This window comes from Streptomyces sp. NPDC002817 (assembly GCF_053592055.1).
In genome coordinates, this window is sequence record NZ_JBSFUY010000002.1 from 107856 (window position 1) to 222358 (window position 114503).

Consider the following 114503-nt stretch of genomic DNA (forward strand, 5'->3'; position numbering starts at 1 on the left):
CGCGTGCTCACCCGTCACCAGGAACACCACCCGCTTGGCCACCGACACCGCGTGGTCGGCGAACCGCTCGTAGTAGCGGCCCAGCAGGGTGACGTCCACCGCCGTCTCGATGCCGTGCTTCCAGCGGTCGTCCAGCAGGTGCTGGAAGAGGGTGCGGTGCAGCAGGTCCATCTCGTCGTCGTCCTGCTCCAGCTGGAGCGCGAGGTCGACGTCCTTGGTGATGATGACCTCCGCCGCCTTCGCCATCAGGCGCTGGGCGAGCTGACCCATCTCCAGGATCGTGGCGTGCAGGTCGTGCGGGATGGCCCGCTCCGGGAAGCGCAGCCGGGCGAGCTTCGCCACGTGCTGGGCGAGGTCGCCCGAGCGCTCCAGGTCCGCCGACATCCGCAGGGAGGTGACGACGATACGGAGGTCCGTGGCCACCGGCTGCTGCCTGGCCAGCAGGGCTATGGCCCGCGCCTCCAGCTCGTGCTGGAGGTCGTCCACCTTCTGGTCGGCCTCGATGACGCTTTCGGCCAGCTTCAGGTCGGAGTCGAGGATGGACGTCGTGGCGCGCCCGATCGCCGACCCCACCAGCCGGGCCATCTCCACCAGACCGTCGCCGATCGAGTCAAGTTCCTCGTGGTACGCGTCCCGCATCAGGGATCCCTCTCTTACGTCTGCCTCGGGGGTTCCGGGGGCCAGAACCAGCCACCGGAAACGTCCGACGACCGGCGCTGTGAACCCCACGCTCCCACGTTCGGCCCTGTACGCGTCGATTTCCGTCACCCCAAATGAACCAACACTGGCTCCAAGGTGAACTCTGGGCGACGAGTGTTCGAGCTCGCACCTCGAAGGCTGTGGCCAGGAGCGATCGCGTGCCTAACCTGGACGCATGGACGTGAACGCGGCGGTCGCCGCAGTGGCAGCGATCGCCGGAGCACTTACCGGCGTGATCGCCATGCTGGCGTTCCGCTTCAGCGAGCGGGAACAGAAGCGACCCACCCGTACCTCGCTGCACACCGACCCGGTGCTCCCGCCGGGCGTGGACACCGTCCTGTCCGTCCTCCGCTCCTCCGCCGTCGTCCTCGACGAGGCCGACGGTGTCGTCAAGGCCAGCTCGGCCGCCTACGCCCTCGGCCTGGTCCGCGGCGGCAAACTCGCCGTCGAGCCCATGCTGCAGATGGCCCGCGACACCAGGAGAGACGGAGAGATACGACAGGTCGAACTGGATCTGCCGAGAAGGGGAACCGGACGAGGCGAGGCCCTCGCGGTCTCCGCCCGAGTCGCCCCCCTCGGCTCGCGGCTGGTCCTCCTCCTGGTCGAGGACCTCACCGAGGCCCGCCGCATCGAGGCGGTACGCCGCGACTTCGTCGCGAACGTCAGCCACGAGCTCAAGACCCCGGTCGGCGCCCTCTCCCTGCTGTCGGAGGCCGTCATGGACGCCTCCGACGACCCCGAGGCGGTGACGCGCTTCGCCGGCCGTATGCAGATAGAGGCGACCCGGCTCACCAACCTGGTCCAGGAGCTCATCGACCTCTCCCGGGTCCAGAACGACGACCCCCTGGAGGACGCCGAGCCGGTCCGGATCGACGAACTCGTCGCCGAGGCCATCGACCGCTGCCGCCACCAGGCAGGCGCCAAGCAGATCACCATGGCCGCCGGCGGCACCGCGGATCTCAGGATCTGGGGCAACCGCGGCCAGCTCGCCGCCGCCCTCGGCAACCTCGTCGAGAACGCCGTGAACTACTCCCCGGCCCGCACCCGCGTCGGCATAGCCGCCCGCCGGGTGACCGCGCCCGGCGGGGACCTCATCGAGATCGCCGTGACCGACCAGGGCATAGGCATCTCCGACAAGGACAAGGAGCGCATCTTCGAGCGCTTCTACCGCGTCGACCCGGCCCGCTCCCGTGCCACCGGCGGCACGGGCCTGGGCCTGGCGATCGTCAAGCACGTGGCCGCCTCCCATGCCGGGGAGGTCACGGTGTGGAGCTCGGAGGGACAAGGCTCCACGTTCACCCTGCGGCTGCCGGAGGCGGGGGCTGCCCGCGACCGTGCACATCACCCGGCCGACCTCGATGATGAGGACGGACCCGACCCATCCCCGTACGAACCGCTTCCCGCCCCGGAGGTCCTTCCGTGACCCGAGTGCTTGTCGTCGAGGACGAGGAGTCCTTCTCCGACGCCCTGTCGTACATGCTCCGCAAGGAGGGCTTCGAGGTCGCGGTCGCGACCACGGGCCCCGACGGACTCGACGAGTTCGAGCGCAACGGCGCCGACCTCGTCCTCCTCGACCTGATGCTGCCCGGCCTGCCGGGCACCGAGGTCTGCCGTCAGCTGCGCGGCCGCTCCAACGTGCCCGTCATCATGGTGACCGCCAAGGACAGTGAGATCGACAAGGTCGTCGGACTGGAAATAGGAGCCGATGACTACGTCACCAAGCCCTTCTCGTCCCGTGAACTGGTCGCCCGTATCCGGGCCGTCCTGCGCCGCCGCGGCGAGCCCGAGGAGGTCAGCCCCGCCGCGCTGGAGGCCGGCCCGGTCCGGATGGACGTGGACCGTCACGTGGTCACGGTCTCCGGCTCCAAGGTCGATCTGCCCCTCAAGGAGTTCGACCTGCTGGAGATGCTCCTGCGCAACGCGGGCCGCGTCCTGACCCGCATGCAGCTCATCGACCGCGTCTGGGGCGCCGACTACGTCGGCGACACCAAGACCCTCGACGTCCACGTCAAGCGCCTGCGCGCCAAGATCGAACCGGACCCGGGCGCGCCCAGGTATCTGGTGACGGTCAGGGGCCTGGGCTACAAGTTCGAGCCGTAAACCGTAAGCCGTACGACGACGAAAGGGCGGGACCTCCGAAGAGGTCCCGCCCTTTCGTCTACGACCAGACGGTCGTCGTACGACCGCTCAGTGCCCGGCGGCAGCGCTCTCGGTCGCCGTGGCGGATGCCGATGCCGCGTCGGTCGCGGTCTCCGTCGCCGAAGGCGAGGCCGTGTCGGTGGCCGACCCGGTCGGGGAGGGCGAGGTGCTCTCGCCCGTGCCCGGCGCCTCGGGGACCTCGGTGGGGCCCCACTTCTCGAAGAAGCTCTTGGCCGGCACCACGAAGGCCCGCAGGCTCACCGCACCGGTCTTGCTGAAGGTGAAGATGATCTTCTGCGCGTCGCCGTCCTGGACCGCCTCACGGCTGCTGGACAGGACCGCGGAGGCGTTGCCCGCACCGCCGATGACGAGGGAGCCGCCGGCCGGGATGGTCAGCTTGCCCTTCCCCTTGGCGGCGGTGAGCTCGGCGGTCTTGCCGGCGTCGTCCACGGTGACCGAGTCCAGCGTCTCGGCGGTGGGGCCGCTGTTGAACAGGGTCGCGGAGATCACGGCCGGCCCCGTCGACTCCAGGTCGGGCTGGGTGATCACGACGGCGTTCTGGATCTTGATGTCGCCGACGGAGGTGGCCGCGTTGTCCGGCTTGACCTCCAGGGTCTGGGCGTTGTTGCCGGCCGCACACGCGGAGAGCGAGGCGATCGAGAACGCGATGGCGGCGGCCGCTAGGGCACCGCGTCGAAGGCTGCTGCTCACGGCGGCGGCAACTCCTTGACTCGAACGGAGCGGGCGAATAAAGCCGCCCTAAGTGTCTGTCAGCGGCCTTAGGTTACCGAGCCGTTCCCGCGTCACCGCACCCGACCCTCCCCAACGGGCCGTCTTCCGCACCGCAGGGGCTAGTCACCACCCCCACAAGTGACCCACGAGTCACTTTGAGTCCGCACTCGTCCGTCATTCACATAAGACTCCTCCGCACCCGCTCGCAAATCTTCCGTGAAGGAAATCGCGATCGCCCACGAAATTGATCACGGGCTGATCCGGTGGGTGCTCACCATTGCGAGTGATCAATTCCGGAAACGGCGCGGAAGCGACTCCCGGCGTCGAACGGAGTAGCGGAAGTCGCACACCTGGAACCAGACATATGGGGACGTTCGTCTACGCTGAAGGGCCTCCGGATGTGTGTAACGTACGCGTTTCACCTCCCCCGGAGAGCCGCTCCGACCTGCGAATACCTTCTTCCGCTCGGCCTCCGCAGCACGTTCCTGTTGTTGTTGTCAAGCCCCGAGATATGCCCTGACCTGCGAAAACGCCATTCAGAACCCGCAGTTTCCGTGTTACCCTGGATAGCCACGGAAGGGGTACCTGTCACATGACGTTCAAGGTTGGCGACACCGTGGTCTATCCCCATCACGGGGCCGCGCTGATCGAGGCTATCGAAACTCGCCAGATCAAAGGCGTGGACAAGACCTACTTGGTGCTGAAGGTCGCCCAGGGTGACCTGACGGTACGTGTGCCAGCGGACAATGCGGAGTTCGTCGGCGTGCGTGATGTGGTCGGTCAGGACGGGCTGGACCGGGTCTTCGAGGTGCTGCGCGCGCCGTACGCCGAGGAGCCCACGAACTGGTCGCGTCGTTACAAGGCAAATCTGGAGAAGCTCGCCTCCGGCGATGTCATCAAGGTCGCGGAAGTCGTGCGTGACCTGTGGCGTCGTGAGCGTGAGCGCGGACTTTCCGCAGGTGAGAAGCGCATGCTCGCCAAGGCCCGCCAGATCCTGGTGAGCGAGCTCGCCCTCGCGGAGAACACGAACGAGGACAAGGCCGAGGCCCTGCTCGACGAGGTCCTCGCGTCCTGACGACGCACGCTGCCGCCAGGTTCGGCTCAGCACATTGCCGCGTCCTCTGAAAAGAGAAACGCTGCAAAGAAATGCCGCGGTGCCCGATGACGTAACCATTGTCGCCGGGCGCTGCGGCATGTTCACGCCCGGATGCTGATTCCGTCCTGCACGGACCGACTCTGTCCCGGCGCTCACATCTTCGGGGGCAAGCCCCGATACTTGGCGTGCCGGGCCCGGGCAGCAGGCTCGACCGGTGTCACGGAAGGGTCCGGTCAAGGCGTCGCGCCCGGCACGCTGTCTGGCCTACCCACCTTGGCCGAGCACACAAACCTGACAGGAACCGATGTCTGACGATTCGCGCCCTTCGCGCGCCGAAGTCCGCACGGCGGTCGTGATTCCGGCCGCCGGCCGGGGCGTACGACTTGGCCCGGGCGCCCCCAAGGCGCTCCGCGCGCTGAACGGCACCCCCATGCTGATCCACGCGGTCCGTGCGATGGCCGCATCCCGCGCGGTCTCCCTGGTCGTCGTCGTGGCACCGCCCGACGGCGCCGCCGAGGTCAAGAGCCTCCTCGACGCCCACGCCCTTCCCGAGCGCACCGACTTCCTGGTCGTCCCGGGCGGCAAGGAACGCCAGGACTCCGTGAAGCTCGGCCTGGACGCCCTGCCGCCGGACTACGACATCGTCCTCGTCCACGACGCCGCCCGCCCGCTGGTCCCCGTGGACACGGTGGACGCGGTCATCGACGCCGTACGAGAGGGCGCCACGGCCGTCGTGCCCGCACTGCCCCTCGCCGACACGGTGAAGGAGGTCGAGCCGGCCACCGTCCCGGGCGACCCCGAGCCCGTCGTCGCCACCCCGGAGCGCGCCCGCCTCCGCGCCGTCCAGACGCCCCAGGGCTTCGACCGCGCGACGCTGATCCGCGCCCACGAGACGGTCACCGACAACGTCACCGACGACGCGAGCATGATCGAGCAGCTCGGCGAGACGGTCGTGGTCGTCCCCGGCCACGAAGAGGCCTTCAAGGTCACCCGCCCCCTGGACCTGGTCCTCGCGGAAGCGGTCCTGGCGCGCAGGAGGCTCAACGATGGCTTCTGACGCCTTCGCGGGGATGCCACTGCCGCAGGTCGGCATCGGCACCGACATCCACGCCTTCGAAGAGGGCCGCGAGCTGTGGTGCGCCGGCCTCAAGTGGGAGGGCGAGGGCCCGGGTCTGGCCGGCCACTCCGACGCCGACGTCGTCGCCCACGCCGCGTGCAACGCGCTGTTCTCGGCGGCGGGCCTCGGTGACCTGGGGCAGCACTTCGGCACGGGGCGCCCCGAGTGGTCGGGTGCGTCCGGGATCACCTTGTTGACGGAGGCGGCCCGGATCGTGAACGCCGCGGGCTTCCGGATCGGCAACATCGCCGTACAGGTCGTAGGGCCGCGTCCGAAGATCGGCAAGCGTCGCGACGAGGCCCAGAAGATCCTCTCGGAGGCGGCCGGAGCACCGGTGTCGGTGTCGGGCGCGACCACGGACGGGCTGGGGTTCCCCGGCCGCGACGAGGGCCTCATGGCGATCGCCACGGCGCTGGTCGTACGGGTCGGCTGACCGACAACGTCACGAATACGTCCCCTTGAGCGGAACGCGCGCAAGGCACTACCCGGGGCCCACTACCCTTGTCTCGTGACTATTCGGCTGTACGACACCAGCGCCCGGCAGATCCGTGATTTCACCCCGCTCGTTCCGGGTTGTGTCTCGATCTACCTCTGTGGTGCCACCGTGCAGGCCGCACCGCACATCGGGCACATCCGGTCCGGTCTGAACTTCGACATCATGCGCCGCTGGTTCGAGTACCGCGGCTACGACGTCACGTTCATCCGCAATGTCACCGACATCGACGACAAGATCATCGCAAAGTCGCACGACCAGGGCCGCCCCTGGTGGTCCATCGGCTACGAGAACGAGCGGGCGTTCAACGACGGCTACCAAGCCCTCGGCTGCCTCCCGCCGACGTACGAGCCGCGTGCCACCGGGCACGTCCCCGAGATGATCGAGATGATGCGCGGCCTCATCGAGCGCGGTCACGCCTACGAGTCGGACGGCAACGTCTACTTCGACGTGCGCTCCTTCCCGGGCTACCTCCAGCTGTCCAACCAGGAGCTGGACAACCTGCTCCAGCCCGCCGCGGACGGCGAGACCGGCAAGCGCGACCCCCGTGACTTCGCACTGTGGAAGGCGACCAAGCCGGGCGAGCCCGACTGGGAGACCCCGTGGGGCCGTGGCCGCCCCGGCTGGCACCTGGAGTGCTCGGCCATGGCCCACAAGTACCTCGGTTCCGCCTTCGACATCCACGGTGGCGGCCTCGACCTGATCTTCCCGCACCACGAGAACGAGATCGCCCAGGCCAAGGCCTACGGCGACGACTTCGCCGCGTACTGGGTGCACAACGCCTGGGTCACCATGAGCGGCGAGAAGATGTCGAAGTCGCTCGGCAACAGCGTCCTCGTCTCCGAGATGGTCAAGACGTGGCGCCCGATCGTCCTGCGCTACTACCTCGGCACCCCGCACTACCGCTCGATGATCGAGTACAGCGAGGAGGCCCTGCGCGAGGCCGAGTCGGCGTTCGCGCGCATCGAGGGCTTCGTACAGCGCGTCGTCGAGAAGGCCGGCACCGTCGAGCCCTCCGCCGAGGTCCCGCCCGCCTTCGCCGAGGCCATGGACGACGACCTGGGCGTCCCGCAGGCACTCGCCGTCGTCCACACCACGGTCCGCCAGGGCAACAGCGCGCTGGCCGCCGACGACAAGGAAGCCGCCGTGGCCCGCCTCGCCGAGGTCCGCGCCATGCTCGGCGTCCTCGGCCTCGACCCGCTCGACGCCCACTGGGCCGGCGAGGACAACCGCGGCGAAGACCTGCACGGTGTGGTCGACAGCCTCGTACGACTCGTCCTCGACCAGCGCGAGTCGGCCCGCGGCCGCAAGGACTGGGCCACCGCGGACGCCATCCGCGACCAGCTCAACCAGTCGGGCCTGTCCATCGAGGACGGCCCCCAGGGACCGCGCTGGACCCTCGGTCCGCGCTAGCCCGCTTTCTTGATCGATTGTGCCGCCCGGCCCTCCGGGCGGCACACTGCATAGACGTACGTATTACTTCCGTAGAGAACAGGTAGGTCATGGCCGCGAACAACCGCCGCATGTCCGGCAAGAAGGGCGCGCAGGTCGGCAGTGGCGGCCAGCGACGCAAGGGCCTCGAAGGCAGGGGTCCGACGCCGCCCGCCGAGCTGCGCAAGAAGCACAAGGCGAACCGCATCGCGAACGCCAAGGCCAAGCAGGTCGCGCGCCGTCCCACGCCGCGCGGCCGGGGTGGCAAGGGCACGTCCGAGATGGTCGTCGGCCGCAACCCCGTCGTCGAGGCGCTGCGCGAGGGCGTGCCCGCGGTGACGCTGTACGTCCAGCAGTTCATCGACAACGACGAGCGGGTGCGCGAGGCGCTCCAGCTCGCGGCCGAGCGCGGCGGCATCAACCTCATGGAGGCCCCCCGCCCCGAGCTCGACCGTATGACCAACGGGCTCAACCACCAGGGCCTGGTTCTCCAGGTCCCGCCGTACGAGTACGCCCACCCCGAGGACCTCGCCAACGCCGCCTACGACCACGGCGAGGACCCGCTGATCGTGGCCCTGGACGGTGTCACCGACCCGCGCAACCTGGGCGCAGTCGTCCGCTCCGTGTCGGCCTTCGGCGGCCACGGCGTCGTCGTGCCCGAGCGCCGCGCGGCCGGCATGACCGCCGGTGCCTGGAAGACGTCCGCCGGTACGGCCGCCCGTACGCCCGTCGCCCGCGCCACCAACCTGACGCGCGCCTTGGAGGCGTACCAGAAGGCCGGCATCGCCGTCGTCGGCCTCGCCGCGGACGGGGAGCACGAGATCGGCGACCTGGAGGCTCTCGGCGGCCCGGTCGTCATCGTCGTCGGCAGCGAGGGCAAGGGCCTGTCCCGCCTGGTCGGCGAAACGTGCGACTTCCGGGTGCGGATCCCGATGCCGGGTGGCGCGGAGTCGCTGAACGCCGGTGTGGCAGCGGGTGTCGTGCTGTACGAGGCGGCTCGTCGGCGGGCCTGACGGGAGTCGGCTCAGACAGGCGGAGCCCGCCGGTCGGAGGCCGGCGCAGTCGTCCGAAGCCGCGTAGCGGTGCGAGGGCGGCAGCCAAGAGGGGGCGAGGCGGCTCGTCGGCGGGCCTGAACAGGGGTCCGCATCGTCACTCGAACGGGGTAATCCCGCCTCCGTTCGGGCGATGCGGGCAAGCTTGACGCTGTCCGGACACATCCGGGCAGTCAAAGCAGTGTCCTAAACACACGTCACTCGGTTAGATGAGTGTGGACACCAGAACACCCCGCACACCCACGGGGGACCGCTCGTCGGGATTCGATTCCGGATTCGACGACGCTCCCGCGCTGAGCATGGTGAAGGTGCCGAGCGATCCGGCGCAGGTCATCGTCAATCACGCCAGCTTCCGCGTGCAGTTGGGCGCGTCGACGAGACGTGCCGCCCAATCCCCGCGGATCGCACGGCACTTGAGCGCCGCCGAGGACACCGCCCGGATGCCCGCCGTGGGAACCACGGCCACCGGTGCGGCCCGCCGCCGCCCCGTCGTCTGGAGCGGCAAGTCCGCCCCCGACGACACCGGCGCCCACCGCCTGCTCCAGGCCGTGCGCGGCGGCGGCGTCCGCCCGGTCGACGAGCCCGCCGCCGACGCCGGAGCCACTCAGGTCATCCCCCGAATCGACGTCTACGACGACGAGTTGGCCCAGACCGTCGAGACCCCCGTCGTCGGCGCCCAGCGCACCTACGACGGCGACGAACCCCGCCTCCTGCCCGACATGCGGACCGTCGGCAGCGCCTACGACGAGGAACTCGCCTACGGCGACGAGGAGTTCGAGGACGCGGCGCGATCCGGTGACACCGGCACGCCCCGACGTCACGGCGTCGACCCCGCGCGGCACGCCTACTACCCGGGCCGCCGCATGAACCTGGGCGTCGTCCTCCTCCCGCTGCGCATCTTCCTCGGCTTCATCTCCATCTACGCCGGCATGGGCAAGCTCTGCGACCCCGTCTACTTCGACGGCGGCAAGCGCGGCTCCATGGTCAAGTGGCTCAACACCCTGCACCCCTGGGAAGTCGCCGAACCACTGCGCCAGTTCGCCCTCCAGCACCCCGTCGGCTCCGGTCTCGTCATCGCCTTCCTCCAGGTGATCGTGGGCGTCCTCACGATCCTGGGCTGCTGGCAGCGCGTCGGCGCCGCCGTGGGCGCACTGCTCTCCGCCGCGCTCCTGCTCACCGTCAGCTGGAAGAGCGTCCCCGTCTACGACGCGCCCGACATCATCTACCTCGCCGCCTGGTCGCCGCTGATCATCGCCGGCGCCCCCGTCTACTCCATCGACGGACGCCTCGCCGGCAGCGCCTGGCGCCGCCTCGGACCCCGCTCCGACCTCTGGGAACTGCGCCGCTACGTCCTGCGCCGAGGTGCCCTCGTCACGGCCGTCGTCATCGGTCTCACCCTGCTGATCGGCTCGATGCTCGGCGGTGCCGTCCGCGACGCCGACCGCATCATCGTCCCCGGTCCGGGCGAAGCCCCGCGCAACGAACTCCCCGGCTCCCCGCTCCCGCAGGAACCCGGCAAGCGCAAGAAGACCCCGTCCGCCTCCACCTCGCCCACCCAGGGCGCCACGGCGGGCACGGCCAGCCCCTCCGGCGCCGCCACCACCCCGGGCGCCACCAAGGACACCAGCACCACCACCCCCAGCCAGACCCAGGGCACCGGCCAGGCCCCGCCCCAGCAGTCCTCCCCGACCGGAGGCGCCCCCAGCACCAGCTCGGGACCGACCGGCGGCACCGGCTCCACGGGCGGCACCGGCGGCACGACAGGCGGCTCGGACACCGGAGGCTCCTCCTCCGGTGAACCGGGCCTGGTAGGCGGCCTGTTGGGGTAGCTGAGCCGGTGGGAGGCATTCTGGGACAGCAGCCCACCGGCTGACCCGAAGACGCGAAGGGCCCGGCACGTGAGTGCCGGGCCCTTCCTGCGACGTGACGCTCAGCGCCCCAGGGCCGCCAACTCCTTCGCCGCCTCGGTCAGATCCTTCGCGGTGTCGATGGCCCGCCAGTACGCACCCTGCGGAATCGGATACCCGGCAAGCCGCAGCTCCCGCGCCAGATGCGGGAACGTGGTCCGCTCGTGGTCCCCCCGCTCGGGCAGCATCGAGGCGAACTCCGGGGAGAAGACGTACACACCCGCGTTGATCTCGTACGTCGTCGGCGGAGCCTCGATGAAGTCCGTGATGTGCCCGAACCCGTCGGTCTGCACGGCTCCCCACGGAATCCGCGGCCGCGCCAACGCCAGCGTCGCCACCGCGTCGCGCTCGGCGTGGAAGTCCGCCATCTCACGCAGCGAGAACCTGGTCCAGATGTCACCGTTCGTGGCGTACCAGGGCTGGTCCGGGTGCGGAAGACGCGCCGCCGCGTACTTGAGGCCACCACCGCGGCCCAGCGGCTCCGACTCGACGACCGTCGTCACGTTCACGGGCAGATCGGCCGAGTCCAGCCACTTCTGCAGGACGTCGGCGAGATGGCCACAGCTGACCACCACGTCCGTCACGCCCTCCTCGGCGAGCCAGACAAGCTGATGGCCGATGATCGGAGTCCCCGTCCCGGGGATCTCGACCATCGGCTTGGGCCGGTCGTCGGTGTACGGGCGCAGCCGAGAGCCCTGGCCACCTGCCAGGACAACGGCTTGAACGGGGCGGGACGCGGCGTTCGGATCGGTCATGACCGAACTGTACGCGGCGTCCCGCTAGCGGCTTCTGCCGGTAACCGTTCCTTATTCAGCCGTAACTTTCCACAAGCGGAATGGACGCCTCCTCCCGATCGGGAGGAGGCCATGGCCTCAGCTGTGCGCCGCCGCCACACCCGTCGCGAAGGAGGTGTCGCAGACGGGCCGGGCGTACGACTGCGCACGCGTCGGGCCGTACACCCGCACCGCCGCGCGGCCGAGCGCCCGGGCGATCGACGCACAGTGCTTGGCAAGTGTCGGGCGGCCGTTCACGGCCTCCTGGAGGTGCGTGAGGGCGATGCCCGGGTTCTCCTCCTGGAGCTCGGTCAGGAGCTTGTCGCGCAGGACGTCCTGAGGTGCACGTGCCCTGGTCTTCGAGGAGGCGCCGGCCGCCGAGACGTCGGAGGCGGTGAGCACGGAGCCCGAGGGATCCCCCGACCAGTCGACTCGGGTGACCGCGAGGGTCCCGGAGAGGACCAGGACGACGGGCAGGACAAGGGCGAGCGTGCGGCCGATACGGCGGGCGGGGCCCCGGCCGCGTCGCGTCTGTTGGTTAGTGGAGTGCTTCACGCGTGTGAGGGTAGCGCGGGGTGATGATTTGGCGACATTTAGTCACCGGTTCGGGGGATGAACTGGTGCCTCGAATTGGGTAAGGCGTTGACGCACACTGCTCGAAATGCCCGGTCTGCCGGGGTATTTGTCGACAACGAAGAGGGCCCCGCAGCAGGCTGCGGGGCCCTCTTCGTCAACCTGGGTGAAATTACCCGGGATGTACTGCCTGTGGGTCAGTCGGAGAGACGCTCACCCGTGGAGGTCGAGAACACGTGGGTCTCGCCCGAGCGCGGGACGACGTGCAGCGTGCTGCCCTTCTCCGGGACGTCACGGCCGCTGACACGGACGACGAGGTCCTTGGAGTCGCCGTCGAGCTTGGCGGTGCCGTAGACGTACGCGTCGGCGCCCAGCTCCTCGACCACGTTCACGGTGACCGCGAGACCCAGGTCCGCGTCCGGGCCCGCGACCTCGAAGTGCTCCGGACGGACACCCACGGTCACCGTCTTGTCGGTGATGCCGGAGACCGCTTCGCGCTGGACCGGCACGACGCTCTTGCCGAACTTCACGCCACCGTCGGTGATCGGGACCTCGACCAGGTTCATCGCGGGGGAGCCGATGAAGCCGGCGACGAACAGGTTCGCCGGACGGTCGTACATGTTGCGCGGGGTGTCGACCTGCTGGAGCAGACCGTCCTTCAGCACGGCCACGCGGTCGCCCATCGTCATGGCCTCGACCTGGTCGTGGGTGACGTAGACGGTGGTGATGCCGAGACGGCGCTGCAGGGACGCGATCTGCGTACGCGTGGACACACGGAGCTTGGCGTCCAGGTTGGACAGCGGCTCGTCCATGAGGAACACCTGCGGCTCACGCACGATGGCGCGACCCATGGCGACACGCTGACGCTGACCACCGGAGAGCGCCTTCGGCTTGCGGGCCAGGTAGTCGGTCAGGTCGAGGATCTTCGCCGCGTCCTCGACCTTCTGGCGGATCTCCGCCTTCGGCACACCGGCGATCTTGAGCGCGAAGCCCATGTTGTCGGCGACCGACATGTGCGGGTACAGCGCGTAGTTCTGGAACACCATGGCGATGTCCCGGTCCTTCGGCGGCAGGTGCGTGACGTCGCGGTCGCCGATGCGGATCGCACCGCCGTTGACGTCCTCGAGCCCCGCCAGCATGCGGAGCGAGGTGGACTTGCCACAGCCGGACGGACCGACCAGAACGAGGAACTCTCCGTCCTCGATGTGGATGTCAAGACCGTCTACGGCGGGCTTCTCGGTGCCCGGGTAGATCCGGGTCGCCTTGTCGAACGAAACAGTGGCCATGGTGATGGGCCCCCTTCTACCGGCAGGAACGTGCCGGACGATCCGTTGTAGGAAGGTGGTGGTGTAGTCCACACAGGTGAACTGGGAGGGACGGTACCTGGCGTTTACCCGATCTGTCAGTAGTCGAGGGCATGTGAACTTCGCCGAAATTTTCGACAGGGCGTGGCCGGGACCTGGGTACACTGCACGGGCGCGTACGCAGTGGACGTATGCATGCCTCCTTAGCTCAGATGGCCAGAGCAACGCACTTGTAATGCGTAGGTCGTCGGTTCGAATCCGACAGGGGGCTCTTTTCAAGCCCGGCTCAGACCTGCTCTGACCTGGGCTTTCTCATGCCGGGCCGCCCAGTGTCCGCAGCGCCCCGTCGGTCAGCCGGTACACCGTCCACTCGTCCTGCGGACGTGCCCCAAGCGCCTCGTAGAACGCGATCGACGGCGCGTTCCAGTCCAGTACCGACCACTCCAGCCGCTCGTACCCGCGCTCCACGCAGATCCGCGCGAGTTCGGTCAGCAGGGCCTTGCCGTGGCCGCCGCCCCGGGCCTCCGGGCGTACGTAGAGGTCCTCCAGATAGATCCCGTGCACACCGCGCCAGGTGGAGAAGTTGAGGAACCACAGGGCGAAGCCGACCGCCTCCCCTGTCGTGTCGTCCTCGGCGATGTGCGCGAAGGCCGCCGGACGCTCCCCGAACAACGCCTCGTGGAGCTGCTCCGGGGTCGCCTTCGCCTCCTCCAGGGCCTTCTCGTAGTCGGCGAGTTCGCGGACCAGGGCGTGGATGACGGGGACGTCGGCGGGGGTGGCGGTGCGGATCATGAAGGGTGGTGGCCTTTCAGGCGTCGGGCGATTTCCAGTTGTTCCGGCTCCAGCGGGCGCCCGTCCTCGATCTCCCACAGGCAGTTCTGGAGCACGCGGCCCAGTGTCCAGGCACGCGCGCGTGGGCGGTCCAGGCCCAGGACGTCCGTCATGGCGTCGAAGCGCCATCGCACCTCGTCGGGGTCGAAGCGGTTGTCGATGGCGGGGAGGAGGTCGAAGCCGGGGTCGCCGGCGAGGGGTTTGGGGTCGATGGCGAGCCAGGGCGCACGGGCTGAGGCCAGGACGTTGTCGTAGTGGAGGTCCCAGTGCAGGAGGCGGTCGCCGGGTTCGTCCATGACCTCCCGTACCGCCGCCGCGCAGTCGGCGACCAGTCTCCGCGCCTCCGCATCGGCGATCCGTTCCAGTGCCCGCGGTGTCTGTTCCACCATGGCCGCGGCGATGTCGCCGAGCGTGCGCATGCCCATCGGTGCCGGTCCGGAGGTCAGGCGGGCCAGCAGGCGGGCGATGACCAGGACGGCCTCGCGGGAGTCCGGGACGTCGGAGAGCATGCGGGCCGGGTCCAGACGCTCCAGGAGCATGGTGCCTGTCGCGGCGTCGTGGTCCAGCAGGCGTACCGCTCCGTCGCCGTCCCACACCCGCAGCGCGGCCGGCTCGCCTTCGCTCTCCTCGTCCAGCAGTTGCAGCTTCAGTACGGCCGGGAGGTCGTCCGCGCGACGCACGACCGGCAGGACCAGCGCCGTGACGCCGTGCATCGCGGCGCCGTCCCGTCGTAGGTCCCAGTGGTCCAGGAAGTCCGCTGCCAGTCGGGGCAGTCCGGCGATGAATCTTCGCCCTGCCTCTCCGTTGAACTTCTCCTGCGCCGCCGCCAGTCCCTCCGGAATGTCGATCATCGTTCGAGGCTATCGGCGTGGGTAAATCGGGTCATGTGAATTGCCCGGGGCTTCCACAGGGTGTGGACGTACGGCCGCGGCGCCCCCCGGCACGTACATCTGGCTGGCGCCCCTGTTCGGGACGACCGTCGCCCTGCACCACATGCCGCCGGAGTCCGAGGAGGAGCTCCTGCGGCAGTGGTCCACCGTTATCCGCTGGTCAGGGGGCGTGCGGGACGACGAGATCCGAAGGAGACAGCGGGTGCTGTCAGGGGTTAACGTCCGGCCATGAACAGCTCGGAACGCGCTGTCGTGAACGGCGGCATCTCCTTCTGGTACGCGGACGACGGCCTCCCGGCGGTGCGGGAACCGCTCGGCGGTGACGCCACCGCGGACGTCGTGATCGTCGGCGGTGGGTACACGGGGTTGTGGACCGCGTACTACCTGAAGAAGGCGGCGCCCTTCCTCCAGGTCACCGTTCTGGAGCAGAAGTTCTGCGGATACGGGGCGTCCGGCCGTAACGGTGGCTGGCTCTACAACGGCGTCGCCGGCCGTGACCGGTATGCGAGGCTGCACGGCCACGAGGCCGCCGTACGCCTCCAGAAGGCCATGAACGACACCGTCGACGAGGTCGTCCGCGCCGCCGAGGAGGAGGGCATCGACGCCGGCATCCACAAGGGCGGCGTCCTCGAAGTCGCCACCACGCCCGCGCAGTTGGCGCGGCTGAAGGACTTCCACGCGCACGAGCTGTCGTACGGCGAGAAGGACCGCGAGCTGTACGACGCCCGCGGGACCGCCGAGCGGATCCGGGTCGCCGACGCGGTCGGCTCCTCGTGGACGCCGCACGGTGCGCGCGTGCACCCGGTGAAGCTGGTGAAGGGGCTCGCGGCGGTCGTCGAGGCGCTGGGGGTGACCGTCCACGAGCAGACGCCGGTGACGGAGATCCGGCCCAAGCACGCGGTCACGCCGTACGGCACGGTCCGCGCGCCCTATGTTCTGCGCTGCACCGAGGGCTTCACCGCGAACCTGAAGGGCCAGCGCCGGACCTGGCTGCCGATGAACTCCTCCATGGTCGTCACCGAGCCGCTGTCCGACGAGCAGTGGGAGACGGTCGGCTGGGACGGGCGCGAGGCGCTCGGGGACATGGCGCACGCGTACATGTACGCCCAGCGCACCGAGGACGGGCGGATCGCGCTGGGCGGGCGTGGGGTGCCGTATCGCTTCGGTTCGAGGACGGACGACGACGGGCGGACGCAGGACGCGACGATCGAGGCGCTGCGGGAGATTCTCGTACGGTTCTTCCCCTCGCTGACCGGGCTGCGGGTCGAGCACGCCTGGTCGGGGGTGCTGGGCGTGCCGCGTGACTGGTGCGCGACGGTGACCCTGGACCGGACGACGGGACTGGGCTGGGCGGGGGGCTACGTCGGCTCCGGCGTGGCCACGACGAACCTTGCGGCGCGGACGCTGCGGGACCTGGTGCAGTTGGACTCGGGGCAGGGCGGGACGACCGGGCTGACGGGTCTGCCGTGGGTGGGGCACAAGGTGCGCAAGTGGGAGCCGGAGCCGTTTCGGTGGCTGGGGGTGCAGGGGATGTACGCGACGTATCGGGCGGCCGATCGGCGGGAGGCGGCGACGCAGGGTGCGCAGTCGTCGCGGTTGGCGCGGATCGCGGACCGGATTGCCGGGCGTCACTAGGGTTTCGGCCGTCCCTGGAAACTCGTGAGAGCGCTGTCACACCCCTGTGCGACCATCGCCTCAACGACCGATGTTCCAGGGGGGATTACGTGTCCGACGACGATTCCTGTCCGCCTGCGAGACGGATGGGACGAAGGCGTGCGGCCGTGTTCGCCGCTGTCGTCTCGCTGTGCGCTTCACTGTTGTCCCTGGCGGGGGCGGGTCCGGCCGTCGCCGCCGACGAGGCGGAGTGTGCGCCGCTCGCGCTCGCGGCCTTCGGCGACCCGGGGGACGCGATCGGCAAGGCGACCGTCGCGCCCGATTCGAGCGCCTGCTACACCGTCACCGTCGAGACGCCCGGCCTTTACCTGGCGCCGGCGATGGACGGCAACGGCAACACGATGGCCAGGCAGTTGTTCGCCGCCGATGGCAGTCAGGTGGACTGCTCCGGCGACGGGTACGCCACGAGGGACATGTGCGCGGTGCCCGCGGCCGGCACCTACACGTTGAGGGTCCTCAACACCGGCTGGGAGGACGAGAGCGCCTCGGTGACTTTTGTGCCGCTCGGCTCGGACGAGGGTTGCGCGGTCGCTGTCGGCACCGGCTGGGACCAGCCGGATGTCACCCGTACGACGGTGAGCCAGGTGGAGGTCGACTGTCAGCCTTTCGAAGGCGAGCGCGGCGACCGGGTCCGGCTCACCTACGGTTCGAAGGTGTACGGCGACTCCCGCGCCTGGATCACCGACGCGACCGGTGCCCGGATCTGCGAGCAGTTCCCGGAGAACGACGAGGACAGCTGTGTCCTGCCCGGCGACGGCCCGTACCGGGTGATCTCGACCGTCTCGCGCTCGGAGAACGGCTTCCCTGCCGAGTACGGCGTCAAGGTGCGTCGGCTCAGCGACCCGCAGGGCTGCACCGTCACTCCGGTCCGCCCGTACGGCGCGCTGGAGCAGCAGGACTTCACCGCCAACCCGTGCTTCACCTTCACCGCCGCTTCTGCGGGCTCGTACACCGTGCACTCGGTGAGCGAGGACCGGGAGGTCGAGGTGGCGCGGGTGTACGACGCGGCCGGGCTGAGCGTGTGTCGGTACGGTGCCGATCCGTGCCGGATCAAGGCGCCGGGCACGTACACGGCTGTCCTCGACGGCACGTACCCCTTCCGTGACACGCGGGCCGGCCTGGTCGTCCTCGACCGCGCGGCCGACGACGGGTGCGTGGCGACCGGGACCGGTCTGTACAAGGGCGAGTTGAGCTCGGTCGGGCAGTACGACTGCCTGGCGCTGTCCGCCCCGCAGGGGGCCCGGATCGCCGCGCTCACCTCGCTCTCCTCTGCCGGGCTGACTCCCGAGGTGGAGGTCCTGGACCGCACGGGCGCCACGCAGTGCGACAAGGGCGAGCTCCGTGGGGGCGACTGCGCGCTCAGCGGTGAGGCCCCTTACCGGGCCCTGGTGCACACCGAGGACAGCGGTGACTCGGCGACGGGTGCCTACGCGGTGGCCTTCCACCGGACCGACGTCGCCGAGGGCTGCCCGGTTCTGTCCGCCGGGAGTTTCGGCGCGGGCGGCGCGAAGGCCACGCCGACCACCGGCGGCGGCGTCTTCTCGCACTGCCTGGGCATTCCGGCGGATGCGCACACCGACGCCGAGGTCTTCCAGCTGATCGCCACCTCCGGGACGGCCTCCGCGGCGTTCTCGGTGCTGGACTCCGACGGCAAGCGGGTCTGTGAGCGCTCCGCCACGACCAACGGCTGGGCCATCTGCTCCCTGACCCCGGGCAAGGACCACACCGTGCTGGTCAACGGCCGGGACGAGACGGCCACCTACAGCCTGACCCGGCGGGACGTCACGGCGAGTGCTTCCTCGGCGGGCTGTACGAGGACCGCGGCGGCCAAGGTCGGCGGGCCCTCGGTGAGGAGTGGTTACGACGGTCCTGGCACGCTGAACTGCCACCAGGTGACCGCCGCGGCCGGCGATGTCGTGCACGTCAACGTGCGGGACGCCCTCGGGACCGCCAACAGCGCGGTCGTCGCCGGGGACGGCCGGGTGGAGTGCTCCTTCCGTAACTCCGCTTGTGCGGTCACCGGGTCCACCACCCATCAGGTTCTCGTGCAGACGCCGGTCACGCTGAAGGCGGCGCCCGAGTACCGCCTGGACGCTCTGCGGATCGCGACCGCCGGCGGTCCCGCGCCGGAGTGCGTGAAGGTGCCGTCCGTGGCCTACGGATACGGGCCGATCACCGGCACGTTGGACGAGTCGCACACCGCGGTGTGCGCGGCGCTGCCGACCGCCGGGTTCGACCGCTTCGAGACGGAGATCAAGGACACCGCCGGTGCCACCACCACGGCGGTGCCGGTGCTGTACAACACGGCGACCTGGGCCAACGGCTGCACGCACTACATCCCGGAGGGCTACGACTGCGACGCGCTCGGCTCCTCCTCGCAGAGCGCGCCGACGGTGTTCGTCCTGGGCTTGCCCGAGAAGGCGTCCAGCACCGCCTACAGCGCCGAGCTGACCTGTACGTCCGTGGTGTGCGGCACGGAGGAGACGGCCGTCACCGCGGTCGGTCCCGACACCGGTGTGGCCGGCGGCAAGGTGAAGCTGGCGGTCACCGGTACCGCGCTCGGCCCCGACGTCACCGTTCGGCTCAGCCTGTCCGGCAAGACGATCACGGCGGCGGCCGACTCGGTCTCCGCGGACAACCGGACGGTGACCGCGACGCTCGACCTGACCGGCGCGGCCACCGGTACCTGGAACGTCAGCGTGATCACGCGTGGCTGGGAGTTCCCGCGCGGCACCTTCACCGTGGCTCCCCGGCCCGAGCTGGCGAACACGGCCGTCCCCAAGGTGACGGGCACGGCCAAGGTCGGAGCCAAGGTCACGGCTTCGCCGGGGAGTTGGTCGGCGGCCCCGTCCTCGTACACGTACCAGTGGAAGGCGGGCGGCAAGCCGATCTCGGGGGCGACCGGGACGTCGTACACCCCGCTCGCCTCGGTGGTCGGCAAGAAGCTGACCGTGACCGTGACCGCGGTCAAGGAGGGCTGGCAGAGCGGGACGGCGACTTCGGCTGCGGTGACCGTGGCCAAGGGGGACGCGCCCAAGGCGAGCAAGCTGCCGGTGATCAGCGGGACGGCGAAGGTCGGGAAGACGCTGAAGGCGTCGAAGGGGACGTGGAGTCCGGCGCCGACCTCGTACGCGTACCAGTGGTACGCGAACGGGAAGGCGGTCAGCGGGGCCACCAAGTCCTCGCTGGTGCTGAAGTCGGCGCAGAAGGGCAAGAAGATCACCGTGAAGGTGATCGCGCACCGTACCGGTCACAAGGACGGGTCGGCGGTGAGCAAGGCGACCAAGGCGGTCGTGAAGTGAGCCGCTGAGGCGGGTGGGAGGGGCGGCCGGACGGTCGCCCCTTCTGTGCGTTCAGGCCACCGACTCCGTCAGCGTCGTCCCCGTCGGAGTGTCCCGGCGTGGTGGTTCGGCCGTGACCATCAGGGTGCGGTTGGCGCCGGAGTCCTGGGGGCGACCGCGCCGGCTGCTTCCTGACCCTGGGCCTCGCCGTCATCGGCTTCGCCGAGCAGGAGGAGTCCGCCGAAGGCGAGCGTGTAGGCGGCGAGGGTCCGTGACTGCGGTGGATTGGTCCGTTCGGGCGACGCCCGCCTGGCCAGAAGGTTATGAATCGGTACGTATCGCATCTGCGCGTGTCAGGGCACGAGAACGACCTTTCCGGTGGTGCCGCGTGTTTCCAGCGCCCGGTGCGCGGCGGCCGCCTCGGCGAGGGGGAAGCGGTGGACCGCGGGGATGAGGCGGCCTGCGGCGGCCTCGCCGAGGGCGCGTAGTTCGAGGGTGCGGACGGGGTTGGGGCCGCCGGCCTTCTGCATCATCACGGGGCCCAGGACCTGCTCGGACACGCCGTCGATCAGGTAGGGCTCGCCGTCGTGGAGGCCTTCTCCCGACCAGCCGAAGACGATGTGCTTGCCGCCGGGGCCGAGGAGGTCCGTGCTGTGTCGGGCGATCTCGCCGCCGACGCCGTCGAAGACGACGGTGGCGGGCCTGCCGCCGAGGAAGGCGCGGGCCTTGTCGGGCCAGGCGGGGTCCGTGTAGTCGACGGCGAGGTCGGCGCCGTTCTCCGCGACGCGGGCCACCTTCCGCGGGCCGCCGGCCAGACCGACGACGGTGGCGCCGGCGTTCTTGGCGTACTGCACGAGGAGCGTGCCGATGCCGCCGGCGGCGGCCGGGATCACGGCGACCGAGTCGGGGCCGAGGTCGGCGAACTGGAGGATCCCCATCGTCGTACGGCCTGTTCCGATCATGGCGACGGCCTCGGCGGCGTCGAGGTTCGCCGGGATCTCGTGGACGCGGTCGACGTCGGTGACGGCGAGTTCGGCGTAGCCGCCGGGGGCGAAGCCGAGGTGGGCGACGACGTGCCTGCCGAGCCAGAGGGCGGCTACGCCGTCGCCGAGGGACTCGATGACGCCGGCGACCTCTCGGCCGGGGATGGTGGGCAGCCGCGTCGGTGCGGGCAGGGGGCCCTGTGCGCCCTCGCGCAGTGCGGTGTCCAGGAGGTGGACGCCGGCCGCCTCGACGGCGATACGGACCTGGCCGGGGCCCGGGAGCGGGGCCTCGACCTCCTCGTGGGTGAGGTTCTCGGCCGGGCCGAAGGCGTGCAGTCGGATGGCGTGCATGTGCGGTCCCCCTGTGGTCTGTCGGAGCCCGGGCCGTGGTGGCCCTGGCCGTCGGGACCTCACTCTTCAACCTCAAGCATGCTTGAGGTCAAGGGTGTGCCGGCCCAGCGCCAGCGATACGGCGGTGAGGGCGCTGTTGAAGGACACCTCGGACAGGACACCGGGGGCGGCGACCTGGTCGCCGGCGAGGTAGACGCCGTTGCCGCGGTCGATGGCGGGGCGGTCGCGCCAGCTGGTACCGGGCAGGTCGACGGCGCCGGTACGGCCGGCCGCGACGGACTCGCGGCGCCAGGTGACGCGGTCGCGCCAGCCGTCGAAGGCGAGGTCGAGGAGCTGCTCGGCGCGGGCGATCCCGTCGGCCTTCGACTCGTCGGGGGAGAGGGGGATCTGACCCTGGATCAGCTGTTCGCCGGCGGGGGCCAGGGTGCGGTCCTGGGCGGTGAACCGCTCGATCCAGCCGGGGGAGTCGAGGTCGGAGACGGCGAAGGCGTCGCCGCGTCGGGTGCGGACGGCGAGGTCGATGAGAGTGGTCCGGCCACTGGCCCAGGTCAGCGTGTTGTCGGCGAGGAGCCGGCGGGCGGCGTCCAGGGAGGTGGCGACGACGACGGGGGTGTCGGTCGGGAGGGCGTCGACGCGGGACAGGGTCTCCACCCGTACGCCCAGGTTCCAGGCGCGGGCGGCCATGCGGTCGATGACGCTCGCCCAGCCGCCGCACGGGTAATGGGCCTCGGGCGGCAGCTTGGTGGCGCGGCGCAGCCGTTCCTGTACGAACGCGGCGGACAGGGAGCCGGGGTCGTGGTGGAAGAGGGCGACGGCGGAGTAGTGGGCGGCGGCGCGGGCGCCTTCCTCGCCGGCCTGCGCTGCGGCCCAGGTGAGGAAGTCGGTGTCGACGGGCGCCTGTCGGGAGGCGCGGCGCAGCAGCTTCAGCATGGCGAAGGGAGGGGTGCGACGCAGGACGCCGTGGTGCCTCAGGCGCATCCGGGCCGCTTCCAGGGGCGGGATCGGCGCCAGCGGGCCGATGAGGTCGCGCTGCCTGAGCCAGGACCAGTGCGGTCCGCCGCTGTAGAAGGCGTGCGGGCCCTCGTTCGTCCTGTAGGGCCCCTCGGCGGTCCGGGCGCGGCCGCCGAGGGTGTGATGGGCTTCGTAGACGGTGACCTTGGCGCCCGCCTCGGCGGCGGTGACGGCCGCGGTGAGTCCGGCGAAGCCGCCGCCGATGACGGTGATGCGGTGCATGGCTGGGGTCTCCCTCGGGTCGTGGTCGCCTTGTCGGTCGTGCCGGTGGTTCTGCGGGGTTCTTCGTGAGTACGACGAACCGGCCGCCCTGTTTTGTGACAGCGGGGGAGTCCTCGCAGGCCAGGGCGTTCGCCCGGGGCGTTGTCAGTGCTGGGGTGCAGCATGGGGGCATGGCGAGGAGAGCGGCAGGCGGAGCGGGCGGTACCGGTGTGAAGGGTGCGCGGCGGCCGGAGGTGCGGTTGCCTCCGTTGGCGGCGTACGACGGCGGAGGGCTGGAGCCGGACGGGGACTACGACGGACTGGAGTTCACGGAGTCGGACTTCGCGGGCCAGGACGCCTCGGGCGCCCGTTTCATGGACTGCGCGCTGACGGGGTGCGCGCTGGACGAGACGCGGCTGCGCAACGCGCGCCTGCTGGACTCGGTCCTCACCGGCGTCCGGGGCGTGGGGACCAATCTGTCCGAGGCGACCCTGCGGGACGTGGAGCTGATCGACGCCCGGCTGGGCGGGGTGCAGTTGCACGGGGCGGTCCTGGAGCGGGTGGTGATCCGCGGCGGCAAGATCGACTACCTGAACCTGCGGGCGGCGAACCTGCGGGACGTCGTCTTCGAGGGCTGCGTGCTGGTCGAGCCGGACTTCGGCGGGGCCCGGCTGGAGCGGGTGGAGTTCGTGGACTGCGCGCTGAAGCGGGCGGACCTCACGGGGGTGACGCTCACGGACGTGGATCTGCGGGGCGCGGTGGAGATCGACATCGCGCGGGGTGTGGAGCGGCTTGCGGGGGCGGTCGTCAGTACCGCACAACTGCTGGATCTGGCACCGGTGCTGGCGGGCCAGATGGGGATCAGGGTGGAGGGCTGACGGGGTGGGGACCTTCTACGGCAATGTCCTGGTCGCGCGGAAGTGCGCCGAGGCCGTGCCGCTGCTCGCCGGGGCGACGGCGGAGGACGGCGGGGCGCTGCGGGGGTACGCGATACCGGCGGGCCCCGGGCACACGGTGCTCTTCTTCCCTGACCCGGACACCGACGCGATCGAGCTGGCCGGACCGCTGAGCCGGCTGCTGGGGGCGGCCACGCTGAGTGCGTAGGTACATGACTCGGACGTGCTGGATCTACGGGTCTTCGAGGACGGCGAGGAGCGGCACTTCTACGACTCGTGTCCCGGGTACTTCGGCGAGGGCGAGACCGACGAGGACGGCAATCCGGTGGGCGGGGACTCCGTGCGGCCCGATCCCGAGGGTGCCGATCCCGAGGCGTTCCTGCCGTTCGCGGCAGCTCCGGTGGACCGGGCGGTGCTGGAGTCCGTCCTGCGCCGCATGGCCCTGGACCCGGAGGAGGGTGGCAGGGACGGGCGGTATGTCTTCGCGGAGGACCAGCACTACGACGTGATGGAGACGCTGGGTCTGGACGGCCGTCGGCTGAGCACGGGATACACCGGCCTCTCCCGCGGTGAGCTGCCCGAAGGGCTGCTGCTGGAGGAGCTGATGGTGTTCGGCGGGGCGACGTTCGGGCCGGCCGGGGACTGACGCCGGGAGCGGTCAGCGGACTCTGGGGAAGCGGGCCTGGAGCGTCCAGATCGCCGGGTTCTCGGCGAGGTCGTCGTGGAGGTCGCACAGGTCGGCGAGCAGGTCGTGGAGGAAGTCCCGTGCCTCGCGGCGCAGTTCGGAGTGGGAGAAGGTCAGGGGTGGTTCCTCGCCCGGCATCCAGTCGGACTCGATGTCGACCCAGCCGAAGCGGCGCTCGAAGAGCATGCGGTCGGTGGACTCGGTGAAGTCGAGTTCCGCGTGCTGGGGGCGGGAGGCCCGGGAGCCGGCCGGGTCGCGGTCGAGGCGTTCCGCGATGTCGCACAGCGCCCACGCGAAGTCGAGCACCGGCACCCATCCCCAGGCCGTGGACAGTTCCCGGTCCGCCTTGGTGTCGGCGAGATAGACGTCACCGCAGAACAGGTCGTGGCGCAGCGCGTGGACGTCCGCGCGGCGGTAGTCCGTCTGGGGCGGGTCCGGGAAGCGGTTGGAGAGGGCGTAGCCGATGTCGAGCACGTACGAGATGGTGTCACGGCGCGGCAGGAGGACGGACGGGGCGACCGTGCGCCGGGTCCGCAGCCGCGATGGGGTGGTGGTGCGCCGCCCTAGGATCGCGGTCATGTCCCGTTCCGTGCGCCTTGTCCCGGCCTGTGCCTCCGTCCTGCTCGCTCTCGCGCTCTCGGCGTGCACCAGCAGTGGAGTGCAGGGCACCCCCGGCGGCTCCGGTGTGCGCGACCCGTACTTCCCGAAGGCGGGCAACGGCGGGTACGACGTGGCCCACTACGCGCTGCGGCTGTCCTACGACCCCGACGCGGAGCACCTGTCCGGCACGGCGGCCGTCACCGCCCGGGCCACGCAGCACCTGTCCGCCTTCGACCTGGACCTGAAGGGGCTGGACGTCGAGGAGGTCACGGTCGAGGGCGAGAAGGCCCGCTGGAACCGGTCCGGGCAGGAGCTGACCGTACGTCCGGGGGACGAGCTCGATGAGGGGGAGACGTTCGAGGTGCGGGTCCGCTACTCCGGCACCCCGCAGACGATCACCGACCCGGACGGCTCCGAGGAGGGCTGGCTGCCCACGGAGACCGGCGCGGTCGGACTCGGCGAGCCGACGGGGTCGATGGCGTGGTTCCCCGGCAGCCACCATCCCTCCGACAAGGCGTCGTACGACATCGCGGTCACCGTGCCGGAGGGCCTGCGGGCCGTGTCCAACGGGGAGTTGACGGGTGAGACGACCAGCAAGGGCCGTACGACCTTCACCTGGCGCACCGCCGAGCCCATGGCGAGCCATGTCGCCACGCTCGCGGTCGGCGACTACGACATCCGCCGCTCCACCGCCGGTGACCTCCCGGTGTACACGGCCCTCGCCCCGGGGCAGGCGAAGGCGAGCGCGAAGACCCTGGCCCGGCTGCCGGAGGTCATGGAGTGGGCGGAGTACAACTTCGGTCCGTACCCCTTCTCCTCCACCGGCGCGATCGTCGGCGGCGAGCACGACGCCGGGTACGCGCTGGAGACGCAGAACCGCCCCTTCTTCCCCGGCGCCCCGGACACCGGGCTCCTCGTCCATGAGCTCGCGCACCAGTGGTTCGGGAACTCCGTCACGCCGCGGACCTGGCGGGACATGTGGCTCAACGAGGGCTTCGCGACGTACGCGGAGTGGCTGTGGGAGGAGGACGAGGGCGGCGACAGCGCCCAGGAGACGTTCGACGCGCTCTACGACCACGGCGAGGACAGATTCGAGGACCTCTGGTCCTTCCCGCCGGCGAAGCCCACCAGCGCCGCGCACATCTCCGACGAGGGCCCCATCTACCAGCGCGCCGCGATGGTCGTCCACAAGATCCGGCAGACCGTCGGCGACGACACCTTCTACGACATCGTCCAGGGCTGGACGGCCGCCCACCGCCACGGCAACGCGGACACCGACGACTTCACGGCGTACGTGCAGAAGCAGGCGCCGGACGAGGACTTCGACACGATCTGGGAGGAGTGGCTGTACGGGCAGGGGAAGCCGGAGCACCGCTGAGCCGACCGGTCAGGGCCGGCGTTCGAGGTCGTGGCGCATGGCCTCGCGGGCGGTGTTGACGGTGCGGGTGTGGGCGCGGCGGGACTCCTTGTACTCGGGTGAGGAAAGGGGGTTTCCGGCGGCGAGCGCGTCACGGATCTCCCGCAGGTTCAGATAGGCGTCCTCGATCGTGGCGGCCAGCGAGGGCGGCACACAGATCAGAGCCGTCTCGCGGGCCTCGTTGCAGCCCGACTCGCGGAACGCCTCCCGTACGGCGGCGTCGACGGCGGCCGCCTCGCGCTGCTGGTCACCGGTGGCGACGGCGCGCATGGCCTCGTGGGCCTGACGGAACGTGGTCAGGCAGCTGACGTATATCTCCTTGCGTTCCTGCCGGGCCTGGTCGGCCGAGTCCCGGCGCCAGCGGGCACGGTCCGCGAGCAGGGTCGAGCCGATACCGACGAGCGCGCCCAGTCCGGTACCGGCGAGGGTCGTCCACTCCATCGGGATCAGACCCCGTCGAACTCGTCGAGCCGCCGTGCGAGGTCCGGTGGCCACATGGCCTCCGTCGCTTCCCTGAGCTCCTTCCGTGTCCACCAGCGCCAGGTGAGGATGCGGTCCTCGGCGTGGACGGCGGCGAGGTGGGGGCCGGTGGGTTCGCGGCGCGGGCCGTGGGTGACGTAGACGTGCTCGTGCTGGTGGACGGGGCCGACGGAGGCGTGCGTGAAGTCGTGCTCCCACGTGCACAGCAGCGGGCCCGCCGCCAGGTCCGTCCAGCCCGTCTCCTCGCGCAGTTCGCGCAGGGCGCCCTCGACGGGGCTCTCGTCCGGCTCCAGGCCGCCGCCGGGCATGGCCCAGTGCACGCCGACCTCGACGTTGTCGTACCGCAGGAGGAAGACCGCGCCCTCGGGGTCGAGCACGGCGACCCGGGCGGCGCGGCGGGGCGTGCGCAGCGGCTTGCGCAGGACCGCGCAGGGGCGGCCGAGCGCGCGGTCGTCGCGGTGGTCGATCACCTCGTAGCCGAGGGCGGTCCAGAAGGCGAGGCCCTTGGGGTTGGTGTCGAGGACGGCGAGCCGCACGGCGCCGCGGCCCGCCGTGCGGAAACGGTCCTCGACCAGGGACGCCAACCGCCGCCCGTACCCCTGGCGTTGCCTGTCCGCGTCCACCATCAGCAGTCCGATCCAGGGGTCCGGGTCGGCCGGGTCGGGATGGTGGGCGAGTGTGATCACGATCCCGACGAGCCGTCCCTCGCTGCGGGCGAGCAGCACCTCGGCGCCCGGCTCCGCGAGATCGCCGGCCAGTGCTGCCGCCACCTGCTCCGGGCGCACGTCCTCCGGGTCCGGGAAGTCCCCGCTGAGGGCGTGGAACTCACGGTTGGCGGCGTAGAGCGCGGCGAGTTCGGTGAGGACGGGGGCCGGGATGTCGCGGTCGGGGGTGAGAGGGAGGGGGGCGAGGATCATGCGGGGCAACGTATCGCGCACACGTCATGCGCGGCCTCGTCACCACACACCTCGCGACGCACCCGGCTACGCGCACCGCAAGGGCCCTCACAACGCGGGAACCCCCGGCCGAAGCCGGGGGTTCCTGCGCAGCGTGGTGTGTCTGTGTCGGTCGGACGTCAGACGGACACACCGAAGTCCGACGCGATGCCCGCCAGGCCCGAGGCGTAGCCCTGGCCGACGGCGCGGAACTTCCACTCGGCGCCGTTGCGGTACAGCTCGCCGAAGACCATGGCGGTCTCGGTGGCCGCGTCCTCGGACAGGTCGTAGCGCGCGATCTCGGCGCCGCCGGCCTGGTTGACGATGCGGATGTACGCGTTGCGGACCTGGCCGAAGTTCTGCGAGCGGTTCTCGGCGTCGTAGATCGAGACCGGGAAGACGATCTTGTCGACGTCGGCCGGGAGGCCCGCCAGGTTGACGTTGATCGCCTCGTCGTCGCCCGCGCCCTCGCCGGTGCGGTTGTCACCGGTGTGGACGATGGTCTGGTCCGGCGTCTGCTTGTTGTTGAAGAAGACGAAGTGGCCGTCGGAGTAGACCTTGCCCGTCGGGTTGACGGCGATCGCGGAGGCGTCGAGGTCGAACTCCGTGCCGGTGGTGGTGCGGACGTCCCAGCCCAGGCCCACGGTGACGGCAGTCAGGCCCGGAGCCTCCTTGCTGAGCGAGACGTTGCCACCCTTGGACAGGCTTACAGCCATGGTTGGGATCCTTCCCTCGTTATGCATTGCACAGGCGGTACGGGCTCGAAGCTACATCTACCCCCAAGAACGCGGAGCGGGGCACCAAGGTTCCAGCTCTCTTTACTTTCTTTACCAAGCGGGAGTGAGGGGCACGAGGCGCGGGGACGGGGATATTCGCGTGACGTGTGCGGGTCAGCCGCGCGACCATAGGGGGCATGTCCGGTCCTCACGTCATCCGCGGCTCCGTCTCCCTTCCCGAGGCCGAGCTCATGTGGCGTTTCTCGCGGTCGTCCGGACCGGGCGGCCAGCACGTCAACACCAGCGACTCGCAGGTGGAGCTCCGCTTCGACCTGGCCAAGACGGAGTCCCTGCCCGAGGTGTGGAAGCAGCGGGCCCTGGAACGCCTGGCCGGCCGCCTCGTCGACGGCGTCGTCACGGTCCGCTCCTCCGAGCACCGCTCCCAGTGGCGCAACCGCGAGACCGCCGCCGTACGCCTGGCCGCCCTCCTGGCCGAGGCCACCGCCCCACCCCCCAAGCCCCGCAGGGCCACCCGCATCCCGCGAGGCATCAACGAACGCCGCCTGCGCGAGAAGAAGCAGCGGGCGGAGACGAAGCGGGGCAGGACGGGCCGCGACTGGGGCTAGGAACGGCGCGCGCCGAGGCGTACCCCTGTCACATCTGCGCGCTCCCGTTCGTCAGACCGTTGAGACCACCCCGGCGACGCGACGAGAGGTCAGAGGCGGATGAGCGAGAGTGAGTTCCTTGCCGAGCGGTTCGAGGCGTACCGGGGGCATCTGAACGCCGTCGCCCATCGGATGCTCGGGTCGCGTGCGGAGGCGGATGACGCGGTGCAGGAGGCGTGGTTCCGGCTGAGCCGTTCCGACACCCGGCAGGTGGAGAACCTCGGGGGCTGGCTCACCACGGTCGTCGGGCGGGTCTGTCTGGACATGCTGCGCTCCCGCAAGGCACGTGCCGAGCAGCCGCTGGAGCCGGACGTACCGCTGCCCGGCGTGGTCCCCGACCCCGAGCAGGACGCGCTGCTCGCCGACTCGGTCGGCGTCGCGCTGCTCGTCGTACTCGAGACGCTGACGCCCGCCGAACGACTGGCGTTCGTGCTGCACGACCTGTTCGCGGTGCCGTTCGAGGATGTCGCCGACATCGTGGGACGTACGCCGGCCGCGACGCGGCAGCTCGCCAGCCGGGCCCGGCGCCGGGTGCAGGGCGCGCCGGCGCCCGACGCGGACCTGGTCCGGCAGCGGGAGGTCGTCGACGCCTTCCTGGCCGCCGCGCGCGGGGGCGACTTCGACGCGCTGGTGGACGTGCTCGACCCGGACGTCGTGGCGCGTGCCGAGGTCGGTGTCACGGCGGGTGCCCTTGCGGTGGCGAAGGGCGCGACGAGCTTCGCGAGCCTCGCCCTGGTCGCGCGGCCCGCGCTGGTCGACGGGGTCACGGGGCTCGCGGTGCTGGTGGACGGGCGGGTGGAGCGGGCGCTGGCCTTCACGTTCGTACGGGACCGGATCGCCGTGATCGACGTCGTGACCGACCCCGCGCGCGTGGCCGCCCTCGACATCGAGCTCGTCTAGCCACGGGGAAGGGGTAGGCGCGGGGAGGGGCTCGGTTCGGTGATGGGCGGGGTCCGTCCCAACTCCCGTCGGCAGGAACCCAGGTGGCCGCCCGTCCCGTCAGTCCAGCTGGCGGTAGCGGCCCCTGAAGTACGTCAGGGGGCCGCCGTCCGCGCTCAGGACCCCTGCCGTCAGGACCCGGCCGATCACCAGGGTGTGGTCGCCCGCGCGGACCCGCTGTTCCGTTCGGCATTCCAGGGTCGCCAGGGCGCCGCCCACCAGGAGGGAGCCGGTGGCCTCGCCCCGGATGCAGGGGATGTCCTCGAAGAGGAGGCGGTCACTGATGCGGCCCTTCATGGCGAAGCGGCCGGCGATGTGGCGCTGGCTCTCGGAGAGGACCGAGACGGCCCACAGGGGCTGTTCGTCGAGGAGGTCGTCCATACGGGAGCCCTCGCGCAGGCTGACCAGCACCAGGGGCGGGTCCAGGGACACCGACATGAAGGCGGTGGCCGTCATGCCGACGTCCTCGCCCTTGGGCCCCTCGGCGTCGAGCGGGGGCTCGTAGGCGGTCACCAGGACCACACCCGCGGCCAGCCGTGACATGGCGGCGCGGAACTCGTCGTTGCTCACCCCCACAGGATGCCCGTAGGCGGTCACGGCGGTGATCGGAGAAGTGTTCGGCACGTCGGGAACGCTAGTGTCCGACCGATGCGGACCGCATCGGACCTCCGCCCGAGCCGGGACCCGATCTCCGACCTAGGACCCCCGACCAGCCCCTCCCCGCGAACCTCCACAAACCCACAAAGTTTGCGTTCAGTAAACGCACAGGGAAAACGCAGAAACCCCACTCAATTGTTCATCTTTCGCTGTGACTTGAGTCACAAGGGGTACTAATTGTTGACCCTGTGTACCGAGTGGGGAGCGCGCTGTGATTCAGTGGCGGGGAAGCTGCCAGAACGATACGCCGATGAGAACCCTTGATTCGCTGCGAGGTCTCGGGGGGAGGGCGAGCATGGAGACCGAGTCGGAGCCCTACGTCCGTCTTGCGACTCTGCGACAACTGCATCAGGTCATGGCCGACATGAACACCGCCCGATCCCTGGCGGACACCTTGCAGACCGTCGCCGACGGAGTGGTCACCGGCCTCGGCTACGAGCTGGCGTGCGTCAACCTCGTCCGCCCCGACGGCGACCTCGTCGTCGCCGCCTTCGCCGGCAACCCCGCCGCCGAGGCGCTCATCACCGGCCGGGTCGGCTCCCGCGACTCCTGGGAGCGCCGGCTGAGCATGGGCGAGAACTGGGGCGACCTGGTCTTCATCCCGCACACCGAGGGCTGGATCCTCGACGACGACGACGTACCGCAGTGGTACACCGACGGCCCCGCGCCCCGCTTCGAGGACGAGTGGCACCCCTCCGACCGGCTCTTCGCCCCCATGTTCACGCCCGGCGTGGGCGGCGCCGCCTGCGGCGAGCTGATCGGCGTGCTCTCCGTGGACCGGCCGCGCAACGGCCGCCGGCCGGGCGCCTGGGGACGCGAAGCCCTGCAGATGTACGCGTTCCAGGCCGCCATCGCGATCAGCAACGCGCGCCTGCGCGCCAACATGCAGCGCGCACTGGTCAGGCTCGAGCGCGAGCAGCAGGCACTCAGGGCGAGTGAAGAGAGCTTTCGGCAGGCCTTCGAGTACGCCCCCTCCGGCATGGCCATCGCCGAGATGGGCGGCGACCAGCACGGCCGGATCCTGCGGACCAACGACGCCCTGTGCCGTCTCCTGGGCCGTCCCGCGTCCGCGATGCGCCGCTACTCCTTCTCCGACCTGGTCCACCCCGAGGACATAGGGACACTGCTGAGAACCTCGGCGGAGGGTGGACGCGCGGAGCTGCGCCTGGGCCGCCGCGACGGCACCTACCTCTGGGTCTCGCTCCGCAACTCCGTCGTCGCCGACGCCGCCGACGGCCCCCGGTTTCTCCTCACCCATGTCGAGGACATAGAGGACCGCAAGCGCCGCGAGCTCCAGCTCGCCCACCGGGCCTCCCACGACTCCCTCACCGGCCTGCCGAACTCCGCCGAGCTGCGCGCCCGGCTCTCCGCGCGGCTGTGCAAGCGCCCCACCCACGCCGCCCTCGAATCCATCGACGCGGCCTTCGGCCAGCCCGCCTACGACGCCAACGGCCACGGCTTCGACTTCCGGCCCGGCACCGAGGCGTTCGACGCCGCCTTCGACCACCATGTGCACACCGTCGCCCCTGAGGGTGAGCTCGACGACGGCACCAAGGGGCTCGCGGTCCTCTTCTGCGACCTCGACGGCTTCAAGTCGATCAACGACCGGTTCGGGCACAACGCCGGTGACGCGGTCCTCATCGAGGTCGCCCGCCGGCTGTCCCGTCAGGTCCGCGACGGCGACACCGTGGCCCGGCTCGGCGGCGACGAGTTCGTGATCCTCGCCGACGGCCTGGGTCGCGCGGACGCCGCCGACCTCGCAGTACGCCTGCGCAACGAGATCATCCAGCCCATCCGCGCCGAGGGCCGGGCCGTCCGCGTCGGCGCCAGTTTCGGCATCGGCTGGGCGCACTGCGGGATGACGGCCGACGAAGTGCTGAAGTCCGCCGACGAGCGGATGTACGTAGAGAAACGATCTCGTCCCAAACAACACAGACGCGCGGGATGATCTCCAGGTCAGCGAGCTGATGCGATCCGAGTCACCCGTTTGGGGCAGCAGGAGCGGGTAGGCTCGCCATTCACCACGCGTACCGCATCCGTCCCCGCACCTGCTGAGGAGTACCTGGGATGACGTCCGGCACCACCGGCGCGAACACGCCGCCCGAGGACGACGACCCGTTCGGCTACCTCTACGCCGACGGACAGGCCAACGGAGCCCAGCCGCCCTCCGGCGGCTACGGCTATCCGGGCTCCGTCAACCGGGTGCGCGCGGTCGGCCAGCGCCAGTACGGTCAGCCGCAGCAGCAGTCCACCGCGCCGTACGGCCAGGTGCCGCAGCAGCAGGGCGCCTACGGCCAGCCCAACAACGCGCACTACGCGGCACCGGAGACCTTCCCGGGCGGCGCCCCCACCACCCAGCACCCGCAGCAGGGGCACGGCGGTGGCGGTCGCGGCCGGGGTCCCAACACCAAGGGCCTGCTGATCGGTGCCATCGCGGTGGTCGCGGCGGTCGTCATCGGCATCGGGGTGGCGATGCTGGGCGGCGACGGTGACGACGACGCCTCCGGCAACCAGGCCTCCAGCACGCCCTCGTCCCAGCAGAGCAGCGAGCCGAGCCAGGCGGCCAGCAGCGCGGCGGCCGACGAGGAGGACCTGCCGAAGATCGACGCCAAGGCCCTGTCGCTCGGCACCGGCGTGACCACGGCGACGGACATCAAGGGCGCCCAGGCGGACGGCGGTGTCTACCTCACCGGCTTCAACGCCGTCGGAGCCTCGGTCACGTGGAACGTCAGCGGCATTCCCAAGAGCGGCAAGTACACGCTGTACGTCGGCTACAGCGTCCCCGGCAAGGACGCCACCGCCACCCTCACGGTCAACGGCACGGCCTCCACGACGCCGGTCGGCATGGACAACTACGCGCACGCCGCCGAGGGCGACTACACCAAGGGCTGGACGAAGACGTACAACTACGTCCAGCTCAACAAGGGTTCGAACACCGTCAAGCTCTCCTGCGAGCAGGGCAACCAGTGTGACGCCCTGCTCGACCAGATGTGGTTCGTCAAGGGCTGGGTCAAGTAGTCAGGCGGCGGTGACCTCGCTCGTCACCGCGACCCGCCCCCGCAACTCCTCATAGGCGGCTGGGTCGAACTCGCCCGCCACCGGCGCCAGTACCGTCGCCGCCGACAGCGCGACCGCGCGGGCCAGCCGGTCCGGCCACGGCAGATGCTCGACCAGGCCCGACAGCAGCCCCGCGACCGCGGAGTCGCCGGCGCCCGTCGGGTTGCCGTGGACACGTGTCGGTGGGGTGGCGTGCCAGCGGCCCTCGGGGGACGCGGCGAGGAGGCCGTCCGCACCCAGAGACGTGACGACCGCCCGGGCGCCCCGCCGCCGTGCGTCCTGCGTGGCGCGCAACGGCTCGTGGGAGCCCGTCAGTTCGGCCAGTTCATCGGCGTTCGGCTTGATGATGTCCGGGCGGGCCGCGACCCCGCGCCGCAGGGCTTCGCCGCTGGTGTCGAGGAGGACCGGGACCCCGGCCGCGCGAGCGGTCCGCACCAACCCCGCGTACGCCCCCACCGGCACCCCTGGTGGCAGGCTGCCGCACAGGGCCACCGCGGCCATCGACGGGAGCAGATCCTCGTACGCCTCCTGGAAGGCGGACCACTCGGCGGGTGTGACGGTCGGGCCGGGTTCGTTCAACTGGGTGGTGTCGCCGCTCCGTTCGTCCACCACCGCTATCGTGCGCCGGGTCGCGCCGACGACCGGGACGAGCGCGTCCACCACACCGGACGCCGTGGTGAGCTGCTCCTGGACGACCCTCCCCGTGGCGCCGCCCGCGAAGCCGGTGACCGTCACCTCGTGACCGAGGGCCGCGAGCACGCGGGCCACGTTCAGGCCCTTGCCGCCGGGGCGTTCGGTCACCTCGGAGACCCGGTGGGAGGCGTGCGGCCTGAGGGTCCGCACGCGATAGGTGATGTCGAGAGCGGTGTTCAGCGTGACCGTGAGGATCACCTGGATCCGACCTCCCCCGAGGAAAAGACTTCAGAACGGGCTTGCCGCCACTGTCCGTCCGAAGACCTGATCATGCCGAACGGACGGCGGCCGTCCCAGTCTCCCAGGACGGCCGCCGCCTCAACAGGTGGACACATCAGCCCAGTTGGGGATCGACCACCCATTCACCGCGTCGCATCACGCCCTTGAGGGCGAATTGATGGTCAAGAAGTACCAGGTCGGCGTACTTGCCCGGCTCCAGCGAGCCGATCGTGTCGTACATCCCCAGCAGCCGGGCCGGGTTGGCGGACAGTGCCGCGACGGCGTCCTCGACGGACAGCCGGTCGACCGTCACCGCCCGTTGGAAGGCGCGGTCCTGGGTGAGCGTGGAGCCCGCGATCGAACCACCCTCCACGAGCCGCGCCACACCCTCCTTGACCTCGACGGCCAGCGGGCCGAGCGAGTAGAGGCCGTCGCCGAAGCCGGCCGCGTCCATCGCGTCCGTGATGAACGCGACCCGGTCCGCGCCCGCGTGATGGAACGCCAGCTGCAGGGCGGCCGGGTGGAGATGGGTGCCGTCGTTGATCAGCTCGACCGTGATGCGCTCGTCCTCCAGGAGGGCTGCGATCGGGCCCGGGGTGCGGTGGCCGAGCGTGGGCATCGCGTTGAACAGGTGCGTCGCGACGGTCGCGCCCGCGTCGATCGCCTCCACCGTCTGCTCGTACGTCGCGTCCGTGTGGCCGATCGCCGCGATGACGCCGTGTTCGGCGAGCAGGCGTACGGAGTCGATGCCGCCGGGGAGTTCGGTGGCGAGGGTGACCATCTTGGCCTTGCCGCGCGCCGCGTCGATCAGCTTGCGGACTTCCGCCGGGTCCGGGTCGCGCAGCAGCTCCTCGGAGTGCGCGCCCTTGCGGCAGGGGGAGATGAACGGGCCCTCGAAGTGGATGCCGGCGATGTCGCCCTGCTCGGCGAGTTCGGACAGGAGGCCCGCCCGCTGGGCCAGGAAGTCCATGTCGCCGGTGACGGTGGAGGCGACGAGGGTGGTGGTGCCGTGGAGGCGGTGCGTGTGGATGCCGTGGAGTACGTCGTCCGTGGTGCCTGAGGTGAACGAGGCTCCGCCGCCGCCATGGTTGTGCATGTCCACGAAGCCGGGGACCAGGGTGTAGCCGGTCACGTCGATGACCTGGGCGTTGTCCGGGGCGCTGCCGGCGATGCGGGTGCCGTCGATGATCACTCGGCCGTCTTTGACGGTTCCTGTGGGGAGGACGACCGTTGCGCCGGACAGGACGAGGGGGGACTTGTCCGTCGCGGGGTGCGTGTTCGTCGTGGCTTGTCGCGCAGTTCCCCGCGCCCCTAGCGGCGTTGCCATCAGGGAGTTACCTCCATACGGTCCGTTGTGTCGAGGAGGTCCCAGGCCAGCAGGCCCGCGCCCAGGCAACCCGCCGTGTCGCCCAAGGCCGCCGGGACGATCGTCGGCAGCTTCTGGAAAGTGACCCGCTGCCGGACGGCTTCCCGCAGTGGTGTGAACAAGGTTTCCCCCGCCTCGGCCAGGCCGCCACCGATGATCAGGGTGCGGGGGTCCAGGAGGGTGAGGGCGGTGACCAGGCCGTCGGCGAGGGCGTCGACCGCGTTCTGCCAGACCTGTACGGCTCGGGGGTCCCCGGAGCGGACCGCCTTCGCGCAGTCCGCCGCGTCGGCGTCCGGGTCCCCGCAGGCGGCGGCCCACGCCTGGCTGACGGCCGCCGCGGAGGCGTACCGCTCCAGACAGCCGTGCTGGCCGCAGGGACAGGGGGTGCCGCCGGGGCGTACGACGATGTGGCCGATCTCGCCCGCGAAGCCGTGCGCGCCCGCCTCCACCCGGCCGGCGATACCGATCGCGCCCGCGATACCGGTGCCCAGCGGGACGAAGAGGAAGCGGTCGGCGCCCCGGCCGGCGCCGATGCGGCCCTCGGCGAGACCGCCGGTGCGGACGTCGTGGCCGAGGGCGACGGGGACGCCCGCGAGCCTTTCGGTGAGCAGGGCGCGCAGCGGTACGTCGCGCCAGCCGAGGTTGGCGGCGTAGGCGGCGATGCCGTGCTCGGCGTCGACGATGCCGGGAACGGCGACGCCGGCGGCGGACGCGGGCTCGCCGAGGCGCTCGGCGCCGTACGCGCGCAGCTCGGCGGCGAAGTCGAGGATGCCCTCGACGACCGCGTCCGGGCCGCGCTCACGGCCGGTCGCTCGGCGGGCCTGGTGGAGCAGCTCGCCGGAGGCGCCGACGAGGGCGGCCTTCATTCCGGTGCCGCCCACATCGAGGGCGATGACATGTCTCACGGGGGTAGTGTGGCCCGGCAACCCGTGAGAGGTCTAGTCCACTTACGTGGTGTAGACCTTATGTCTGACCTTTCGAAAGTTTCGACGATGATGTGGGGCTCGGCAGTGCAGCGGCGTAGGACAGGAACGATCGCGGTGGTGTCCGCACTGGGCATGACGGCGGTACTCGGCGGCTGTGGGGCCGGGGCGGACTCCGACGAGGTGACGCTGAAGCTGGTCGCGGCCGACTACGGCGACAGCAAGGCCAACAGCTCGCGGAAGTACTGGGACGGGCTCGTCGAGCAGTACGAGAAGAAGCACCCGAACGTGACGGTCGACGTCAGCGTCCACTCCTGGAACGACGTCGACCGCAAGGTCAAGGAGATGGTCGCCGCCGGGGACGCGCCCGACATGGCGCAGATCGGCGCGTACGCCGACTACGCCGCCGACGACCTCCTCTACTCGGCCGACGAACTGCTCTCCATCTCCACGCAGGCCGACTTCGTGTCGCAGTTCGCCTCCGCGGGGGAGGTCGACGGGACGCAGTACGGCTTGCCGTTCGCGGCCTCCACGCGGCTGCTCTTCTACAACAAGTCCCTCTTCGCCGAGGCCGGCCTCAGCGCGCCGAAGACCTGGGACGAGCTCGCCGCGGACGCCGCCGCGCTCAAGGCGGACGGGGTGAAGTACCCGTACGCCCTCCCGCTCGGCTCCGAGGAGGCGCAGGCCGAGACCATGCAGTGGCTGCTGAGCGGCGGGGGCGGGTACACCGAGAACCTCGGTACGTCGTACGGCATCGACTCCGCCGAGAACGTCGCCACCCTCACCTGGCTGAAGGACGACCTCGTCGGCAAGGGGCTGACCGGGCCGGTCGCGCCGGGGAGGCTGAACCGGGCCGACGCCTTCGCCGCGTTCGCGAACGGGCAGGTCGGGATGCTCAACGGGCATCCGACGCTGATGCAGATGGCGGCCAAGAAGGGCGTGAAGTTCGGCATGGTCCCGATGCCCGGGGTCGACGGCCAGACCAAGGTCTCCATGGGTGTGGCCGACTGGATGACGGCCTTCAAGCAGAACGGCCACGCCGAGCAGGTCGGGGACTTCCTCGACTTCGTCTACGAGGAGAAGAACGTCCTCGCCTTCTCGCGCGAGTACGACCTGCTGCCGGTCACCGCGTCCGCGTCCGACGTCATGAGCACGGCCGCGCAGGACAAGGACCTCCGGCCGTTCCTGGAGGAGCTTCCGCTGTCCGAGCTGTATCCGGTCGGGCGGACGTCCTGGGCCGCGGTGAGTGCGGCGGTGAAGAAGCGGATCGGGGGCGCGGTGGCGTCCGGTGGCAGCCCTACGTCGGTCCTCGCCGGGCTGCAGTCGACGGCGCTGGAGGCGGAGAGCGGGGAGTAGGCGTTGTCGGTGGCTGCGGCTACCGTGCGGGGCATGGACGACCAGGACGGGCTCGGGGCGCGGGAGCGGGCGATCCTCGTCCTCGAGCGGCGGGGGTTCGCCGGGCCGGGGGCGAAGGAGCGGGCGATACGGGAGGAACTGGGGCTGGTGCCGGTCCGGTACTACCAGCTCCTGAACGCGCTCCTCGACGACCCGCGAGCCCTGGCCTTCGACCCGGTCACGGTGAACCGCTTGCGCCGCGTGCGAGATTCACGCCGGTCGGAGAGGTGACCCTCGGGTTGTCTCGCCCCCGCCGCCCCTACCCCCGCTCCTCAAACGCCGGAGGGGCTGACCAACCAGCCCGTCCGGCGTTTGAGGACGAGGCCCTTTCGAGGCCGAAGCGGGGGTCTGGGGGCGGCAGCCCCCAGGGACGGGACGGGTAGGGGCGGCGGGGGCGAAGACACTAGGGTCGGTGTATGGGCAGCCACACGCACGTCATGGACGAGTCACTGCCGACGCCCGTCACCCGGGCCGGGCGGGACGGACTGGACGCCGTTCTCAGCCGGCCCGGCAAAGCCGTTGTCGCGTTCGACTTCGACGGAACGCTCGCGCCGATCGTGGCGGACCCCGAGCAGGCCCGGGCGCACCCGGAGGCGGCGGCCGCGCTCGCCGCACTGGCCCCGAAGGTCGCCTCCGTAGCGGTGATCACCGGGCGCCCGCCCGGCGTGGCCGTACGGCTCGGCGGGTTCGACGGGACGCCAGGACTCGACCACCTCGTCGTCCTCGGCCACTACGGCGCCGAACGCTGGGACGCCGCCACCGGCGACATCACCGCCCCACCGCCCCACCCCGGCGTCGCCGAGGCCCGCGCCGAGCTGCCCGGGTTCCTCGACCGGATCGGCGCCTGGCAGGGCACGTGGATCGAGGAGAAGGGCCGCGCCCTCGCCGTCCACACCCGCCGCGCCGAAGACCCCCAGGCCGCTTTCGAGGCCCTGCGCGAACCCCTCACCGACCTCGCCACCCGCCACGGCCTCATCGTCGAACCCGGCCGCCTGGTGCTGGAGCTGCGGCCGCCCGGCATGGACAAGGGCGTGGCCCTGACGGAGTACGTCCGTGAACTGGGCGCCGAGGCCGTGCTCTACGCGGGCGACGACCTGGGCGACCTCCCCGCCTACTCCGCCGTCGACAAGCTCCGCTCCGACGGCGTCCCCGGCCTGCTGGTGTGCAGCGCCGGCAGCGAGGAGGTTCCCGAGCTGAAGGACCGGGCCGATCTGGTCGTCGACGGTCCGCAGGGTGTCGTACGGCTGCTGCGGGCGCTCGCCGCTCAGCTGGGCTGAGCGGCGTCGAGCGCGTGCAGCTGGTCCAGGAACCACTGGGCCGGCGGCAGCGCCGTCGCCGCCGCGGCCAGCCTCTTCGTCCGCTCGGCCCGCTCCTCCACCGGCAGGGTCAACGCCTCGTGCAGGGCTCTTGCCGTACCGACCACGTCGTACGGGTTGACCACGATCGCGTCCTCGCCCAGCTCCTCGTACGCCCCCGCCTCCCGCGACAGCACCAGCACGCATCCTTCGTCCGACACGACCGGCATCTCCTTCGCGACGAGGTTCATGCCGTCCCGGATCGGGTTCACCAGCGCCACGTCGGCCAGCCGGTACGCGGCCAGCGAGCGTGCGAAGTCGTCCTTCACATGCAGGACGACCGGCTTCCAGCCCGGTGTCGCGTACGCCGAGTTGATCTCCTGCGCGACCCGCTGCACCTCCGCCGTGTACTCCCGGTACACCGCGAGGTCCTGCCGCGACGGGTAGGCGAACGCCACGTGCACGACCCGCTCCCGCCACTCGGGGCGGTCGTCGAGCAGCTGCCGGTACGCCAGCAGGCCCCGGACGATGTTCTTGGACAGTTCGGTCCGGTCGACCCGGACGATCGTCCTGCGGCCCTCGCCGACCTCCGCCCGCAGCGCCGCCAGCCGCTCGTCCACATCCGCCTCGTGCGACCGCTTCCGCAGGAAGTCCGCGTCCGCCCCGAGCCCGTGCACACCGACCCGGGTGTCCCCGAGGCCACCGACGATCTGCGCCGCGCACGCCTCGAACGCCGACGCCCACCGCCGGGTCAGGAACCCCAGCCGGTCCGCGCCCAGCATGCCCCGCAGGACCTGCTCGGCCACGTCGTCCGGCAGCATCCGGAAGTACTCCGGGGGCGCCCACGGAGTGTGCGAGAAGTGGCCGATCCGGAGGTCGGGGCGCAGCTCGCGCAGCATCCCGGGCACCAGCGTCAGGTGGTAGTCCTGCACCACCGCCGCCGCGCCCTGCCCCGCCTCCTCGGCCAGTGCCTCGGCGAAGGCGCGGTTGTATGTCTCGTACGACGCCCACTGGCGCCGGAACTCCGCGTCGAAGACCGGCTCCAGCGGGGTCTGGTACAGCATGTGGTGGACGAACCACAGGACCGAGTTCGCGATGCCGTTGTACGCGTCCGCGTGCACGTCGGCGGGGATGTCGAGCATCCGCACCCCCTGCTCGCCCTCCCCGCGGCGCACCGCCTCGCGGTCGCCGTCGGAGAGTGCCGAGCACACCCACAGCGCGTCCGCGTCCGACCCGATCGCGGAGAGGCCGGAGACCAGCCCGCCGCCACCGCGCTTGGCGGACAGCGAGCCGTCCTCCTGAACCTCGTACGAGATCGGGCCGCGGTTGGACGCGACGAGCACCCGGGCACCCTGGTCAGCCTGCGTGGAAGCCATACGCCTCAACCTAGCCCGACCCGTAAACGCTCAAACGTACGGTTCGCCGTATACGGGCTCGTGGGCGCCGTAATACGGCCCTCCTCAGGCGACCTTCCGGGACGCGTACTCCACGATCTCCACCATCGGCGGCCGCTCCTCCGTGTCCACGGAGTACGTCCGCGGCTCGAAGCCGTCCGCGCCCCGCTCGAACTGGGTGAGGGAGGGGCGGATGAGGTGGCCGCGGGCCAGCCGCAGCTGGGCCGTGCGGTAGATCGCGGCGGACATCCGGCCCAGGGCCTGCCCGTCCTGGTGGCGGTGCTTGCGGACGCCCACGTCGACCTGGGCCAGCGCGTCCAGGCCCACCAGGTGCAGCGCGTCGACCAGCATGCCGAGCTCGACGCCGTAGCCCACCGGGAACGGCAGTTGTTCCAGCAGGGAGCGGCGGGCCGCGTACTCGCCGCCCAGCGGCTGGACGAAGCCGGCCAGCTGGGGCCAGTGCATGTTCAGCAGCGGGCGGGCCATCAGCTCGGTCACCCGGCCGCCCTGGCCCGCCGCGCCGCCCAGCGGGCGGTCGTACATGCCCTTGACGAGGTCGACGCCGGGGTCGGTGAGCAGCGGGCCCACGATCCCGGAGACGAAGTCGGAGGAGAACTCCTTCAGGTCGGCGTCGATGAAGCAGACGATGTCACCGCGGGTCACCAGCAGCGAGCGCCACAGCACCTCGCCCTTGCCGGGCACGGCCGGGAGACGGGGCAGGATGTCGTCGCGGTGGACGACGGTCGCCCCGGCCGCGGCGGCGACCTCGGATGTACGGTCGGTGGAGCCCGAGTCGACGACGACTATCTCGTCGACGAGCGGGACCTGCTGCATGAGGTCGTGACGGATCACGGAGACGATGTCACCGACCGTCTCCTCCTCGTTGAGCGCGGGCAGGACGACACTGACCGACTGGTTCGTGCGTTGCTTGGCGGCCAGGAGCTGGTGGAGCGGGCGATCAGTCAGGGACCAGGACCGGGTGGTCAGCCAGCGCTCGACTTCGTTCAGCACAGTGCGCGGCTCCTCTGCGTTCTCTCGGCGAGCATGCGTATCACCGTGTGATCCATCTCGCGGTTCGGACGACTATCTCAACTGTCCTGGTCGTCGGTTACAGTCTTGAACAACGCGGATGACCATCGCATGTCGAGGGTGGCCCGCCGTTCACACAACTTCATACCGCTCATCCAGAGGGGCAGAGGGATACGGCCCGATGAAGCCCCGGCAACCCTCCAGTCGGTTTCTCACGCGCGTGAGGCTCCCGACTCGGGAAGGTGCCAAATCCGTCTCACGGCGAGATGCGTCGTGAGGAAGATGAGGAAAGGGCCTCGCCTCTCATGGCTGCGCAGACTGTTGCAAGCACCACCGAAACCACCGTAGACCTCGGCCCGGCCGCGGCGCTCAGCTGCCGCGAGTGCGGTCACCGCGTCCCCCTCGGCCCGGTCTTCGCGTGCGAGGAGTGTTTCGGCCCGCTCGAGATCGCCTATGACTTCTCGGCCTATGACACCGAGGAGCTCCGCAAGCAGATCGAGGCGGGACCCGCGAACATCTGGCGCTACGCGCCGTTGCTGCCCGTCCCCGCGGACGTGGCCGACAAGCCCAACATCAACCCGGGCTGGACCCAGCTCGTCAAGGCCGACAACCTGGCCCGCGAGCTCGGTGTCACCGGCGGTCTGTATGTGAAGGACGACTCCGGCAACCCGACGCACTCCTTCAAGGACCGCGTCGTCGCCCAGGCCATCGAGGCCGCGCGCGCCTTCGGCTTCACCACCCTGTCCTGTTCCTCCACGGGCAACCTGGCCGGTGCCGTCGGCGCCGCCGCCGCCCGCGCCGGCTTCCGTTCCTGCGTGTTCATCCCGCACGACCTGGAGCAGGGCAAGGTCGTCATGGCCGCCATCTACGGCGGCGAGCTCGTCGGCATCGAGGGCAACTACGACGACGTGAACCGCTTCTGCTCCGAGCTGATCGGCGACCCGGCCGGCGAGGGCTGGGGCTTCGTCAACGTCAACCTGCGGCCCTACTACGCCGAGGGCTCCAAGACCCTGGCGTACGAGATCTGCGAGCAGCTCGGCTGGCGGCTCCCCGACCAGCTGGTCGTGCCGATCGCCTCCGGCTCGCAGCTCACGAAGATCGACAAGGGACTGCAGGAGCTGATCAAGCTCGGGCTCGTCGAGGACAAGCCGTACCGGATCTTCGGCGCCCAGGCCGAGGGCTGCTCGCCGGTCTCCGTCGCCTACAAGGCGGGTCACGACGTGGTGCGGCCGCAGAAGCCGAACACCATCGCCAAGTCGCTCGCCATCGGCAACCCGGCGGACGGGCCGTACGTCCTGGACATCGCGCGCCGTACCGGCGGTGCGGTGGAGGACGTCAACGACGAGCAGGTCGTCGACGCGATCAAGCTGCTGGCGCGGACCGAGGGCATCTTCGCGGAGACCGCGGGCGGTGTGACGGTCGGTGTCACCAAGAAGCTGATCGAGAACGGCCTGCTGGACCCGACGCTGACCACCGTTGTGCTGAACACGGGCGACGGACTGAAGACCCTGGATGCGGTGGCGGGTACGGGGCTCACTGCGACCATCCGCCCCAACCTTGACTCGTTCCGCGAGGCCGGCCTCGTCTAGGCCCCCGCAACCCTGACCGGAGGTTCAACCGTGAGCGTCAACGTCCGCATCCCCACCATCCTGCGCACCTACACCGGCGGACAGGCCGAGGTCGCCGCCGAGGGCGCGACCCTCGCCGAGGTCATCGCCGACCTCGAGAAGAACCACACCGGTATCGCGGCCCGCGTTCTGGACGACCAGGGCAAGCTGCGCCGCTTCGTCAACGTGTACGTCAACGACGACGACGTCCGCTTCGAGCAGGGCCTGGAGACGGCCACTCCGGACGGGGCCGGCGTCTCGATCATTCCGGCCGTCGCCGGAGGCTGACCGAGCCCGGTCGTTACCCTCGGTAATGCCGATTACCAAGAGTTCATCGAATTGCCCCCTCCGTGAGAGAAGCGGAGGGGGCAATTCTCTATGGTTGAGCGCGGTACAGTTGGGGAAGCTGCTCCACCCCCCATGCCAGCCGCATATGAGTTCTCGCTTCGGATGCGACGAGAAGTAGCCAAAGTGTGCGGTTCTTTTGTGAACTTTGTTCCTTTTGTGGAGCCCGACTTGCCCAGAATTCGGGCGAATTCTCACTACATTCCGGACCCTTCGCGTCCAGAATTCTCGTCCGATTGACCTGTTGCAGACGGCAGTTGGACAGATACATTCAGCCGCGGTCGACGCGTTCCGGCGCACGCCCCCAATCCGTGGGGGGTGAGGTCTGACCCGGATCCGCGAAGTGTGGATCTGTGCAAGGGCCAGTAATAGGGGAGTTAGGCATGGCTCAGGGCACCGTCAAGTGGTTCAACGCGGAGAAGGGGTACGGCTTCATCGCGGTCGACGGTGGTGCGGATGTTTTCGTCCACTACAGCGCGATTCAGATGGACGGCTACCGCACCCTCGAGGAAGGTCAGCGGGTCGATTTCGAGATCTCGCAGGGCCAGAAGGGGCCGCAGGCGGACATGGTTCGCCTTGCGACAGGCTGAAGCACGCGCCGGGTAACTGCAGCGTCGTTCTTCGTTCTTTTTCGGAGGGCTCGTACCCCATGGGGAGTCATGGGTACGGGCCCTCCGGCATGTCCGGACCTCCTCCGGCGCGTGCCCGGAACCCCTCCGGCACCTGCCCGGAACCCGTGCGGGACCTGGACGATCCCTGAGAGGCGCTTGCACTCGCAGGGGTCGAGTGCTAATCATTGGCGTTAGCACTCTGAAGGTGAGAGTGACAAAGAAGGACCGGGTCGGTGAGGCCCGCAGGCCAGGTGGGGCAAGGAACCACGAGGTGTGCGAGCCGTCCGTCGCGGGCGCGGGCGCGGTCCGAAGGAATCACCCCCAGTCCTGGAGGGACCACTTCACATGGCCAAGATCATCGCGTTCGACGAGGAGGCGCGGCGCGGCCTCGAGCGCGGCATGAACCAGCTCGCGGACGCCGTCAAGGTGACGCTCGGCCCCAAGGGTCGCAACGTCGTCCTCGAGAAGAAGTGGGGCGCCCCCACGATCACCAACGATGGTGTCTCCATCGCCAAGGAGATCGAGCTCGAGGACCCGTACGAGAAGATCGGCGCCGAGCTGGTCAAGGAAGTCGCGAAGAAGACGGACGACGTAGCCGGCGACGGCACGACGACCGCGACCGTCCTGGCCCAGGCCCTGGTGCGCGAGGGTCTGCGCAACGTGGCCGCCGGTGCCAACCCGATGGCTCTCAAGCGCGGTATCGAGAAGGCCGTCGAGGCCGTCTCCGGTGCCCTGCTCGAGCAGGCGAAGGATGTCGAGACCAAGGAGCAGATCGCTTCGACGGCCTCCATCTCCGCCGCCGACACCCAGATCGGCGAGCTCATCGCCGAGGCGATGGACAAGGTCGGCAAGGAAGGCGTCATCACCGTCGAGGAGTCCCAGACCTTCGGTCTGGAGCTGGAGCTCACCGAGGGTATGCGCTTCGACAAGGGCTACATCTCGGCGTACTTCGCCACCGACATGGAGCGGATGGAGGCGTCGCTCGACGACCCGTACATCCTCATCGCCAACTCCAAGATCGGCTCCGTCAAAGACCTGCTCCCGCTCCTGGAGAAGGTCATGCAGTCGGGCAAGCCGCTGCTGATCATCGCCGAGGACGTCGAGGGCGAGGCCCTGTCGACCCTGGTCGTCAACAAGATCCGCGGCACCTTCAAGTCCGTCGCCGTCAAGGCTCCGGGCTTCGGTGACCGTCGCAAGGCCATGCTCGGCGACATCGCCATCCTCACGGGCGGCGAGGTCATCTCCGAGGAGGTCGGCCTCAAGCTGGAGAACGCGACCCTGGACCTCCTGGGCCGCGCCCGCAAGGTCGTCATCACCAAGGACGAGACGACGATCGTCGACGGCTCGGGCTCGGCGGACCAGGTTGCCGGTCGCGTCAACCAGATCCGCGCCGAGATCGAGAACAGCGACTCGGACTACGACCGCGAGAAGCTCCAGGAGCGCCTGGCCAAGCTCGCCGGTGGCGTCGCCGTCATCAAGGCCGGTGCCGCGACCGAGGTCGAGCTCAAGGAGCGCAAGCACCGCATCGAGGACGCCGTGCGCAACGCCAAGGCGGCCGTCGAGGAGGGCATCGTCGCCGGTGGTGGCGTGGCCCTGCTCCAGGCCTCCGCGGTGTTCGAGAAGCTCGAGCTCTCGGGTGACGAGGCGACCGGCGCCAACGCCGTGAAGCTCGCGCTCGAGGCCCCGCTGAAGCAGATCGCCGTCAACGGTGGTCTCGAGGGCGGCGTCGTGGTCGAGAAGGTCCGCAACCTGACCGTGGGCTGGGGCCTCAACGCGGCCACCGGTGAGTACGTCGACATGATCGCCGAGGGCATCATCGACCCGGCGAAGGTCACGCGCTCTGCCCTGCAGAACGCCGCCTCCATCGCCGCGCTCTTCCTCACCACCGAGGCCGTCATCGCCGACAAGCCGGAGAAGGCCGCCGCGCCTGCCGGTGGCGGCATGCCGGGCGGTGACATGGACTTCTGATCGACCTGACGGTTGATCAACGTCCTTACCGAGGGCGGCACTCCCTGCACATGCAGGGGGTGCCGCCCTCGGGCGTTTCCGTATGCCGGTCGAGGTCGTAGTGGGAGCCGACGGCGGGCTGACCGGTGTAGTTGGGCCCGGCGGCCGGGTCCGCACCGACGTACCGGAACGGAAGGGTGAAGGAGCGTGGGCCGCGCAGGCCGAGCCGGTGGTGCCGGGTGTCGTAGTGGAACCCGGCCGCGCGCAGGGCCGACACGGCCGCCCGCCCGGCCGCCGATCCGTCCGGCCGGCGGATGGAGTCGGGGTCGAAGTGCGCCAGCAGCAGGCCCTCGGGGGTCAGCCAGGACGCGGCGCGGGTGAGGAGGCCGAGCTGGTCGCCGACGTAGTGCAGACCGTGGACACAGGTGATGAGGTCGTAGGACCGGCTCGGTGCCCATGACGTGACGGAGGCGACGATCTCCTCCAGCGCGGGCGGGGCCGGTACGGGTATGAGGGGCCCCACCAGATCGACGGCCGTGAGCACGGTGTCGGCGGGCAGACGCGCGGCCGCCTCCCGCAGGGCGCGGCCCTCGCCGCTGCACAGGTCCAGCCAGGAGGGATCGGGGCGGCCCGAGAGGTGGGCCACGGGGTCCAGGCCCAGCTCGCGGGCGTAGCTGTTGACCCCGGAGAGGCCGCGCTCGCGGTTCATGGTGTTGTTGGCGACCACGGAGGACGCCTCCAGTTCGGGCGCGGAGAGCAGCGGGGGCTTGGCCATGTGGCCATTCTCGGGGGCCGGGCGCGTGTTCGGGATCACAGGGCTCGCGGAATGTCTGTGGCGGACGGGGTGGTTGACTCGTACATGCGTATGTCCATGCGCATGCACATACCGACCGGTACCGGTGCCGGACGGACCGTCCCCGAGGAGTACCCCCACGTGACCGCCCCCGCCTCCCGTGCCGCCGAGGTCCTCTCGCGGCCGATCACGATCAACGGCCTGACCGTCCCGAACCGCATCGTCATGGCGCCGATGACGCGCATGTTCTCCCCGGGCGGCATCCCGGGCGCGGACGTGGCGTCGTACTACTCGCGCCGCGCGGCCGCGGGCGTCGGTCTGATCGTCACCGAGGGCACGTACGTCGGCCACGACTCGGCGGGGGAGAGCACCCGCGTCCCGCGCTTCCACGGCGAGGAGCAGCTCGCAGGCTGGGCGAAGGTCGCCGAGGACGTGCACGCGGCGGGCGGCACCATCGTCCCGCAGCTCTGGCACCTCGGCATGACCCGCACGCCGGGCCGGGGACCCGTCGCGGACGCCCCCGCGGTCGGCCCCTCCGGTCTGCGCCCCGGCGCCGACGAGCCCACCGGTGTGACGATGACCCAGCGTGACCTGGACGACGTCATCGGCGCGTTCGCCGAGGCCGCGGCCGCCGCCGAGCGCATCGGCTTCGACGGCGTGGAGATCCACGGCGCCCACGGCTACCTCGTCGACCAGTTCCTGTGGTCGGGGACCAACCGCCGCAGCGACGCCTACGGCGGTGACCTCGTCGCCCGTACGAAGTTCGCGGCCGAGATCGTGGCGGCCGTACGGGAGACGGTCTCCGCGGAGTTCCCGATCATCTTCCGCTACTCGCAGTGGAAGCAGGAGGCCTACGACGCCCGCCTCGCCGAGACCCCGGAGGAGCTGGAGGCCATCCTGAGCCCGCTCGCCGCCGCCGGTGTCGACGCCTTCCACGCCTCCACCCGCCGCTACTGGCTCCCCGAGTTCGAGGACTCCGACCTCAACCTCGCCGGCTGGACCAAGAAGCTCACCGGCAAGCAGGCCATCACCGTCGGCTCGGTCGGCCTCGACGGCGACTTCATCAAGGGCTTCATGGGCGAGGGCTCCCCGCTCCGCGGCATCGACGACCTCCTCGACCGCCTGGAGCGCGAGGAGTACGACCTCGTCGCCATCGGCCGCGCGCTGCTCCAGGACCCGGAGTGGGCGGCGAAGGTACTGGCGGGCCGCACGGACGAGCTGAAGGCCTATGACGCGGCGGCGCTGCAGTCCCTGAGCTGAGCCGAGCCGAACTGGGCCGTGCTGAATTGACGGTGTAAGGATCCTCGACTCCCGCTAGCGTGCGGGAGATGAGGATCCTTCATCTCTCCGACACCCACCTCGAACGCACCGACGCCGCCGACCGGCACGGCGTCAACGCCCACGACTCCCTGCGCCGCATGCTCGACGAACTCCGGCACGTACGGGGCGTCGACGCGGTCGTCGTCACCGGTGACCTCGCCAACGACGGGGCGGTGGAGGCGTATACGGCTGTCAGGGAGCTGTTCGGGGAGTTCGCGCAAGGGCTCGGTGGGGTGCCTGTCTTCTACACGACCGGCAATCACGACGAGCGTGCGGCCTTCGCCGAGGTGCTGGGCAGCGGGCATCCGGAGCCCGGCCGCGTGCTGGAGTCCGCGGAGGGGGAGCGCGCCGCGGTGAGCGTGGTGGCGGGGTGGCGGTTCGTGACGCTGGACTCGCTGGTGCCGGGGAAGGTGCACGGGCATCTCGGCGCCGCCCAACTCGACTGGCTGCGAGGCGTGTTGGCGACCCCGTCCCCGAACGGCACGGTCCTCGCCTTCCATCACCCGCCCTTCGCGCTGGACAACCCCCTCCAGCAGCTCTTCGGTCTGCGCAACCCCGCCGACCTGGCAGCGGCGGTCCGAGGCACCGACGTCAAGGTGATCCTCACCGGCCACTTCCATCTCCAGCTCTGCGGCCTCCTGGAGTCCGTCCCGGTGTGGGTCACGCCCGGGGTGGTCAACCGCATCGACCTGACGACGGCGCCGGGGACCGAGCGCGCGGTGCGCGGTGCCTCGGCGTCCTTGGTCGAGCTCGGAGGTCCCGCGAGCCCGCTCTTCCACACCTTCCACGCGCGCGACCCACGGGCGCACGAGACGGTCTACGAGCTGGACGAGGACACGGTGCGGTCCTTGGTGGAGCAGCACGGCTGACGGCGTCGATCTCGTGCGGCTCCGACGCGGGGCTGACCTGCGCCTCTTGGTTAAGTCAAGCAGCTGACTTAAGGTTGCCTCGGTCAATTACTAAGCCGATGGAGGCCCCGCCATGTCCGACGCCCCTGCCGCCGCACCACCACGGTCGAACGCCGTGGTCGCGGTGCTGGCCTTCGCCGGAATCGTGGTCTCGCTGATGCAGACCCTGGTGATCCCGATCGTCCCGGAGCTGCCGAGGCTCCTGGACGCCCCGGCGTCGGACACCGCCTGGGCGGTCACCGCGACGCTGCTCGCCGCCGCCGTCGCCACCCCGGTCGTGGGCCGTCTCGGCGACATGTTCGGCAAGCGCCGGATGCTGCTGATCAGTGTCGTCATGCTGATCGCCGGCTCGGTGGTGTGCGCGCTCTCCGACTCCCTGATCCCGATGGTCGTCGGCCGGGTGCTCCAGGGCCTGGCCTCCGGTGTGATCCCGCTCGGCATCAGCATCATGCGCGACGAACTGCCCGCGGAGCGCCTCGCCGGCTCCACGGCCCTGATGAGCGCCTCCCTCGGTATCGGCGGCGCACTGGGTCTGCCGGCCGCCGCCCTCATCGCCGACAACTTCAGCTGGCACGTCCTGTTCTGGACGTCGGCGGCGCTGGGCGTCGTGGCTCTCGTGCTGGTCTCGCTCTTCGTACCGGAGTCCCGGGTCCGTACCGGCGGCCGCTTCGACCTGGTCGGCGGCATCGGCATGGCGACGGGCCTGGTCTGTCTCCTGCTCGGCATCTCCAAGGGTGCGGACTGGGGCTGGACGAGCGGCACGACGGTCGGCCTCTTCGTGGCGGCGGTCGTCGTCCTCCTGGCGTGGGGCTGGTTCGAGCTGCGTACGGACCAGCCTCTGGTCGACCTCCGTTCGACCGCCCGCCGTCAGGTCCTGGTCACCAACCTCGCCTCGATCGCCGTCGGCTTCGCGATGTTCGCCATGTCCCTGGTTCTGCCGCAGCTGCTCCAGCTCCCCTCGCAGACCGGCTACGGCCTCGGCAGGTCGATGCTCGTCGCGGGCCTGGTCATGGCCCCGTCGGGGCTGGTGATGATGGTGACTGCGCCGATCTCGGCGGCCGTGTCGAAGGCCCGTGGTCCGAAGACGACGCTGATGATCGGTGCCCTGATCGTGGCCGCGGGCTACGGCATCAACATCGCCCTCATGACCGAGGTCTGGCACTTCGTGCTCGCCGCCTGCGTCATCGGCGCCGGTATCGGCTTCACCTACGGCTCGATGCCCGCCCTCATCATGGGCGCCGTCCCCGCCTCGGAGACGGCCGCGGCGAACAGCCTCAACACCCTGATGCGGTCCATCGGAACCTCGTCGGCGAGCGCCATCGCGGGGGTGATCCTGGCCCAGATGACGACCGACTTCGGCGGCTACGCGCTGCCCTCCGAGAGCGGCTTCAAGGTGGTCCTGGCGGTGGGCGCCGGGGCGGCACTGCTGGCGTTCGCGGTGGCCTCGTTCATCCCGCGGCAGAAGCCCGCGGGGCAGACGGCGGCGCCGGTGCCCCAGGACGCTTCCGAAGCGGCCGGGGTCGCGGCCAAGTCATAGACCCGGTGAGCCGGTCGGGGCCCGTCACGGTGACTGTGGCGGGCCCTTCGCCGTCTACAGGTTGCCCAGGGGCTCGATGTCGACCTTGACGGGCGTGCCCCACACCCGCAGCACCTCGTAGTCGGTGAACTCGTGGACGAGCCGGTACGCCATGGCGGCCCGGGGGGCGCGCCGCTGGGCGGCGAGATACAGCTCGGCTTCCCTCCGGTCCCGCCTCGGTGTGCCGCACAGCTGCCACTCCTGCCCGTTCCACATCTCGGGCAGCCAGCGCTGCTGCGGCTGCGGCCGGTCGTCGCGCACGCCGTACCGGGAGGGGGCGGAGGCGGCCTGCGCCGGTGCGGACGGGCCGTTGATCTGGGAGCGCCGGGCGGTACGGCGGCGGGTCTCGCACAGCAGACACAGGTCAGGCGCGTTCTCGTCGACCGGCCCGTTGGGGTGCTCGGCGCAGCGGGTGCTGGGAGCGGCGGCGTTGGTGCTCTCGTCCAACAGGTCGAGAGCCCGCTTGATGTCGGCCTTGACCTCGTACAGCTTGGTGTCCGGACTGTCGCCGGTCAGGGCCTCGCCATGCTCGCCGAGAAGGCGCAGGGCTCGGCCCAGGGCGGTGAGCTGGGCGTGGTTCATGAGGAAACCGTACCCACCCGCGCTGACAGCGCCCCGCCCGTCACTGCGCCCAGTAGTCGCGGACCGGCAGCTCCACCCAGGCGTCGGGCGGACCGGTCACTGCCCGGGCGTCGGTCGGGCGCAGACCGGCGTAGGCGATCGAGTAGGCCACGGCGTGGTGACAGAAGACATAGTTGGTGAGCACCTCCGCCGGGCTGTCCCCCTCGTCCGGCCCGCCACCGGGATGCAGGTCCCAGCCCTCGCCGACGCCGTCGCGGAAGACGCTGCCCTGGTTGCCGCTCTTGGGGTTGGCGTACAGGCCGTAGCAGACCGTGCCGGCGGACAGGAGTTTCTGGACGAGAGGCTGCTGCGGCGCGTAGCCCCAGGGCTGGGTGACGACGCAGCCGCCCGGCACAGTGGTGACGCCGACGAGGCGCAGGGTCTCGTCCATGTCGAAGTCGTACGGGTCGTCCAGCACCGCTTCCATCAGCTCGGGGTCCGCGTCCGTCGCCCCCAGCCGCCGTACCGCCTCCGCGGCGTCGATGCCCGCCACACAGGCCAGTCCCGTGCCGTCGTAGTACAACTCACCCAGGGCGTCGATCAGTCGACGTCCCTCCCGGGCCACCGTCTGCTCGGCCTCGCTCAGCTGCCGCTCACCCTCGGGCAGCGCGAACAGCTCCGGTGCAGGCCCGGCCAGACTCAGCCGCCCGGGCGACCAGCCGCCGAACCCCACCCGCCAGGGGTCGGCCCCGGCCTCGGCCAGCGCCCGCGCGTTCTCCGTCCGCCCGGCCACCACGGCGTCCCACAGCGCCGTGGTCCCGCCCTCCAGCGCATCCACGTCCCTCACCCGCCCGGCCAGCTCCGCGACGACCTCGGGCGCCCCGAACAACGCCGCCCGATGCAGCGGCCGCGATCCTCCGGTCCCCCACGCCTCGGGATCCGCACCTCCGTCGAGCCGCCGCCGCACGTCGCCGAGGTCCAGCCACCCCCGGTAGTCCATCCCGCCCCAACCACCACCGCGCTCACCCACGGAGCCCCCTCCACATCGCCGGACCCCCACGATGACATCCGCCACTGACACCGCCCCCCGACGCCCACCCACCCGCCCCTCGCGAGCCGGTCGACCGGCCCCCGAGGGAAACGGCCGAGATCCGTCCGCGCACTTCCGCCAAAGTTGTTGACAATAATGTGGGCGATTGATGGGGTTGCCGAGCCGCCGTACAACGAGCCGCGAAGTCAGGAGACGGACGTGCAGAGACGAACAGTGGTCAAGGGACTCGGTGCCGTAGCCGCCGTACCGGCGGTCGGGCTGGCGGCCGGCGGTGCCCGGGCGGCGAGCCGTACCGCCGGCGACGGCTCCCTCGTCTTCGATCCCGAGGCCTTCACCGAACTCACCGTCGCCATCACCGACACCGAGGGCACCGCGCACGAGGTCGTCTACCGCTTCCACAAGGTCGCCTCGTACGTGGCGAAGCCCGTCGACGTCCTCTACCAGTCCCTCAACGTCAGTGTTCCGGTCACCATCGACGGAACCGCCGTCGACGCCCGGAACGCCCCCATCCTCTTCGCCAACTCCATCGGCGGCTACATGCCGTCCTCCGTGGCGAACAAGACCGGCATCACCGCCACCGGCATGGGCGGCGGCACCAGCCGGCAGGGGCTCGCGCTCGCCGCCGGGTACGTCGTCGTCGAGCCGGGCGCCCGTGGCCGTACCCTCGTCGACTCGGCCGGTACTCACTACGGCACCGCGCCCGCCGCGATCGTCGACCTCAAGGCCGCCGTCCGGTATCTGAAGTTCAACAAGGGCCGCATACCCGGCAACGTGAACCGGATCGTCTCCTCCGGGGTCAGCGCGGGCGGCGCCCTCTCCTCCCTGCTCGGTGCCTCCGGGGACAGCCCGCTCTACGAGCCGTATCTGACGGCGATCGGCGCCGCGGACACCTCCGACGCCATCTTCGCCACCGGTGCCTGGTGCCCCATCACCGACCTCGAGCACGCCGACATGGCATACGAGTGGTGCTGGGGCAGCAACCCGCTCGCCAGTGGTTCGCTCGTCGACCGGACCGTCTCCAAGGAACTGGGCACCGCGTACGGCGACCACCTCGCCTCCCTCAAGCTGTCGGCGCCGGGCTTCGGGCGGCTCTCGACCCGCAACCTGGACGACTATCTCCTGACGACGTTCATGCGGCCGTCGGCCACCAAGTACCTCGCCGCGCTGTCGGATCCGGCCCGCGAGACCTACCTCGCCGCCCATCCCTTCATCACCTGGAAGAACGGCAGGGCCACCTTCACGTGGGCCGACTTCCTCACCCACGTCGGCGCGCGGAAGAAGAACGCGCCCTCCTTCGACGCCTTCGACCTGTCCACCCCGGAGAACAACCTCTACGGCACCGGCACCACCAGGGCCCGCCACTTCACCCTCTACAGCCTCCGCCACGAGAGCGGCGACAGTGCCCGTCTCGACGAGGACATCCCCGCCAAGCTGCACCTGATGAACCCGATGCACCACCTCGTCGGCAAGGCCAACGCCGGCCGCTCCAGGCACTGGTGGATCCGGCTCGGCACCAAGGACACCGACACCTCGCACACGGTCGCCGGCAACCTCTCCGCCCGGCTCACCGGCCTCGGCGACGACGTCGACACCTCGTACTACTGGGACGCGGGCCACGGCGCCGACCAGGACCCCGCCGACTTCATCAGGTGGATCGCCGCCGTGTCAGGTCACCAGGGTCACCACAGCCGGTCCGGCAACTGACCTGACCCCGTACGCCGGAGCCCCCGCGGTCAGGGCGAGGGCTCCGGTGCCGTCGGCAGCGGTCGTCGCAGGCCGAAGAAGTACGTCGTCACGAACCCCACCGCGTACCCGGTGACCAGCCCACCCGCGTAGACGGCCACCGCCGTCCCCAAGCCCCCGCGCCCCGCCAGCAGGGGGAACAACGCCCACCCCGACGGCCCGATCGCCGTCGACCCCACCTGGTCGCCGAGCATCGCGAACAGGCCGACGAACGCCCCGCCCGCCGCACCGCCCACACAGGCGGTCAGGAACGGGCGGCCGAGCGGCAGCGACACCCCGTAGATCAGCGGCTCACCCACCCCCAGCAAGCCCGCCGGAAGCGCCGACCTGATCGTCGTACGCAATGCCACGTCGTGGCGCAGCCGGACGTAGACCGCCAGACACGCCCCCACCTGTCCCGCGCCCGCCATGGCGAGGAGGGGGAGGAGGACCGTGTGGCCCTGCTGTTCGATGAGGGTGGTGTGGATGGGGATCAGGGCCTGGTGGAGGCCCAGCATCACCAGGGGGAGGAAGAGGCCGCCGAGGACCGCGCCCGCGAACGCGCCCGTCGTCGTGAGCAGCCAGTTCGCCGCCGTGCCGATCGCCGAGGAGACCGCGCCGGCCGCGTACATGAGGACGTAGAGCGTCGCCAGGCCGGAGACGAGGACCGTCACGGTCGGGGTGAGAAGGACGTCCAGTGCGCCGGGGACCCGTCTGCGGCACCACTTCTCGACGTACGCCCCCAGCAGCGCCGCCGCCAGCGCGCCCAGGACACCGCCCTGTCCAGGCGCCAGCGTCACCCCGAACGCCGTCACCTTCGCCACCCCCGGGTACACCACGACCGCCGCGACCGCCCCGCCCAGCACCGGTGTGCCGCCGAACTCCTTCGCGGTGTTGTGGCCGACGAAGACCGCGATCAGGGCCATGAAGGCGGTGGCGATCGCGGCCAGGGCGGGGGTGAGCGACGGGAGCCAGCCCAGGTTCAGCAGCAGGCCGTTCAGACCCGCCAGCACCCCGCAGCCGATGAGCGCGGGGATCAGCGGGACGAAGACGTTCGCCACCCGCCGCAGCGCCAGCTTCACCGGGGTCGCGTTGCGGGCCTTCTGCGTCTCCTTGCGCAGCAGCGCCTCGAAGTCGGCCGTCACCCGCGCCACCGCGCCCGGCCCCAGCACGATCTGGTACGTGTCGTCCTCGACCACGCCCAGCACCCCCGGCAGCGCCCGCAGCGCCTCCCCGTCCACCGCCGAACGGTCCACCAGGCCCAGGCGGAGGCGGGTCATGCAGTGGGCGACGGAGGTGATGTTCGCGGGGCCGCCCACGAGGGGGAGGATCGCCGCGGCGGTGTTGGTGTCGTACGAGGTGTTCACACCCCGAGCGTGCTGGTCAGCCGCCCGCCGCCGCCAGCGCGGCACGCAGATGGCCGCCGGACTCCTCCAGAAGGCGGGTGGCCGTGGGGCCGTCCACGCCGGCGAGGAGTGCCAGGACGGCGTTCTTCACCTCGCCGTCGGTGGCCGCAAGGGCACGCTCGATCTCCTCGTCCGCCGCACCCGTGGCCAGGGCGACGATCCGGTGCGAGCGGGCGCGCAGCTTCTCGTTGGAGGCGCGCACGTCGACCATGAGGTTCCCGTACGTCTTGCCCAGCCGGATCATCGTGATCGTCGAGAGCATGTTGAGGACCAGCTTCTGTGCGGTGCCGGCCTTGAGACGGGTGGAGCCGGTGAGCAGCTCCGGTCCCACGACGATCTCGATGCCGTGGTCGGCGGCGGCCGCCAGCGCGCTGTGCGCGTTGCAGGACAGGCCGACCGTCAACGCGCCCCGGGCGCGGGCGTGTTCGACGGCGCCGATCGCGTACGGGGTGCGGCCGGAGGCCGAGACGCCGACCACCGTGTCGGAGGCCCGCAGCTCCAGTGCGTCGAGGTCCGCCTGCGCCAGCTCCCTGGAGTCCTCGGCGCCCTCGACCGAGGTGACCATGGCCGCGGGGCCGCCCGCGATCAGGCCGACGACCTGCGCGGGGTCGGTGTTGAAGGTGGGCGGGCACTCGGAGGCGTCCAGCACGCCGAGGCGCCCCGCGGTACCGGCACCGGCGTAGACGAGGCGGCCGCCGCGGCTCATCCGGGCGGCGATGTCCTCGATGGCGGCGGCGATGACGGGCAGTCCCGCGGCGACGGCGGCGGCCACGGTGGCGTCCTCCGCGTTCATCAGCCGGGCGATGTCGAGGGTGGGGAGCCGGTCGATCTCGGCCAGCTCGGGGCGGAAGGCCTCGGTGGTCAGGGTCTCCAACTCGGCGCGGACAGCACGGGGGTGGGAGGTGGAAGTCATGGGGGGCGGCTCTTTCAGGTGATCCGATGGCGTGCCTACGGCTTATGGCTTACCGCGGTGTCGATGTGCCAAAGCCTCGTACGACGCGGCGAGCGCGGGAGCCGCGGTCTCGTACGTCCTCTGCGCCACCCCCACGAACAGACAGTCCACCACCAGCAGCTGGCTGGTCCGCGACGACATGGCCGCGGGCCGCAGTTCACTCTCGCGCGCCGTCGACGTCGTCAGTACGTGGTCGGCGTACTGCGTGACCGAGCTGCCCGGCCGGCCCGTGATCGCCACCGTCGTCGCCCCGTGCTCGAAGGCGGCCCGCAGTGGCTCGATGACATCGCCCGTGGCGCCCGAGTGCGTGATCGCGATCGCCACGTCGCCCGCCCGCAACTGCACCGCGTTGGTCACGGCGAGGTGGGGGTCGCTGTGGGCGTGGGCTATGAGGCCTATGCGCAGCAGTTTCTGGGTGAGGTCCTGGGCGACGAGACCGGACGCTCCGACGCCGTACACGTCGATGCGGCGGGCGGTCGCGGCCGCCGTCACCGCCGCGGCCAGCTGGACCGTGTCGAGGCCGGCCGCCGTGTCCGCGAGGGTCTGCTGCTCGTCGTAGGCGAGTTTGGCGACGACGTCCGCGAGGGGATCGTCCACCGCGATGTCCGTCGTGATCGCGGGCGCGCGGCCCGACTGCTGCTGGGCGGCCAGGCCGGCGAGGGCGAGGCGGAGGTCGCGGTAGCCGGGGTAGCCGAGGATGCGGGAGGTGCGGACGACCGTCGCCTCGCTGGTGCCGGTGAGTTCGGCGAGGCCGGTGACCGTGAGGGCCGCGCAGCCCGCGGGGTCGCCGGCGACGGCCTCGGCGACGCGCTGCATGGAGCGGGTCATGGAAGGGGCGAGGGTGCGCACCTTGGCGGCGAGGGCGGCGGGGGCCGGCGGTGCGCCTCCGGAGCCGCTGCCGAAAATTTCCTTCACTTCCTGGGTCACCCATGAAAGATATTTTCGGCTCGGTGTCGGGGTCAAGAGTGCGCACAATGGGTGCATGGATCCCTCCGGCCACCCCATCAGCCCCCTGGAGCAGGCGTTGCACGCGGCGCGCGCCCTCGTGCTCGCCGACCTGGTCGCGGGCGAGGTCGCCGAGGCGGACGTCGTGTCGCTGGTCGAGGACTCCGTCGTACAGCGGCGCTGGTGGGTGGAGCAGTGGCCGGACGGGGTGGAATTCGTGGCCGGGCTGGTCGCGCAGGACGTCCAGGACGCGCTGTTGGAGCGGTACGGACGGTGGCCGCTGTGCCCGGTGTGCGAGGCGGGCGATCCGCATGCCCTCGACGTCGAGCCTGAGCTGGGTCCCGATCCGCACTGGGTGTGCCACAAGGCGGGGGTGAAGGTCGCCGCGGTGGGGTCGCTGGGCCCCGCGACGGGCGGGGCGGCGTCCTTGTGACCGTCTATGTCGACCCGCCCGACTGGCCAGGCCACGGCCGCATGTGGTCCCACCTCGTGAGCGATGTGTCGTTCGACGAACTGCACGCGTTCGCCGACGGCTTGGGCGTGCCGCGGCGGGCCTTCGAGCGGGACCACTACGACATCCCCTCGCACCGGTACGCGGACGTCGTGGCCGCCGGGGCCGTGCAGGTCAGCAGCCGCGAGGTCGTTCGGCTGCTGACGGCGTCGGGTCTGCGCAGGCCCAAGGGGCGCGAACAGCAGTCCCCTTCGTGACCGGGGCTCAGCGGCCCAGTTCGTAGGCGAGGACCTCCGCGTCCTCGCTCGCCTTGGTGAACCCCGCGCGGGAGACCACGCCCTGGGAGGGGATGTTGGCCCGCTCGACCGTCGCGAAGAGCGTGCTCACGTCGTCCCGAGCCAGCGACCACCGCGCCAGCTCGCGCAGCGCCTCCGTCGCATAGCCCCTGCCACGGGCCCCCTCCACGAGGTCGTAGCCGATCTCCACCCGGCCCTCCTCGTCGGGCGCGCCATGGAAGCCCATGCCGCCGATCGCGAGGTCGTCCTCCCGGCGCACGAGGACGAACAGGCCGAACTCCGGCCGGTGCACGCCCGCTTCGTACGCCTTCAGCACCATCCCGGACGCCTCCCGCGTCCCCTGGAACGGCCCGCCCACGACCCAGTCGAACCCACCGGAACCGCCCGCGGTCAGGTCGGCGGCGGCCGCCGGTGAGACGCCCTCCAGGGTGAGCCGGTCCGTGTCGAGGACGAGGTTGTTGTTCCAGCGCCACTCGGTGACCGGGGCACGGCCGGACAGGGCCCCGCGGCCGGTGGCCCACAGCAGGGTGCGCCAGTGGTCGGGGCCGGGCTGGACGTGCGGGAAGATCCGCGTCAGGACGTACTCGGGGAGATGCGCGGGCGGCTCGTACGCCAGTCCCAGACCCTCCGCGATGTCGTGCGCGTGCAGCAGCACCTCGGCGACACCCATCGCGGCGAAGCCCTCGCGCCCAGCGCCGCGGAAGGGATAGGGGTGGAAGGCGCGGACCTCGCGCGGGGTGGTGCGGACAGTGGTGGCGAGGAGCACGCCGGTGGTCTCGATGACCTGGATGACGCCGGCGTTGTCGGTGCCCTCTTCGAGGACGATGTCGAAGGGCACGTAGGCGTCCTGCGCCCGGCCGGCCAACTGCCCCGCGTACGCGATGAGATCCTCCGCGATGTGCGTCGCCGTCCTGCGACAGCTCCACTCCAACCGGCCGGCCCGGACCCCCTCCCAGTCCCGGTCCACCGCCGTCCGCAGCAGCGCCACGGCGCTCTCGACGGCCTCGGTCACGCGTTCCCCACCCATGTCTGTCATGCGGGCAGGCTAAAACGGTCGGTCCGGTCAGGGCGACAGCATTTCCAGCTCGGCGGCGAGGTTGTAGCGGGCCGTGGCCTCCCACTCCGCCTGCCCGTACGGCGTCCTGAACAGCCGTGGCAGGTCCAGGAGTTGCCGCAGCACCGCGGCCCGGCCCTCGCGGAAGGCGTCGCTCGGCACGAAGCCGTACTCCTCGCGTACCGCGGCCGTGTAGGCGGCGTACGTCTTCGGCGGTGCCGCCAGGATCGCCAGGTCCGCGTCGCACAGCACCTGGCCGTCGCGGTCGCCGTCCGCCGGGTCGTGGGTGACGGTGAGCCGGACGAGCCGGGCGACCTCGGCGGTCCTCGCCTCCGGCAACCCGGCCTCGGACAGGGCGCGCTCGGCGATCCGGGCCGACCGCTCCTCGTTCTCGGAGCGCTCCGGCAGATACACCGCGTCGTGGAACCAGGCCGCGAGGCGGACCACGTCCGGGTCGTCGGCGTACTTCTCCAGTACGTCGACGTGGTCGAGGACCGCGGCGAGGTGCGCGAGCGTGTGGTAGCGCCGCTGCGGCTCCTGCCAGCGGGCGAGGAGGTCCTCGGCGTACGCGGTGGCGTCGGGTCCGGTGGATCCGGCGCCCCTGGCTGCTTCCAGAGCGTGGACGAAACGGGTGCGCAGGGCGTCGAGATCGGCCATGGGTCCATTCTCCCCCGCCCGCCCCCCGCGCGGCCGGGGCGTCGGCCCCTAGCGTGTACGTCCATGACTTCTGCTGACGTACGCGACCCCGAGCTGCCCGGACTCCTCCTGGCCACCGAGCGCGACGCGCTGATCCCGCTGCTGCGGTCCCGGCCCGACGCGGACTTCGCCCTGCCGACCGCCGGGTGTCCGGGCTGGACCGTACGGGACGTGCTCGCGCACTGTTCGTCCGCGCTGGTGCGGGTGGTGGAGCGCCGGTTCGAGAAGGGCGTGTTCTCGCCCGAGTGCAACGACCGGGACATCGCCGAGCGCGCCGACTGGACCAACGCGCGGGTCGTCGACGAGCTGGAACGCGGCATGACCGAGGCGGGCCCGGCGATCGCCAAGGCGGGCGGGGTGCTGGACATGGTCGCGGTGGGTGAGTGGGTGCACGGCGGGGACGTGCGGGACGTCCTCGGGGAACCGGGCGCCTACGGAGGCCCCGGGTTGCCGCACGCGCTGACGCTGCTCGCCAGGATCACCCGGGAACAGGGGCGGCTGCCGCTGCACGCCGACCTCGACGACCTGGACGAGCCGCTCACGCTGGGAGCGGTGTCGGGGGAGCGGACGCCGGCGCGGTTCATCGGGGACGCCGCCACGCTCGTACGGCTCTACGCGGGGCGACCGGTGGCCGGGAGGACGTTCGAGCTGGCCGGGGCGGAGGCGGAGGAGCTGAACATCTTCGGCTGATGTTCAGCCGCGGGCGGGGCTGATCTTGTCGCGGGCGCGGCGGCCGCGGGCGTAGTCTGGAGATTGGACTAGACCTGTAGCCGCCGTTTTCCCGCCCTTCCACCGCCGACGAATGGGGTCCCATGAGCAAGCGTGCAGTCCTGGAGGTGATCGCCCTCGACGTCGAGGACGCCGTCGCCGCCCAGGCCGGAGGCGCGGACCGCCTTGAGCTGGTCACCGACATGGCGGCCGACGGGCTGACCCCGCCGGTCGAGACGTTCGCCGGGATCCGCGGGGCCGTCGACATCGCGCTGCGGGTGATGCTGCGGTCGGCGGACGGCTTCGACGCGGGGGACGTCTCCCGGGTGGTCCGGGTCGCGCGCGAGATGCGGGAGGCCGGGGCGCGGGAGTTCGTCCTCGGCTTCCTCGACGCCGACGGCGGTGTGGACCTGGGGGCCGTGGAGCGGGTGGTCGCCGAGCTGGACGGGTGCCGCTGGACCTTCCACCGCGCCATCGACCACGCCACCGACCGGGACGCCCTGCGCAAACAGCTGGCGGACCTGCCCGGCCTGGACACCTACCTCACGGCCGGATCCGCGTCCGGCGTGGACGCCGGACTCCCCACGCTGCTCGCCGAGGCGGGGCGACGCGGGGAGCCCGGATACGAGCAGCAACTGCTGGTCGGCGGCGGCCTGACCCTGGAGCACGTGCCGGGGCTTCTGGGCGCCGGGATCGACGCGTTTCACATCGGTGGGGCGGCGAGACCGGAGGGGTGGGCCCGACCGGTGTCGGCGGAGGCGGTGGCGAAGTGGCGCCGGGCGGTGGACGGCGAGCTCGGCGAGGTCGGGCTCTGAACGAGCGCCGACGGCACTGACCGAGGGGCGCGGGGATCTGTTGAGCGGGCGCCGACGGCACCCACTCAGGGGCGCCGCGAACTGTTGAACGGGCGCCGCCGACACCCACCTAGGGGCGCGGGGAACTGTTGAAGGAGCGTCGACGGCACTTGCCCCGGGATGCCGCGAACTGTTGAACGGGTGCCGCCGACACCCACCTAGGGGCGCGGGGAACTGCGCGACCAGCCCCCACCCGCCCGCACCCGGCGACCCACCGCAAGCGGCACCCCGTACCCCGTGATCACCCGGCGAGTTCCTGCGGCAGTGGCGCCGCGTGCGTCACGATCAGCCCCGACACCGCTCGCGTGAGCCCGACGTACAGGCGTCGCAGACCCGTGCGCTCGTCGGGCTCACCGTCGACCACCGCCCGCGGCTCGTCCAGAACGACGTAGTCGTACTCCAGACCCTTGGCGAGGGAGGCCGGGACCAGGGTCAGGCGGGTCTCCTCGGTTGTCTCCTCACCGGGATCGAGATAGCCGATGCCCGCCGCCGTCAGCGCCTCCGCCAGCACCGGGATCCGGGCATCCGCCGCGATCAGGCCGGTCGAGCCCTCGTTGGCCAGCAACTCCTCGCACGCGGCGACCACTTCACCCGTGTCGCTGACCGGCCGAACCTCGAAGAACCCCGGATTCTCACGCACCGACGCCACCGGGGTGAGCCCCGGCGCGATGTGCGGGAGCAGCCGGGAGGCGTACGTGATGACGTCCGTCGGCACCCGGAAACCGGCCGTCAGCTCCTCGATGACCCCGTCCGACTTCCCCAGGTGCGCGAGCGCCTCGTCCCAACTCCGGGTCGCCCAGGGCGTGGTGCCCTGCGCGAGGTCGCCGAGGACGGTCGCGGAGCCGGTGGTGCAGCGGCGGCCGACCGCCCGGTACTGCATGGGGGAGAGGTCCTGCGCCTCGTCCAGCACCACATGGCCGAGCGAGTGCGTGCGCTCGACGACGTCCGTCGCCTCGTCGATCAACACCGCGTCGGCGGCGGACCACTTGGCGGACTTCACGGACCGGGCGGCCTTCGCCGCGAGGATCGTCTTCTGCTCGTCCTCGTCGAGGACACCGTCCGCGTGTACGGCGAGGAAGTCCGCGTCCGTCAGCAGCCTCAGCACCAGCCTGGCCGGGTCGACGGGCGGCCAGATCTCCTTCACGGCCGCCTTCACCGCGCTGTTGCGGGCCACCGCGTCCTGCACCCGGTCGTCCGGGGCCTCCCCCGAGCGCTCCATCTGCACCAGCACCGCGTGCGCGATGCGCTGCGGGAGGGCGTCGCGGGCGGCGCCGTAACGGATGTCGCGGTCCAGCAACTCACGGACGATGTCCTCGAGTTCGTACGCCGGGACCCGCCACCGCCGCGACCCGCGCACGACGACGACCGGCTCGGTGGGCAGCGTGACGTGCGAGTAGACGGCGCGCCGGAGCACCTCCGCCATCCGGGCGTCGCCCTTGATGACCGCCGCGGCCGCCTCGTCGGCGCCCCGCACCTCGACCTTTCCGGCGACCAGGTCGTCGACGGTGGCCTGCTTGACCGCCAACTCGCCGAGCGCCGGCAGGACCTGCTCGATGTAGTGCAGGAAGGACCGGTTCGGCCCGATGACGAGGGTGCCGGTACGGGCGAGCCGCTCGCGGTGGGCGTAGAGGAGATAGGCGACCCGGTGCAGTCCGACGGCGGTCTTCCCGGTCCCCGGACCCCCCTGCACGCACACGGTCCCACCGAGCCCGGACCGCACGATCTCGTCCTGCTCGGGCTGGATGGTGGCGACGATGTCGCGCATCGGGCCGACGCGGGGCCGCTCGATCTCCTGCTGGAGGAGCTTGCTGGTGGTGGCCGCCTCGGCCGGATCGGAGAGGTGCTCGTCCTCGTACGCGGTGATGTCGCCGCGGGTGTACCCGAAGCGGCGGCGCAGCGCGACGTCCATCGGGTCCTTCTTGGACGCCCGGTAGAACGGCTGCGAGACCGGCGCACGCCAGTCGATGACCATGGGGTCGCCGCCCTGGTCGTGCACATGGCGGCGCCCGATGTAGAAGCGCTCGCCCTCCGCGCCCTCGGCCAGGTCGACACCGGGGGCGTGCAGATAGTCGAGGCGGCCGAAGAACAGGGGGGTGTCGCTGAGGTCGGCCAGCGCCTTGATGCGCTCCCCGATCTGGCGCTCCAGGATCTGGGCGTTGACCCAGTTCGCGGTCACGTCGCTGATGTCGAGGGACTCGGCGTCCTCACGCATGGCGCGCAGGGCGGCCCGGGACTCGGCGAGGTGGGAGCGTTCACGGCCGAGGGGGCCGTCGACGGGCGTGGACAAGGGGGTGCCTCCGAAGGTGCTGCGGGCTGAGGTGCTGCGGCATGCCGACCGGTTTCCGTCCGGTCGGCGGCACTCCGGGTGGGAGGCGGGCAAGAGCGGGGATTCTAGAGGGACGGCCGGTGCGAGGGCCAACCGTTTTCCGCGCCCCCTAGGGGATCGGCCCTCGGTCTGCTGGGGGAGACTCCACCCCCGGGGTGTACCCAAGTAGCACAGGAAGTCGGGCCTTGGGGCCGATGCCCTCCTTATGCCTCGGGAGCCACCATGGAGACATGAGTGCAGCGACCTTCACCCCAGCCCCCGGTCGCCCGTCCGGAGCGACCTCCCTTTCCGGCGGCCACGCCACCCACCGCCTCGGCAACGCCCTGCGCGCGATCCGCGTCTTCGCGGGCGCCGCCTTCGACGTGGTCATACTCGGCGAGTACGCCGAGGAGGCGGGCGTCCGCCGCAGGTAGGACGCCCGACGTCCGTCAGACCTCGGTGTCCTTGTCCCCCGCCAGCAGCTCGTCCGCGTCCACGATCCGGTAGGCGTACCCCTGCTCCGCCAGGAACCGCTGCCGATGCGCCGCGAAGTCCTGGTCGATCGTGTCCCGGGCGACGACGGAGTAGAAGTGCGCCTGGTGGCCGTCCGCCTTCGGCCGCAGCACCCGGCCCAGCCGCTGTGCCTCCTCCTGCCGGGACCCGAAAGTGCCCGACACCTGGATGGCGACCGTCGCCTCCGGCAGGTCGATCGAGAAGTTCGCGACCTTCGACACCACCAGCACGCTGATCTCACCCTGCCGGAAGGCGTCGAAGAGCTTCTCGCGCTGGGCGTTGGAGGTCTCGCCCTTGATGACGGGCGCGTTCAGATGCTCGCCGAGCTCGTCGAGCTGGTCGATGTACTGGCCGATCACCAGGGTCTGCTGCCCGGCGAAGCGCTTGACCAGCGCCTCCGTGACCTTCCGCTTGGTCGCGGTCGTCGCACAGAAGCGGTACTTCTCCTCCTGCTCGGCGGTGGCGTACGCGAGCCGCTCGGAGTCGGTGAGATTGACCCGGACCTCGACACAGTCGGCGGGCGCGATGTACCCCTGCGCCTCGATCTCCTTCCAGGGCGCGTCGAAGCGCTTGGGCCCGATGAGCGAGAAGACATCCGACTCCCGCCCGTCCTCCCGCACCAGGGTCGCGGTCAGCCCGAGCCGCCGCCGCGCCTGCAGATCCGCCGTGAACTTGAAGACGGGAGCCGGCAGCAGATGCACCTCGTCGTAGAGGATCAGCCCCCAGTCCCGGGAGTCGAAGAGCTCCAGGTGCGGATAGACACCCTTCCGCCTGGTGGTGAGCACCTGGTACGTGGCGATGGTGACGGGCCGGATCTCCTTGCGCGTCCCGCTGTACTCGCCGATCTCCTCCTCGGTCAGCGAAGTCCGCTTCACCAGCTCGTGCTTCCACTGCCGGGCCGAGACGGTGTTGGTGACGAGGATGAGGGTGGTGGACTTCGCCTGCGCCATGGCCCCGGCACCGACGAGGGTCTTGCCCGCGCCACAGGGCAGGACGACGACCCCGCTGCCGCCGTGCCAGAAGTTCTCCACGGCCTGCTTCTGATAGGGCCGCAGCGCCCATCCGTCCTCGGCCAGCTCGATCGGGTGCGCCTCGCCGTCGACATACCCCGCGAGGTCCTCGGCCGGCCAGCCCAGCTTCAGCAGGGTCTGCTTGATCTGCCCGCGCTCGGAGGCGTGCACGACGACGGTGTCGGGGTCGAGCCGGGCACCGACGAGCGGAGCGATCCGCTTCGACCGCAGGATCTCCTCCAGCACCGGCCGGTCGGTGGTCGTGAGCACCAGCCCGTGCGCGGGGTGCTTGCTGAGCGTCAGCCGCCCGTACCGGTCCATGGTCTCGGCGATGTCCACGAGCAGCGCGTGCGGCACCGGATACCGGCTGTACTGCACGAGGGCGTCGACGACCTGCTCGGCGTCATGCCCGGCGGCCCGGGCGTTCCACAGCCCCAGCGGCGTCACCCGGTAGGTGTGGATGTGCTCCGGCGCCCGCTCCAGCTCGGCGAACGGCGCGATGGCCCGACGGCACTCGTCGGCCTGCTCGTGGTCGACCTCCAGGAGCAGAGTTTTGTCGGACTGGACGATCAGCGGTCCGTTCACCTACGCACTTCCCTTCCGCACGGGCCAAACCTCCAGTGTGCCGTACCGCGCGCCGATGCGGCGGGCCCGTCCGGGGCAACCCTGCGCCGCCGTCGACCGTCTGACCGGGCGAGCAGCGCACCGGGCGCGATGTGCGGAGGGTGGGGGCATGACGGGGTTGTCGGTGCGCGGCTGGGCGACCGGGGTGGGGGCCGTGCTGGTGCTGGTGGGCACGGGTGTCTGGGCGATGGGGCGGCCGGCCGAGGTGGACGGCCGGCTGTGGGGCGAGGTGCGGCCGGTGATCGAGGCGCGGCTCGCGGCGGACTCGCGGGGGAGCGGGTACGGGGAGGCCGAGCCGGGGCTCGGGGCGCGCTGGTTCTGCCAGGCGGAGGCGCTGGAGCTCGCCGAGCGGGACGGACGGGTCCGGGCCGGCGTCAACACCCTGTGCATGGAGTACGGGGTGCGGGACCGGGCCCTGGTGGAGTGCAGCGGCGGATCGTATCCGCAGGTGGTGCTGCTGGAGCGGCGTGCGGGTGCCGGCTACCGGGTCGTGTCCCGGCAGGAGCCGCCGGACGGGGCGGGGTACGCGCAGTGGACGGAGAGCCACTTCGGTCTGTTCGCCGAGCGCGGGGCCCAGGACCCGATGTCGTCCGCGGGCTTGGAGGCAGCGGCCCGCACCCACTTCGGCCTCTCGAAGGACGCCCCGATCAGCCCTTGCTGAAGCCGCCCTCCGGCACCGCGTCCGACGGACGGCCAGGCTATGGCGAGATCACCGTCAGGTGATCGACGTGATTGCCTTCAAGTACCGCGACCGGCTGCCCGTGGATGGATCTGCCCGCAGAGCTAGGTCGTCGATCAATCTGTTCAGGCGGTCCAGGCCCAGCGAGATCTCCTCGGGTGAGAGCACGCTGAAAGACAAGCGGATCTGCTGTAAGCCCCCGGATCCCGCGTAAAAGTGGTGCATTGGGGTCCACAGGACGCCGAACTTCGAGGCTGAATATTCGAGTACTTCGTCGTCCGCACGGAACGGCAGCGACAGGACGACGAACATCCCGCCCTGCGGGGCGTTCCAGGAGACCGCGCCATGATGAGGCTGTGCCGACCCGAAGCGACTCTCCAGGCCCTCCAAGACGGTTCGGAGGTTGCGCCGGTAGACATCGACCTCGCGCACGGTGGCACGCTCAAGGCTGCATTGGTTCTCGACAAGGTATCCGCCGATGACGGCCTGAGCCACAGTCGAAGTGTTGAGCGTGACCATGCTCTTCAATTTCGCCAGCTGATCGGCGAGCAGGCTCTCGCGCCGGTCGTCATCGACGACCAGCTGATCTGCGATCACATACCCGACACGGGCCCCTGCGAACACGGTCTTTGCGAACGAGCCCAGATAGATGACCCTGCTGTCTGTATCCATGGATTTCAATGTGGGTGGTTTAGTACCACCGAGCTGGAATAAGGAGTAAGGGTTGTCCTCCAACACCAGCAAGTCCTCGCGCGCAGCCAGCTCCAGGAGCGCAGCCCTGTCGGCAACTGTCATGCTCACGCCGCTGGGATTCGCGAAGTCAGGGACGACATAGCAGGCTCGCGGCCGCAGTCCCTCGGCTCGGGCGGCGTGAATTTGCCGCTGCAGGTCCGCCAGGTCAATGCCGCTCGCGCCCTCGTTGACCGCACGCACCGGCATGCCGACAACCCGGGCCGCGCCGATGAATCCGACATACGACGGCATCGCGGCGAGGACCACGTCGCGGGTATCGCGGTGGAGCGCGCGCAGGACCAGGACCATGGCCTCCTGACAGCCTGTGGTCACGACAACGGACTCGGGATCCACGGTCAGGCCTTCGTCCAGCTGCAGGTGGCTGGCGATCAGGTCGTGAATGAGGCCCTTCGTCCGGCCGTACTGGAAGAAGGTCCGGCGCACCTGTGCCGGTGTCAGCGTGCGCTTCCCTGCGAGGTGCTTCTCGAATGCCGACAGATACCGCGGCAGGTCATCGAGATCATAGAAACCCTCATAGGGGCGACCTGCTGCGAACGAAACCGCGTCGGGGAAGCGGCCCGCGATCTCGTTCAGCAACGTCATCGAGGTCAGCGCCGGGTCATCGACGGACTCGTGCAGATCAGACATCGATATGCGCACCCGCGACTCAGCGGCCGTGCCCAGGGGCTGCTTCGGGTCCGCCGAACCGTCGCCAGAAACGTCCAGGACAGCAAATGGTGCTTCTCCGTACATCTTCCTTCACCATTTCACTTGATTCCGAATCGAACGTGTCCAAACCTGTGCCGGCCAAAGGGATCAACGGCGGGTCACCTCGAGGGGCTGAGCGAGCCCCAGGTGCGAGAGGGGGTGGAGTGCGCACAGTTCGGCGACCTCTGCCCTGACGCGGGCCCGAATGGCGTCGTCCAGGTGCCACTCGCAGGTGCCGGTTGCCTGTACGGACGACAAGACGCGGTCGACGAGGGCTGCGCACCGGCGGATGGCGTCGCCCTCCATGCTCCGGGCGGCCAGGATGTTGGTGCCCAGCCGTAGACCGCTGGTGACTCCGGGTCCGTGCGGGTCGTCGGGGATCTTGTTCTTGTTCACGATGATTCCGCAGGACTCGAGCGCCTGCTCGGCGATGATGCCGGTCAAGCCCCTGCGGCTGACATCGATGAGCACCATGTGGTTGTCCGTGCCGCCGGTGAGGACGTGGTAGCCCGCGGCAGACAGCGCCGCGGCCAGGGTGGCGGCTCCGTTGAGGACGCGCCCGGCCAGCTCCCTGAACCCGGGCTCAGCCGCCAGCGCCAGAGCCCGGCCCTTGGCTGCGATCGCCTGGAGCTGCGGGGTGCCCTGGAGAAAAGGGAAGACCGCGCTCTGGAAGGTTTCGGCGAAGGTCTTGCGAGAGCCGGGTACCGGCATGTCGGCGTCCTTGCCCATCAGGATGAGGCCGCCGCGAGGTCCGTAGAGCTGCTTGTACGTGCTGGTCGTGGTCACATGGGCGATGTCGATGGGGCTCGGGTGCAGTCCGGCTGCCACCAGGCCGGAGATATGGGAGATGTCGGCGAGCAGGACAGCTCCCACCTCGTCCGCCACCGCACGGAAGCGGGCGAAGTCGATCGTGCGGGGATACGCGCTCGCCCCGCAGACGATCAGCTTCGGCCGGTGCTCCTTGGCGAGACGCTCGACCTCAGCGAAATCGATCAGCCCCGACGCGTCGGTGCCGTACCCCACCGAGGTGAAGTAGCGCCCGGAGACCGAGGCGCGGGAACCGTGGGTGAGGTGGCCGCCCGCGCTCAGTTCCATCCCGAGCAGCACATCGCCGGGACCGAGGAGGCTGAAGAGGACGGCCTGGTTGGCCGTACTGCCCGAGTGAGGCTGGACGTTGGCGTACTGGGCACCGAAGGCGGCCTTGGCCCGTCGCACCGTCAGCCGCTCCACCTCGTCCACCACCTCGCAGCCCGCGTGGAACCGGGCGCCGGGATATCCCTCGGTCGTGACATTGCCGAGAACCGTGCCCTCGCAGGCGGCCACGGAAGGGGGCGCGACACTGGAGGCTGCGATCATGGCGAGCGTCTCGGACTGGCGCCGGTGCTCACGATCCAGCAGGGCGTACAACTCGGGGTCCTGGTCGTGCAATTGACGCACACCGAGCTGCGCGTAGGAGGCCAGAGGGCTGGAAGGCATGATGGTCATCGGCTTTCTACGCGTTCTGGAGGCCGGTGAGGGCCGGTTCTTCGGGGCCTTCGGCCATCAGATGCAGCGCGGACAGCACATACCGCAGCAGCTTTTCGGCCGTCCCCACGCCGTACTTGGCCTCGTCGACCGTGATCTCCAGGAGGTGGCCGACGCCCCGCGGGTCGTTGATCACCTCGACGCGGACAGGGAAGCTGGAGGTGTCGCGCAGGTCCTCGTCGGCGGTGATCAGCCCGGTGTCCAGGAGCCGGTCGCGGGCGTGGAAGTGCACGTAGTTGAAGACGGTGGTGAAGGGCGTACCGCCGAGCAGGGAGCGCACTTCGGCGTCGGGGAACCGGCGGTGGGCCAGCAGCGCGCTCTCCGTCTCGAAGGCGCGCCGGGCCGCGGTGTGCCAGGACACTCCGGTCACGTCCAGGCGGAAGGGCAGGGTGTTCAGGAACAGCCCGAGCGTCAGCTCGCTGCCCACCCGCTCCGTCCGGCCGCTCACGGTCAGCCCGATCGTGACCGAGGAGCTCTCGGCCAGGGCCGCCTGCGCCGTACAATTCGCCGCCAGCAGCAGGCTCTTGACCGGAATGCCCCAGTCGGCGCTGAGCCGGTGGATCCGCTCGATGTCCGCTGCCGGTATCTGGGCGCTGATCTTCTTCAACGGGTCGCCCGAGCCGTCGCCCCGCTCCGGCAGTACCGCCCCCGTGTCGGTGCCCAGGCTCTCGAAGTAGCGCTGTGATTCCTCGTCGCGCAGGGCCGCGCGTTCCAGGCGTACGTACTCCTCCGCAGGTGCGGGCTCGGCGAGTCCGAGTGTCTCGCCGCGCAGCAGGGCCGCGTACATGCGGATCAGCTCGCTGCTGAGGACCGACTCGCTCCAGCCGTCGAGCGCGGCGTGGTGGAAGGCGTAGGAGAGCTGGAAACGCGAGTCGCCGGTGACCGCGGCGTGCACGCGCCAGAGGGGGGTTCGCTCGGGGTCGAAGGGCGCCAGTAGATCCCGCATGGTCTTCTCGTACTGCTCGGCTTCGGTGGCCTCGTCCAGACCGGACCGGTCCACTGTCTCCAGCGGTACGGCGACGTCCCGCTCGACCACCTGCATGGCCTCACTGAAGGTCGTGAGGTCGAAGCGGGAGCGCAGTACCGGGTGGCGGCGGGCGATGCGGTCGAGTGCCTGCCGCAGTACGGACGTGTCGAGGGGGAGGGTGACCGTACGGGACACGGCGTCGATGTAGAGGTTGCCGCCGCTGAGCAAGTTCTCGTAGATCAGGCCGAGTTGGAGACGGGTCGCGGGATGGACCGCCTCGGCGCCCGCGGGGATCAGGGCCCGGTCCGCCGGAGAGAGCAGGTCGTCGCCGCAGTCCTCCTCCTCGGGATCGGCCGGCCCGGCGGAGGAGGCACAGGTGCCCCGCGGGGTGGGGTTCTTGAACAGGTCCAGGAGGCTCAGGCGCAGGCCCTGTTCCTTGGCCGCGCCGATGACCTGTACCGCGAGGAGCGAGTCCCCGCCCAGGGAGAAGAAGTCGTCGTCGGGGCCGACATGGGGGACGCCGAGGACCTCTTCCCAGATGCGGGCCAGTGTGTTCTCGTCGGTCGGCCGCTCCTGCTGGGCCGGCCCCTCGGTGATGGTCTCGCTCATGTGTCTGCTGACCTTTCGTGGTGTCGTGGCATCCGGGCCGGCGTCACAGTCGGCCGAGTTCGGCCGCGGTGACCGTCCGGAGGCCGGGCCGGCCGGGGAAGGCAAAGGTGAACCGCAGCCGCGACTCCACTTCCTCGAAAACCGCGGCGAGTTCCTTCAGGCCGGTGGTCTCACCGATGACGACATCGAGGTCCTGGGTCTGCACGCCGCCCGCCAGTTGGGCGCCCCGTCTGGCGTACGGGCGGTGCAAGGTCACCTCGGGCAGCGCGCGGATCTCGTCGCTGCCCGTCACCTCGACCAGTTCGCACGCGTCGCGGGGCGCGGGGTGCGTGATCTGGTAGACGACCCGGTCGGCCGGGAGCGCGGGCACGGTGACGCGTTCGCCGAGGGCGATCCGGCCGGCCAACTCGATCAGGTTCCTGCCGATGGCCCGGCCGGCGAGCTCGTTGATACCGCCGCCCAGCCGCCCGTTGACCTCGATGAACCGGGGCCCGTCGGGGGTGAGTTTGGCCTCGGTGTGCGTCAGACCGGTGGTGATGCCCAGCGCCGCCACGGCACGCCGGGCCAGGGTGAAGACCTGCTCGGTCTCCTCGGGATCCAGCGGCGAGGGCCAGAACCTTCCGGTCTCGCGAAAGGGCGGCACCATGGGGAACTTGCCGGTGACGGCGATATCGGCGATTTCGCCGTCCTGCACGAGCTGTTCGATCGAGACGTAGTCCCCGAACGGCGCGCAGTCCCGCCCCACCAGGTACTCCTCCAGCACCAGGGCCCCGTCCGGGTCGTACCCGGGGGTGCCGGTTGAGAGCAGGCGCTCGACGGTGCGCAGCCCCGCCGCCTCGTCGTCGATGAGGAAGGTGTTGCGGCTGGCGCCTCCGAAGGCGGGTTTGAGCACCGCGGGCAGCCGTACGTGGGCGACGGCGTCCGCCCAGTCGGCGACGGAGTCCACGCGATGGAAACGTACGGAGTCGACCCCGGCCGCGCGCAGCGCGCTGCGCTGCTTCCACTTGTCCGTCAGCATCGCGGTGGTGGCCGGGCTGTGCTGGGTCAGTCCCAGCCGGTCCGCCAGTTCACCGGTGAGCCGCAGGGCCTTCTCGCTGAAGGTCACGATGCCGCCCGGGTCGTGGCCCTGTAACTCCTGCACCGCCTGGTCGAGCGAGTCGATCCACACGAGGGGGGCGAACTGCTCCAGCAGCGGCGCCATGTGCCGTGTGTGGTCGTTGCGCTCGGCGGCGAAGACCCAGGTCGCCCAGTCGCCCAGGCCCACCGCGATGTCGCCGGGTTGGGCGGCACCGAAGTCGTACACCACGATCAGTGGTTTCACCGGGACACCTCTCGTGCGTGGTTGCCGTCCAGGGCGCCGTGGATCAACCCGGTCAGGGTCGGCAGGTCGTCCCGGTAGTAGAAGTGGCCGCCGGGCAGGGTGCGGGTGGTGAGAGCAGCCGTGGTCCACTCGCCCCAGGCGTCCAGGTGATTGCCGGTCACCCAGATGTCGTCGACGCCGCCGACGGCCAGCACCGGGCAGCGGACCGGACGGTTCTCGGGGACGTGCCGGGCGAGCATCAGGTAGTCGGCCCGCAGGACCGGCACGATCAGATCCAGCAAGTCGGGGTCCTCGATCAGCTGGGGGTCGTAGTCGCCGTACCGGGTGATCTCCTTGATCCACTCTTCGTCCGTCATGGCGAGGACCTGGTCGGCGTCCAGGCGTGCCGCGGACGGTGGCCGTGCCGCGGAGGCGACCAGCAGTTCGACCGGGCGTCCGGCGTCCGCCAGACGCAGGGCCAGGGTGTGACCGAGGACCCCGCCGAGGCTGTGGCCGACCAGGACCACGGGGCCGGTGGAGTGTTCCAGGACCGCATCCGCGGCCTCGTCGGCGAGGGCGGTGATGCTCGTCGCCTGCGGCTCCGCGGCGCGCGGTCCGCGCCCGGGGTACTGGAGCACCAGAGCGGCCTCGTCCTCGCGCAGCAGTAGCCGGGGCCAGTTGCCCATGGCGTACGCGCTGCCGCCGGCGAAGGGGGCCAGGACGTAGACGCGGGTCTCCTCAAAAGAGCCGTAGCGCCACAGCGTGGGAGTGGGTTCGGTGCGCTTCACGAGGCGCCGTCGACCACGGACTTTGGGCGGATGTCGGTCCACACCCGCGCGATGTGGGCCAGGCACTCATCCCTCGACCCGGCGAATCCGGTGGCCTCCCAGCCGTTCGGCAGGGCCTTGGCCTCGGGCCAGACCGAGTACTGGGCTTCGGCGTTCACCACGACGGCGTGGGTCATCGGGCCATCTCCTTCGAGTCGGACGATTTCGAGTCGGACGATTCGGATACGGGAACCGTGGTGCGCAGCGCCGTGGCATAGGCGTCCACCAGCGCGTGCATCCGGGGCGCGGTGAAGACCTCACCGCTGAAGCGCCACAGGATCGTCAGCCGGCCGTCGACGATGCTGGGGTAGATCTCGATCGGGAACGGGCGGGGCATGTCCGCGGGCCGGTCGTCGCCCGAGATGTCGATCCGGACATCGCCGAGCGGGCCCGGGGTGCCGCCCGTACCGGCGCCCGCCGCCCCGTCCGCGTGCAGATAGGCGGGCTCGCCCCAGTAGTTGAAGAGCACCTGGGGGACCGGGACGGCGGCGAGCCGGGCGCGCGTCCCGGGGTCGGGGTGGAGGTGGCGCAGCAGGTCGTGATCGAGGCCACGGCCCGGTATGTCCCTGACCAAGCCGGCCACGGCTTGCGCCTGTCCGGCGTCGGCGGGGTCGGCGAGCATCGGCAGGGCGAAGGGATAGGCGGTGTTGAAGAAGCCGACCGTGCGGCTGAGATCGACGTCGTCGAACAGATCCTCCCGGCCGTGTCCGCCGAGCTGGACCTGCAGGGTGCCTCCGTCGACACCGAGCCAGTTCTTGAACCCGGTGCCGAGGGCGGCCAACAGGCCTTCGTACACGGTCAGTCCGGCGCCGGTCGACGCGTCGATGAACCGACGGGTCCAATCCCGGTCGAAGACGAACGTGATCTCCTGGGTGTTTCCCTCGACGCCCTGCGGCTCGGTGTCCGCCACCGGCACACACGCGTCCCAGTCGCGGGTCAGCCAGTAGTCCGCGTTCAGTCGCTCCGGCCGTTCGCGTACGAGTTCACCGAGGCGGCGGGCCCATTCGGTGTAGGAGGTGCCAACCGGATCCAGCGACCCGGCGTCGCCGTCGCGCAGGATCGCCGAGAGCTCCTCGGTGATCACGTTCCAGGAGTAGAGGTCCACCACCGTGTGGTGGACGATCATGACCAGCCGGTCCTCCAGCCCGTCCGCGAGCCGGAACAGCCCGGCGCGGCAGACCGGTCCGGTACGCAGATCGAGGGCCGCGTGGAGTGCGGTCGCCGAGTCGTGGATCCGGCCCTCCACCTCGCTCGCCGCCACCTCCCGCAGGTCGAACTCGGTGACGGGCGGGGCCTCTTCGCCGATCATCTGGGTCGAATCGGCGCCCGCCACGTTGATCCGGGCTCGCAGCATGGGGTGCCGCTCGGCCAGCAGACGCACGGCTCGCGCGGCCTGCTCGGTGGTCACCGAACCGCGCACGGCGTAGAGCACACCGTGGTTCCAGTAGTCCGGGCGCGGCACCTCGCGTGCGAAGAAGGCCAGTTGGGCCGGGGTGAGCGGGGCGGACCCGCGGTCGGCCTCCGATGAAGGGGATACGGCGGCGGGCCGGCCGGCCTCGGCCGTGCGCCATCGGGCGACCCTCGCCAGCGCCTCGACGGTGCGGTGCTCCAGCAGGTGCCGGGGACGCAACTCGACGCCGCGGCGGCCGGCCGCCTGGGTGATTCGGATACCGGTGATGGAATCGCCGCCGAGCGAGAAGAAGTCGTCCGTGACGCCGACGCGTTCGAGCCGCAGACAGCTCGCCCACAGCTCGCACAGCACGGCTTCGAGAGGGGTGCGCGGCGCGGTGTACGCGATGGTGTCCACGCTGCGTTCGGCGGCGAGTGCGCGCAGCGCCTTGCGGTCCACCTTGCCGTTTCGGTTGCGCGGCAGTTCGCCGAGCAGCAGCACCTCGTTGGGGACCATGTAGGCGGGCAGCCGGCCGGCGACGGATTCCTTGACCGCGGCGACAGTCGGAGCGCCGCCGGGCTGCGTGGTGACGAAGGCGACGAGCCTTTCCAAGCCGTCGTCCTTGAGCAGTTCGACGACACCGCGCGCCACCTCGGGATGGCTCTCGACGGCGTGCTCGATCTCGCCGAGTTCCACCCGGCGGCCCCGAAGCTTGATCTGGTTGTCGGCCCGGCCGAGCAGTTCGACACTGCCGTCCGCCCGCCACCGGCCGAGGTCACCGGTCCGGTACATGCGCCGGCCGGGCTCGGGGGCGAACGGGTCGGGCACAAACGCCGCGGCGGTCAGTGCGGGCTGCCCGATGTAGCCGCGGCCCACGCTCTCGCCGCCGATGTGGACCTGCCCGACGACACCCGGTGGCAAGGGCTGAAGATCAGTGTCCAGAACATGGACGCGGACGTTGGGCAGCACCTTTCCGATGGAGGTGTACATCCCCTCGTGGGCGGTGACCGGCCCACCCGTACTGTCGTCGGCCACCTCCGCGGGGCCGTAGGCGTTGAGCAATTCCACCCCGGACATGACGGTGTGCCAGCGCCGGGCCAGTTCGCCGCTGAGCGGCTCACCCGTGGCGATCATGCGCGGCAGGGTCGCGCGAACGGCCGCCGCGGAGCCGGGCTCGTCCTCGAAGTGACTGAGGAGGACGGCGATGAAGGTGGGGACCAGAGCGAGGCAGCCGAAGCGGTGGCCGACCGCCATCGAGGCGAGCGCCGCGGGGTCGCGCACCACGTCATCGGGGACCACACAGATCGTCGAGCCCGCGGTGAGGCCCGCGAACATCTGCCAGATGGACAGGTCGAAGGTGAGAGGCGCGGTCTGCGGGACCTCCACGCCGGGGCGCAGGCCGTAGTCCGGTACCCGGGTGGCGAGCAGGTTGAGGAACGAGTGGTGCTCCACACCGGCGCCCTTGGGCGTGCCCGTCGAGCCCGAGGTGAAGATGACGTAGGCGAGATCGGCGGGCGCGGCCGGGGGACCGAGCAGCTTGCGGATCGTCTCGGGGGCGTACGTCCCGGCGGCCGACTCGGCCTCCTCGCGCAGGTTCTCGGGGCTCAGCCGGGTCGCGTCCGGATTCTGCGCCACCTCCACCTCGTCCCCCGCCACTACGACGCGGGCGCCGCTCAGCAGCCGGTCGCGGCGTTCGGCGGGCATCTCGGGGTCCACCGGTACATACGCGCCGCCGGCGAACAGGACCCCGACGGCCATGACGAGGAACCAGGCGCTGCGCGGTGCGACCAGTGCCACCTGGCTCTCGCGGGTGACTCCCGCGCTCCTCAGCCGTAGCGCGACGGCCGTGGCGTCCGAGCACAGCCGGCGGTAGGTGAACGACTCGTCGCCGTCGTGGACGGCGATCTCGTCCGGACGTGACTCGGCCTGGGCGAGCAGCAGTTCGCGGTACGGTGTGCCGCTCTTCAGTTCCGCCGTCTCGTTGAAGGCGACCAGTACCCGGTGGCGGGTGGCGTCGTCGAGACCGCTGATGTCCGCGAGGCGGCGATCCGGGTCGGCCAGGCCCTGCTCCAGCACCGTGGCCACACCGGACGCCAGCGCCCGGAGCCGTGCGGTGGGCAGCAGCGAGGAGGTCACCGTGATCTCCTCGGCGTCGATGCCGAGGGACACGGCCTCGTCGCCGTCCTGCTGGGCAGAGGTCCCTGGGCGAACTCCGATGCTGAGCGCCAGGTCCCCTTCCCGCAGGTCCTTGAGGGTGACCTCGTCGACGGCGCCGTGGGGGAGGGTCTCGGCGACCGCGGACCGGACGCTGCCCAGCCACTCGCGGAAGGTCGCACCGGGCTTCGGCTGAAGGTGTACGGGATGGCCGTGGCCCAGGGGAGCACCGGCCAGCAGGGTGACCGCGCCGTCGGCGCCGAACCGGCGCAGCACGAGGGCGGCGGCAGCCGCGGCGGCGGTCCAGTACAGCAGGGGTTCGCCGCCGGTGATCCGGGTCAGGTGGGCGCGGGTGGCGGGTGTGAGGGCCGCCCGGGCGGTTCCTGGACCGCCGGGGAGGGGGTCGTGCGAGCCGCCCAGGGCTTCCGCCGTGGCGAGCGCTCCCTCGCGTAGCCCGTCCCGGCGCTGCAGCCAGAACTCGCGAGAGGCGAGGCTGGTCGAATCGGTGGTGGTGTCCACGTGCGGGTTTCTCCTCTTCGCGGGCCTGCGGGTGCTCAGAACGTGAAGTCCGGCATCGCCGGCGAGTCGACGCCTGCGGGCGGCGAGTCGAACAGGTCGAACAGGGTGGCGCCGGGGCCGAGGTCGGCCAGTCGCAGCAGGAGCGTGCGGTACTCCTCCAGCCAGGAGGCGGCCGTGTCCTGACGGAACAGGTCCGTGGCGTACTTCAGCCGCGCCCACAAGGCGTCGCCGTACTCCAGGACCGAGACGCTGAGCGTGAACGTGGGTGCTTCGGAGTCGACGTCGAGCAGCTCGACACCGGGACCGCCGGGGCCGAGACCGGTGATCGGCGCGACCTCGTTCTGGAAGCCGAAGTTGGTCGTGGCCGCGGGTTCGGCCGTGTGCGGCCGGGCGATGCGGATGATCCGGTCCGCGGGCAGGTCGCCGTGCGACAGCGCCGACAACTGGGCGTCGCGGACGGCCGCGAGCAGCACGGCGAAGGGTTCACCGGGCACCAGGGCGGCCCTGACCACGATGGTGTTGGCGTAGCAGCCGATCACCTCGTCATGGCCCGGAACACGGCCGGGAACCGGCCCGGCGACGGCCAGATCACGGTGGCCCCCGAGCTTCCACAGCAGCGCCATCCACCCGGCGAGCAGCACCATGTTGAGAGTGCCGCGCTCTCGGCGGGCGATCTCCCGCAGCGCAGCCGCCAGTTCGGCCTCGATGATCAGGGGCAGGTCCGCGCCGCGGCTGGGCGGTTCGGAGAAGTCGGCGTCCGGGACGTCGGCGGGCAGTGCCACGGTCGGCACCCCGTCGAGCCGTTCGGTCCAGAACTCGACCAGCCGCCGTCCGCGTGCCCCGTCCAGCATCTCCCGCTGGTCGCGGACGAAGTCCAGATATGTCTTCCGGGGTGCCGGACGAGCGTCGGCCTGGCTCAGGTCGTCCATCAGGACGCGCCAGGACCAGCCGTCGAAGAAGAGATGGTGGAAGGTGAGGACGAGGACGAACTGGTCGCCGTCGGCGAAGCGGGCGCGAACGAGCTGATAACGGGCCGGAGTTGAGGAGTACAGGTCCAATGGCCGGCTGACCAGGTCCTTGAGCCGGGCGAGCAGGGGCGCGCGGCCCTCGGTCACGGTGTGCGGCCGGAGGTCGACGTCGAGGTTCTCCAGGGTGACCCGGGCCTCTTCGGGCGGGGCGACCACCTGGACGGGGCCGTCCTGGCCGTCGCGCAGGCCGACCCGGAGCATCGGGTGGCGGTGGACGACCGTTTCGAGACGCCGGATGAGCCAGCCGGAGTCCACCGGGCCGTCCAGGAGGAAGGCGCCCGGCACGTTGTACGCGGCGGATTCGGGGGCGAGTTGGACGGCGGCCCAGATCGCGCTCTGCTGTCCGGAGAGGGGGCCTTCGACCGGGCCGGCCGCTTCCTCCGCCTCGGCCGTTGCCACCGCTGGGGTTGGGGCAGGCGCCTGGGACCTCGCGGTTTCGAGCGATGCCGCGAGGTCGCGGAGGGATCCGAAGTCGAAGAGCTCCAGTACGTCGAGTTCGGTGCCCAGGAGCTGGTTCAGCCTGGTGACCAACTGGACGCCGTTGAGGGAGTTCCCGCCCTGCTCGAAGAAGTCGTCGTCAAGGCCGAGCCCGGGCTCTTTGAGTACGTCCCTGGCTGCCTCGAGCACCGCTGCCTCCGGGGTCGGTGCGTCGGTGCCGGCGGTCCGCGCCTCGCCTGTGGGTGCCGCACCTGGCGCCGTCTGCGTCGCGGGCACGGTGAGAACGGTGCTCGGCCAGCAGCACTCCTCGGCGAACGGGGCGAGGGGGAGCTCCACGCGCCGCCGGGGCCGGGACCCCAGAGCCGTACGCCAGTCCAGGGGGAAGCCGTGGCGGTGGCATGCGACGAGCAGGTCGGCGGGCGAAAGAGCGGTGACGGTCGTGAAACGAGGGTCGCGCCACTCATGTCGCAGGGCCGCCAGCGCGCTGCCGGGCGCCAGGTCGAGAAGGACAGTCCCGTCGGCGAACCCGGCGAGCGCCGCCCGCAGTCGGTCCGCGTCGGGTGCCGCGGCCCGCGCCTCGGCATCCGCCTGCTCCAGGGCGGTCGGCAGATCCACCGCGCCGCGCGTGTACCGCGCCGCGACCGCGCCCACACCGTGCGCCAGGACGAGATCCGGAGTGACGCCGAGATCGGCGAGGAGTGCCTGCAGGCCGGCGATCCGGAGCAACTGCCGCTGCACAGGGGTCCAGAACTCGACGGGGAGATGCCGCCGGGCCGCCTCCAGCACACGGGCGAAGCCGGGATACGAACCGGCCAGTTCCAGCAGGTGCGCGGCCTCCGGCGCCGGATCCGCGTCCGTGGACGAGCCGAGGAGCAGGACGAGGGAGCCGCGAGCGGGGGCCGCACGGCGGACCGTGGGCGTGGCGGACAGGAACGCGTTCAGACCGTCGAGGAGCCCGGCCGTGTCGCGCACTTTCCACGCCTGCCGGTGGAAGAAGAACTCCGGGTGTACGCGGCCCAGGGCCAGGACATCGGCCGCGGCGGCGAGCGGGAAGCTGTCGGGGGCGGCGGTGACGGTGTCCCGCAGCCGCGTGGCGTACTGGCGCAGGCCCTCTTCGTCGCGCGCGGAGATCACGACGACGTACTCGGCCGGTTCTGCCGAACAGCCTGTGCCCCGGAGCGGCTGCGGCTGTGGTTGCCCGGAGGCGCGGTGCTCCTCAAGGATCATGTGGGCGTTGGTGCTGCTGAGCCCGAAGCTGCTCAGCGCGGCGCGCCGAGGGGTGTCGCCGGCATGCCACGGCTCGCACCGGTCGGCGATGCGCAGTGTGCCTCGATCCATGTCGAGCAAGGGGTTGGGAGCGCTGTAGTGGGCGGTGGGGAAGATCTCACCGGCCCGGAACTGGGCGATGACCCGGACCAGACCCGCGAAGCCCGCCATGCTGTCCAGATGGCCGAAGTTGCCCTTCACCGAGGACAGGGGACACGCCGTGACGGGAGAGCGACCGGCCGGGAAGGCGGACAGCGCGTCGGTCAGCCCCTGGACCTCGATCGGATCGCCGATGCGGGTGCCGGTGCCATGGGCCTCGACATAACCGAGGGTGGCCGGGTCCACGGCCGCGTCCCGCAAGGCGGCTGCGACCACCTGGCTCTGGCCCGCGGGGCTGGGCGCCGTCAGTCCGTTGCTGCGCCCGGCGTCCTGGTTGACGGCGCTGCCCCGGATCACCGCGTGCACGGTGTCCCCGTCGCGCAACGCGTCGGCGAGCCGTTTGACCAGGACGAACCCGCCGCCCTCACCGAAGGTCGCGCCGTCCGACTTCTCGTCGAACGGGCGGCAGCGGCCGGTGGCGGAGAGCACCCCCAGACCGTCGGTGCCGTCCGGGCGACGCGGGGGGCGGCCCAGAATGAGTTCGTAGCCGCCGACCAGGGCTGCTTCGCCTTCGCCGCGCGCCAGTTTCCAGCGCGCCTCGTGGAGCGCGACCAGGAACGACGAGCAGGCTGTGTCGACGACCAGTGCGGTGCCGCGCAGATCCAGGTGGTAGGCGATCCGTCCGGCCGCGAAAGCGCGGATGCTGCCGGTGATGGCCGCGCCCTCGCGCCGGTCGGCCTCGGGCAGCAGATCGTGCAGGGTCGGTTCGATCCCGCCGTACCCGGCGGTGTAGACACAGACATCACGGCCGCTCAGTTCCGAAGGTGCGTAACCGGCGTTGCCGATCGCCCGTACCGCGAGTTGGAGCATCTTGCGCTGGCGGGGGTCGATCAACTCCGCCTCGGCGCGGGAGAGACCGAAGTACCGGTGGTCGAAGCTCGTGATGTCCTCGATCCAGCCGCCCTCCTGGTCGTCGTCGGAGCGGGTGGTGCCGGTGGCTTCGGCGCGGGCGGTGGGCATCGGCCCCATGCAGTCGCGCCCGGTGCGCAGGATCTCGGTCAGCGAGTCCCAGTCGTCGCACTGGGGGAAGTCGAAGGCCAGGCCCACCACGGCCACCGCGGTGCTGTCATTCGCCGTGTCCATGACGTCCCTCACAGTTCGACGGTTGCCGCAGACCGGTCGGTGTGCGCGGGATCTTCGCCGTCGAGGGCGGCGGCCAGCGCGGCGACCGTCGGGTACTCGAAGAGCTGTCCGATGGTCAGGCCGGGAGAATGGCGGCGCAGGCCGGCGAAGACCCGCAGGGCCTTGAAGGAGTCCCCGCCGATCTCCATGAACCGCTCGTCGCGGCCGACTTCGGACCGTCCGAGCACCGAGCACCACAGATCGGCCACGAACCGCTCGGTGTCGGTGCGCGGCGCAGGGGCCGTCGGGCCGCTGGGCACGGCACCGTCCTGGGCCAGGGTGCGCAGCGCGGTCAGGTCCGCTTTGCCGTTCGCCGTGACGGGGATGGCCGCGACGACGACGATGCGGCTCGGGACCAGCGCCTGGGCCAGGACGGTGCGCAGCTGCCGGGAGATCTCCTCCGGCGTGAGGGGCGGGGACGCGACCACGTAGGCGACGAGTTCGGTCGGCAAGTCGGGCGCCGGGCTCTCCCCGACGACCACAGCCTGCTCGATTCCGGCCACGGAGAGCAGCGCCGACTCGATCTCGCCAGGCTCCACGCGGTTGCCGCGGACCTTGAGCTGCCGGTCAGCCCGCCCCAGGTACTCGTAGACGCCGTCGCTGTCGCGGATCATGAGGTCGTCGGTGCGGTAGAAGCGTTCGCCGGCGTCGTCGTGGGTGAACTTTCGCCCGGTGAGGGCCTGGTCGCCGAAGTAGCCGTGGGCGAGGCAGACGCCGCCGATGTGGAGGACACCCGGGGTGCCGTCGGGTACCGGTCGGCCGTCGTCGCCGAGCAACCGCAGGTCGACCCCGTCGATGGCCTTTCCGACCGGGATGCGTGCGCGCCGGATGTCCGGCTCCGTCACACGGTGGAGCATCATCGCGACGGTCGCCTCGGAGGGACCGTACATGTTGACGGCATGCAGGCCGGGGCGGGCTTCGAGGATGGCGGCGGCCAGTCGTGGGGGGAACGCCTCGCCCGCGACGACGACCATCCGGCCGGGTAACAGCGCACCGATGTCATGCTGTGCTGCTAGCGCCTCGAGCAAGGAGGGTGTGTACGTCAGCGCCTCCACCGGGTGCTTCTTGAGCTCCGCCGCAAGGGCCACGGGGTCGAGCGTGGTGTCTCGGTCGTAGATGTCCAGCCGGGCGCCACTGAACAGGGCGCCGAACACGGAGATGAGACCGAGGTCGGCGGCGAAGGTGGTGGCGATGCCGAAGCTGTCCACGGTCGTGATCGGATCCAGGTATCGCCAGAACCCGAAGTGGTAGTTGAGTACGGCCCGGTGCGGGACGTCCACGGCCTTGGGAACGCCCGTGGAGCCGGAGGTGAAGACGAGATACGCCGTGTCCTGCGGATCGGTTTCTTCACAGGGCTCGTACGGTGCGGTCGCCGACGAGGCGTCCAACAGCCGTACGGGTGGAGTCTGTTCGGGCAGTCGCGGCCGGTTGCGCGCATCGGTCAGCACCGCTCGCGCCCCGGTCGCGGTCAGCAGTGCCGCGATGCGGGTCTCGGGGTCCGAGGACTCCAGGTGGACATGGGCCGCGCCGACCGACCACGCGCCCAGGACGGACACCACGGACCACACCGAGCGGTCCACCACGGTGGCCACCACATCCCCGCGCCCGATGCCCGCCTCGCGCAGCCAGCGGGCGAGTCCGCCGGCCGCCGACGCCAGTTCTGTGTAGCTCAGTTCGGTGTCGCCATGACGTACGGCCGCGCGCGCTCCGTTGTGCGCGGCCACATCGCGGAACAGAGCGGCGGTCGATCGGTATGCGGACGAGGACACGGACGAACCCTTGGATGGTGCTGCGTACACGAGCACTCCTTAACTGTCCTTGCTGACCGACGTAATACTGCGCGGGCGCGGCCGGCATCCCGCCAAGGGGAAACAGTGCAGCCAAAATCGGAAGGAAATAGCTTTACAAGGGGGCGGTAGAATACCGATGGATTCTCGATGGATTCCCGATGGAGATTGCGGGCGATAGGCACTGATGATCGAAATCCCTCGCCACTGTCGTCGGAATTAAAGCACGGCCTGTCCTGTTCGCGCCAGACCGTTTGAGGTTCACCGAACAGCCCCTCCTTTTCTCGTTATAAGCACCCTTGATCAGGCATGAACTGAGCCACGAAAGCCTGGTTCCAGACATCTGTCGCCGACTCTTGCGGCGGACGTCATAGGAATTCCCAAGGCAGCCTCGAGCCGTTTTCGAGGGGGCGCGCAGGATTCGGGCGGGCACGCGTCCTCGCCCTAGCGAGAGTCGAGAAAAGTCCATTGCCCTGCGCGGAACGGTTGGGCTATTCTTCAAATCCGATCAAGGGGTCGAGAGCATCATCCGGTGCAGTGCGAAAGCCCGTAAATCCTGCCGTTCTTTGGCGCGGTACACAGCTGAGGGGGATTGTGCGCGTCGTGTCGGATCTGGGTATCCCCATCATCGAGTCTCAATTCAACGGGCCGCCGCATTCTGCACAGGGCGGTTATGCGTGTGGCCTCTTTGCCGGTCTGATCACGCCCGGCGAGCGTGCTGCCGCAGCCGTGACGCTCCTGTCCCCACCGCCGATGGACACTCCTCTCGACTTCCACCGAGGAGAGCGCAGGTCCCAGATCCGCATGGCCGGAGAACTCATTGCCACGGTTACTGAGGTGGCCGGTGAGCCGACTGGAACCGATCCCCTCTCCCCCGCCGAGGCCGAGCAGGCCGCTCGCGGCTTCCGGGGGTTCACCGGGCATCCCTTCCCGACGTGCTTCGTCTGCGGCCATGCGCGCCCGGCCGCCGACGGACTCGCGCTGACCCCCGGTCCGGTGGAAGGGCGGCCGGGGACCGTCGCCTGTCTGTGGACTCCCGCGGACGACCAGGCGGATGCCAACGGCCGTGTCCGCGATGAGATCGTCTGGAGCGTGCTGGACTGTCCCGGCGGGTGGACAGGCGATCCGGTCCACGAGCCCATGGTGCTCAGCAGGATGACCGCGCTGATCACCCGGCCACCGACCCCGGGTCATACCTATGTCGTGGTCGGCACGCTGCGGCGTAAGAACGCCAGAACCTCCTCCGTCGACACCGCCGTCTTCGACGCGTCACGACAGCTTCTCGGCAAGGCGTCAGCGGTCTGGACCGCCGTGCCCGATGGGCTGCCCTCGGCCGGCTGACCGCCGGCACGGATGAACTCACAGAACGGATGGAGAATGTCGACGAGAACCGCATGGGACGGGTCGGTTGGCACTGTGACCGCAGCGTCGGTGCACTCCCTCTTAGCGAGGCAGGCCGCTCTCAACCCGGACGGCGTGGCGCTCAGCGCACACGACGAGGACCTGACCTTCGCCGAACTGGACACCCGCTCCAACCAATTGGCCAACCAGCTGCACGGCCTGGGGATCGGCATCGAGGACAGCGTGGGAATCTGCCTGGACCGCTCGGCAGGACTGATAGTCGCCCTGCTCGCCGTTCTCAAATCCGGTGGCGGCTACGTCGCGCTGGACCCCAGACAGCCCCGGGAGCGCCACGCCACTCTTCTGGAGGACTCCGGCGCCAAGGTCGTCATCACCACGGCCGACTTCGCCGAGCGGCTCGGCCGGACGGCCGCCACAATCCTTCTCGACGCTTCCCCCGCACCCTTCGCGTCCTTTCCCGCGACACCGCCCACCGTACCTTCGGCGCCGAAGAACACCGCGTACATCGCGTACACCTCGGGATCGACAGGAAAACCCAAGGGTGTGCGCGTGCCCCATCAGGCGGTTGTACGCCTGGTGATCGACGCCGACTTCCTGCCGATACGGCCCGACGATGTCTTCCTGCACTTCGCACCCGTGGCCTTCGACGCCTCCACCCTCGAGATCTGGGGCGCGCTGCTCAATGGCTGCCGTCTGGTCGTGGCTCCCCCCGGCGAGCTCACCCCCGCCGACCTCACCGCGATCATCGCGAAGAACAAGGTCACCGTCGCCTGGCTGACCGCGGGGCTGTTCCACGCCGTGATCGAGTCCGGCACCCAGGACCTCCGCGAGCTGCGTTACCTGATCGCCGGCGGTGATGTGCTCTCCGCCGCACATATCGACCGCGCGCTGCGTGAGCTGCCGAACACCACCCTGGTCAACGGCTACGGGCCCACGGAGAACACCACGTTCACCACCTGTCACACCTTCGACGGCGCCGTGGCGGACGGTCCGGTCCCCATCGGGCGGCCCATCCACGGCACCAGCGTCCACCTCCTCGACGAGAGCCTCGAACGAATCATGGACGGTGAGATCGGGGAGCTGTACGCGGCGGGCCTCGGCCTGGCCCATGGATACCTCAACAACCCCGCACTGACCGCGGACCGGTTCGTACCGAACCCGTACTCGGACACGCCGGGCGAGCGGATGTACCGCACCGGCGACCTGGCCCGCCGCCGCCCCGACGGCGCGCTCGAATTCCACGGCAGGGCCGACGACCAGGTCAAGATCCGTGGCTTCCGGATAGAGCCCGGCGAGGTCGAGACCGTCCTGCGCGCCCACCCCGAGATCGCCGATGTCGCGGTCGTCGCGCAGGGGGAGCCGGGCGTGGACCGCCACCTGACGGCCTGCTACGTCAGCGAAGAGGCCGTCCCCACCGCCGAGTTGCGCCGGCACCTGGCGCAGAGCCTGCCCGCCTTCATGCTTCCCGCCGTCTTCCTCCGGATCGACGCCCTGCCGCTCAACTCCAACGGCAAGGTGGACCGGGCGCGGCTGGCCGCGACGCCGAAGCCCGAACGCCCCGAGCTGAGTGCCGACTACCGGGCCCCCGACACCGAGGTGGCGGCGTGGCTCGCCGAACTCTGGGCCGATTTCATGGAGTTCTCCCCGGTCGGCATCGACGACGACTTCTTCGAGCTCGGTGGCCACTCCCTGATGGCCGTCCGTATCACCGGTGAGATCAGCGCCGAGTACGACGTGAACGTGCCGCCGGTGGCCTTCTACGAGAACCCGACGATCGACGAACTGTCGGCGTACATCACCGGATTGCTGGCCCAGGGCGAGAGCGACGGCCCCCGGGCCGGGCGACCGGCCTGAACAGGAGACGGCGAAACCGATGAAGATATCCATCCCGAACCCCGGCAGCACCGACATCGACCTGAACACGGTGGACCTGTTCGACCCCGCGCTCTACGCCGGTGGTGACCCCCACGCCATCTGGTCGCTCATGCGCGAGCGGTCCCCCGTGCACCGTCAGACCCTCGCCGACGGCCGCTCATTCTGGTCGGTGACCAAGTACCACGACGTCAATGACGTCCTGCGCGACCACACACGGTTCACCTCACACCGCGGCACCCTGCTGTCCATCCTGGGCGGTACGGACCCGGCCGGCGGCAAGATGATGGCGGCGAGTGATCCGCCCATGCACACCGCCATGCGCGAGCCGATGAACAAGGTGCTCTCCCACCGCGCCCTCAAGTCCCGCCAGCCGCAGATCCGCAGGGTGGTGCACCGGCTGCTCGCCCCGCTGCTGGACGGCGGCATCTGGGACGTCGCCGCGGTCGGCGCGGGCTTCCCGATGGCGTTCACCGGCACCCTGATGGGGCTGCCCGAGGCCGACTGGCCCCGGCTCACCCGTCTGACGACGATGGCCGTCGCCCCCGACGACCCCGAGTACCGTCAGTCAGAAGGCGAGGGCACCCTTTCCGCCGCACACCACGAACTCTTCGCGTACTTCTCCGGCCAGGTCAAGCGGCGTGTCAGGCACGGATTCGCCGACGACGATCTGATCGGCTTCCTGACGGAGCTGAAGGTCGACGGCAGAAAGCTGCGGCATGACGAGATCGTCTACAACTGCTACAGCCTTCTCCTGGGCGCCAACGTCACCACACCGCACGCGATCGCGGGCACCGTGCTGGCGCTGATCGAGCACCCGCAGGAGTATCGGCGGCTGCTGGCCGATCCGTCCCTGATCTCCGGCGCCGTCGAGGAGGGGCTGCGCTGGGCCTCCCCCGCCAACCACTTCATGCGCTACGTCACCCAGGACATCACCCTGCGCGACCAGGAGCTGAAGGCCGGAGACGCGGTCGTGGCCTGGCTGGGCTCGGCCAACCGCGACGAAGAGGTCTTCGCCGACCCGTTCCGCTTCGATGTGAGCCGTTCCCCCAACCGCCATGTGGCCTTCGGGTTCGGGCCCCACTACTGCATCGGGGCCCCCTTGGCCCGGATAGCGCTGCGGCTGCTGTTCGAAGAGATCGTCGCCACCGTCGACACCTTCACCCCCGCCGGTCCCGTCGAGCACCTGACCTCCAACTTCGTGGCGGGCTTCAAGAGCATGCCACTCACCGCGCGGCTGCACGAAGCCGCCGCCCAGGTTCTCGACGAAGCCGTCACCGTGGACGGCCCCGTACCGGCCTGAGGCCGCCACGGTCTTCGACTCACTCACCGAGAAAGTGGGGTGGCCCATGCCCTCGACCCGTCGCCCGAACAAGATGCTGCTGCGGCCCCCGAAGCAGGACAGCACGGCGAGGCTCTTCTGCTTCCCGTACTCCGGCCTCGGCGCATCGATGTACAACAAGTGGCCCGACCGCGTCGGCGACATCGAGATCTGCCGCATTCAGCCACCGGGCCGCGAGAACCGCATCCGCGAGCCCCACTACGGCACCTACGAAGAGCTCGCCGAGCAGACGGTCGAGGCGCTGCTGCCGCACTTCGACCGGCCCTTCGCCTTCTTCGGCCACTGCGGCGGTGCTCTGCCCGGCTTCGCCACCGCGCTGCACCTTGCGAACTCCGGACTGCCCACCCCCCGTACGCTGTTCGTCTCCTCCCAAGTCGCCCCGCATATAGGCCCCTTCGGGCGCTTTCTGGAGATGACCAATACCGAACTGGCTGTGGAGCTGGCCGAACTGACCAGGTCAATGGGCGGCACTCCCACCCCGGACATGATCCAGATGAGCCTACGGGTCCTGCGCGCCGATGTGACCGCCAACCAGAAGTACCACCTGGCGGCACCGGTGCCGCTGCCCTGCGAGATCCGGGTGATCGGCTGGCGCGAGGACCAGGAGATCCGCCCCGATCAGATGAAGGAATGGAGCGCGTACACGGACGCCGGAAAATACACCGACACCCTCCTGGAGGGCGGCCACCACGCCTTCCTCGATGCTCCGGCCGAGTTGCTCGCCGAACTGACGCGGACGCTGCGGACCACGGAGTCACAGCGCTGACCCGCCACCACCCTCGAATGCCCCCCCACGCCCCTATGAATGGCGGACTCTGACCCCATGCGAGCCCCTGCTGCCCCGTCAACCCCCATCGTGGGTTTCCGGCGATTGCTGGCCGGCCGGACGCTGTCCGTGCTGGCCACCTGTCTGGTACCCACCGCCTTGACCCTGGCGGTCATCCATGCCACCGGCTCGGCCACCGACCTCGGTCTGGTGCTGGCCTGTGAACTGATCCCGCAGCTGGTGTTGTTGCCGGTAGGCGGGGTGCTCGCCGACCGGCTCCCGCCTCAACGCGTGGCATTCGCCGCCGACTTGGTACGTGGCCTTATCCAACTGATCATTGGTGTGGAGCTGTTGCTCGGCACCGTCAACATCCTCCATCTCTCCGTCCTGTCCGCGATCACCGGCGCCGCCGTCGCCATCGGCACGCCCACGGTGTCGCCGCTGGTGACCGCGGTGGTGCCCCCGGAGGCCCGGCTCCGCGCCAACAGCCACCTCGGTACGGCACGCGGCATCGCCCTTGTCGCCGGGCCCGGCATCGTCGGCGTCATGGTGATCACCATCGGCGTCGGCTGGTCGTTCGTGCTCACCGCGGCGCTGTTCATCATGGCCGCCGCCACACTGGGCGGTCTGAAGGTGACGCGACACGAGCGTCCGGCGGGCAACAGCACTTTCATGAAGGACCTGGCCGAGGGGTGGCAGGTGGTCCGCTCGCACCGCTGGTTCTGGACCAACCTGATCGGCCACGGCATCTCCAACCTGACCGCGGGCGTCCTGATGACGCTCGGGCCGCTCATCGCGCTCCGCGAACTGGGCGGTGACGTCTCCTGGGTGATCACCTACCAGTGCGGCATGGTCGGCCTGCTGCTCGGTGCCTATCTGGCCCCGCGGCTTCCCATCCCGCGCCCGCTCGTCGCGACCTCGCTCGGCGGTGCCGTCTTCGCCCTGCCGCTGCTGACGTTCGCGGTGCCCGCGCCGACGGCGGTGAACGCGGCCGCGTACTTCGTGGCGATGCTCGGGCTGGGCGTGCTCAACACCGTGTGGCAGACCGTGATGCAGCAGCGGTTCGAGCCGCACACCCTGGCCCGGGCCGACTCCTACGACGCGCTGCTCTCCTTCGCCGCGCGTCCGCTCGGCCTCGCCCTGGCAGCCCCGGTCGCCGCCACGACCGGCAACGCCGCAGTGCTGGTCTTCGCCGCCGTCCTCGTGGGAGGCAGCAGCCTCGGGCTGCTGACGCTGCGTGAGGTACGCACCATGGGCTTTGTCACCGGGGAGGTGCCCCCGCAGAAGCCGGCACCGGAAGCGGCGGCCGAGCACCGTAAATAGTGGGCTGGCGCGGCCCTTCGGGGCTGGGCTAGGCTCAGCATGTTCGAGATGTCCTTGTCGGACTGTCAGCGTTGGCTGTTGAGGGAGGTGTGTATCGATGACTCTCATTGCGATGAGTGCTGCCCGCATCCAGAAGATCGTCAATTCCACCTCCGTGGTCTCCGGCTAACGCAACTCCTCCCTTTTTTCGTGCCGTTGGCGCGCATGGCCGGGACCTCTCCTTCCTGAAGGGCCTCCCGTTGTTCAGTCTCGACATTTCCTCCGCACACCCCCTGACCGCCTACGGCTGGGACGAGGAGTTCGCGGACAGTTTCGCCACGCATGCCGGGCAGGATCTCCTGCCCGGCCGGATCGTCCGTGTGCATCGCGGGCGCGTGGACGCAGTGGTGCCCGACGGGGACGACGTCCGTACGGTGTCGGCGGACACGGCACTGGTGGCGACCGGTGACCCGATGCGGGTGCCGTGCACGGGCGACTGGGCCGTGATCGATCTCGAGAACGGTGCGACCGACGCCGCGGACGGCGTGGTGCGGTCCTTGCTGCCCCGCCGAACGGCGATCGTACGGTCCTCTTCCTCGAAGCGCTCCGAGGCGCAGATCCTCGCCGCCAACGTGAACCACGCGGTCATCGCCGTCTCGCTCGCCGCCGAACTCGACCTGGGGCGTATCGAGCGCTTTCTGTCCCTGGCGTGGGAGAGCGGCGCCGAGCCGCTGGTGGTGCTCACCAAAGCGGACCTGGTGGACAACCCGGCCGTGCTGTCCTATCTGCTCTCCGAGGCGGAGGCCGCGGCACCCGGTGTCCAGGTGCTGGCCGTCAGCTCCGAGACGGGTGACGGGATCGAGGTGCTGTCCGCGATCCTCGCGGACAGCACCTCCGTGCTGCTCGGCCAGTCCGGCGCGGGCAAGTCCACCCTCGCCAACGCGCTGCTCGGCGAGAGCGTCCAGGACGTCCAGGCCACTCGTGACCAGGACGGCAAGGGCCGGCACACCACGACGACCCGTGATCTGCTGCGGCTGCCCTGGGGTGGGGTGCTCATCGACACTCCAGGACTACGGGGTGTCGGTATCTGGGACGCGGAGTCCGGGCTCGCGCAGACCTTCTCGGACATCGAATCGCTGGCCGGGGAATGCCGTTTCCTCGACTGCGCGCATCTCTCGGAGCCGGGATGCGCCGTTCTGGAAGCGATCGAGCGGGGGGCGCTGCCGGAGCGGCGGCTGGAGAGCTACCGCAAGCTCATGCGGGAGAACCAGTGGATGTTGGCCAAGACCGATGCCCGGCTGCACTCGGAGATGCGTAAGGACTGGAAGCAGATGAGGGCCACCCACCACCACATGCTGGAGCGCAAGCGCGGCGGCCCCCAGCGCTGACGCTCTCGTTGATCCGCAGACCACGCGCGCCCTAGTCCTCCGCCAACTCCGCCACCCCCGTGATCCGATGCAACGGATACGTCCGTACCTCGTCCGCCGTGTGGTCGTACGCCGTCACGAACCCTCCCTCCACCCGGATCGGAGCGATCACCCGCTGACTGGCGGAGCCCTCCGCGTTGACGTAGCCGATCCACAGGGCCTCGTTGGTGAGGACGGCGGCCTGCATGGTGGCGAGGGTCTCGGCGGAGCTGGTGCGGGGGAGTTCGCCGGCGGCGCCGTGGTCGGGGCCCTCCTTGCGCGGGGTCGTGGAGGCCAGGTCGCCCGCGCGGATCGCGCGGATCGCCGCCGACAGGAGTGTGGTGTCCGGCACCGGCGGGCCGTCCGGGACCGGCTCCGGGGCCGTGCGCGGCGGGGTGCGGTGGGCGTGGGCGCGGGCGATCAGGACGTCGCCCTCGACGGACTCGGCGGCCGGCGCGAAGCCCATCTGGCGCAGCCCCTCCAGGAGCACGGCCGGATCGGCCTGGGCCGCCAGGACCGTGGGGGCCAGCCGGCGCAGGCCCAGGCCGGCGGCGCGCTTGTCGGCGAGGATCTCGTTCAGCAGGGCGTCGTCGTCGCAGCGGACATAGGCGGAGGCCGCGCCGACGCGCAGGTGGCCGTGTCTGCGGGCCACGTCGTCGATCAGATACGCCAGCGGCTGCGGGACCGGGGTGCGGGAGTGCGCGGTGAGGAACGCGTGCAGATCGGAGGCGGCCTGCCCGGCGTCCAGCGCCCGGCGTACCGAGCCCGGCGTGAACCGGTACACCGTCGCCCCGCCCTTCGACTCCACGTCCGCCAGCACGTCGAGCACGTCCGCCAGCGGCCGCTGCAGCGGGCCCGGGGCCACGGCTGTGAGGTCGGCCTGGAGCAGGACATGGTCCAGGGGTTCGGGCAGGAGCGGGGCCAGGAGACGGGCGGCCGCGGCGGAGGCCACGGCCTGCTCGGGCGGGGAGAGGGGCTCCACCGGGGGTGCGGTGTGGTGGTGGACGGGCAGCTTGTCGCCGGGGCCCGACGGCTCCTTGCGAGGAGTCCTCGCCGGTGCCGCCCCCCACAGGGCCCGTCCCTGGGCCGACAGCGCTCCGCGTCCCGTGACGCCCAGCACTTCCGCCTCGCTCAGCGTCCACTCGGTGAGCCGTGACCGCAGGTCGTCGTCCCGCTGGGGGCCTCGCAGCGGCCGTTCCCAGCGCAGCCGCGCCTGCACGGACTCCGCGGACGGCGAGGCACCCTCCGGGAGACCGGCCAGCAGGGTCAGCACCCGGTGCCGTACCTCCGGGGCGGCGCTGCGGTCCAGGCCCGGGCCCAGCGCGGACAGGGTGCGGTCCTTGGTGTCCCGGCCGCCGACCAGGCCGGCCGTCCGGGTCGCCGTCAGCCAGGCCTCCACGAGCCGCACCCAGCGTTCGGCCGAGGGCCGCTCCAGCCACTCGTCGTAGGCCGGGGTCGCCGCGTACCGCTCGTCGGCCTCCCCGTCGGAGGCGAGCAGACCGGCCGCGTAGGCGAGCTCGACCCAGAACGCGGCGACCGGCTCGGACACGTCCAGCGCGACGGCGGTGCGCTTGAGGTCGCGGACGCTCAGACCGCCGGCCCGCAGCACCACCGGGCCGCCCTCGTCCCAGTCCTTCAGCAGTTCCTCCACCGTCGCCAGCGCGGTGTACGCCTGTCCGGCCGCCGTCGTGTCCACAACCTGTGGACGGTGTGTGGCGACCGGCTCGACGGCCGGCGGCAGCGGTTCGGTGATCCGGTGCGCGACCCCGCCGCGCAGATGCAGGGCCACCTCCCGCGGCAGCACGACCGTCCCGGGTGCCGTCGGCAGCAGCAGCCCGACGTCGAGGAGCCGCCGCAGCCGGACCGCGGGGTCCGCCGTGACCTGCCCGTACGGCGGCCCCCACACCAGCCGCCGCAGTACCTCCAGGGACTCCTCCGGGAGGCCGGCGAGCAGCGCCGCCATCCGCTCGCGGTCGGTGAACAGCCCGGTCAGCGCGGCGACGGCGGTCACCGAGTCGTGCGTCGACGGCAGCCCGGCCGCGGTCACGATCTCCTGGATCCGGCCCGGCGACATCCCCGCCGTGGCCTCCCGCACCGTCGGCCCGAGCCCCGTCGGCGACGGATGCTGCGGCGAGGGCGCCAGCAGCTCCCGCGCGGTCCGCACCAGCCGCAGCCGCTCGTCCTCGCCCCACACCAGCGCCTGCTCCCGCAGCGTTCCGAGGGCACGCGGCAGCGCCCCGACGACGGCGGGCTCCCCGGCGTCCCCCGCCAGCAGCCCCAGCAACTCCGCGTACGACGCCGGTTCCCCCGCCACGGCCAGCGCCTCCGCGGTCTGCAACGCGAACCGGTCCAGGCGCTCCAGAGCGCGCACGACCGAGGCACGGGTGCCGGCCCTCGTGGCGAGCTGGGTGAGGTCGGTGGGGACGGGGGTGATGAGATCGGGGCGGGCACGCAGGAGCGCGCCCAGTGAGGCGTCGTCCCGGACGCGGAGAGCCTCTGCGAGGGAGCGGGGCGGTGTGGCCGAGGTGCTCATCCGACCCACGTTAGCGGGTGGGTGCGACGGTGAGGTGCGGGTCTGTGGGTCGGGAGCCGGTCGGCGGCACGACCGCGCGTGGCTACGTCGGCCGCATCACGCGCGATACGGTCATCCCCGGGGATTCAACGCGCCGCCCCCCGGAGGGACTTCGTGGGTATCGAGAGCGACCAGGTCGTCTACGAGTATCTGAGCCGTGTCGGTGACGTGGCCCAGCAGCGGCAGTTGCCGTCCGGCACCCGGATGCGCCTGGTCTCGGAGCTGCGCAACGAGATCGACCGGCGCCGGGCGAAGGTCCCCGTGGACAGTCCCGCGGCCGTGCGCCGGATCATCGCCCGCCTCGGCAGCCCCGACGACGTCGTCACCGCGGCCGGGAGCAACCCCTCCGGGGGAGGCGCGGCCGGCGCCGTACCGCAGGCCCGGGCCACCCCGGCCCCCACCGCCGTACCCGCGCAGCGGGACCGGGACACCGGCATCCCCCGCCCCAAGGGGCTGCGCCGTATCGTCCCCGTCCCCAAGCCGCGTCCCGCCGAGACGGTGGACGAGGCACCCGCGCCGCCCCACCTCGCGAGCGAGGCCGAGATCGGGAACAGCGGCCTCCAGCCCGACTGGTGGCGCACGGACAGCACCCCGTTCGGGGTCGGGGAGAGCCTCCCGGCGGGGTTCGTCGGCGGTGTGGAGATCCCGGAGCTGCTCAAGCCCCCGCCGCCCAAGGAGGAGCCGAAGCCGGTCGTCGAGAAGGCGCCGGAAGCCGAGGCCGAAGCCGGGGTCGAGGCCGAAGAGGCCCCGGCCACGCGCCGCCGGCTGCTCTCCCTCCCCAGGGGCAAGTGGACCAACCCCCTCCTGCTGGTCGCCGCGGGTCTCCTGGTCGTGGGCGCGGTCCTCGGCAACCTCGTCGTCCTTCTCCTCGGCTGGCTCATCGCCTACGCCTCGCGGCGGCTGACCGAGGCGGAGACCAAGTGGGCGGTGATGTTCCTGCCCGGCCTGGCGCTCACCGCCGGGATCGTGTGGCTGTGGGGCCGCACCGAGGGCCGCTGGGGCGACCCCATCGTCAAGGGGCACATGAGCGACGCGATCGCCGACACCTGGCCGTGGGTGATCCGGGGCGCGGCCGTCGCGTCGGCCCTGTTCCTCGTCTGGCGATCCCAGAGGCAGAGGTAGGACTGTCGTACCGGCTGGGCACAATGGCCCATATGGCCACTGCACCCATCTCCGCACCGACCGTCGGCTTCGACCTCGACATGACCCTCATAGACTCCCGCCCCGGCATCCGCGCCTGCTACCTGGAGCTGTCCGAGCGAACCGGGACGTACATCGACGCCGACCTCACGATCACCCGGCTCGGGCCCCCGCTGGCGGAGGAGCTGGCCCACTGGTTCCCGGCGGACGAGATCCCGGCCATGGCCGACCTCTACCGGTCGCTGTACCCGGCCATCGCGATCGCCGCGTCGCCCGCCATGGACGGCGCCCGTGAGGCGATCGCCGCCGTGCGGGCGGCGGGTGGGCGGGCGATCGTCGTGACCGCGAAGTACGAGCCCAGCGCCAAGCTGCACGTGGAGCACCTCGGCCTCGGCCCCGACGCGGTGATCGGCGACCTGTGGGCCGAGCAGAAGGCGCAGGCGCTGCGCGAGCACGGCGCGAGCGTCTACGTCGGCGACCATCTCGGGGACGTGCGGGGTGCCCGGACCGCCGGGGCACTCTCGGTCGCCGTGGCCACCGGCCCGTGCAGCGCGGCGGAGTTGACCGCGGCCGGCGCGGACGTGGTCCTCGCCGACCTCACCCGGTTCCCGGACTGGCTCGCCGGCTACCGACCGGCCCGCGCCTGACGCCGCCCCGCCGCGATCGACTGGAGCACGCCCGCGCCGGCGAGCAGGAAGCCGACGCCCATCAGCATGCTCAGTCCGAACATGTACGTCGGAAAGGGCGTCGTTCCGAGGAACAGCGGGGCCACGGTGACGAGTGTGGCCACCGTACCGATGAAGAAGACGATGGCTCCGGCACGGATCAGTCGGTCACCGGGCGCGGCGGAATTCGTTTGGGTTTTGTCACGCACCGGACCAGGGTAGTTCCCTGCCCGAAGGAACAACCGGGCGACGTCTTGTCACCGGCCTGAAGACCATTAGCCTTGGTACCGGCGGGTCCCGACGACCCGCCCCAGTGCTATCAAGAGCCGTTTCAGAAGCAGTTTTCCGACGAGTACGAGGACGAGGAACAGACGTGCCTACCGGCAAGGTCAAGCCGGTTACCTAGGCACACAGAGAGCGCTACGCTCCCCTCATGACTCCTGGTCTCCGCTACCTCTCGTGCCTGCGCCTGTCTGCCGACTCGGACGGCTCTACGTCCATCGAGTGGCAGCGCGGTGTGATCCGACACCACGTCAGCTCTCCGCTCCTGTCCGGCGTCCTGGCGGGGGAGGCAGAGGACACGGACGTCTCAGGCTCCATGAGCCCCTTCAAGCGCCCCCGGCTCGGACGCTGGCTCACGTCCAAGGCTGATGAGTTCGACGTGATCATTGCGGCCAAGATGGACAGGCTTACCCGTCGCTCGATGCACTTCAATGAACTACTTGAATGGGCGCAGGAAAACGGGAAGTACATCGTCTGTGTAGAAGAGGGGTTCGACCTCTCCACTCCTCAGGGCAAGATGATGGCTCGTATGACTGCCGTCTTTGCTGAGGCTGAGTGGGACACGATCCAGGCACGCATCCTGAACGGCGTACAGAGCCGTCTGGAGAACCGTTCATGGCTTACGGGAGCACCTCCCACCGGCTACCGCATCAAAGCCGTAGAGGGAGGTAAGAGGAAGGTTCTGGAGATTGACCAGGACTTCCATATCTACGTAGAAGAGATCTTCCGTCGTGTCCGTGAGGGACAGTCCACACACAGGATTGCCCGAGACTTCAACGGCCGTGGCGTACTCACGTGGGGAGACCATCTCAGGAAGTTGAAGGGGGAGGAAACCAAGGGAACTCAGTGGCAATCGACCATCATCAATAAATTCATCCGCTCCTCTTGGGTTCCCGGTATCTACACGTACAAGGGGGAGGCTGTATTGGACGATGACGGAGAGCCCATCATCCTTCCCGAGAAACCCCTAGCGTCCATGGATGAATGGACGGACTTGGTAGACCGGATCAAACCCGCTCCCAAGCCTGATGGAATGGAAAGCCGTACGAGCACAAAGAGCCTGCTTGCTGGTATTGCCCGGTGTGGAGGATGTGGAGCGCCGGTAACTTCTCTTCTGAATTCCGGGCACACCAAGAAAGACGGTACGAAAGTTCCCGGACACAGGTATTACCGCTGCTCCAACAAGTTCAAGGGAGGGGCTTGTACGAGTGGCCTCTACGTTCGTGCGGATGTGCTCGACACGTGGGTTGACCAGGAGATTCGGGGAAGCGTAGGCAAGTGGGACATGTACGAGCGAGCCGGTACCGGACCCTCTCAGGCAAGGGAGCTGGAGTCAGCTAGGGCACGCTTGGAAAAGCTGGAAGCTGACTTCCTGGCAGGGGAGTACGACGGTGCGGGACAGGAAGAGTCCTACCGCCGTATGCATAAGAGCCTGTCCGGAAAGGTTGCTCTCCTGGCTAAGCAGGAAGAGGAAAGGGCTAACCCTGAACTGAAATCCACGGGTAAGAAGTACGGGGAAGTCTGGGAAGCCAAAGACCAGGAAGACCGTAGAGAATTCCTCCGCACCTATGACGTAAAGATCTGGGCTTGGAATAAGGGAACGGATGAGGGGGAGAAGGGAATGGTAATGGACCTGGGGGATATTCAGGTCATGGCGAATGAGCTTGCCCTTTCCCGCCCAGGAAAGAAAGGAAAGATGACAAGGCTAGTGATTAGCCATAACGTTCCCGAAGAATACAGGTGGAAGGCATTGGCATTCGCCAAGTCCTAGAATGGAAATAAAAAAGGCCCTGCCTATTAGGCGGGGCCATTTCTTTTGCTGAATTGTTTATGAATTCGACCCCCCTACCTTTAACGGTTGAATAACAATTGGGGGTGGTCCGGTCTTTCGAGTGCCTAGCGCCCGATAGGGGTTGGGCAGTAGCCGCTATGACTCCTTACGCCACTCGGCATCAGGGGAAGTCAGCTTGGCCACCAGGACACGCGCCAGAATGCGAATGGGAGCCTCATCAGGTTCCACCAGGTGGGCGTGTTCACGGTGAGCCCATACCGTCCAACCAGGGCCGGACATACCTAGTTCGTGAGCTACGGCTACCGCGTCATCAGGGTCTGTGATCAGTCCATCGCAGTACCGGCAGACGTGCAGTGCTGGCGTCACTCCGCACACCCGAGATTCACATGGTGGTCGGCAAGGGCTCTGACGGACCGTGCGAGCCTCTGAGCGTGTGCGATACCGGCCGGAAGGGTGCCGTTGGACGGCTCCAGCCTCAGCCGCATACGAGCCTCCCCGATGCACGCCAGAGCGCATGCGCGGGGAATGGCATCCTCGGGAAGCTTTCCGGCTGCTGTCTCCACATCGGGGATGGCCACCATGATCATTCCCCGTAGTAGGAGCGTCGTCGTCTCCAGCTCTTCCAGGGAGGGAAGCTCAGCATCCTCGGAGAGCAGACGTGCGGCCGTCTCATGCATCGTCTGTACATCAATGGGTGCGCTGGTGCTGGTCATGACTCAGGGGTACCGAGCCACTACAACGACCGCGACGACTGATGGGGCGTCAGAGAGGCGTCCATCAGGGCGACAAACCGGTGTCATTGACGACGTCACAGGGCTACCGTGATCGGCATGAAGACACCAGAGACCACAGCCGAGACACCACATCAGACAGCAGCCAAGCCAGTACCGAACTCCAAGCTCCGAGCCGTCCGTATGGGGCTGCTCATGAGTCAGGACGACTTTGCCCGAGCCATCCGTGAGGCAGGCGCAGCAGCAGGAGAGCCCAACGACGCCTCCAAGAGGCTCGTACAGCGCTGGGAGGCCGGAACGACGGGAGCACCCCGACCGGTCTACGCAAGGGCTCTGGAGCGCGTCACACGGCTTCCTATCGACTCCCTGGGGTTCGCCGTCCCTGTGCCTACGGCACGCGTTGCCGACGACGGCCACGGCGGACATGACCTTGAGCCGTCGACCGCTACGGCTCCCGTACCCACCGCGACAGCTCAGACGGCCACCAGGACACCGAACGGGAACTATTCGGGTATCTGGCTCAGCCGGTATGAGTTCTTCTCCAGTGGCCGTGACGAGACGTTCACAGGGCTTCACTACGTCGTGCTTCTCCAGCACGGCAACAAGCTCACGGTTCGCTCTCTGCCTGATGCATCCCTGAATCCGAACTCTCCTCTGACCATGGATCTGACCCTTGACGGGAACGTGGTCACGGGAACGTGGGTGGAGGAGACGGCAACTGAGGGGTACTACGCCGGGGCGCGGTATCACGGTGCCGTTCAGATGCTCATCGAGCCGACCGGTAGGCGCATGGTCGGGAAGTGGCTCGGGTTCGGCAAGGAGTTCGACGTCAACACGGGACCGTGGACTCTGGAGTTCAAGGACGCCAGTACCAATAAGGCTGCTCTGGAGAAGTGGAACGTCCAGCCGGAAGCCTGAAAGGACAGGCACGGATAAGCGCTCGATTCCCTTGGCGGGGTCGGGCGCTCTTCTGTGTCCGGAAGCGGAATGACTGATGTCTGTTTGTCAGTGGTGAGTGAGATGATGGGAGTACCTCAAAAGAAGGGAGGTAGACAACATCAACAATCCACAACGTAAGCCAGCGAGGAAGTTGAAGGCGGGTGACCATCTGAGGCTCTGGAACGGCAAGACTGCTGAGATTCTGGCGATTGAGGAAGCGGTGAACCAGGTAGGGAGGAAGGCTCTCATCCTGCGGCTGTACAAGGCAGGAACCATGGTTGTTAAGCGGGATAGGTACATGAACATGCACTATCCAGAGTAGTAACTAGAGAGGCAGAAAGCCGATATCTCCAACTCGGAGGTATCGGCCTCTTTCGTTTAGGGGGTCAACAGTAGTAACTCCACCTAGTCGAGATACCCCGTGAACTACCCAGAAAGCTAGGTATCTCGGCTGGAATTCCTTTGAAATTGCCATTCAGTAGCCTTATTCCCCTATTGAATAAAGGAATTAGTGTACCCCAGCCGGCTGAGGTATTCCATATTCAATGGAATAGCAATAGAGAAGTCGGGGAATGCCTTATCGGGTAACCAGGGAAACCCAATCCGCCGAAGGCGGGTATTAGCCTTAACCAGGGCTTGCCCCAAATCTCTCTATCCCTTGGTTTCCTCTGGTCTACTGAATTACTGTCTCTGCAATCATTCATTCCCTGGCTATGCCGGGGAATGTATTCGTTAGGTCTATATCGTTACTTCTATCTGGTTCTTTCTATTTAGTTAGTAGCTCACTGGTGACCTACCCGGTAGCTCACTGGTGACCTACCCCCTAGCTCACTGGTGACCTACCCCCTAGCTCGCTGGTGAGCTACCCCCAGTTTGACCAGGGGGAAGTGCTGGAAGATTCCTGCTGGCCTCAAGGGTGGTTGTCGGCATGTATCCGGTGGTCTTGGGATCGAATGCCTTGTAGTGAACCATGGGAATTGCGCAGTAATAGAAGTTCGACGTTCCAGTGCGGTTCTGTGCAGTCATCCATCCATTGCGAATCAGTTCTTCAATGTATCTCTTAATGGAGGGTACGGACTTTCCCAAATCATCGGCTAGAGTCTTGTGGGATGGAAAAGCCTTTCGATTGGTTCCGGCGTAGTCGTTGATGATCTGCCAAAGCACCTTGGCGTCACTGCTCAATTCAGGGGCTTTGAGTAGGGCTCTCGGCACGACAGTGAAGTGACCTGCCGCGTACTGGACTCCCTCCTTATCAAGGATCATCTCGTGTTCGGCCAGGTTGTATCTAGCTGCCTTCAGCGCTACGGCCTTGTTGTCTGTCATTCCTGGTATCCTTGTCTTAGGTAATTAACTGGTACGTTCATTCCTGGCTCATTCTCTAGATTGCTCTATAGATTCGATGCACTAAACGGTTTCCTTCTCTCCGTACTTTGTTAACCGTTACTGAGGCCATCAGTCAGAAAGTCCCGGCATCCCATAATTGGGAACCGGGACTTTCTTGTTTCGTCTAGTCAATCCGAATGGGTCTCGCGTTCTTCTGCGTAAAGAGAACCCCCGTTGGCTTGTCATAGGTGAAAGACTTCCCTGTCTCGGTCGGCCCCGTATTCTTCAGTTCCTCTAGAGCTTCACTCAGCGCTGCGTCGTAGTCGACTCCTGGGAACTCCCTCTCGAATGCTTCTCTCGCGTACCGCTCCCCGGTATCTCGCAGCTCTGTGAAGAGAGCGGTAGCCGGAAGACTGAGGTTCATGGCTAGCCTTCCAGGACGTAAAGGTGTGTGGTCTTCTCACCCATAAAGCCTTGGGTTGAAGAGGTGAGTTCGTGGACGATGCCGGAAGCCTTGAGGTGTTCCAGAGCTGTACGGAACTCATCAGGCGTAGCGCCGGGAAGAGCCTCAGTGAAATCACGCTCTACCTGATTCGTTACGGCCGGTCTTCCCTGGGAGTCGTACTTACGGATCATGTCGACTAGAGCGGGTCCGGCATGGGTCATAATCGCCTGTGCGCGCTGCTGCTCCTGGTGAGCCGCAATCATTCTGCGCTGCTCATTCTCTAGCGCTTCCTGCTTAGCCTTACGCTCAGCTTCCTTTACCGGATCTAGCCGATCTGCCCAGTAGTTGTGGCTACGCTCTTGGGCTCCGAACGTGAATGGGTTCATAGGGTTGGTCATAGGTTCTCTCCTAGTTCAGTCAAGTGTGTAGCGGTAGGGCTTGTGGTTTCGGTCCACCAAAAGCCTTCCCTGGTTTTCTAGCGCGGTTACTGCTTCTCTAAGGTGTTTGCGGTCCATGCCCCAACCGAGAGCTTCACAAAGCTCATCCTGGGTGAACCTCAGTCCCTCTTCCTCATCCTGGGAGTTCAGGTACAGCCAAAGCATGTTTGCTCTGGCGCTAACCCTTGCCTCTCGTCTTAGCTCGATTACCTCTGTCTGCTCTTCCATCTCATCCTTTCTCTACGCGACTAGGGCCCTCTCTGGCCACTCCACAAGCTCTCTCAGGCACTCTCGGACTCTGTCCGCACTAAGACTTGTCTCATACGCCAGTACGCCCGTAGAGACGCACTCATGGTTTTCATAGTGGGCTCTGATGACGTGTAGCACGGTGAATGCCTCAGGGCTGATCTCTGCAATGCTCTGGCTCATCCCCGTACCTCTACGCAATCCAGCCGGAACGGCGTAGCTCGGCCTTACAAGCTTCCAGGGGTACGTAAGGCACGCGCATTCTGGATAGGTAGTCCTCCCATGCCTCTTCAGTGAGAGGGAGGCCGATTTGCCATGCAGACCACACGACTTTGGCGTGAGTGGACAGGTTCTTGACCTGGTGAATGGGTACGGTGGGTACCGTCGTACGAGGAATCTTAACCGTGTTGGTAACGCTCATAGTTAATTGCTCCAGGGGGTCGATTGGTTTTTATCTCTCCGTCGACCTCACCCTTCTAGGTTCTATTCTCGCATGTATTCATTCAACGATGGTGGGAGCCAGACCACCCCTGACCAGCAAAAAGCCCCAGGAATCACAATCAGTAATTCCCGGGGCTCTTGTCGTTACGGTATGTAAGGTGCAGTTACTCGACCTGTCCGCTATTCGATTAGGGTGTGATTAAGATCACAGACTATGGAGCTGTTCTTGATGCGGTCCCAATGCTAGGTACCGGCGCTACTCGTCCGGCTAGCGCTCCCTTGGCGAAGTTGCCTGAGCGTGACGCGTCGTAGAGCGCCATTCCTCGCTGCTGAAGCCCCTCCCACATCTGGTCCGCCTGTCCGGCGTTCTCTGTGGCCGTTGCTGCCATGCGGTCGACCACGTCAAGGTCTACCGGCTGTCCTGGTCCCATACCCATGTCTCTCTCCTCTGCTCTGTCTCGTCTCTGGGTGCCTCCCTGTCTCCCTCACTATTGTCTCAACTTCTGTACCAACCTTGGGTGCGCCGACCGCGTCTCAAGGGGGTCTCAGATTCTACTCTGGGACAGGAGTCAAGCTGAGACCGTCGAGACCCTGGGCAAGTCGGGTTGAAACCGGACATAGAGACACGCTTCTGAGGGGTCGCGAGACGGGGTCTCGTAATTTAAGTTTTGATACCGGTATCGGAAGTAAGAATGAGACAGGTTGAGACCAGGGGGAGACGATGACCACCTACGAATACGGATACGCCCGAGTCAGCACCACGGCGCAGGACTTGACCCGTCAGCTCGATTGGCTGGCTTCTCAGGGTGTGCCGACTGAGCGCATCTATGCCGACAAGAAAACCGGCAGTGACTTCGAGCGTGAGGGTCTCGCCTCTGTCCTCTCTCAACTCCGTTCCGGTGACGTGCTGTACGTGGCTTCCCTGGACAGGCTTGGGCGCACCATGCACAAGGTCTTGGCTCTGGTTGCCGAACTCAGGGACAAGGGGATTCACCTGGTGATCGGCGGAGCAATGACCATCGACACTCGCGTAGGTGGTCCCGCTACCGATATGGCGCTCTTGATGCTCGGCACGTTCGCTGAGATGGAACTCATCTTCCAGCGCGAGCGCCGTGCCTCTGCGCGCGCTTCCAGGGAGGCCAACGGCAAGTCATGGGGTCGTCCCAGGGAGATTGACCGTGCGGCCGTCCTGGAAGACCTCAACGACGGCATGAGCGTCATGAAGGTTGCGGCCAAGCACGGAATCGGCCGTGCAACGGTCTTCCGTATCAAGGGGGAAGCCAAGGAGAGCTAAGCCCCTCGCGCTTCCTGCACCACTCTGAGCCTCTGCCGACACAGGTAGGGGCTCAGTCGTGTTTCCGGGCGTGATTAAGGCTGTGTGTCCCTGGGGAGAGCCCCGGTAGGCTGTCATGACGGCAGTTCAAGGGTGTCCGGTGTCAGTCCGGCAGCGATAGAGGGAGCGTGTGCTTTGCCGACTGGCAAGGTCAAGTGGTTCAACAGCGAGAAGGGCTTCGGCTTTCTCTCCCGCGACGACGGCGGTGACGTCTTCGTCCATTCCTCGGTCCTCCCCGCCGGAGTCGAGGCCCTGAAGCCGGGCCAGCGAGTGGAGTTCGGGGTCGTCGCCGGACAGCGCGGTGACCAGGCCCTTTCCGTAGTCATTCTCGATCCGACCCCGTCGGTCGCGGCGGCGACCCGTAAGAAGCCGGACGAGTTGGCCTCGATCGTCCAGGATCTGACGACCCTTCTCGAGAACATCACACCGATGCTCGAAAGGGGCCGTTACCCCGACAAGGCCGCCGGCGGGAAGATCGCGGGCCTGCTGCGAGCGGTCGCCGACCAGCTCGACGTATAGAACTGCTGGATTTCTAAGGGAAAGACAGTGCATTCGGGCCGAGGGGCGGCACCAGCCCCTCGGCCGCCGCACGTGTGAGGAGCCCCCGCACCGCCGCATAGCCGTCGACACCGAGATCATGGGTGAACTCGTTGACGTACAGCCCGATGTGCTGGTCGGCGACGCCGGGGTCCATCTCCTGGGCGTGCTCCATGACGTACGGGCGGGAGATCTCGGGGTCGTCCCAGGCGGCGCGTACGGACGTACGGATGGAATCGGCCAGCTTCGTCAGCGTCTGCGCGCCGAGCGATCGCTTGGCGATGATCGCGCCCAGCGGGATCGGCAGCCCGGTGGTGTTCTCCCAGTGCTCGCCCATGTCCGCGAGCTTGTGCAGCCCGTAGTTCTGGTACGTGAAGCGCGCCTCGTGGATGACGAGCCCCGCGTCGACCTTCCCGTCCCGCACGGCGGGCATGATCTCGTGGAACGGCATGACGACGATCTCGCCGACACCGCCGGGGATCGTGTCCGCGGCCCAGAGGCGGAAGAGGAGATACGCCGTCGACCGCTCGCTGGGCACGGCGACGGTACGACCCGTCAGATCCCCCGGCCCACGGGTCAGCACCAGCGGCCCGCAGCCCCGCCCCAGCGCGCCGCCGCACGGCAGCAGCGCGTACTCGTCGAGGACGTACGGCAGCACGGCGTACGACACCTTCAGCGCGTCGAACTCACCGCGCTCGGCCATGCCGTTGGTGATGTCGATGTCCGCGAACGTCACGTCGAGCGCGGGCGCGCCGGGGACGCGGCCGTGGGCGAGGGCGTCGAAGACGAAGGTGTCGTTGGGGCAGGGGGAGTACGCGATCTGCATCGGGTCACCGGTCATGTCGGTTCCAACTCTCCAGTACGGGCGCGAGCTTCCCGAAGCCGTCGGTCAGTGCGGCGAGGGCGTCCGGAATCCGCCAGGCGGCACGGTCACGGGGCCCGACCGGATTGGACACGGCCCGCACCTCCAGCACCGGCACCCCGTGCAGGGCGGCGGCCTCGGCGACCCCGAACCCCTCCATGGCCTCGGCGAGGGCGGTGGGGTGCCGCTCGCGGAGCGCGGCCGCGCGGGCGGCGGTGCCGGTCACGGTGGAGACGGTGAGCACGGCGCCGCGGCGGGCCCCGGTGGCGGCCACGGCGTCCCGTACGAGTGCTTCCGGGGGACGGTGGGTGACGGTCCCGAACCCCAGCTCGGTCACCGGCACAAAGCCCTCGGCGGTCTCGGCGCCCAGATCGGCCGCGGTGATCTCGTCGGCGACGACGAGAGAGCCCACGGGGGCCTCCGGTTGGAAACCACCGGCGATCCCGGCGGAGACGACGAGGTCGTAGGGCGTGCCTGCCAGAGCGGTGGCCGTGGCGGCGGCGGCGAGGGCGGGACCGACCCCGACGGCGACGACGTCGACCGCCACCCCTTCACACGCCCGAGCCACCGCGTCCCGTTCGACCGGGACCGCGGTGGCCACGAGGATGCGCATCGACGTCGCAGCGCTTACGCGTTGTCGTTGACGAGCTTGAAGTTCCAGACGCCCTTGAACTCCTTGCTGGCTCCCGTGGAACCAGGCTTGTCCTGCTGGACGACGCTGATGTACAGCTGCTTCGGCGCGGCCTGACCCTGCTGGCTGGCGAAGAGGTCGACGCCCTGGAAGGAGTAGTACGTCGACGTGTAGACGTCCGTGACCTGCTGGCCGTTGATCCACAGCGCCCAGCCGGTGTCCGCGATCTTCGGGTCGACGCCGATGCGCAGGGTCTCGCTCTGCGGGACGTCGATCGAGTCGGACGCCTTCTTCAGGGCGCACTTGGTGGCCTTTTCCTGGCCCAGGTTGTCGCCGTCCTCCCAGCACTCGGCCTCGGCGCTCACCGAGTTCTTGCCGACCGTGACGGTGGCGCGCGGCGTCGGCTTGTCGCACGCCGACAGGACGAGCAGCCCGGCGGAAACGGCGCCGGCGGCGGCGACGGCGCGGCGGCGTCGCACAGCGGCGCGGACAGTAGCGGCTCCGCCGCGTGGCATGGAGGTCATGGCCGAAGGCTATCGGGCAGTGCCGACCGTGCTGTTACGCGGGGTGCGGCGTGCCGTGCGTTAGGCCACGCGCGTGCGGGGAGCGCCGCCGTGGCGGGCCGAGCTCAGCAGACCCTTCACCGTCGTCAGCCAGCCCACGGCGACGATCGCGGCGGCCACCGACAGGCCCAGGGAGCCGTTGAGGGGCATCACGATGCCGACGGCGCCGCCGAACACCCAGGACACCTGGAGCAGGGTCTCCGAGCGCGCGAAGGCCGAGGTACGGACCTGCTCGGGCACGTCCCGCTGGATCAGCGCGTCCAGGGACAGCTTGGACAGCGCCTGCGCGAACCCGGCGACCGCGGCGAGGACCGCGACCAGGAACGCCCCGAAGAAGATCGCGGCGGTGATCGCGATGCCCAGGACGAACGCGACGACCGTCACGATGATGATCTCCGGAGCCCGCTGGCGCAGCGCCGCCCCCACCGCCGTACCGAGCGCGTTGCCCACGCCGGCCGAGACGACCACGATGCCCAGCGACACCGCGGCGCTCTCCCCGGACAGCGGATGCTCGCGCAGCAGGAACGCCAGGAAGAAGGTCAGGAACCCGGAGAGGAAGCGCAGACCGGCGTTGGCGCCCAGGGCGTGGGTGACCGCGATGCCGACCGTGCGCAGCCCGGGACGCTTGACCGGCCGGAGGTGCGGCCCGTGCAGGTGCTCCTCGTCCGCGGCCAGCAGCGCCACGTCCTCGCCCTTGGCCGAGTCGACCTTCGGCGGCAGGGTGAAGGACAGGAACGTCCCCGCGATGAAGATCACAAAGGCGCCGTAGAGAGGCCAGCGCGGGCCCAGCGACTGCAGTCCCGCGGCTATCGGCGCGGCGATGCCGGTCGCGAGGAGCCCGCCGAGGGTGACCCGGGAATTGGCCTTCACCAGGGAGAAGCGGGGTGGCAGGAGGCGGGGCACCACGGCGCTTCTGACCACGCCGTACGCCTTGGAGGACACGAGGACCCCGAGCGCCGCCGGATACATCTCGATGCTGCCGGTGACGACCGCCCCGGACAGCACCAGCGCGAGCAGGGCCCGGGCGAGCATCGCGCCCGCCATCGCGGCGCGGCGGCCGTGCGGCAGGCGGTCCAGGAGCGGGCCGATCACCGGGGCGAGGACCGTGAAGGGCGCCATGGTGATCGCGAGGTAGAGGGCGACACGCCCGCGGGCCTCGTCCGTGGGAACCGAGAAGAAGACCGTGGAGGCGAGCGCGACCGTGATCATCACATCGCCCGCGCCGTTCACACCGTGCAGCTCGATCAGCTTGCCCAGACCGGACTCCCCGGCTCCGTGGGCGTGCGTGGCCTTGCGGATGCCGCGGGCGGGCCCGGTGACCGGGAAGTGCAGGGCGCGGCCGACCGAGCGGAAGGAGCCGCGCACCCGGCCCGTGCCGTTGCGTCGGCTGCTCCCCTTGATCCCTTTGGCCCCACCGATCCCGGTGGCTCCTTGGGGTGTCTTCGCGGCTGCCACGACGTCATAGTGCCCCGACTGAGGCGTTCGTAGTGCGGTTACCGCGCGTATGGACGCGCATTTACGGACTTGCCGTGGCCATACCGAGACCGGTGCGGGGGTGCCAAACGTCCCGTCGGTGTAGGCCGAGCGCACGCGAGCAGGTAGCGTGCGTATCTCAGCCATCTTGCACAATGGATGGCACAGGTGCGCCCGAGCGTGAGCGGGCGCGGACGTTGACGCGGTCCCCGGGTCCGCTCCGTCCGCCACCCTCGCCCCCGGCGTACGCACCTACAGTGACGGCGTAGGAGAGAAGCGATACCTGTGAGCGCAGCGACCACGCGAAGCCGCACCCCCGACCGCCTGTGCGCCGAGGCCGTCGACCTCGCACGCACCGCAGCCGAGGAGGCGGCGGCGCCCGGCGTCGTCGGTGAGCATGCGGGGCTCGAGTCCGAGGGCGACCGTGTCGTCACGCACTTCTTCGAGTGCAAGGAGCTCGGCTACCGGGGCTGGCGCTGGGCGGTCACGGTGGCGCGGGCGTCCCGCGCGAAGGTGGTGACGCTCGACGAGGTCGTGCTGTTGCCGGGCTCGGACGCCCTGCTGGCCCCCGAGTGGGTGCCGTGGAGCGAGCGCCTGCGCCCGGGCGACATGGGCCCCGGCGACCTGCTCCCCACCGACGCCGAGGACCTCCGCCTGGAGCCCGGCTACTCCGGTGAGGACGAGCCGGTGCCGAGCTCCGCCGTCTCCGAGGAGATGGCCGAGCTGGTGGAGGCGGAGGACGCGGAGGTCACGGCCGGCACGCCGTCGCACCTCCCCATGGCTCCGACCCGGGGTTCGATCGCCTCGGTCGCCGAGGAACTGGGCATGCGCCGGGCCAGGGTCCTGTCCCGCTACGGCCTGCACACCGCCGCGGACCGCTGGGACGAGTCGTACGGCGCCAAGACCCCGATGGCCCAGGCGGCCCCCGCGACCTGCGTCAGCTGCGGCTTCCTCCAGCCGATCGGCGGCTCCCTCGGCCAGGCCTTCGGCGTCTGCGCCAACGAGTTCGCCCCGGCGGACGGCCGCGTGGTCTCCCTGGCGTACGGCTGCGGCGGCCACTCCGAGGCGGCGATCATGCCGAAGCCCCCGCGTCCGGCGGCCCCGGTGATCGACGAGACGAAGGTCGACCCCTTCCCCCTGCGCCCGGCACCGGACTCAGGCTCGGTCCCGGACATCTCGGACGAGGCAGCGGCAGAACTGGGCCACTCGTAGGCCTGCGGCCGCCCGCCGCCCGGAAACGAGTCTGCCGCCGCCCCGAACCGCCCGCCGGGGCCGCCGCCCGCCCTCCAGCCCGTCCGGAGCTTGAGGGCGGGGTCTCGCCGTCCCCGAGCCCCCGCCCACTCGGTGGGGCGCCGCCCTTCCCCCAGCTTGTCCGGAGCTTGGGGGCCTCGCTTCTGGACGCCGGTCCGCGTTTTCAGCCCGTCCGGCGTGTGAGGACGAGGCCCTTTCGGGGCCGACAGCGGGGGTCTGGGGGCGGCAGCCCCCAGGGATGGGACGGGTAGGGGCGGCGGGGGCGGGACCGCATCCGGCAGCGGCTTCGCCGTGGGCCCGCGGCCGCTCCGGCCACACAAGGCCTCCCCGATCTACGATCCCCTCTCCTCGCGGTACCTTCGACCCCACGCCGACGAGGAGAGTGTTGACCGTGAGCAAGTTCGTGCGGCCCGCAGCCGAGGGAGCCGACCCGTTCGGGACCGCCCGTCTCAGGCGGGGGGTGCTCGACACCTGGGCGACCAGCCCCGCCCGGTTCCGTGAGGACGCCAACGCCGAGGAGGACCTCGCCCTCGGCGGCTACCGGGACCGACTGGTCGTCGAGCTCGCCCAGAACGCCGCCGACGCCGCCGCCAGGGCGGGCGTGCCCGGACGCCTCCGGCTCACCCTCCGCGACGGCGTCCTCGTCGCCGCCAACACCGGCGCACCCCTGGACGCGACCGGTGTCGAGTCCCTCTCCACCCTGCGGGCCTCCGCGAAACGGGACACCGCCGCCATCGGCCGCTTCGGCGTCGGCTTCGCCGCCGTCCTCGCCGTCACCGACGAGCCCGCGGTCGTCGGCCGCCACGGAGGGGTCCGCTGGTCCCTCGCCGAGGGCCGGGAGCGGGCCGCCGAGGTCGCCCGCCACAGCCCGGGGCTGGGCGACGAGATCCGCCGGCGCGACGGGCACATCCCGCTCCTGCGTCTCCCGTTCGCCGCCGAGGGCACCGCCCCCGATCCGTACGACACGGCTGTCATCCTGCCTCTGCGCGACCCGGCCGCCACCGACCTCGCCGAGCGCCTCCTGAACGCCGTCGACGACGCCCTGCTCCTCGCCCTGCCCGGGCTGGAGGAGGTCGTGATCGAGACGGACACCACCCGGACCCTGCGCCGCCGCACCGAGGACGTCTTCACCGTCGTGGAGGACTCGCGGGAGGGCACGACCCGGTGGCGGGTCGCCGCCTCGAACGGGCCGCTCACCGCCGACCTTCTCGCCGACCGTCCCGTGGAGGAGCGGCTGCGGCCGCATTGGTCGGTCACCTGGGCCGTCCCCGCCGACGCCGACGGCGCCCCGGCCCGCCCCCGCACCAACCCCGTCGTGCACGCCCCCACGCCCAGCGACGAGCCGCTCGGTGTGCCCGCGCTGCTCATCGCCTCCTTCCCGCTGGACCCCACCCGCCGGCACGCGGCGCCCGGTCCGCTGACCGACTTCGTGGTGCAGCGCGCGGCGGACGCGTACGTCGAACTGCTCGCCGCGTGGCGGCCGGTGACGGCCGGCATCATCGACCTCGTGCCCGGCCCGCTCGGCAAGGGCGAGCTGGACGGGGCCCTGCGGCAGGCGATCCTGGAGCGGCTGCCCCGGACCGCCTTCCTGCCGCCGGCCCTGACCCCCGACCAGGACGACGACCTGCCCGAGGCCCTGCGCCCCAGGGACGCGGAGGTGGTGGAGGGTGCCGGCGCCGACACCGTGCGCGTCCTCGCCGAAGTCCTCCCCACGCTCCTCCCCGCCGGACTCGAACGCCGGGTCGAACTGCGCACCCTCGGCGTCGCCCGCCTCCCGCTCACCGACGCCGTCGACCGGCTGGCCGGGCTGGAGAAGGAGCCGGGCTGGTGGCGCAGCCTGTACGACAGCCTCGCGGGGGTGGACCCGGACCGGCTGTCCGGCCTCCCCGTCCCGCTCGCCGACGGACGTACGACCATCGGGCCCCGCCAGGTCCTCCTGCCCACCGCCGACAGCGTCGTCATCGACCCGGAGGTGCTCGCCCGGCTCGGCCTCAAGGTCGCCCACCCGGACGCCACGCACCCCCTGTTGGAGAAGCTCGGCGCGCTGCCCGCCTCCCCGCGTGCGGTGCTGACCACCCCGCAGGTGCGGGCCGCGGTCGCCGCGTCGCTGGACGACGACGGCGGGGCGTGGGAGGAAGACACCCTGGACGCGGAGGAGCTGGCCGACACCGTCCTCGCCCTCGTCCGCGACGCGGGCCTGGAGCCCGGCGACGAGCCCTGGCTCGGTGCGCTCGCCCTGCCCGACGAGGACGGCGAACCGGCGCCCGCCGGTGAACTCGTCCTCCCCGGCAGCCCGTTCGCGCAGATCATGCGCGAGGGGGAACTCGCCACCGTGGACGCCGAGCTGGCCGAGCGCTGGGGCGAACAACCGCTGGCCGCCTGTGGCGTGCTCGCCACCTTCGCGCTGGTCCGCGCCACCGACGTGGTCCTGGACCCGGACGAACTGGAGCCGCGCGACGGGGACTTCGCCGAGCCGGACGACGCGGGCCTGCTGGACGCCGTGGACGTGTGGAGCGAGGACATCCTCGACCGCTTCCCCGACTCGCCGGTCCCGCCGGTCGCCACGGAACTGATCGCCGTACGCGATCTGGACCTGGTGGACGAGGAGTGCTGGCCGCAGGCGCTCGCCCTGCTCGCCCGGCCGCCGCTGCGGGACGCGCTCACCCAGCCGGTGCGGATCCTGCTGCCGGACGGCACCCATGAGGTCGTACGGCCCTACACCGCATGGTGGTTGCGGGGTCACCCGGTGCTCGACGGCCGCCGTCCGGCCGGTCTGCTCGCGGCCGGAGGGGACCCGCTGCTGCGGGGTCTGTACGACGAGGCCGACGCGGCCGGATTCGACGACGAGCAGGTGCTGCGGGCGCTCGGCGTGCGGACGTCGGTGGCCGCGCTGCTGGACGAGCCGGGTGGGGCGGCGGAGCTCCTCGACCGCCTCGCCGACCCGTCACGTGAGGTGACGGGGGCACAACTGCACGCCCTCTACGGCGCGTTGGCCGACCTGGATCCCGAGCAGGTGACCCTGCCCGACGAGCTGCGGGCCGTCGTCGACGGGCGGGTCGAGGTGGTGGACGCGGCCGACGCCGTGGTCGTCGACTCACCCGACCTGCTGCCCTTCACCGGGGGCATGCCGCTGCTGCCGGTGCGGCCGGCGCGCGCCGCCGAGCTGGCGGAACTGTTCCAGGTGCGGCGGCTGAGCGAGTCGGTCACCGGGTCGGTGGACTCCGAGGGCGCCGAACACGACGTACCGGAGCCGGTGCGGGTGCTGCTCGGGTCGCGGACACCGACGACGTACGTCGAGCACGAGGAACTCGTCGTGGACGGCGTGGAGTTGGACTGGCGGCTGACCAACGACGGTGTCCTGCACGCCTCGACGCTCGAAGGCGTCGCCGCCGGACTCGCCTGGGCGGCCGGGCAGTGGCCGCGTCGTTTCGAGGTAGCGGCGCTGATGGAGGACCCCTCACGGACGGCGGAGTTGGCCCGCGACCGGTGGTTCGACTGATCTGTGCAGGTGATCTTTAAAAAGCTCGCACAAATTTCTCACCACTCGTACAACCATTCACTCGCCTCACGAATCTGATCACGTGAGTCAACAGACTCCTTGATCACTTGGGCCCCGGCGTGTAGGCGATCGCCGTGGGGGACGACGACCGTCGGGGCCCTTTCTCCACGCGGGGATCGCATGCGTATACGAGCCATCGGGGCTGCCGTCACCGGCGCCCTGGCCCTTTCCGCCTTCGCTGTGCCTGCCGCGCAGGCGGACGGCAGCCAGGGTGACATCAAGATCACCAAGGTTGTCGTCGACGGTGACAACAAGGTGTCCATCGGTACCTCGGCCGCGAAGACCATCAAGGTCAGCGTGACGGCCACGGACAACTCGGGCATCGCCGGCGCCGAGGAGTTCGACCTGGTCGGCCCCGGCACCGGCTACCTGTCGACCGGCAAGCCGACCTGCACGGCCGCCAGCGCCACCACGTCGACCTGCACCGCGTCGGTGACGGTGGACCCGCAGACGGACTACCTCAGCAACGCCAGCGCCGGCACGTGGTACGTCGGCGCGTGGGTCGACGCCAAGGACGACGACTACGTCTGGAAGGAGAAGGCAGGGTCCTTCAAGTTCCAGCGTGCCGCCAAGCTCACGGCGAACGCCTCGCCCGAGCCGGTGAAGAAGGGCAAGACCATCACGGTCACCGGCAAGCTGACCCGGGCCGACTGGGAGGCCTACCCGCTTCCCAAGTACGTCAACTACGCCGGCCAGTCGGTGAAGCTGCAGTTCCGCAAGAAGAGCTCCAGCACGTACACCACGGTCAAGACCATCAAGTCGAACTCGACGGGCAACCTGAGCACCACGGTCAAGGCGTCGGTCGACGGCTACTTCCGCTACTCCTTCGCGGGCACGACGACCACCGTGGCGGTCAACGCCACCGGTGACCTCATCGACGTGAAGTAAGCGACAGCGGTCCCTGTACCTCCCCATCGGGTCCCGGCGTGTCCGGGGCCCGGTACCTCCCACATTCTCTTCCTTGAGGAAACACATGCGTATTCGCGCCACCGTGGCCGCCGTCTCCGGCGCCCTGGCCCTGTCCGCCCTCGCCGTGCCGGCCGCGCAGGCCGACGAGCGGGTCCCCGTCGGCGTCTCCGCCGCGCACGAGGCTGCCGCGGCCGCCTCCGGCAAGTCCGCGTTCGCCACCGCCGTGGACGGCACCCCCTACGCCCTCGACGCCTCCTTCTCCAACGTGAAGGTCAACAAGGCCAAGAACATCGTGGTCGGCACCACCAGCGTGGTGAAGGTCCCGGTCTCCTTCACGCTGAACCACGCCGCGGACGTCGACATCTACGCCGACGACTTCTTCGGCGGAGTCGAGCTGTACCGGGGCACGGACTTCTACAACTCCATCTGGTGGTTCGACAGCGGCGACGCGAACTGCACGGACGCCTCCGCGACCGTCGCCAACTGCACGGCCACCGTCGAGGTCGACCCGGCGGACCTGCTGAACGAGGACGCCGGTTCCTGGAAGGCCGCCGGCTTCGCCGTCGCGTTCAACGGCGAGGACCCGGAGAACCCGAACCTGGACAACGTCGGTGTCGCCGTGACCGACAAGACCAACGCGTTCAAGCTGCAGCGCCTCTCCAAGCTGACGGTCAACGCCTCGCCGGAGCCGGTGAAGAAGGGCAAGACCATCACGGTCACCGGCAAGCTCTCCCGCGCCAACTGGGACACCGCCAAGTACGCCGGCTACACCAGCCAGTCGGTGAAGCTCCAGTTCCGCAAGAAGAGCTCCAGCACGTACACCACGGTCAAGACCATCAAGTCGAACTCGACGGGCAACCTGAGCACCACCGTCAAGGCGACGGTCGACGGCTACTTCCGCTACTCCTTCGCGGGCACCACGACCACCCCGGCGGTCAGCGCCACGGGTGACTTCGTCG

100 protein-coding genes, 1 tRNA gene and 1 riboswitch (2 of these 102 cut by a window edge) are annotated in these 114503 nt (G+C 69.9%); of the genes, 53 read left to right on the forward strand and 48 right to left on the reverse strand.

Annotated elements, in window-relative coordinates; genetic code table 11:
• Positions 1 to 639, reverse strand: the 5' portion of a protein-coding gene (gene phoU, locus ACWD3I_RS03530; protein ID WP_046258770.1) for a phosphate signaling complex protein PhoU. 51 nt of this gene lie to the left of the window's left edge; the window shows 639 of its 690 coding nt (coding positions 1–639); it begins with the start codon at positions 637 to 639; the stop codon falls past the left edge of the window.
• Positions 640 to 874: 235 nt separating this feature from the next.
• Between phoU and ACWD3I_RS03535 the strand changes: the two genes are divergently transcribed.
• Both ACWD3I_RS03535 and ACWD3I_RS03540 read left to right on the forward strand, forming a co-directional pair.
• Complete coding sequence (locus ACWD3I_RS03535) at positions 875 to 2122, forward strand: sensor histidine kinase (RefSeq protein WP_365400940.1); 1248 nt, start codon at positions 875 to 877, stop codon at positions 2120 to 2122.
• The gene (locus ACWD3I_RS03540; RefSeq protein ID WP_266890667.1) at positions 2119 to 2799 is read left to right on the forward strand and encodes a response regulator transcription factor; all 681 of its coding nucleotides are present in this window, start codon (positions 2119 to 2121) and stop codon (positions 2797 to 2799) included. Before ACWD3I_RS03535 ends, ACWD3I_RS03540 begins: the two co-directional genes overlap by 4 nt.
• 87 nt (positions 2800 to 2886) lie before the next feature.
• On the opposite strand, the gene ACWD3I_RS03545 is transcribed toward ACWD3I_RS03540, so the two are convergent.
• Entirely contained in the window at positions 2887 to 3549 is a 663-nt protein-coding gene (locus ACWD3I_RS03545; protein WP_365400937.1) for a copper chaperone PCu(A)C, read from the reverse strand.
• 613 nt (positions 3550 to 4162) lie between these two features.
• Here ACWD3I_RS03545 and ACWD3I_RS03550 point away from each other — a divergent pair.
• From ACWD3I_RS03550 to ACWD3I_RS03575, 6 genes are all read left to right on the forward strand, one after another.
• Positions 4163 to 4645, forward strand: a complete 483-nt coding sequence (locus ACWD3I_RS03550) for a CarD family transcriptional regulator (RefSeq protein WP_003953493.1) — start codon at positions 4163 to 4165, stop codon at positions 4643 to 4645.
• Positions 4646 to 4970: 325 nt separating this feature from the next.
• Positions 4971 to 5723, forward strand: a complete 753-nt coding sequence (gene ispD, locus ACWD3I_RS03555) for a 2-C-methyl-D-erythritol 4-phosphate cytidylyltransferase (RefSeq protein ID WP_365400932.1) — start codon at positions 4971 to 4973, stop codon at positions 5721 to 5723.
• Positions 5713 to 6216, forward strand: coding sequence for a 2-C-methyl-D-erythritol 2,4-cyclodiphosphate synthase (gene ispF, locus ACWD3I_RS03560; protein ID WP_365400929.1), 504 nt, complete (start codon positions 5713 to 5715; stop codon positions 6214 to 6216). The genes ispD and ispF overlap by 11 nt, the downstream gene beginning before the upstream one ends.
• A gap of 75 nt (positions 6217 to 6291) precedes the next feature.
• The gene (gene cysS / locus ACWD3I_RS03565; RefSeq protein WP_365400926.1) at positions 6292 to 7689 is read left to right on the forward strand and encodes a cysteine--tRNA ligase; all 1398 of its coding nucleotides are present in this window, start codon (positions 6292 to 6294) and stop codon (positions 7687 to 7689) included.
• Positions 7690 to 7778: 89 nt separating this feature from the next.
• On the forward strand, positions 7779 to 8720 hold the full coding sequence (rlmB, locus tag ACWD3I_RS03570) for a 23S rRNA (guanosine(2251)-2'-O)-methyltransferase RlmB (RefSeq protein ID WP_266890675.1): 942 nt from the start codon (positions 7779 to 7781) through the stop codon (positions 8718 to 8720).
• A 248-nt stretch (positions 8721 to 8968) separates the two neighbouring features.
• Positions 8969 to 10588 carry a DoxX family protein gene (locus ACWD3I_RS03575; RefSeq protein ID WP_365400923.1) on the forward strand — a complete coding sequence of 540 codons (1620 nt, stop codon included), beginning with the start codon at positions 8969 to 8971 and terminating at the stop codon, positions 10586 to 10588.
• A gap of 101 nt (positions 10589 to 10689) precedes the next feature.
• Here ACWD3I_RS03575 and ACWD3I_RS03580 read toward each other — a convergent pair whose 3' ends face one another.
• The 3 genes from ACWD3I_RS03580 to ACWD3I_RS03590 all read right to left on the reverse strand — a co-directional run bounded on the left by ACWD3I_RS03580 (position 10690) and on the right by ACWD3I_RS03590 (position 13298).
• Entirely contained in the window at positions 10690 to 11421 is a 732-nt protein-coding gene (locus ACWD3I_RS03580; RefSeq protein WP_365400920.1) for a nucleotidyltransferase family protein, read from the reverse strand.
• Between the two features lie 117 nt (positions 11422 to 11538).
• Positions 11539 to 11994, reverse strand: a complete 456-nt coding sequence (locus ACWD3I_RS03585) for a hypothetical protein (protein WP_365400917.1) — start codon at positions 11992 to 11994, stop codon at positions 11539 to 11541.
• A 215-nt stretch (positions 11995 to 12209) separates the two neighbouring features.
• Complete coding sequence (locus tag ACWD3I_RS03590) at positions 12210 to 13298, reverse strand: ABC transporter ATP-binding protein (protein ID WP_365400914.1); 1089 nt, start codon at positions 13296 to 13298, stop codon at positions 12210 to 12212.
• Positions 13299 to 13513: 215 nt separating this feature from the next.
• On the opposite strand from ACWD3I_RS03590, the gene ACWD3I_RS03595 reads away from it, so the two are divergent.
• Positions 13514 to 13587, forward strand: a tRNA-Thr gene (locus tag ACWD3I_RS03595).
• A gap of 41 nt (positions 13588 to 13628) precedes the next feature.
• Here the strand turns inward: ACWD3I_RS03595 and ACWD3I_RS03600 are convergent.
• Both ACWD3I_RS03600 and ACWD3I_RS03605 read right to left on the reverse strand, forming a co-directional pair.
• Positions 13629 to 14108: a GNAT family N-acetyltransferase gene (locus ACWD3I_RS03600; protein ID WP_365400911.1), complete on the reverse strand. Its 480-nt coding sequence runs from the start codon at positions 14106 to 14108 to the stop codon at positions 13629 to 13631.
• Positions 14105 to 14998, reverse strand: a complete 894-nt coding sequence (locus ACWD3I_RS03605) for an aminoglycoside phosphotransferase family protein (RefSeq protein WP_365400908.1) — start codon at positions 14996 to 14998, stop codon at positions 14105 to 14107. Before ACWD3I_RS03605 ends, ACWD3I_RS03600 begins: the two co-directional genes overlap by 4 nt.
• 40 nt (positions 14999 to 15038) lie before the next feature.
• Here ACWD3I_RS03605 and ACWD3I_RS03610 point away from each other — a divergent pair, with 40 nt between their 5' ends.
• The 3 genes from ACWD3I_RS03610 to ACWD3I_RS03620 all read left to right on the forward strand — a co-directional run bounded on the left by ACWD3I_RS03610 (position 15039) and on the right by ACWD3I_RS03620 (position 20013).
• Entirely contained in the window at positions 15039 to 15269 is a 231-nt protein-coding gene (locus tag ACWD3I_RS03610) for a rhomboid-like protein (RefSeq protein WP_365400905.1), read from the forward strand.
• A complete protein-coding gene (locus ACWD3I_RS03615; RefSeq protein WP_365400902.1) occupies positions 15266 to 16672 on the forward strand; it encodes an NAD(P)/FAD-dependent oxidoreductase in 1407 nt (468 codons plus the stop codon). Before ACWD3I_RS03610 ends, ACWD3I_RS03615 begins: the two co-directional genes overlap by 4 nt.
• A 146-nt stretch (positions 16673 to 16818) precedes the next feature.
• Positions 16819 to 20013, forward strand: coding sequence for a Tat pathway signal protein (locus tag ACWD3I_RS03620; RefSeq protein WP_365400899.1), 3195 nt, complete (start codon positions 16819 to 16821; stop codon positions 20011 to 20013).
• 332 nt (positions 20014 to 20345) lie between these two features.
• Here the strand turns inward: ACWD3I_RS03620 and ACWD3I_RS03625 are convergent, their stop codons facing one another.
• Together ACWD3I_RS03625 and ACWD3I_RS03630 are read right to left on the reverse strand one after the other, a co-directional pair.
• The gene (locus tag ACWD3I_RS03625; protein ID WP_365400897.1) at positions 20346 to 21326 is read right to left on the reverse strand and encodes a zinc-binding dehydrogenase; all 981 of its coding nucleotides are present in this window, start codon (positions 21324 to 21326) and stop codon (positions 20346 to 20348) included.
• 72 nt (positions 21327 to 21398) lie between these two features.
• Entirely contained in the window at positions 21399 to 22559 is a 1161-nt protein-coding gene (locus tag ACWD3I_RS03630; protein ID WP_365400894.1) for an FAD-dependent oxidoreductase, read from the reverse strand.
• A 170-nt stretch (positions 22560 to 22729) separates the two neighbouring features.
• Between ACWD3I_RS03630 and ACWD3I_RS03635 the strand changes: the two genes are divergently transcribed.
• Genes ACWD3I_RS03635 through ACWD3I_RS03645 form a run of 3 tightly spaced genes read left to right on the forward strand, consistent with a single transcriptional unit; the run spans position 22730 to position 24080 of the window.
• Positions 22730 to 23416 carry a pentapeptide repeat-containing protein gene (locus ACWD3I_RS03635; protein ID WP_365400891.1) on the forward strand — a complete coding sequence of 229 codons (687 nt, stop codon included), beginning with the start codon at positions 22730 to 22732 and terminating at the stop codon, positions 23414 to 23416.
• A gap of 4 nt (positions 23417 to 23420) precedes the next feature.
• Positions 23421 to 23642 (forward strand): hypothetical protein, encoded by a 222-nt coding sequence (locus ACWD3I_RS03640; protein ID WP_365400888.1) that lies wholly within the window; start codon positions 23421 to 23423, stop codon positions 23640 to 23642.
• 15 nt (positions 23643 to 23657) lie between these two features.
• Positions 23658 to 24080 carry a hypothetical protein gene (locus ACWD3I_RS03645; RefSeq protein WP_365400885.1) on the forward strand — a complete coding sequence of 141 codons (423 nt, stop codon included), beginning with the start codon at positions 23658 to 23660 and terminating at the stop codon, positions 24078 to 24080.
• A 12-nt stretch (positions 24081 to 24092) separates the two neighbouring features.
• On the opposite strand, the gene ACWD3I_RS03650 is transcribed toward ACWD3I_RS03645, so the two are convergent.
• Positions 24093 to 24593 (reverse strand): hypothetical protein, encoded by a 501-nt coding sequence (locus ACWD3I_RS03650; RefSeq protein WP_266899513.1) that lies wholly within the window; start codon positions 24591 to 24593, stop codon positions 24093 to 24095.
• 103 nt (positions 24594 to 24696) lie between these two features.
• On the opposite strand from ACWD3I_RS03650, the gene ACWD3I_RS03655 reads away from it, so the two are divergent.
• Complete coding sequence (locus ACWD3I_RS03655; protein WP_365400882.1) at positions 24697 to 26097, forward strand: M1 family metallopeptidase; 1401 nt, start codon at positions 24697 to 24699, stop codon at positions 26095 to 26097.
• Positions 26098 to 26106: 9 nt separating this feature from the next.
• Here the strand turns inward: ACWD3I_RS03655 and ACWD3I_RS03660 are convergent, their stop codons facing one another.
• From ACWD3I_RS03660 to ACWD3I_RS03670, 3 genes are all read right to left on the reverse strand, one after another.
• Positions 26107 to 26577, reverse strand: a complete 471-nt coding sequence (locus ACWD3I_RS03660; RefSeq protein WP_365400879.1) for a hypothetical protein — start codon at positions 26575 to 26577, stop codon at positions 26107 to 26109.
• A 5-nt stretch (positions 26578 to 26582) separates the two neighbouring features.
• Positions 26583 to 27533, reverse strand: coding sequence for a bifunctional GNAT family N-acetyltransferase/NUDIX hydrolase (locus ACWD3I_RS03665; RefSeq protein WP_365400876.1), 951 nt, complete (start codon positions 27531 to 27533; stop codon positions 26583 to 26585).
• A gap of 158 nt (positions 27534 to 27691) precedes the next feature.
• A complete protein-coding gene (locus ACWD3I_RS03670; RefSeq protein ID WP_266825449.1) occupies positions 27692 to 28267 on the reverse strand; it encodes a TerD family protein in 576 nt (191 codons plus the stop codon).
• Positions 28268 to 28455: 188 nt separating this feature from the next.
• On the opposite strand from ACWD3I_RS03670, the gene arfB reads away from it, so the two are divergent.
• Together arfB and ACWD3I_RS03680 are read left to right on the forward strand one after the other, a co-directional pair.
• Complete coding sequence (arfB, locus tag ACWD3I_RS03675; protein WP_327722528.1) at positions 28456 to 28893, forward strand: alternative ribosome rescue aminoacyl-tRNA hydrolase ArfB; 438 nt, start codon at positions 28456 to 28458, stop codon at positions 28891 to 28893.
• A gap of 99 nt (positions 28894 to 28992) precedes the next feature.
• Positions 28993 to 29832: a sigma-70 family RNA polymerase sigma factor gene (locus ACWD3I_RS03680; RefSeq protein ID WP_365400873.1), complete on the forward strand. Its 840-nt coding sequence runs from the start codon at positions 28993 to 28995 to the stop codon at positions 29830 to 29832.
• A 99-nt stretch (positions 29833 to 29931) separates the two neighbouring features.
• Here ACWD3I_RS03680 and ACWD3I_RS03685 read toward each other — a convergent pair whose 3' ends face one another.
• Positions 29932 to 30441: a flavin reductase family protein gene (locus tag ACWD3I_RS03685; protein ID WP_451084034.1), complete on the reverse strand. Its 510-nt coding sequence runs from the start codon at positions 30439 to 30441 to the stop codon at positions 29932 to 29934.
• Between the two features lie 382 nt (positions 30442 to 30823).
• Between ACWD3I_RS03685 and cdgB the strand changes: the two genes are divergently transcribed.
• A complete protein-coding gene (gene cdgB / locus ACWD3I_RS03690) occupies positions 30824 to 32476 on the forward strand; it encodes a diguanylate cyclase CdgB (RefSeq protein ID WP_365400867.1) in 1653 nt (550 codons plus the stop codon).
• A gap of 119 nt (positions 32477 to 32595) precedes the next feature.
• Positions 32596 to 33546: a CBM35 domain-containing protein gene (locus ACWD3I_RS03695; RefSeq protein WP_365400864.1), complete on the forward strand. Its 951-nt coding sequence runs from the start codon at positions 32596 to 32598 to the stop codon at positions 33544 to 33546.
• Here ACWD3I_RS03695 and ACWD3I_RS03700 read toward each other — a convergent pair whose 3' ends face one another.
• The 3 genes from ACWD3I_RS03700 to ACWD3I_RS03710 all read right to left on the reverse strand — a co-directional run bounded on the left by ACWD3I_RS03700 (position 33547) and on the right by ACWD3I_RS03710 (position 36768).
• A complete protein-coding gene (locus tag ACWD3I_RS03700) occupies positions 33547 to 34476 on the reverse strand; it encodes a 1-phosphofructokinase family hexose kinase (RefSeq protein WP_365400861.1) in 930 nt (309 codons plus the stop codon).
• 136 nt (positions 34477 to 34612) lie between these two features.
• On the reverse strand, positions 34613 to 35824 hold the full coding sequence (gene nagA / locus ACWD3I_RS03705; protein ID WP_365400858.1) for an N-acetylglucosamine-6-phosphate deacetylase: 1212 nt from the start codon (positions 35822 to 35824) through the stop codon (positions 34613 to 34615).
• Positions 35824 to 36768, reverse strand: coding sequence for an ROK family protein (locus ACWD3I_RS03710; protein ID WP_365400855.1), 945 nt, complete (start codon positions 36766 to 36768; stop codon positions 35824 to 35826). Before ACWD3I_RS03710 ends, nagA begins: the two co-directional genes overlap by 1 nt.
• A gap of 105 nt (positions 36769 to 36873) precedes the next feature.
• On the opposite strand from ACWD3I_RS03710, the gene ACWD3I_RS03715 reads away from it, so the two are divergent.
• The 3 genes from ACWD3I_RS03715 to otsB all read left to right on the forward strand — a co-directional run bounded on the left by ACWD3I_RS03715 (position 36874) and on the right by otsB (position 39458).
• Positions 36874 to 38142, forward strand: coding sequence for an extracellular solute-binding protein (locus ACWD3I_RS03715; RefSeq protein ID WP_451084029.1), 1269 nt, complete (start codon positions 36874 to 36876; stop codon positions 38140 to 38142).
• Positions 38143 to 38175: 33 nt separating this feature from the next.
• Positions 38176 to 38412 carry a DUF3263 domain-containing protein gene (locus tag ACWD3I_RS03720; RefSeq protein ID WP_046258826.1) on the forward strand — a complete coding sequence of 79 codons (237 nt, stop codon included), beginning with the start codon at positions 38176 to 38178 and terminating at the stop codon, positions 38410 to 38412.
• 185 nt (positions 38413 to 38597) lie between these two features.
• Positions 38598 to 39458, forward strand: coding sequence for a trehalose-phosphatase (otsB, locus tag ACWD3I_RS03725; protein ID WP_365397109.1), 861 nt, complete (start codon positions 38598 to 38600; stop codon positions 39456 to 39458).
• Here otsB and ACWD3I_RS03730 read toward each other — a convergent pair.
• Positions 39446 to 40852 (reverse strand): alpha,alpha-trehalose-phosphate synthase (UDP-forming), encoded by a 1407-nt coding sequence (locus ACWD3I_RS03730; RefSeq protein ID WP_365397106.1) that lies wholly within the window; start codon positions 40850 to 40852, stop codon positions 39446 to 39448. The two genes, otsB and ACWD3I_RS03730, sit on opposite strands and share 13 nt — an antisense overlap.
• A gap of 84 nt (positions 40853 to 40936) precedes the next feature.
• Positions 40937 to 41881: a glucosyl-3-phosphoglycerate synthase gene (locus ACWD3I_RS03735; RefSeq protein WP_365397103.1), complete on the reverse strand. Its 945-nt coding sequence runs from the start codon at positions 41879 to 41881 to the stop codon at positions 40937 to 40939.
• Positions 41882 to 42047: 166 nt separating this feature from the next.
• A riboswitch (SAM riboswitch) is annotated at positions 42048 to 42188 on the forward strand.
• Positions 42189 to 42204: 16 nt separating this feature from the next.
• On the opposite strand from ACWD3I_RS03735, the gene thrC reads away from it, so the two are divergent.
• From thrC to groL, 4 genes are all read left to right on the forward strand, one after another.
• Positions 42205 to 43488, forward strand: a complete 1284-nt coding sequence (gene thrC, locus ACWD3I_RS03740; RefSeq protein WP_365397101.1) for a threonine synthase — start codon at positions 42205 to 42207, stop codon at positions 43486 to 43488.
• 30 nt (positions 43489 to 43518) lie between these two features.
• Positions 43519 to 43794 (forward strand): MoaD/ThiS family protein, encoded by a 276-nt coding sequence (locus ACWD3I_RS03745; protein WP_119103018.1) that lies wholly within the window; start codon positions 43519 to 43521, stop codon positions 43792 to 43794.
• Between the two features lie 440 nt (positions 43795 to 44234).
• Positions 44235 to 44441, forward strand: a complete 207-nt coding sequence (locus ACWD3I_RS03750; protein ID WP_007493268.1) for a cold-shock protein — start codon at positions 44235 to 44237, stop codon at positions 44439 to 44441.
• Positions 44442 to 44807: 366 nt separating this feature from the next.
• A complete protein-coding gene (groL, locus tag ACWD3I_RS03755) occupies positions 44808 to 46430 on the forward strand; it encodes a chaperonin GroEL (protein ID WP_046258801.1) in 1623 nt (540 codons plus the stop codon).
• Between the two features lie 25 nt (positions 46431 to 46455).
• Here the strand turns inward: groL and ACWD3I_RS03760 are convergent, their stop codons facing one another.
• Positions 46456 to 47184: a class I SAM-dependent methyltransferase gene (locus ACWD3I_RS03760; protein ID WP_365397097.1), complete on the reverse strand. Its 729-nt coding sequence runs from the start codon at positions 47182 to 47184 to the stop codon at positions 46456 to 46458.
• A gap of 102 nt (positions 47185 to 47286) precedes the next feature.
• On the opposite strand from ACWD3I_RS03760, the gene ACWD3I_RS03765 reads away from it, so the two are divergent.
• From ACWD3I_RS03765 to ACWD3I_RS03775, 3 genes are all read left to right on the forward strand, one after another.
• A complete protein-coding gene (locus ACWD3I_RS03765) occupies positions 47287 to 48462 on the forward strand; it encodes an NADH:flavin oxidoreductase (RefSeq protein WP_365397094.1) in 1176 nt (391 codons plus the stop codon).
• 68 nt (positions 48463 to 48530) lie between these two features.
• Positions 48531 to 49391 carry a metallophosphoesterase gene (locus ACWD3I_RS03770; RefSeq protein ID WP_365397091.1) on the forward strand — a complete coding sequence of 287 codons (861 nt, stop codon included), beginning with the start codon at positions 48531 to 48533 and terminating at the stop codon, positions 49389 to 49391.
• A gap of 112 nt (positions 49392 to 49503) precedes the next feature.
• Entirely contained in the window at positions 49504 to 50967 is a 1464-nt protein-coding gene (locus tag ACWD3I_RS03775; RefSeq protein ID WP_365397088.1) for an MFS transporter, read from the forward strand.
• A gap of 54 nt (positions 50968 to 51021) precedes the next feature.
• Here ACWD3I_RS03775 and ACWD3I_RS03780 read toward each other — a convergent pair whose 3' ends face one another.
• Positions 51022 to 51588: a hypothetical protein gene (locus ACWD3I_RS03780; RefSeq protein ID WP_266890743.1), complete on the reverse strand. Its 567-nt coding sequence runs from the start codon at positions 51586 to 51588 to the stop codon at positions 51022 to 51024.
• 40 nt (positions 51589 to 51628) lie between these two features.
• Positions 51629 to 52597, reverse strand: a complete 969-nt coding sequence (locus tag ACWD3I_RS03785; RefSeq protein WP_365397084.1) for an ankyrin repeat domain-containing protein — start codon at positions 52595 to 52597, stop codon at positions 51629 to 51631.
• A 219-nt stretch (positions 52598 to 52816) separates the two neighbouring features.
• Between ACWD3I_RS03785 and ACWD3I_RS03790 the strand changes: the two genes are divergently transcribed.
• Positions 52817 to 54322, forward strand: a complete 1506-nt coding sequence (locus ACWD3I_RS03790; RefSeq protein WP_365397081.1) for a subtype B tannase — start codon at positions 52817 to 52819, stop codon at positions 54320 to 54322.
• 29 nt (positions 54323 to 54351) lie between these two features.
• Here ACWD3I_RS03790 and ACWD3I_RS03795 read toward each other — a convergent pair whose 3' ends face one another.
• Genes ACWD3I_RS03795 through ACWD3I_RS03805 form a run of 3 tightly spaced genes read right to left on the reverse strand, consistent with a single transcriptional unit; the run spans position 54352 to position 57625 of the window.
• Positions 54352 to 55707: a PTS transporter subunit EIIC gene (locus ACWD3I_RS03795; RefSeq protein ID WP_365397078.1), complete on the reverse strand. Its 1356-nt coding sequence runs from the start codon at positions 55705 to 55707 to the stop codon at positions 54352 to 54354.
• Between the two features lie 16 nt (positions 55708 to 55723).
• Complete coding sequence (gene murQ, locus ACWD3I_RS03800; protein ID WP_365397075.1) at positions 55724 to 56659, reverse strand: N-acetylmuramic acid 6-phosphate etherase; 936 nt, start codon at positions 56657 to 56659, stop codon at positions 55724 to 55726.
• Between the two features lie 42 nt (positions 56660 to 56701).
• Positions 56702 to 57625 carry a MurR/RpiR family transcriptional regulator gene (locus ACWD3I_RS03805; protein ID WP_365397072.1) on the reverse strand — a complete coding sequence of 308 codons (924 nt, stop codon included), beginning with the start codon at positions 57623 to 57625 and terminating at the stop codon, positions 56702 to 56704.
• A gap of 55 nt (positions 57626 to 57680) precedes the next feature.
• Here ACWD3I_RS03805 and ACWD3I_RS03810 point away from each other — a divergent pair, with 55 nt between their 5' ends.
• Together ACWD3I_RS03810 and ACWD3I_RS03815 are read left to right on the forward strand one after the other, a co-directional pair.
• Entirely contained in the window at positions 57681 to 58076 is a 396-nt protein-coding gene (locus tag ACWD3I_RS03810) for a hypothetical protein (protein ID WP_365397069.1), read from the forward strand.
• Positions 58073 to 58351, forward strand: coding sequence for a DUF4031 domain-containing protein (locus tag ACWD3I_RS03815; RefSeq protein WP_365397066.1), 279 nt, complete (start codon positions 58073 to 58075; stop codon positions 58349 to 58351). Before ACWD3I_RS03810 ends, ACWD3I_RS03815 begins: the two co-directional genes overlap by 4 nt.
• A gap of 7 nt (positions 58352 to 58358) precedes the next feature.
• Here ACWD3I_RS03815 and ACWD3I_RS03820 read toward each other — a convergent pair whose 3' ends face one another.
• A complete protein-coding gene (locus tag ACWD3I_RS03820) occupies positions 58359 to 59426 on the reverse strand; it encodes a GNAT family N-acetyltransferase (protein ID WP_365397063.1) in 1068 nt (355 codons plus the stop codon).
• Positions 59427 to 59453: 27 nt separating this feature from the next.
• Positions 59454 to 60101 carry an HD domain-containing protein gene (locus ACWD3I_RS03825; protein ID WP_365397060.1) on the reverse strand — a complete coding sequence of 216 codons (648 nt, stop codon included), beginning with the start codon at positions 60099 to 60101 and terminating at the stop codon, positions 59454 to 59456.
• Positions 60102 to 60164: 63 nt separating this feature from the next.
• On the opposite strand from ACWD3I_RS03825, the gene ACWD3I_RS03830 reads away from it, so the two are divergent.
• Positions 60165 to 60830, forward strand: a complete 666-nt coding sequence (locus ACWD3I_RS03830) for a maleylpyruvate isomerase family mycothiol-dependent enzyme (RefSeq protein ID WP_365397057.1) — start codon at positions 60165 to 60167, stop codon at positions 60828 to 60830.
• Between the two features lie 122 nt (positions 60831 to 60952).
• Positions 60953 to 61663, forward strand: coding sequence for a copper homeostasis protein CutC (locus tag ACWD3I_RS03835; protein ID WP_365397054.1), 711 nt, complete (start codon positions 60953 to 60955; stop codon positions 61661 to 61663).
• A 280-nt stretch (positions 61664 to 61943) separates the two neighbouring features.
• Here ACWD3I_RS03835 and ACWD3I_RS03840 read toward each other — a convergent pair whose 3' ends face one another.
• Positions 61944 to 63989, reverse strand: coding sequence for a HelD family protein (locus ACWD3I_RS03840; RefSeq protein WP_365397051.1), 2046 nt, complete (start codon positions 63987 to 63989; stop codon positions 61944 to 61946).
• A 269-nt stretch (positions 63990 to 64258) separates the two neighbouring features.
• On the opposite strand from ACWD3I_RS03840, the gene ACWD3I_RS03845 reads away from it, so the two are divergent.
• Positions 64259 to 64441 carry a hypothetical protein gene (locus ACWD3I_RS03845; protein ID WP_365397048.1) on the forward strand — a complete coding sequence of 61 codons (183 nt, stop codon included), beginning with the start codon at positions 64259 to 64261 and terminating at the stop codon, positions 64439 to 64441.
• 15 nt (positions 64442 to 64456) lie between these two features.
• Here ACWD3I_RS03845 and ACWD3I_RS03850 read toward each other — a convergent pair whose 3' ends face one another.
• Complete coding sequence (locus ACWD3I_RS03850) at positions 64457 to 66115, reverse strand: DNA repair helicase XPB (protein ID WP_365397045.1); 1659 nt, start codon at positions 66113 to 66115, stop codon at positions 64457 to 64459.
• A 148-nt stretch (positions 66116 to 66263) separates the two neighbouring features.
• Here ACWD3I_RS03850 and ACWD3I_RS03855 point away from each other — a divergent pair, with 148 nt between their 5' ends.
• On the forward strand, positions 66264 to 66815 hold the full coding sequence (locus tag ACWD3I_RS03855; protein ID WP_365397042.1) for a hypothetical protein: 552 nt from the start codon (positions 66264 to 66266) through the stop codon (positions 66813 to 66815).
• Between the two features lie 54 nt (positions 66816 to 66869).
• On the opposite strand, the gene ACWD3I_RS03860 is transcribed toward ACWD3I_RS03855, so the two are convergent.
• The 9 genes from ACWD3I_RS03860 to ACWD3I_RS03900 all read right to left on the reverse strand — a co-directional run bounded on the left by ACWD3I_RS03860 (position 66870) and on the right by ACWD3I_RS03900 (position 83375).
• Positions 66870 to 68318 carry an aminotransferase-like domain-containing protein gene (locus ACWD3I_RS03860; RefSeq protein ID WP_365397039.1) on the reverse strand — a complete coding sequence of 483 codons (1449 nt, stop codon included), beginning with the start codon at positions 68316 to 68318 and terminating at the stop codon, positions 66870 to 66872.
• A gap of 63 nt (positions 68319 to 68381) precedes the next feature.
• Positions 68382 to 69749 carry a serine hydroxymethyltransferase gene (locus tag ACWD3I_RS03865; protein WP_307029155.1) on the reverse strand — a complete coding sequence of 456 codons (1368 nt, stop codon included), beginning with the start codon at positions 69747 to 69749 and terminating at the stop codon, positions 68382 to 68384.
• A 16-nt stretch (positions 69750 to 69765) separates the two neighbouring features.
• Positions 69766 to 71373, reverse strand: coding sequence for a condensation domain-containing protein (locus tag ACWD3I_RS03870; RefSeq protein WP_365397036.1), 1608 nt, complete (start codon positions 71371 to 71373; stop codon positions 69766 to 69768).
• Between the two features lie 43 nt (positions 71374 to 71416).
• Positions 71417 to 72694, reverse strand: coding sequence for an ATP-grasp domain-containing protein (locus tag ACWD3I_RS03875; protein WP_307029159.1), 1278 nt, complete (start codon positions 72692 to 72694; stop codon positions 71417 to 71419).
• Complete coding sequence (locus ACWD3I_RS03880; RefSeq protein WP_307029161.1) at positions 72691 to 73461, reverse strand: thioesterase II family protein; 771 nt, start codon at positions 73459 to 73461, stop codon at positions 72691 to 72693. Before ACWD3I_RS03880 ends, ACWD3I_RS03875 begins: the two co-directional genes overlap by 4 nt.
• The gene (locus ACWD3I_RS03885; RefSeq protein WP_171144099.1) at positions 73458 to 73637 is read right to left on the reverse strand and encodes an MbtH family protein; all 180 of its coding nucleotides are present in this window, start codon (positions 73635 to 73637) and stop codon (positions 73458 to 73460) included. Before ACWD3I_RS03885 ends, ACWD3I_RS03880 begins: the two co-directional genes overlap by 4 nt.
• The gene (locus ACWD3I_RS03890) at positions 73634 to 77563 is read right to left on the reverse strand and encodes an amino acid adenylation domain-containing protein (protein ID WP_365397031.1); all 3930 of its coding nucleotides are present in this window, start codon (positions 77561 to 77563) and stop codon (positions 73634 to 73636) included. The genes ACWD3I_RS03885 and ACWD3I_RS03890 overlap by 4 nt, the downstream gene beginning before the upstream one ends.
• 35 nt (positions 77564 to 77598) lie before the next feature.
• The gene (locus ACWD3I_RS03895; RefSeq protein ID WP_365397028.1) at positions 77599 to 81537 is read right to left on the reverse strand and encodes a condensation domain-containing protein; all 3939 of its coding nucleotides are present in this window, start codon (positions 81535 to 81537) and stop codon (positions 77599 to 77601) included.
• An 8-nt stretch (positions 81538 to 81545) separates the two neighbouring features.
• On the reverse strand, positions 81546 to 83375 hold the full coding sequence (locus ACWD3I_RS03900) for a non-ribosomal peptide synthetase (protein ID WP_365397025.1): 1830 nt from the start codon (positions 83373 to 83375) through the stop codon (positions 81546 to 81548).
• A 741-nt stretch (positions 83376 to 84116) separates the two neighbouring features.
• Between ACWD3I_RS03900 and ACWD3I_RS03905 the strand changes: the two genes are divergently transcribed.
• The 6 genes from ACWD3I_RS03905 to rsgA all read left to right on the forward strand — a co-directional run bounded on the left by ACWD3I_RS03905 (position 84117) and on the right by rsgA (position 91395).
• Positions 84117 to 84704: a hypothetical protein gene (locus ACWD3I_RS03905; protein WP_365397022.1), complete on the forward strand. Its 588-nt coding sequence runs from the start codon at positions 84117 to 84119 to the stop codon at positions 84702 to 84704.
• 90 nt (positions 84705 to 84794) lie between these two features.
• Positions 84795 to 86579, forward strand: coding sequence for a non-ribosomal peptide synthetase (locus ACWD3I_RS03910; protein WP_365397019.1), 1785 nt, complete (start codon positions 84795 to 84797; stop codon positions 86577 to 86579).
• Between the two features lie 19 nt (positions 86580 to 86598).
• Positions 86599 to 87900 (forward strand): cytochrome P450, encoded by a 1302-nt coding sequence (locus tag ACWD3I_RS03915; RefSeq protein WP_365397016.1) that lies wholly within the window; start codon positions 86599 to 86601, stop codon positions 87898 to 87900.
• Positions 87901 to 87946: 46 nt separating this feature from the next.
• A complete protein-coding gene (locus ACWD3I_RS03920) occupies positions 87947 to 88705 on the forward strand; it encodes a thioesterase II family protein (RefSeq protein WP_171144105.1) in 759 nt (252 codons plus the stop codon).
• 57 nt (positions 88706 to 88762) lie between these two features.
• The gene (locus tag ACWD3I_RS03925; RefSeq protein ID WP_365397012.1) at positions 88763 to 90028 is read left to right on the forward strand and encodes an MFS transporter; all 1266 of its coding nucleotides are present in this window, start codon (positions 88763 to 88765) and stop codon (positions 90026 to 90028) included.
• 239 nt (positions 90029 to 90267) lie between these two features.
• Positions 90268 to 91395 carry a ribosome small subunit-dependent GTPase A gene (gene rsgA, locus ACWD3I_RS03930; protein WP_365397009.1) on the forward strand — a complete coding sequence of 376 codons (1128 nt, stop codon included), beginning with the start codon at positions 90268 to 90270 and terminating at the stop codon, positions 91393 to 91395.
• Between the two features lie 31 nt (positions 91396 to 91426).
• Here rsgA and ACWD3I_RS03935 read toward each other — a convergent pair whose 3' ends face one another.
• Complete coding sequence (locus ACWD3I_RS03935; RefSeq protein WP_365397006.1) at positions 91427 to 93946, reverse strand: helicase C-terminal domain-containing protein; 2520 nt, start codon at positions 93944 to 93946, stop codon at positions 91427 to 91429.
• A gap of 153 nt (positions 93947 to 94099) precedes the next feature.
• On the opposite strand from ACWD3I_RS03935, the gene ACWD3I_RS03940 reads away from it, so the two are divergent.
• Both ACWD3I_RS03940 and ACWD3I_RS03945 read left to right on the forward strand, forming a co-directional pair.
• The gene (locus ACWD3I_RS03940) at positions 94100 to 95107 is read left to right on the forward strand and encodes a hypothetical protein (RefSeq protein ID WP_365397003.1); all 1008 of its coding nucleotides are present in this window, start codon (positions 94100 to 94102) and stop codon (positions 95105 to 95107) included.
• A gap of 23 nt (positions 95108 to 95130) precedes the next feature.
• Positions 95131 to 95772 (forward strand): HAD family hydrolase, encoded by a 642-nt coding sequence (locus tag ACWD3I_RS03945; RefSeq protein ID WP_365397000.1) that lies wholly within the window; start codon positions 95131 to 95133, stop codon positions 95770 to 95772.
• On the opposite strand, the gene ACWD3I_RS03950 is transcribed toward ACWD3I_RS03945, so the two are convergent.
• A complete protein-coding gene (locus ACWD3I_RS03950) occupies positions 95751 to 95999 on the reverse strand; it encodes a hypothetical protein (RefSeq protein ID WP_365396997.1) in 249 nt (82 codons plus the stop codon). The two genes, ACWD3I_RS03945 and ACWD3I_RS03950, sit on opposite strands and share 22 nt — an antisense overlap.
• Positions 96000 to 96223: 224 nt before the next feature.
• Here ACWD3I_RS03950 and ACWD3I_RS03955 point away from each other — a divergent pair, with 224 nt between their 5' ends.
• Positions 96224 to 97843 (forward strand): recombinase family protein, encoded by a 1620-nt coding sequence (locus tag ACWD3I_RS03955; protein WP_365396995.1) that lies wholly within the window; start codon positions 96224 to 96226, stop codon positions 97841 to 97843.
• Between the two features lie 383 nt (positions 97844 to 98226).
• Here the strand turns inward: ACWD3I_RS03955 and ACWD3I_RS03960 are convergent, their stop codons facing one another.
• Entirely contained in the window at positions 98227 to 98577 is a 351-nt protein-coding gene (locus tag ACWD3I_RS03960) for a DUF6415 family natural product biosynthesis protein (RefSeq protein ID WP_365396992.1), read from the reverse strand.
• 117 nt (positions 98578 to 98694) lie between these two features.
• Between ACWD3I_RS03960 and ACWD3I_RS03965 the strand changes: the two genes are divergently transcribed.
• Positions 98695 to 99513: a helix-turn-helix domain-containing protein gene (locus ACWD3I_RS03965; RefSeq protein ID WP_365396990.1), complete on the forward strand. Its 819-nt coding sequence runs from the start codon at positions 98695 to 98697 to the stop codon at positions 99511 to 99513.
• Positions 99514 to 100380: 867 nt separating this feature from the next.
• On the opposite strand, the gene ACWD3I_RS03970 is transcribed toward ACWD3I_RS03965, so the two are convergent.
• The 3 genes from ACWD3I_RS03970 to ACWD3I_RS03980 all read right to left on the reverse strand — a co-directional run bounded on the left by ACWD3I_RS03970 (position 100381) and on the right by ACWD3I_RS03980 (position 101967).
• Complete coding sequence (locus ACWD3I_RS03970) at positions 100381 to 100857, reverse strand: helix-turn-helix domain-containing protein (RefSeq protein WP_365396987.1); 477 nt, start codon at positions 100855 to 100857, stop codon at positions 100381 to 100383.
• Between the two features lie 426 nt (positions 100858 to 101283).
• Positions 101284 to 101700, reverse strand: a complete 417-nt coding sequence (locus ACWD3I_RS03975; RefSeq protein WP_365396984.1) for a hypothetical protein — start codon at positions 101698 to 101700, stop codon at positions 101284 to 101286.
• Positions 101701 to 101715: 15 nt separating this feature from the next.
• Entirely contained in the window at positions 101716 to 101967 is a 252-nt protein-coding gene (locus ACWD3I_RS03980; RefSeq protein WP_365396981.1) for a hypothetical protein, read from the reverse strand.
• Between the two features lie 1180 nt (positions 101968 to 103147).
• Here ACWD3I_RS03980 and ACWD3I_RS03985 point away from each other — a divergent pair.
• Positions 103148 to 103720: a recombinase family protein gene (locus ACWD3I_RS03985; protein ID WP_365396978.1), complete on the forward strand. Its 573-nt coding sequence runs from the start codon at positions 103148 to 103150 to the stop codon at positions 103718 to 103720.
• Positions 103721 to 103894: 174 nt separating this feature from the next.
• The gene (locus ACWD3I_RS03990) at positions 103895 to 104278 is read left to right on the forward strand and encodes a cold-shock protein (protein WP_323185146.1); all 384 of its coding nucleotides are present in this window, start codon (positions 103895 to 103897) and stop codon (positions 104276 to 104278) included.
• A gap of 13 nt (positions 104279 to 104291) precedes the next feature.
• Here ACWD3I_RS03990 and ACWD3I_RS03995 read toward each other — a convergent pair whose 3' ends face one another.
• The 4 genes from ACWD3I_RS03995 to ACWD3I_RS04010 are packed head-to-tail and all read right to left on the reverse strand — an operon-like array spanning position 104292 to position 107807.
• Positions 104292 to 105137 (reverse strand): 1,4-dihydroxy-6-naphthoate synthase, encoded by an 846-nt coding sequence (locus tag ACWD3I_RS03995; RefSeq protein WP_365396973.1) that lies wholly within the window; start codon positions 105135 to 105137, stop codon positions 104292 to 104294.
• Positions 105127 to 105771 carry a futalosine hydrolase gene (locus tag ACWD3I_RS04000; protein ID WP_365396970.1) on the reverse strand — a complete coding sequence of 215 codons (645 nt, stop codon included), beginning with the start codon at positions 105769 to 105771 and terminating at the stop codon, positions 105127 to 105129. Before ACWD3I_RS04000 ends, ACWD3I_RS03995 begins: the two co-directional genes overlap by 11 nt.
• Before the next feature lie 14 nt (positions 105772 to 105785).
• Positions 105786 to 106313 (reverse strand): hypothetical protein, encoded by a 528-nt coding sequence (locus ACWD3I_RS04005; RefSeq protein WP_365396967.1) that lies wholly within the window; start codon positions 106311 to 106313, stop codon positions 105786 to 105788.
• 60 nt (positions 106314 to 106373) lie between these two features.
• A complete protein-coding gene (locus ACWD3I_RS04010) occupies positions 106374 to 107807 on the reverse strand; it encodes an MFS transporter (RefSeq protein ID WP_365396964.1) in 1434 nt (477 codons plus the stop codon).
• A gap of 303 nt (positions 107808 to 108110) precedes the next feature.
• Here ACWD3I_RS04010 and ACWD3I_RS04015 point away from each other — a divergent pair, with 303 nt between their 5' ends.
• From ACWD3I_RS04015 to ACWD3I_RS04030, 4 genes are all read left to right on the forward strand, one after another.
• Positions 108111 to 109037 carry a DUF3027 domain-containing protein gene (locus ACWD3I_RS04015; protein WP_365396961.1) on the forward strand — a complete coding sequence of 309 codons (927 nt, stop codon included), beginning with the start codon at positions 108111 to 108113 and terminating at the stop codon, positions 109035 to 109037.
• 430 nt (positions 109038 to 109467) lie between these two features.
• Positions 109468 to 112575 (forward strand): sacsin N-terminal ATP-binding-like domain-containing protein, encoded by a 3108-nt coding sequence (locus ACWD3I_RS04020; RefSeq protein WP_365396958.1) that lies wholly within the window; start codon positions 109468 to 109470, stop codon positions 112573 to 112575.
• Between the two features lie 180 nt (positions 112576 to 112755).
• Positions 112756 to 113523: a calcium-binding protein gene (locus ACWD3I_RS04025; protein WP_365396955.1), complete on the forward strand. Its 768-nt coding sequence runs from the start codon at positions 112756 to 112758 to the stop codon at positions 113521 to 113523.
• Positions 113524 to 113608: 85 nt separating this feature from the next.
• Positions 113609 to 114503 carry the 5' portion of a hypothetical protein gene (locus ACWD3I_RS04030; protein ID WP_365396952.1) on the forward strand. 11 nt of this gene lie beyond the right edge of the window, so 895 of the gene's 906 nt are visible here — the first part of the coding sequence; its start codon is at positions 113609 to 113611; the stop codon falls past the right edge of the window.

Bases quoted from the DNA above. Each gene is read 5' to 3' on its own strand.
- ACWD3I_RS03535 (WP_365400940.1), top strand. From the start codon at position 875: ATGGACGTGAACGCGGCGGTCGCCGCAGTGGCAGCGATCGCCGGAGCA.
- ACWD3I_RS03550 (WP_003953493.1), top strand. From the start codon at position 4,163: ATGACGTTCAAGGTTGGCGACACCGTGGTCTATCCCCATCACGGGGCC.
- ispD (WP_365400932.1), top strand. From the start codon at position 4,971: ATGTCTGACGATTCGCGCCCTTCGCGCGCCGAAGTCCGCACGGCGGTC.
- ispF (WP_365400929.1), top strand. From the start codon at position 5,713: ATGGCTTCTGACGCCTTCGCGGGGATGCCACTGCCGCAGGTCGGCATC.
- rlmB (WP_266890675.1), top strand. From the start codon at position 7,779: ATGGCCGCGAACAACCGCCGCATGTCCGGCAAGAAGGGCGCGCAGGTC.
- ACWD3I_RS03575 (WP_365400923.1), top strand. From the start codon at position 8,969: ATGAGTGTGGACACCAGAACACCCCGCACACCCACGGGGGACCGCTCG.
- ACWD3I_RS03580 (WP_365400920.1), bottom strand. From the start codon at position 11,421: ATGACCGATCCGAACGCCGCGTCCCGCCCCGTTCAAGCCGTTGTCCTG.
- ACWD3I_RS03590 (WP_365400914.1), bottom strand. From the start codon at position 13,298: ATGGCCACTGTTTCGTTCGACAAGGCGACCCGGATCTACCCGGGCACC.
- ACWD3I_RS03600 (WP_365400911.1), bottom strand. From the start codon at position 14,108: ATGATCCGCACCGCCACCCCCGCCGACGTCCCCGTCATCCACGCCCTG.
- ACWD3I_RS03605 (WP_365400908.1), bottom strand. From the start codon at position 14,998: ATGATCGACATTCCGGAGGGACTGGCGGCGGCGCAGGAGAAGTTCAAC.
- ACWD3I_RS03615 (WP_365400902.1), top strand. From the start codon at position 15,266: ATGAACAGCTCGGAACGCGCTGTCGTGAACGGCGGCATCTCCTTCTGG.
- ACWD3I_RS03625 (WP_365400897.1), bottom strand. From the start codon at position 21,326: ATGCACGCCATCCGACTGCACGCCTTCGGCCCGGCCGAGAACCTCACC.
- ACWD3I_RS03630 (WP_365400894.1), bottom strand. From the start codon at position 22,559: ATGCACCGCATCACCGTCATCGGCGGCGGCTTCGCCGGACTCACCGCG.
- ACWD3I_RS03635 (WP_365400891.1), top strand. From the start codon at position 22,730: ATGGCGAGGAGAGCGGCAGGCGGAGCGGGCGGTACCGGTGTGAAGGGT.
- ACWD3I_RS03655 (WP_365400882.1), top strand. From the start codon at position 24,697: ATGTCCCGTTCCGTGCGCCTTGTCCCGGCCTGTGCCTCCGTCCTGCTC.
- ACWD3I_RS03660 (WP_365400879.1), bottom strand. From the start codon at position 26,577: ATGGAGTGGACGACCCTCGCCGGTACCGGACTGGGCGCGCTCGTCGGT.
- ACWD3I_RS03665 (WP_365400876.1), bottom strand. From the start codon at position 27,533: ATGATCCTCGCCCCCCTCCCTCTCACCCCCGACCGCGACATCCCGGCC.
- ACWD3I_RS03670 (WP_266825449.1), bottom strand. From the start codon at position 28,267: ATGGCTGTAAGCCTGTCCAAGGGTGGCAACGTCTCGCTCAGCAAGGAG.
- ACWD3I_RS03680 (WP_365400873.1), top strand. From the start codon at position 28,993: ATGAGCGAGAGTGAGTTCCTTGCCGAGCGGTTCGAGGCGTACCGGGGG.
- cdgB (WP_365400867.1), top strand. From the start codon at position 30,824: ATGGAGACCGAGTCGGAGCCCTACGTCCGTCTTGCGACTCTGCGACAA.
- ACWD3I_RS03695 (WP_365400864.1), top strand. From the start codon at position 32,596: ATGACGTCCGGCACCACCGGCGCGAACACGCCGCCCGAGGACGACGAC.
- nagA (WP_365400858.1), bottom strand. From the start codon at position 35,824: ATGGCAACGCCGCTAGGGGCGCGGGGAACTGCGCGACAAGCCACGACG.
- ACWD3I_RS03720 (WP_046258826.1), top strand. From the start codon at position 38,176: ATGGACGACCAGGACGGGCTCGGGGCGCGGGAGCGGGCGATCCTCGTC.
- otsB (WP_365397109.1), top strand. From the start codon at position 38,598: ATGGGCAGCCACACGCACGTCATGGACGAGTCACTGCCGACGCCCGTC.
- ACWD3I_RS03730 (WP_365397106.1), bottom strand. From the start codon at position 40,852: ATGGCTTCCACGCAGGCTGACCAGGGTGCCCGGGTGCTCGTCGCGTCC.
- thrC (WP_365397101.1), top strand. From the start codon at position 42,205: ATGGCTGCGCAGACTGTTGCAAGCACCACCGAAACCACCGTAGACCTC.
- ACWD3I_RS03750 (WP_007493268.1), top strand. From the start codon at position 44,235: ATGGCTCAGGGCACCGTCAAGTGGTTCAACGCGGAGAAGGGGTACGGC.
- groL (WP_046258801.1), top strand. From the start codon at position 44,808: ATGGCCAAGATCATCGCGTTCGACGAGGAGGCGCGGCGCGGCCTCGAG.
- ACWD3I_RS03760 (WP_365397097.1), bottom strand. From the start codon at position 47,184: ATGGCCAAGCCCCCGCTGCTCTCCGCGCCCGAACTGGAGGCGTCCTCC.
- ACWD3I_RS03765 (WP_365397094.1), top strand. From the start codon at position 47,287: ATGCACATACCGACCGGTACCGGTGCCGGACGGACCGTCCCCGAGGAG.
- ACWD3I_RS03770 (WP_365397091.1), top strand. From the start codon at position 48,531: ATGAGGATCCTTCATCTCTCCGACACCCACCTCGAACGCACCGACGCC.
- ACWD3I_RS03775 (WP_365397088.1), top strand. From the start codon at position 49,504: ATGTCCGACGCCCCTGCCGCCGCACCACCACGGTCGAACGCCGTGGTC.
- ACWD3I_RS03780 (WP_266890743.1), bottom strand. From the start codon at position 51,588: ATGAACCACGCCCAGCTCACCGCCCTGGGCCGAGCCCTGCGCCTTCTC.
- murQ (WP_365397075.1), bottom strand. From the start codon at position 56,659: ATGACTTCCACCTCCCACCCCCGTGCTGTCCGCGCCGAGTTGGAGACC.
- ACWD3I_RS03810 (WP_365397069.1), top strand. From the start codon at position 57,681: ATGGATCCCTCCGGCCACCCCATCAGCCCCCTGGAGCAGGCGTTGCAC.
- ACWD3I_RS03820 (WP_365397063.1), bottom strand. From the start codon at position 59,426: ATGACAGACATGGGTGGGGAACGCGTGACCGAGGCCGTCGAGAGCGCC.
- ACWD3I_RS03825 (WP_365397060.1), bottom strand. From the start codon at position 60,101: ATGGCCGATCTCGACGCCCTGCGCACCCGTTTCGTCCACGCTCTGGAA.
- ACWD3I_RS03830 (WP_365397057.1), top strand. From the start codon at position 60,165: ATGACTTCTGCTGACGTACGCGACCCCGAGCTGCCCGGACTCCTCCTG.
- ACWD3I_RS03835 (WP_365397054.1), top strand. From the start codon at position 60,953: ATGAGCAAGCGTGCAGTCCTGGAGGTGATCGCCCTCGACGTCGAGGAC.
- ACWD3I_RS03845 (WP_365397048.1), top strand. From the start codon at position 64,259: ATGAGTGCAGCGACCTTCACCCCAGCCCCCGGTCGCCCGTCCGGAGCG.
- ACWD3I_RS03855 (WP_365397042.1), top strand. From the start codon at position 66,264: ATGACGGGGTTGTCGGTGCGCGGCTGGGCGACCGGGGTGGGGGCCGTG.
- ACWD3I_RS03860 (WP_365397039.1), bottom strand. From the start codon at position 68,318: ATGTACGGAGAAGCACCATTTGCTGTCCTGGACGTTTCTGGCGACGGT.
- ACWD3I_RS03865 (WP_307029155.1), bottom strand. From the start codon at position 69,749: ATGCCTTCCAGCCCTCTGGCCTCCTACGCGCAGCTCGGTGTGCGTCAA.
- ACWD3I_RS03870 (WP_365397036.1), bottom strand. From the start codon at position 71,373: ATGAGCGAGACCATCACCGAGGGGCCGGCCCAGCAGGAGCGGCCGACC.
- ACWD3I_RS03885 (WP_171144099.1), bottom strand. From the start codon at position 73,637: ATGACCCACGCCGTCGTGGTGAACGCCGAAGCCCAGTACTCGGTCTGG.
- ACWD3I_RS03895 (WP_365397028.1), bottom strand. From the start codon at position 81,537: ATGGACACGGCGAATGACAGCACCGCGGTGGCCGTGGTGGGCCTGGCC.
- ACWD3I_RS03905 (WP_365397022.1), top strand. From the start codon at position 84,117: ATGGACACTCCTCTCGACTTCCACCGAGGAGAGCGCAGGTCCCAGATC.
- ACWD3I_RS03915 (WP_365397016.1), top strand. From the start codon at position 86,599: ATGAAGATATCCATCCCGAACCCCGGCAGCACCGACATCGACCTGAAC.
- ACWD3I_RS03920 (WP_171144105.1), top strand. From the start codon at position 87,947: ATGCCCTCGACCCGTCGCCCGAACAAGATGCTGCTGCGGCCCCCGAAG.
- ACWD3I_RS03925 (WP_365397012.1), top strand. From the start codon at position 88,763: ATGCGAGCCCCTGCTGCCCCGTCAACCCCCATCGTGGGTTTCCGGCGA.
- ACWD3I_RS03935 (WP_365397006.1), bottom strand. From the start codon at position 93,946: ATGAGCACCTCGGCCACACCGCCCCGCTCCCTCGCAGAGGCTCTCCGC.
- ACWD3I_RS03945 (WP_365397000.1), top strand. From the start codon at position 95,131: ATGGCCCATATGGCCACTGCACCCATCTCCGCACCGACCGTCGGCTTC.
- ACWD3I_RS03955 (WP_365396995.1), top strand. From the start codon at position 96,224: ATGACTCCTGGTCTCCGCTACCTCTCGTGCCTGCGCCTGTCTGCCGAC.
- ACWD3I_RS03960 (WP_365396992.1), bottom strand. From the start codon at position 98,577: ATGACCAGCACCAGCGCACCCATTGATGTACAGACGATGCATGAGACG.
- ACWD3I_RS03965 (WP_365396990.1), top strand. From the start codon at position 98,695: ATGAAGACACCAGAGACCACAGCCGAGACACCACATCAGACAGCAGCC.
- ACWD3I_RS03970 (WP_365396987.1), bottom strand. From the start codon at position 100,857: ATGACAGACAACAAGGCCGTAGCGCTGAAGGCAGCTAGATACAACCTG.
- ACWD3I_RS03975 (WP_365396984.1), bottom strand. From the start codon at position 101,700: ATGACCAACCCTATGAACCCATTCACGTTCGGAGCCCAAGAGCGTAGC.
- ACWD3I_RS03980 (WP_365396981.1), bottom strand. From the start codon at position 101,967: ATGGAAGAGCAGACAGAGGTAATCGAGCTAAGACGAGAGGCAAGGGTT.
- ACWD3I_RS03985 (WP_365396978.1), top strand. From the start codon at position 103,148: ATGACCACCTACGAATACGGATACGCCCGAGTCAGCACCACGGCGCAG.
- ACWD3I_RS03995 (WP_365396973.1), bottom strand. From the start codon at position 105,137: ATGACCGGTGACCCGATGCAGATCGCGTACTCCCCCTGCCCCAACGAC.
- ACWD3I_RS04000 (WP_365396970.1), bottom strand. From the start codon at position 105,771: ATGCGCATCCTCGTGGCCACCGCGGTCCCGGTCGAACGGGACGCGGTG.
- ACWD3I_RS04005 (WP_365396967.1), bottom strand. From the start codon at position 106,313: ATGACCTCCATGCCACGCGGCGGAGCCGCTACTGTCCGCGCCGCTGTG.
- ACWD3I_RS04025 (WP_365396955.1), top strand. From the start codon at position 112,756: ATGCGTATACGAGCCATCGGGGCTGCCGTCACCGGCGCCCTGGCCCTT.